Annotated in this window: 71 protein-coding genes, 1 tRNA gene and 1 pseudogene; 66 read left to right on the forward strand and 7 right to left on the reverse strand. The window is 60.6% G+C overall.

Features of this window, described 5'->3' with window-relative positions:
• The 5 genes from ACWI6D_RS02095 to ACWI6D_RS02115 all read left to right on the forward strand — a co-directional run.
• On the forward strand, positions 1-2,034 hold a 2,034-nt coding region (locus ACWI6D_RS02095), incomplete at its 5' end, for a transcription antitermination factor NusB (protein WP_449133489.1).
• A 244-nt stretch (positions 2,035-2,278) separates the two neighbouring features.
• The gene (locus ACWI6D_RS02100; protein ID WP_449133490.1) at positions 2,279-2,842 is read left to right on the forward strand and encodes an Ltp family lipoprotein; all 564 of its coding nucleotides are present in this window, start codon (positions 2,279-2,281) and stop codon (positions 2,840-2,842) included.
• A 90-nt stretch (positions 2,843-2,932) separates the two neighbouring features.
• Entirely contained in the window at positions 2,933-3,355 is a 423-nt protein-coding gene (locus ACWI6D_RS02105; protein WP_337369353.1) for an XRE family transcriptional regulator, read from the forward strand.
• Positions 3,312-4,730, forward strand: coding sequence for a serine/threonine protein kinase (locus tag ACWI6D_RS02110; protein ID WP_449133491.1), 1,419 nt, complete (start codon positions 3,312-3,314; stop codon positions 4,728-4,730). The genes ACWI6D_RS02105 and ACWI6D_RS02110 overlap by 44 nt, the downstream gene beginning before the upstream one ends.
• Before the next feature lie 104 nt (positions 4,731-4,834).
• Positions 4,835-4,931, forward strand: a tRNA-Sec gene (locus ACWI6D_RS02115).
• 156 nt (positions 4,932-5,087) lie between these two features.
• Here the strand turns inward: ACWI6D_RS02115 and selB are convergent.
• Together selB and selA are read right to left on the reverse strand one after the other, a co-directional pair.
• A complete protein-coding gene (gene selB / locus ACWI6D_RS02120; RefSeq protein WP_449133492.1) occupies positions 5,088-7,028 on the reverse strand; it encodes a selenocysteine-specific translation elongation factor in 1,941 nt (646 codons plus the stop codon).
• Between the two features lie 6 nt (positions 7,029-7,034).
• Positions 7,035-8,498, reverse strand: a complete 1,464-nt coding sequence (gene selA / locus ACWI6D_RS02125; RefSeq protein ID WP_449133493.1) for an L-seryl-tRNA(Sec) selenium transferase — start codon at positions 8,496-8,498, stop codon at positions 7,035-7,037.
• Between the two features lie 211 nt (positions 8,499-8,709).
• Here selA and ACWI6D_RS02130 point away from each other — a divergent pair, with 211 nt between their 5' ends.
• The 4 genes from ACWI6D_RS02130 (at position 8,710) to ACWI6D_RS02145 (ending at position 12,143) form a co-directional block, all read left to right on the forward strand.
• A complete protein-coding gene (locus tag ACWI6D_RS02130; RefSeq protein WP_337368243.1) occupies positions 8,710-9,552 on the forward strand; it encodes a formate/nitrite transporter family protein in 843 nt (280 codons plus the stop codon).
• A 363-nt stretch (positions 9,553-9,915) separates the two neighbouring features.
• Positions 9,916-11,094 (forward strand): double-cubane-cluster-containing anaerobic reductase, encoded by a 1,179-nt coding sequence (locus ACWI6D_RS02135; protein WP_449133494.1) that lies wholly within the window; start codon positions 9,916-9,918, stop codon positions 11,092-11,094.
• A gap of 189 nt (positions 11,095-11,283) precedes the next feature.
• Entirely contained in the window at positions 11,284-11,886 is a 603-nt protein-coding gene (yedF, locus tag ACWI6D_RS02140) for a sulfurtransferase-like selenium metabolism protein YedF (RefSeq protein WP_449133495.1), read from the forward strand.
• An 11-nt stretch (positions 11,887-11,897) separates the two neighbouring features.
• Complete coding sequence (locus ACWI6D_RS02145; protein ID WP_368406574.1) at positions 11,898-12,143, forward strand: DUF3343 domain-containing protein; 246 nt, start codon at positions 11,898-11,900, stop codon at positions 12,141-12,143.
• A 257-nt stretch (positions 12,144-12,400) separates the two neighbouring features.
• On the opposite strand, the gene selD is transcribed toward ACWI6D_RS02145, so the two are convergent.
• Positions 12,401-13,489, reverse strand: a complete 1,089-nt coding sequence (gene selD / locus ACWI6D_RS02150; RefSeq protein ID WP_449133496.1) for a selenide, water dikinase SelD — start codon at positions 13,487-13,489, stop codon at positions 12,401-12,403.
• A 603-nt stretch (positions 13,490-14,092) separates the two neighbouring features.
• Between selD and ACWI6D_RS02155 the strand changes: the two genes are divergently transcribed.
• The 6 genes from ACWI6D_RS02155 to ACWI6D_RS02180 all read left to right on the forward strand — a co-directional run bounded on the left by ACWI6D_RS02155 (position 14,093) and on the right by ACWI6D_RS02180 (position 20,969).
• Entirely contained in the window at positions 14,093-14,854 is a 762-nt protein-coding gene (locus tag ACWI6D_RS02155) for an acyl-CoA dehydratase activase (RefSeq protein WP_449133497.1), read from the forward strand.
• 135 nt (positions 14,855-14,989) lie between these two features.
• Complete coding sequence (locus tag ACWI6D_RS02160) at positions 14,990-16,141, forward strand: aminotransferase class V-fold PLP-dependent enzyme (protein WP_449133498.1); 1,152 nt, start codon at positions 14,990-14,992, stop codon at positions 16,139-16,141.
• A 210-nt stretch (positions 16,142-16,351) separates the two neighbouring features.
• Positions 16,352-17,623: a glycosyltransferase family 4 protein gene (locus tag ACWI6D_RS02165; RefSeq protein ID WP_449133499.1), complete on the forward strand. Its 1,272-nt coding sequence runs from the start codon at positions 16,352-16,354 to the stop codon at positions 17,621-17,623.
• Positions 17,624-18,157: 534 nt separating this feature from the next.
• Positions 18,158-18,745: a bifunctional pyr operon transcriptional regulator/uracil phosphoribosyltransferase PyrR gene (gene pyrR, locus ACWI6D_RS02170; protein WP_129422926.1), complete on the forward strand. Its 588-nt coding sequence runs from the start codon at positions 18,158-18,160 to the stop codon at positions 18,743-18,745.
• A gap of 3 nt (positions 18,746-18,748) precedes the next feature.
• Positions 18,749-19,693 carry an aspartate carbamoyltransferase catalytic subunit gene (locus tag ACWI6D_RS02175; RefSeq protein ID WP_303251117.1) on the forward strand — a complete coding sequence of 315 codons (945 nt, stop codon included), beginning with the start codon at positions 18,749-18,751 and terminating at the stop codon, positions 19,691-19,693.
• Complete coding sequence (locus ACWI6D_RS02180) at positions 19,677-20,969, forward strand: dihydroorotase (RefSeq protein ID WP_449133500.1); 1,293 nt, start codon at positions 19,677-19,679, stop codon at positions 20,967-20,969. Before ACWI6D_RS02175 ends, ACWI6D_RS02180 begins: the two co-directional genes overlap by 17 nt.
• 248 nt (positions 20,970-21,217) lie before the next feature.
• On the opposite strand, the gene ACWI6D_RS02185 is transcribed toward ACWI6D_RS02180, so the two are convergent.
• On the reverse strand, positions 21,218-21,745 hold the full coding sequence (locus ACWI6D_RS02185; protein ID WP_449133501.1) for a hypothetical protein: 528 nt from the start codon (positions 21,743-21,745) through the stop codon (positions 21,218-21,220).
• 92 nt (positions 21,746-21,837) lie between these two features.
• Positions 21,838-23,031 carry an MFS transporter gene (locus ACWI6D_RS02190; protein ID WP_449133502.1) on the reverse strand — a complete coding sequence of 398 codons (1,194 nt, stop codon included), beginning with the start codon at positions 23,029-23,031 and terminating at the stop codon, positions 21,838-21,840.
• 333 nt (positions 23,032-23,364) lie between these two features.
• Between ACWI6D_RS02190 and carA the strand changes: the two genes are divergently transcribed.
• The 12 genes from carA to holA all read left to right on the forward strand — a co-directional run bounded on the left by carA (position 23,365) and on the right by holA (position 37,808).
• Positions 23,365-24,726: a glutamine-hydrolyzing carbamoyl-phosphate synthase small subunit gene (carA, locus tag ACWI6D_RS02195; RefSeq protein ID WP_449133503.1), complete on the forward strand. Its 1,362-nt coding sequence runs from the start codon at positions 23,365-23,367 to the stop codon at positions 24,724-24,726.
• Positions 24,719-27,973, forward strand: a complete 3,255-nt coding sequence (gene carB, locus ACWI6D_RS02200; protein WP_449133504.1) for a carbamoyl-phosphate synthase large subunit — start codon at positions 24,719-24,721, stop codon at positions 27,971-27,973. Before carA ends, carB begins: the two co-directional genes overlap by 8 nt.
• 170 nt (positions 27,974-28,143) lie before the next feature.
• Positions 28,144-28,950, forward strand: coding sequence for a dihydroorotate dehydrogenase electron transfer subunit (locus ACWI6D_RS02205; protein ID WP_449133505.1), 807 nt, complete (start codon positions 28,144-28,146; stop codon positions 28,948-28,950).
• The gene (locus tag ACWI6D_RS02210; protein ID WP_302716788.1) at positions 28,951-29,901 is read left to right on the forward strand and encodes a dihydroorotate dehydrogenase; all 951 of its coding nucleotides are present in this window, start codon (positions 28,951-28,953) and stop codon (positions 29,899-29,901) included.
• A complete protein-coding gene (gene pyrF, locus ACWI6D_RS02215) occupies positions 29,895-30,623 on the forward strand; it encodes an orotidine-5'-phosphate decarboxylase (protein ID WP_449133506.1) in 729 nt (242 codons plus the stop codon). The genes ACWI6D_RS02210 and pyrF overlap by 7 nt, the downstream gene beginning before the upstream one ends.
• Before the next feature lie 220 nt (positions 30,624-30,843).
• Positions 30,844-31,152, forward strand: a complete 309-nt coding sequence (gene mihF, locus ACWI6D_RS02220; RefSeq protein ID WP_288284202.1) for an integration host factor, actinobacterial type — start codon at positions 30,844-30,846, stop codon at positions 31,150-31,152.
• Between the two features lie 3 nt (positions 31,153-31,155).
• Complete coding sequence (gene gmk / locus ACWI6D_RS02225; protein WP_129422915.1) at positions 31,156-31,728, forward strand: guanylate kinase; 573 nt, start codon at positions 31,156-31,158, stop codon at positions 31,726-31,728.
• A 7-nt stretch (positions 31,729-31,735) separates the two neighbouring features.
• On the forward strand, positions 31,736-31,996 hold the full coding sequence (locus tag ACWI6D_RS02230) for a DNA-directed RNA polymerase subunit omega (RefSeq protein WP_129422914.1): 261 nt from the start codon (positions 31,736-31,738) through the stop codon (positions 31,994-31,996).
• 219 nt (positions 31,997-32,215) lie between these two features.
• Complete coding sequence (gene thiI, locus ACWI6D_RS02235; protein ID WP_449133507.1) at positions 32,216-33,439, forward strand: tRNA uracil 4-sulfurtransferase ThiI; 1,224 nt, start codon at positions 32,216-32,218, stop codon at positions 33,437-33,439.
• 263 nt (positions 33,440-33,702) lie between these two features.
• A complete protein-coding gene (locus ACWI6D_RS02240) occupies positions 33,703-34,374 on the forward strand; it encodes a ComEA family DNA-binding protein (RefSeq protein WP_449133508.1) in 672 nt (223 codons plus the stop codon).
• Positions 34,362-36,776: a DNA internalization-related competence protein ComEC/Rec2 gene (locus ACWI6D_RS02245; RefSeq protein ID WP_449133509.1), complete on the forward strand. Its 2,415-nt coding sequence runs from the start codon at positions 34,362-34,364 to the stop codon at positions 36,774-36,776. Before ACWI6D_RS02240 ends, ACWI6D_RS02245 begins: the two co-directional genes overlap by 13 nt.
• A gap of 9 nt (positions 36,777-36,785) precedes the next feature.
• A complete protein-coding gene (gene holA / locus ACWI6D_RS02250; RefSeq protein WP_449133510.1) occupies positions 36,786-37,808 on the forward strand; it encodes a DNA polymerase III subunit delta in 1,023 nt (340 codons plus the stop codon).
• Between the two features lie 466 nt (positions 37,809-38,274).
• On the opposite strand, the pseudogene rpsT reads toward holA, so the two are convergent.
• Positions 38,275-38,532 (reverse strand): annotated as a pseudogene (gene rpsT / locus ACWI6D_RS02255) (30S ribosomal protein S20); the annotation flags it as partial.
• Between the two features lie 370 nt (positions 38,533-38,902).
• Between rpsT and ACWI6D_RS02260 the strand changes: the two are divergent.
• From ACWI6D_RS02260 to hflX, 35 genes are all read left to right on the forward strand, one after another.
• Entirely contained in the window at positions 38,903-39,325 is a 423-nt protein-coding gene (locus ACWI6D_RS02260; RefSeq protein ID WP_449133511.1) for a hypothetical protein, read from the forward strand.
• A gap of 107 nt (positions 39,326-39,432) precedes the next feature.
• Complete coding sequence (lepA, locus tag ACWI6D_RS02265; protein WP_129422908.1) at positions 39,433-41,235, forward strand: translation elongation factor 4; 1,803 nt, start codon at positions 39,433-39,435, stop codon at positions 41,233-41,235.
• Positions 41,236-41,247: 12 nt separating this feature from the next.
• Positions 41,248-41,445, forward strand: a complete 198-nt coding sequence (locus ACWI6D_RS02270) for a hypothetical protein (protein WP_129422907.1) — start codon at positions 41,248-41,250, stop codon at positions 41,443-41,445.
• A gap of 117 nt (positions 41,446-41,562) precedes the next feature.
• Entirely contained in the window at positions 41,563-42,534 is a 972-nt protein-coding gene (gene dusB, locus ACWI6D_RS02275; RefSeq protein ID WP_449133512.1) for a tRNA dihydrouridine synthase DusB, read from the forward strand.
• Positions 42,527-43,636, forward strand: coding sequence for a radical SAM family heme chaperone HemW (hemW, locus tag ACWI6D_RS02280; protein ID WP_449133513.1), 1,110 nt, complete (start codon positions 42,527-42,529; stop codon positions 43,634-43,636). The genes dusB and hemW overlap by 8 nt, the downstream gene beginning before the upstream one ends.
• A gap of 149 nt (positions 43,637-43,785) precedes the next feature.
• Positions 43,786-44,802 (forward strand): heat-inducible transcriptional repressor HrcA, encoded by a 1,017-nt coding sequence (gene hrcA / locus ACWI6D_RS02285; RefSeq protein WP_449133514.1) that lies wholly within the window; start codon positions 43,786-43,788, stop codon positions 44,800-44,802.
• A 57-nt stretch (positions 44,803-44,859) separates the two neighbouring features.
• Entirely contained in the window at positions 44,860-45,999 is a 1,140-nt protein-coding gene (dnaJ, locus tag ACWI6D_RS02290; protein WP_129422904.1) for a molecular chaperone DnaJ, read from the forward strand.
• Positions 46,000-46,011: 12 nt separating this feature from the next.
• On the forward strand, positions 46,012-46,812 hold the full coding sequence (locus tag ACWI6D_RS02295) for an RsmE family RNA methyltransferase (protein ID WP_449133515.1): 801 nt from the start codon (positions 46,012-46,014) through the stop codon (positions 46,810-46,812).
• On the forward strand, positions 46,809-48,035 hold the full coding sequence (mtaB, locus tag ACWI6D_RS02300) for a tRNA (N(6)-L-threonylcarbamoyladenosine(37)-C(2))-methylthiotransferase MtaB (protein ID WP_449133516.1): 1,227 nt from the start codon (positions 46,809-46,811) through the stop codon (positions 48,033-48,035). The genes ACWI6D_RS02295 and mtaB overlap by 4 nt, the downstream gene beginning before the upstream one ends.
• A gap of 69 nt (positions 48,036-48,104) precedes the next feature.
• Positions 48,105-49,094: a PhoH family protein gene (locus tag ACWI6D_RS02305; protein ID WP_449133517.1), complete on the forward strand. Its 990-nt coding sequence runs from the start codon at positions 48,105-48,107 to the stop codon at positions 49,092-49,094.
• Positions 49,078-49,542 (forward strand): rRNA maturation RNase YbeY, encoded by a 465-nt coding sequence (gene ybeY / locus ACWI6D_RS02310; RefSeq protein WP_449133518.1) that lies wholly within the window; start codon positions 49,078-49,080, stop codon positions 49,540-49,542. Before ACWI6D_RS02305 ends, ybeY begins: the two co-directional genes overlap by 17 nt.
• A 3-nt stretch (positions 49,543-49,545) precedes the next feature.
• Positions 49,546-49,968, forward strand: coding sequence for a diacylglycerol kinase family protein (locus tag ACWI6D_RS02315; RefSeq protein WP_449133519.1), 423 nt, complete (start codon positions 49,546-49,548; stop codon positions 49,966-49,968).
• Between the two features lie 24 nt (positions 49,969-49,992).
• On the forward strand, positions 49,993-50,943 hold the full coding sequence (gene era, locus ACWI6D_RS02320) for a GTPase Era (RefSeq protein WP_302716759.1): 951 nt from the start codon (positions 49,993-49,995) through the stop codon (positions 50,941-50,943).
• A gap of 98 nt (positions 50,944-51,041) precedes the next feature.
• Entirely contained in the window at positions 51,042-52,760 is a 1,719-nt protein-coding gene (locus ACWI6D_RS02325; protein WP_449133520.1) for a PASTA domain-containing protein, read from the forward strand.
• A gap of 2 nt (positions 52,761-52,762) precedes the next feature.
• Positions 52,763-53,539 (forward strand): DNA repair protein RecO, encoded by a 777-nt coding sequence (gene recO / locus ACWI6D_RS02330; protein WP_449133521.1) that lies wholly within the window; start codon positions 52,763-52,765, stop codon positions 53,537-53,539.
• A 61-nt stretch (positions 53,540-53,600) separates the two neighbouring features.
• On the forward strand, positions 53,601-53,849 hold the full coding sequence (locus ACWI6D_RS02335; protein ID WP_449133522.1) for a TIGR03905 family TSCPD domain-containing protein: 249 nt from the start codon (positions 53,601-53,603) through the stop codon (positions 53,847-53,849).
• 251 nt (positions 53,850-54,100) lie between these two features.
• On the forward strand, positions 54,101-54,388 hold the full coding sequence (rpsO, locus tag ACWI6D_RS02340; RefSeq protein ID WP_129422894.1) for a 30S ribosomal protein S15: 288 nt from the start codon (positions 54,101-54,103) through the stop codon (positions 54,386-54,388).
• Between the two features lie 158 nt (positions 54,389-54,546).
• Positions 54,547-56,778: a polyribonucleotide nucleotidyltransferase gene (locus ACWI6D_RS02345; protein ID WP_449133523.1), complete on the forward strand. Its 2,232-nt coding sequence runs from the start codon at positions 54,547-54,549 to the stop codon at positions 56,776-56,778.
• 112 nt (positions 56,779-56,890) lie between these two features.
• Positions 56,891-57,658, forward strand: a complete 768-nt coding sequence (gene dapB / locus ACWI6D_RS02350; RefSeq protein WP_449133524.1) for a 4-hydroxy-tetrahydrodipicolinate reductase — start codon at positions 56,891-56,893, stop codon at positions 57,656-57,658.
• Between the two features lie 156 nt (positions 57,659-57,814).
• Positions 57,815-58,705, forward strand: coding sequence for a 4-hydroxy-tetrahydrodipicolinate synthase (dapA, locus tag ACWI6D_RS02355; protein ID WP_302936256.1), 891 nt, complete (start codon positions 57,815-57,817; stop codon positions 58,703-58,705).
• A 226-nt stretch (positions 58,706-58,931) separates the two neighbouring features.
• A complete protein-coding gene (locus ACWI6D_RS02360) occupies positions 58,932-60,623 on the forward strand; it encodes a ribonuclease J (protein WP_288284209.1) in 1,692 nt (563 codons plus the stop codon).
• 103 nt (positions 60,624-60,726) lie between these two features.
• A complete protein-coding gene (locus ACWI6D_RS02365; protein WP_449133525.1) occupies positions 60,727-63,231 on the forward strand; it encodes a DNA translocase FtsK 4TM domain-containing protein in 2,505 nt (834 codons plus the stop codon).
• A gap of 12 nt (positions 63,232-63,243) precedes the next feature.
• Positions 63,244-64,620: a helix-turn-helix domain-containing protein gene (locus ACWI6D_RS02370; protein ID WP_449133526.1), complete on the forward strand. Its 1,377-nt coding sequence runs from the start codon at positions 63,244-63,246 to the stop codon at positions 64,618-64,620.
• Positions 64,621-64,675: 55 nt separating this feature from the next.
• Positions 64,676-65,173 (forward strand): YajQ family cyclic di-GMP-binding protein, encoded by a 498-nt coding sequence (locus ACWI6D_RS02375; RefSeq protein ID WP_449133527.1) that lies wholly within the window; start codon positions 64,676-64,678, stop codon positions 65,171-65,173.
• An 8-nt stretch (positions 65,174-65,181) separates the two neighbouring features.
• The gene (gene rimO, locus ACWI6D_RS02380; protein ID WP_449133528.1) at positions 65,182-66,531 is read left to right on the forward strand and encodes a 30S ribosomal protein S12 methylthiotransferase RimO; all 1,350 of its coding nucleotides are present in this window, start codon (positions 65,182-65,184) and stop codon (positions 66,529-66,531) included.
• A 3-nt stretch (positions 66,532-66,534) separates the two neighbouring features.
• The gene (gene pgsA, locus ACWI6D_RS02385; protein WP_449133529.1) at positions 66,535-67,794 is read left to right on the forward strand and encodes a CDP-diacylglycerol--glycerol-3-phosphate 3-phosphatidyltransferase; all 1,260 of its coding nucleotides are present in this window, start codon (positions 66,535-66,537) and stop codon (positions 67,792-67,794) included.
• Positions 67,795-68,060: 266 nt separating this feature from the next.
• Positions 68,061-69,119 (forward strand): recombinase RecA, encoded by a 1,059-nt coding sequence (gene recA, locus ACWI6D_RS02390; RefSeq protein WP_288284175.1) that lies wholly within the window; start codon positions 68,061-68,063, stop codon positions 69,117-69,119.
• Positions 69,120-69,122: 3 nt separating this feature from the next.
• Entirely contained in the window at positions 69,123-69,824 is a 702-nt protein-coding gene (locus ACWI6D_RS02395) for a regulatory protein RecX (protein WP_449133530.1), read from the forward strand.
• 294 nt (positions 69,825-70,118) lie between these two features.
• Complete coding sequence (gene rny / locus ACWI6D_RS02400; RefSeq protein ID WP_288284173.1) at positions 70,119-71,672, forward strand: ribonuclease Y; 1,554 nt, start codon at positions 70,119-70,121, stop codon at positions 71,670-71,672.
• A 17-nt stretch (positions 71,673-71,689) separates the two neighbouring features.
• A complete protein-coding gene (locus ACWI6D_RS02405; RefSeq protein WP_449133531.1) occupies positions 71,690-72,790 on the forward strand; it encodes an ATP-binding protein in 1,101 nt (366 codons plus the stop codon).
• Positions 72,791-72,901: 111 nt separating this feature from the next.
• Positions 72,902-73,228: a stage V sporulation protein S gene (locus tag ACWI6D_RS02410; protein WP_129422881.1), complete on the forward strand. Its 327-nt coding sequence runs from the start codon at positions 72,902-72,904 to the stop codon at positions 73,226-73,228.
• Between the two features lie 44 nt (positions 73,229-73,272).
• Positions 73,273-74,634, forward strand: a complete 1,362-nt coding sequence (miaB, locus tag ACWI6D_RS02415; RefSeq protein ID WP_449133532.1) for a tRNA (N6-isopentenyl adenosine(37)-C2)-methylthiotransferase MiaB — start codon at positions 73,273-73,275, stop codon at positions 74,632-74,634.
• Positions 74,627-75,598, forward strand: a complete 972-nt coding sequence (gene miaA / locus ACWI6D_RS02420; RefSeq protein ID WP_449133533.1) for a tRNA (adenosine(37)-N6)-dimethylallyltransferase MiaA — start codon at positions 74,627-74,629, stop codon at positions 75,596-75,598. The genes miaB and miaA overlap by 8 nt, the downstream gene beginning before the upstream one ends.
• A gap of 30 nt (positions 75,599-75,628) precedes the next feature.
• Positions 75,629-76,549, forward strand: coding sequence for a diaminopimelate epimerase (gene dapF / locus ACWI6D_RS02425; protein ID WP_449133534.1), 921 nt, complete (start codon positions 75,629-75,631; stop codon positions 76,547-76,549).
• A gap of 156 nt (positions 76,550-76,705) precedes the next feature.
• The gene (gene hflX / locus ACWI6D_RS02430) at positions 76,706-78,019 is read left to right on the forward strand and encodes a GTPase HflX (protein WP_449133535.1); all 1,314 of its coding nucleotides are present in this window, start codon (positions 76,706-76,708) and stop codon (positions 78,017-78,019) included.
• A gap of 311 nt (positions 78,020-78,330) precedes the next feature.
• Here hflX and lexA read toward each other — a convergent pair whose 3' ends face one another.
• The gene (gene lexA, locus ACWI6D_RS02435) at positions 78,331-78,969 is read right to left on the reverse strand and encodes a transcriptional repressor LexA (protein WP_302936243.1); all 639 of its coding nucleotides are present in this window, start codon (positions 78,967-78,969) and stop codon (positions 78,331-78,333) included.
• Positions 78,970-79,091: 122 nt separating this feature from the next.
• On the opposite strand from lexA, the gene ACWI6D_RS02440 reads away from it, so the two are divergent.
• The 4 genes from ACWI6D_RS02440 (at position 79,092) to ACWI6D_RS02455 (ending at position 81,050) form a co-directional block, all read left to right on the forward strand.
• A complete protein-coding gene (locus tag ACWI6D_RS02440; protein ID WP_449133536.1) occupies positions 79,092-79,418 on the forward strand; it encodes a hypothetical protein in 327 nt (108 codons plus the stop codon).
• Positions 79,419-79,551: 133 nt separating this feature from the next.
• Complete coding sequence (gene nrdR, locus ACWI6D_RS02445) at positions 79,552-79,998, forward strand: transcriptional regulator NrdR (RefSeq protein ID WP_129422874.1); 447 nt, start codon at positions 79,552-79,554, stop codon at positions 79,996-79,998.
• 5 nt (positions 79,999-80,003) lie between these two features.
• Positions 80,004-80,450, forward strand: a complete 447-nt coding sequence (gene dut / locus ACWI6D_RS02450) for a dUTP diphosphatase (protein ID WP_449133537.1) — start codon at positions 80,004-80,006, stop codon at positions 80,448-80,450.
• A gap of 9 nt (positions 80,451-80,459) precedes the next feature.
• The gene (locus ACWI6D_RS02455; protein ID WP_449133538.1) at positions 80,460-81,050 is read left to right on the forward strand and encodes a hypothetical protein; all 591 of its coding nucleotides are present in this window, start codon (positions 80,460-80,462) and stop codon (positions 81,048-81,050) included.
• The last annotated feature ends 113 nt before the right edge of the window (positions 81,051-81,163 follow it).

The raw sequence follows: 81,163 nt of genomic DNA on the forward strand, positions 1-81,163 counted from the left end.
GGCGAAAACCGCGGCGGTTACCGCGGCGACCGCGACCGCAATGATCGCGGCCCCAAGCGCGATTTCAACCGCGGCCCGAAGCGCGACTTCGATCGCAACGGCGCCCGTCCGCAGGGTGGCTCGCGCCGCGACGGCGATGCCGAGCGCACGCCGAAGCCTGATTTTCGCGGCCGCAACACCACGCGCGACCCGCGTCGCAAGCCCGAGCAGGCCGAACGCGGCGGCAAGGGCGCACCGCGCGGCAACAAGCCCGCTCCTCGCATGCGCAAGAACAACGCCACGCCGGCGCGCCTTGCCGCGCTTGAGGTCGTGCGCACCGTTCGCGAGCGCCAGGCATTCGCGCAGGACGTTATCGCGAAGGTGATCGACCATTCCAGCATGTCGGTTGAGGACCGTGCGTTCGCCACGCTGCTGGCGCTTGGCACCGTCAGCGCCCGCGGCACGCTCGACGAGATCATCGACCGCGCGCTCGACACGCCCGAAGACGTGTTCCGCGAGACGCGCGACGCGCTGCAGATTTCCGTGTACGAGCTCATCTTCTTGGGCAAGGAAGCGCATGCCGCTGTTGACCAGGGCGTCGAGATGGTGAAGTCGTTCAGCCCTGGCCCGGCTGCGCGCGTGGCCAACGCCGTGCTGCACAAGGTGGTGCGCCTGCGCCTGGACTTCCCGTTCGGCAACCCGGCCACCGACATCGACGCGCTTGCCCGCACGCAGGCGTTCCCCACGTGGATGGTGCGCAAGCTTATGGCCGACCTGGGCCCGCAGGCCGCTATCGACTTCATGCGCGCTTCGAACGAGCCTGCGCCGCTGTTCGTGGCCGTGAACGCCTGCAAGGTTACCGACGATCACGTGCTGAAGGCGTTCGAGCGTGCCGAAGAGGTTGCGGAGCCGGTCAGCCTTGGCGCCATCGACGTTCCGGGCTGCCTGCGCGTGCCCGAAAGCCGCGCGCTTCTGGTGCCGGCGCTTGAGCGTCAGATCGACCAGGGCAAGATGCTGGTGTCCGACGCGGCTGCCCAGATGGTTGCGGCGAACATCCTGCCCGATGAGAAGCCTGCCAGTGTACTGGAGGTTGGTGCCGGCCGTGCAACGAAGACCATTCTTCTGCAGTCGAACGCCTGCCGCAAGTACGGCTCGCAGATCGAAGAATACGTCACTATCGACAACCACGCGTACAAGACGCGCCTGCTTGAGAAGCGCGCCGAAGATTACGGGGTGAACGTCACTGAGGCATTCACCGGCAACGCGCTTGACCTGGACAACGTCATGCCCGAGCGCCTGTTCGACCTGGTGTTCGTTGACGCGCCGTGCTCCGGCATGGGCACGCTGCGCCGTCATCCCGAAATCCGTTGGCGCATGGCTGAGCGCGATGTCGAGAACTTCGCGAAGACGCAGCTGGGCATGCTGAAGGCTGCCGCAACGCACATCAAGCCCGGTGGCATGCTGGCGTACTCCACGTGCACGGTTACGCGCGAGGAGAACGCCGGCGTGGTGAAGGCGTTCCTTGACAGCGCGGTTGGCAAGCACTTTAAGCTTGACAAGCTGTGCGGTCGCAACGCCCTGGCCACGCGCTTGGCCCCCGGCTCCTCCGACGCGCACTTCGCCGTGCGCTTGGTGCGCGACGATGCGCCGGTGGAGCAGCTGGTGCAGGCCGCTGCCGCCGAGGCCGCGCAGATTGCCGCTGCCGAAGCCGCTAAGGCCGCTGAAGAGGCTGCAAAGGCTGCCGCCGAGGCCGCCGCGAAAGCTGCTGAGATGGCCGAGGCCGCCGCTGCTGAAGCCGCGCAGACCGAGGTCGAAGCCGAGGCCGCGCAGGCCGAGGACGCCGAGGACCTTGACGCCATCGAAGCGCTTGAGACCACCGGTGCCGCCCACGTGTCCATCGACGACATCGTGGCCGAACAAGCCGAAGCCCGCAACCGAGCCGAGCACGACGCCCCCGCCGAGCAGGGTGAAGAGCCTGCTCGGCAGGCGGCTGAGGAAGAAGCCGCAACTCAGGAGGATGCCGCCGAGACTTCCGGCGACGAAAAGGACGAATAGTCATTCGCTTCATATCCAATAACGCTCTTCTGCAAAAGCGCCGGTCCGCTTGGGCCGGCGCTTTTTGGATCTTCTCAAACAAAGTAGCGCCTCTGAAATATTGCTTGAGCATTCCGCGACCTCAGATGAGTTACTGGCGGATAACCTCCTAAATCGTAGCCGCGAGCTAATGAAATGATAGAGCCCTTTCCCTACCATGGAATACGTTTTCGCACGTCAAATCACTTATTGGAAAGGAATTGCTATGGCAGAGGACACCTCAGGAAAAGCAGCAAAGAAACCACTGTATAAACGTGTGTGGTTTTGGGTGCTTGCAATCATCGTTATTGCGGCTGTCGTTGGCGGTGCCGGTGGAGGTTCTAAGACAACAAGTTCGAACGCCTCATCTTCACAAACGACAAGCAGTGCTGTCTCGCAACAATCCACCGCTTCGAGTACCGAAAGCTCAACTGTTTCGCAAGGGCAATCGGAGACGACTGCAGAGCCAAAAGCCGCAGAAGCATCGGTTCCAACGGAGTATAAATCCGCGCTGAAAAAAGCTGAATCCTATTCCAACCTGATGCATATGTCGAAGCAGGGTGTGTATGATCAGCTGACTTCTGAATATGGCGAACAATTTTCGCCGGAAGCGGCTCAGTACGCTATCGATAACGTAAAGGCTGATTGGAATGCCAATGCTCTTGAGAAAGCAAAGTCTTATCAAGACACTATGAGCATGTCGCCTTCCGCTATTCGCGATCAGCTTACCAGCGAGTATGGTGAGAAATTCACCGAAGAAGAGGCTGACTATGCAATAGCCAATTTGTAAGCGTCTTATTCCGTTCTTCTGCTATCGTATTGAGAAGACTACATGGTTTACTTTAGTAAACGTGGAATTAAGCGAAAGAGGAAGCGGCGCGTGAAGGAACCCTTGACGGAAGATTTGCTTGATGAGTTGCTGAGCGCGCCCGACCCGGTGAAGTTTGCGGGCAAACATCGGTTGCATGGCCGCGATTTACCCAGTTACCTGCAGCAATTGCTTGACGAGAAAGGCCTTGTGCGTCCAGAGGTGGTGCGCCAGGCGGGCTTGAACCCCACGTTCGGCTATCAGATTTTCGTCGGCCAGCGCAAGCCGTCGCGCAATAAGCTGCTGCAGCTTGCCTTCGCTATGAGCTGCACGCTACGGGAAACGAACCGCATGCTGCGGGCCGGCGGCCACAACGAGCTGTATTGCAAAGACCGCCGCGATGCCATCATCATTTTCTGCATCAGCCATGGCGAGACGCTGCAAGCTGCCGATGAGCAGCTGTACGCGTTTCACGAGCAAACCATCACGGAATAAGCCGCTCGCGGCGCGGCCGCGCATCCGGCGTACTTCTGGTACCATTTCAGTTATGAATGACGAACTCCAGCAACAACTTGATTCCCTGGCGCGCGACGAGTGCTATCGCGTTGACGCCGTGCTGAAAAACGGCCAGCTCGAGCGCACTGAGCGCGTGTTCTTCGTCGGTCAAAACGGCTCGGAACAAGGCCCGTACATTCGCAAATATTTCGATTGCGAAGCGGGCCTTGGCGGAGCGTATCGGCGCATCTTGGATGCGCAGCGCCAAGGTACGCGCTTTTTGCACCTCCCGCGCATCTTCGATTGCTACAGCGTCGGCGAACAGGATGCGGTGGTCATGGAGTGCGTGCCGGGGAAAACGCTTGCCGACGTGGTGTACGAGTGCGACCCGTCCGTTGAACTGGCGAAGCGGTTGTTTCCCGAGGTGTGCGATGCCATTTGCGAGCTGCACGAGCGTTTCGACCCGCCGCTTATCCATCGCGACATCAAGCCGTCAAACTTCATGGCTGAAGGCAATGCGGTGTTCGTCATCGACCTGGGCATCGCGCGCACCTTTGATGCGGATGCCACTACCGACACGAAGCATTTCGGCACGCATGCCTATGCGCCGCCCGAGCAGTTCGGCTACGGCCAAACCGACGAGCGCAGCGATGTATACGCGCTGGGCATGCTGCTGTTTTACCTATTATGCGAAGAGACGCCTGAAGTAAACCATATCGCTCAAGTGCTGGCTACGCACAACGTGCCTTCGGTACTGCGCGATGTTGTTCTGCAGGCCGTTTCGTTTGACCCTGCCGACCGCTTCCAGTCGGTCAAGGCGTTGGCTCGGGCGTTTGATTCGTCTATCGCAGTTGTGCAACAGTCATCAGATGCTATCGCTTGTGGCGACCCCTATGATGTGGGCATTGATATAGGCTGCAAAAGTGATGAGGCTTGTGCGGTGCCGCATGAAGAGCCGATTTCCGCTGCCAGCCAGGGGAGTATGCCGGCGCCTGTCAAGACGAAATGTTCGGTAAAAGCGAACATGCGAAAGTTGTTTTCGCGAGTTCCTTATTGGTTGGGTTTTTCGTGGGATGTTTTGCTTATCATTTGGGTAGTTTTGCTTGCAGTGATTTGCGTGAACTCTATATTTAACACAAGTGGGGACACCGCGCTGCTGCCGATACCTGCTCGAGCTGTAACCTTCGCCTTTGCCTGGTTGTTGTTTATCAGCCCGATGCCTTTGTTGTTCGATCCGCGTCCTGTCTATCGAGTGCTGCCGAGGGTGCGGCGCCGTTCCTATCGGGCCCATATCATTGCTGCCGTTGTCTTGTTTGCCGTGGGTTTCATGGGCGTTGCGCTTGTGGGAAATCTGGTCTTGCCATACTACAAATAGCAAGCGAACCGACTTTCGCATGCGCTCTTTGCGGAATTGTCGGTGCGTTTATCGAATTGCTTCGTGTTACGCTTCTGTTACGGTACAATCTATTACGCCTTTTCGGAGATGGGTGGGGCCTGGTGGTTCCCGCGGCCTTCAAAGCCGTTGTGAGGCGCGCAGAACGTCTCGGGTGTGTTCGATTCGCACGCATCTCCGCCAAGAAATGCAAAGGAGCCCAAACGGGCTCCTTTTTGTTTGGATTGCTATTCCGTGCATCCGCACTCTCTTGTAGCATTGACGGTCGTCTTAGGTGTGGGCTCGGCGTAACCGTCGTCTTGTTCGTATTGCATTGCTTACCCTAGCGATTTAAAGCCATTACACCAGTTCGCGGGCGTCTCCGACGCGGCGTGTGAAACCGATGCCATCCAGGTGCTCAAGCACGGGAATGGCATGCTTGCGCGAAAGGCCCATGGCGTCTTTAAGCTCGGTGGCGCTGGCGGGGCCACCGGCCAGCTGTTCGGCCACGGCAGTTTTCAGCGTTGCGAATGCCTGGGAGTCGAAGAACAGGTCGTCGTTGACTTTCTCGATGCGGCCTTGCTTCTCCAGCACGCCAAGCGCTTTATAGGCTTGTTTCGGCGCCAGGTCGGCTTGGATGAACAGGTCTGCTGCAAACGGCGGTTTCACGCCGGCTTCGCGCAGGATGTCGGACAGCTTCTGCGCGTTCTGCTCTTCGAGCACGCGCGCGCCCGCACCCGCTTGCGGGTGGCTGACAAGACCGTCGCACATAACGGCCTGGCCGGACGCTTGGGCGGAAGCCAGCACGGCGGCGAATGCCTCGGCGCTGGCTTTGGGCATGACGCTTTGGCGCAGGGCGTCTTTTGCGATGCCCGTGGCCGCAGGGTTTGCGGCATGGAACTTCAGCAGGGCGTTCTCGATGGCTTTCGAAAGTTTTTGCAGCTGGCGCTTCGTGGTGAACAGCTCGGCAGACGCGTTTCCCGTGCTGATGCGCTGTGCGTTGCGGGCTTCGACCAGCGCTGCAAGCTCTTTTGCCGCGCGTGCCGCGGAAAGCCCGGTTGCTTGGGCGATTTCGCCGGCGCTGACGGGGTATTCGGCTTGAGCGAACGCCGCTTGCACAGCTGCGGCCTCATCGCCTGATCGCAGGGCTTCAAGCAGCGCCTTGTCGCCTTCGTTTATGGTGGTGGTGCGGCGCGGGTGGGCTCGCAGCACCACGCCGCCGCCGACGACATGGACGGGAGAATACGAACGAATCACGAAGCGATCACCGTATGAAACCGGCAGGTCCTCCTCGGTGCGAATTTGCGCCGCCGTCTTTTGACCTGGCGCGATGGATGGCAAGCCTTCCATGAGCAGCACGCGGCCGATGCATTCTTTCGTGCCGTGGGCAACGTGCACGCGCGAGCCGGATTCCAGCGGCTTGTCGTTTCCCGGCGTGCCCAAATACGTCAGGTCCACGTCGAAGTGATCGGTAGGCACCACGCTTCCGGGCGTGCAGAGGAAATCACCAGGGCGCACCTGCTCGGTGGACACGGCGTTCAAGTTGAGCGCCGTGCGATGGCCGGCTGCTGCAGCGTCGACGGGCTTGCCGTGCACCTGCACGGAGCGGATGCGCGTGCGCGTGCCGGCGGGCATGATCTCCACTTCGTCGCCAACGGCGGCAACGCCGCTCCACAGCGTGCCGGTGATAACGGTGCCGGCGCCTTTGATGGTGAAGCTACGATCGACGGGAAGTCGCAACGTGCTAGAGGCAGCGCGGCGCGCCGTAGCATGCGCGGCTTTCTGGATGGCCGCGCGCAGCTCGTCGAGGCCTGCTCCCGTGCGGCTGGATACCGGCACCACGTCGGCGTTTGCGTAGGGCGTTGCGGCCAGCCGCCCGCGCACCTCGTCGGCCATGAACGCCGCCCATTCGTCGTCTACCAGGTCGCACTTCGTCAGCGCCACCACGCACGTGGGGATGGCAAGCAATTCAAGCACGGCAAGGTGCTCTTCGGTTTGCGGCATGATGCCGTCGTCGGCCGCGATGCACAGCAGCGCCACGTCGATGCCGGTGGACCCGGCGATCATCTGGCGCACGAACTTCTCGTGGCCCGGAACGTCCACCACGCCCATGGCGGTGCCGTCGGACAGCACCAGCTGCGCGAACCCCAGCTCGATGGTGATGCCGCGCTGCTTCTCTTCGGCCAGGCGGTCGGGGTCGGTGCCGGTAAGCGCCTGCACCAGCGTGGATTTGCCGTGGTCGATGTGCCCGGCCGTGCCCAGCACCAAATCGGGCACGGCGGCGTTCGAGTGTTCGCTCATGCGCTTTTACGCCTCCTTCGCGCCGGGAAGCGTCGCGAAGTAGCTTCCGACGGCTTCGGCGATTTCAGGGATGTCGCTTTCGGTGATGGTGCGCGCATCGAACAGCACGCATTCGTGTTTGATGCGCCCGATGACCGGCACTTCGCGGTTGCGCTGCAGGTGCGCTTCGCAGGCCTGCGCGTTGCCGGCTTTGAACTCCAAGCGCACGCAATACGTGTCGATATCGCACATAGGAAGCGACCCGCCGCCTGCGCGCCCCGTTTCCTCCACGATGTCAAGATGCGCCTGACGTGCGGAAACGTGCTTGCGCAGCGCATGCATGAGCGCTTCGGCTCGCTCGTGCACCACGTCTGCGTCCTCGGTGAGCATGCGCAGCGTGGGAATCTGCTGCAAGGCCGCCTGCGGGTCAAGGTACAGGCGCAGCGTGGCCTCAAGCGCCGCAAGCGTCATTTTGTCCAGGCGCATGGCGCGAGCAAGCGGGTGCTTCTTCAGGCGGTCGATGTAGGCTTTCTTGCCTACGATGATGCCGGCTTGCGGGCCGCCTAGCAGTTTGTCGCCCGAAAACGACACCAGGTCGCAGCCGCCGGAAAGCGACTCGCGCACGGTCGGCTCGGCGTATTCGCCGAACACGTCGAGATGCAGAAACGCGCCGGAGCCTTGGTCCTCGTATACCAGCACATCGGGCGCGCAGCTGCCCGCGGCGCGACGGCGCGCGTTTTCGGCGTCGGCAATGCGGCGCAGGTCGGCTTTCGACACGCTTTCGGTGAAGCCGATCATGCGGTAGTTCGACGGGTGCACCTTCAGCAGCATGGCCGTGTCGGGCGTGATGGCGCGCTCGTAATCGAAGGCGTGCGTCTTGTTCGTGGCGCCCACCTCCACCATGCGGGCGTTCGACTGCGCCATGATGTCGGGCACGCGGAAGCTGCCGCCGATCTCCACCAGCTCGCCGCGGCTGACGATGGCCTCGTGCCCGGCGGCGAACTCGGCCAGCACCATCATGACGGCCGCCGCGTTGTTGTTCACGGCGATGGCCGCCTCGGCGCCGGTTAGCGTGCAGATGAGGTGCTCCACATGGTCGTGACGGCTGCCGCGCGCCATGTGCTGGGTGCTGTATTCAAGCGTGGAATACCCGCGCGCCGCATCGACGACGGCCTGCACGGCGGATTCGGCCAGCACGCTGCGGCCAAGGTTCGTGTGGATGACCACGCCGGTGGCGTTTATGACGCGGCGCAGGCTCGGGCGCAGCGTGGCAAGCGCGCTGTGGCAAGCGGCTTCCAGGATGGCCTCGCCGTCAACGGCTTCGACGGTTCCGGCAAGCACGCCTTGACGCACGCTGTCGATGGCGCCGCGCGCGCAGTCGACCAGCATGGCGCGGGGGATGATGTTCTCAAGCGCCTTGAGCGGCGGTGCCTGCATAAGCTCTTCGACCTGCGGCAAGGCTCGCAGCAGGTCGGTACGGGGTTCGGGCATGGATCCTTCTTTCGGTATGTGAAGCCGAGCAACTGACGGCAATTATTGATTTTAACTAGTATATAGAATCTCTTTCCGAAGGCGTTCGACACCTCGAAAGGTACCGTTCGTGAGCAAAAACGAAACTTAAACGGTAGCAATAACGCGAACATGTCAGAATGTTATGTGATTTTCTCTTAAGACGAGAAGGCCTCAACGAAGGAGATGGCACATGAGCATGGATCAAACTGATGTGAAAACGTTAAAACCGGACGAGCTTTCGCCTGCAGAAACCCTGGCGAAAGCAGAAGGCATCAGCGTTACGAAGTCGAAGATGGGCGTGGCAAAGTGCTTTGTGTCGGCTATGCTTGCCGGCGCGTTCATCGGTTTCGGCGCCACGTACTTCATGGTGTTTTTGGGCGACTCCACCATGCCGTTCGCGGCTCAGCGCATGGTTGGCGGCATCTGCTTCTGCCTGGGCCTGGTTTTGGTGCTGTGCTGCGGCGCCGAGCTGTTCACGGGCAACAACCTGATGGTCACCGGTCTGGCTTCGAAGAAGATTTCCATGGGCGGCATGCTGAAGAACTGGGTTGTCGTGTGGCTGGGCAACCTGGCCGGCTCGCTTTTAGCTGTGGCGCTTATTTTCTGGGCGAACGTCGGCGGCATGAACGGCGGCGCCGTGGGCGATGTGATGGTGTCCGTGGCCGTATCGAAGGTCACGCCCGACTGGTTCGTGCTTTTAGGCAAGGGCATCATGTGCAACATCATGGTGTGCCTGGCCGTGTGGATCGGCTTTTCCGCGCGCACCGTGGCCGACAAGGTGCTGGGTATTTTGCTTCCCATCAGCTTCTTCGTGGCGGCGGGCTTTGAGCACTGCGTTGCTAATATGTTTTTCCTGCCCACCGGGCTGCTCATGAAGACGATGGGTTTCGGCGCTTCGGTTGCCAACGTCGGCGCGCTTGATCTGGGCGCCATCTTCTACAACATTTCGGCAGCTACTATCGGTAACATCATCGGTGGAGCGGTTGTTGGTTTGGCATACTGGTTCATCTACAACCAGAAGAAGGTAAAATAAACCAAGCGTTCTCTGCCATTGCGAATCGGGTCGTTGCACTATACGTGCAACGACCTTTTGTATTCATGGGCTGTTTTAACACGAGGTGTTTCAAGAACGCAAATCCTAAGGATGGCTACCGTTCTCGTGCGTGACAACTCGTACCTGCGACTGCTTTGCTATCAGTGAGGAGATACGTTGTTGATACGCTCTGCGCGTGCGCCAAACGCTCCTAGCATGTTGTTCGCGGTGCTATACTTCGGTTCGTCATAGGTGCGTCGTTTCTGCCTTTGGGCGTGCTTTTTCGCGAATCGCTAGCTGGTACATTTGCGTGTATGCGGCTGCGTTTCACCATTTCAGACGAGCAATAGAATAGAGGTTTTCATGTACGACCCCTCCGCGGAGCCGGCGGTCCCTACCGACCTGCCAAGCATTTACGAATCGTTCGACGAAGCGCGTCGCGCCAGCTTCATCAACGCCATGAACTACAAGCAAGACGGCGGCAAGCTGTGCGGTTACCTGTGCTCTTACAGCCCGCTTGAGCTGGTCGATGCGGCCGGCGCCGGCGCCGTTGGCCTGTGCGGTATGAATAACGAGACCATCCCCGACGCCGAAACGGTGCTGCCGAAAAACCTCTGCCCGCTTATCAAAGGCACGTACGGTTTCGCGCTCACGAACAAGTGCCCGTTCACCTATTTTTCCGACATGATTCTTGGCGAAACCACGTGCGATGGCAAGAAAAAGATGTATGAGCTGCTTGCCGACATCAAGCCCGTGCACGTTATGCAACTTCCGCAGGCGCGCAACCGCAGCTACGCTCCCGATATCTGGTACGAAGAGTGCAAGCTGCTGAAAGAGGAGCTTGAGCAGCGCTTCGACGTTGATATCACCGACGAGAAGCTGCGCGAGGCCGTTCGTCGCCGCAACCGCGTGCGCCGCGCCATGCTCGACCTGTACGGTTTGCAGCAGCTTGAGCCGCCTGCCATGAGCGGCGTTGAATTGATGACCACGCTTCTGCGCGCCACGTTCACGTTCGATGTGGAGCAGTATGCGCAGATTCTCGAAGACTTGGCCGCGAAGCGCCGTAGCGCTTACGAGGCGGGGGAGCGCCCCGTGTCGAAAGACGCCAAGCGCATCATGATCACCGGCTGCCCCACGGGCGGCGTTATCCAGAAGGTGGGCATGACGGCTGAACGCGCAGGCGGCGTCATCGTGTGCGTTGACGATTGCTCGGGCGAGCGCACGCAAAGCATGCTTGTAAACGAAGGCGCCCCCGACATCCTTCGCGCAATTTCCGACCGTTACCTGCAGATCAACTGCTCGGTCATGTCGCCGAACACGGGCCGCATCGAGCATATGCTGGACATGGTGAAGAAGTACAAGGTGGACGGCATCGTGGAAGTGGTGTTGCAGGCGTGCCATACGTTCAACATCGAGTCTGCGCTGGTGCAGCGCGCTTGCGAAGAGGCCGGCGTTCCGTATATGAAGCTTGAGACGGACTATTCCACGAACGACGCCGGTCAAGTGGAAACGCGTCTCGGTGCGTTCATCGAGATGCTGTAGCAAGCTTTTTATCTCGTGTTTAACCGGTTGTCACCGGTGTTTGAAATACGGCGAATCGGTAGGTGAGTACCCGCTGCATCGGTTTGCATTTGCGGCTGAAGATATGTTCGAAACCAATCGATGGGCCAGAGGGTTATACTCGCTAGCAATAAGCAGTACGTGCGGCAAAGCCGCTGAAAGGAGCAGAATATGGAAACGATCGATGCGAAAGGCCAAGCTTGCCCTATGCCGGTAGTGCGCGCGAAGAAGGCGCTTGCCGAAATGGGTGAAGGCCAGCTTGAGGTGCTTGTCGACAACAAAACGGCCATGCACAATCTTGAGAACCTTGGCAAGTCTTTGAAGATTGCCACGCAGTCCGAAGAGCGCGGCGAGGCGGAGTTTGCCGTTACGTTCACCAAAGATGCTGCAGCAGCTGGCGAAGCTGAGGATTGCGGTTGCGGAGAGCTGGTCCCCGCAGGTGACAAGGTGGTTGTGCTTTCCAGCGACTGCATGGGCGCCGGCGATGACGAGCTGGGTGCTACGCTTATGAAGGCGTTCGTGTTCGCCCTTACGCAGCAGGATGAGCTTCCGGCTACCATTGTCGCGTATAACGGCGGCGTGAAGCTGACGGTTGAGGGAAGCCCAGTGCTTGACGATCTGAAGAAGCTTGCGGAAGCTGGCGTGGAGATCATGAGCTGCGGCACGTGCCTGAACCATTATGGTATTTCCGATAAGCTGGCTGTTGGCGAGGTCACGAATATGTACGTAATCGTTGAGAAGCAGCTCAACGCCCGCGTGGTCGTGCGCCCGTAAAGCGAGCGGTAATGCCATCACGTTGCAAAACCCCTCACGCGGTGGTGACGTTTGACAGCACGGCCGATGCCATGGCCGTGCAGGCCGCCGCAGCCGACGGCTCGGTCCCGGGACGCATGATTCCCGTCCCTTCCGAAATTTCCGCCGGCTGCGGATTAGCCTGGAGCACCCCCGCCAACCAACAACAAGAACTAGAGCAAGTGCTGCAAACAAAGAACCTATCCTGGTCCGCCATCAACATAGTGGACCTCTACTAGAGGTTGACAAGCAAGCAAATCCGTAGCGTCGAGCGAGAGCTCGACACCTAATAGAAAGCGCCAAAGGCGCGCCACAAATTGTAAATTGCGCTTCCGCGCAAAAAAGTGTGACGCGCCTACGGCGCTGAATTTGAACGACTGAGCTTTCGCTCAGCCCTACGAAATTGGGTTGAAACCCGCGATGACCTGCGGTGTTGTTGTAGTCGAACCTCAACTCTATAAGGACGTGTGTTCCGTAGCTTTTGGTGGCTCCGCTTCTACCAGTTCATGTAAATGTGGCCTGGTTTACCGATGGTGAATTCACCGATGCGGGTTGGAGGGCGGTTTATTCGTTTTTGGAACTCTGCCTCGAACTTCTGTGCCTGTTCGGGCGGAATGGCCACCAGCAGGCCACCCGAGGTTTGCGGGTCGCACAGCACGCCCATGCGGTTGTCGAACTCGAAGTCGTCAAGCCCGCCTTGTTCCACAAAATATTCGGCCCAGTCGATGATGCCGAACGTCTTTCCGGGGCGGCAATAATCGCACGAAAGCTCGTACACGTCTTCGAACAGGGGCAACGCCTTCCAATCCAGGCGCGCCGCGCACCCGGAAGCGTCAAGCATCTCGTGCAGGTGCCCGGCAAGGCCGAACCCCGTCACATCGGTTGCCGCGCGCACGCCGCAAGCCAGCATAGCCTCGGCACCGGCGCGGTTGAGCTCCATCATGCCGTCGATGACGGGACGCAAGTCGTCCTCGCTCTTCAGATTCGCACGCAAGGCCGCGTTCATGATGCCCGTCCCCAGCGTTTTCGTGTAATACAGCACGTCGCCCGGCAACGCGCCGCCGTTGCGGATCATGCGCTTCGGGTGCACCAATCCGAACACGGACAGCCCGTACTTCGGCTCATCGTCCTCGATGGAATGGCCGCCCACTACGAACGCCCCGGCTTCGCGCACCTTATCAGCGCCGCCGCGCAGCACGTCGCCAACCACATCGGTGCCGAAGCAGCTGGGAAACGCCAGGATGTTCAGGCACGCAACGGGGCGCCCACCCATGGCGAACACGTCGGACAGCGCATTGGCGGCGGCAACGGCGCCGAATTCGTACGGATCGTCCACCACGGGCGTGAAGAAGTCCAGCGTCAGCACGGCTGCGTTGTCTTCATCCACCTGGTATACGGCGGCGTCGTCGGCGGTATCGAACCCCAGCAAAATGTTCGGGTCCGGCAGCGCCGGCGCAATGTCTTTCAGTATTTCCGAGAGGTCGCCCGGACCCCACTTCGCCGCTCAACCGCCTTTTTCGGTCAGCGTGGTCAAGCGTATGCGTTCGCCGTCGTTTTCCTTTTTCGACTGCGCACTTCCAGTCATAGCGTGCCTTTCCTGCGAGCTTGAATCGCTTGACCTGCGCAAAAACGCTCGGTCAAGCGCGTGTTTTCGTTGATGAGTATACCAGCCGTTTAAGAGCGCACGGCATGGTCTTGCCGCTCAGGAATACTAGAGTGCGAAAACCTCATGAATTGGCTTAGTGAAACGCCCTGAACCCTTATCTGCGCGCTTGCGGAGTGGTATGGTAAACGCATCAGCCGGCTTTTCTGCATCCGGCGTTTTCTGCAACGGGCAACGCGCGTATCGCGCTTGCTCCGCATTCCCATTTTCCAATATATCAACACGCCGCGAAGCGGCATGTGGCCAGCGAGCGGCCTTACGCTCGCGCAACAAGGCGAGGGACGTACAGCGCAGGGGGCGCTGCGTCCGAAAGGAGACGCGTATGACCGATCGTCACTTGCTGCTGCGCAAGGCTTGGCGTTTCAGCGCATCGTCGAGCTTGAACGTCAGATAGACGCCTCGCGGGACCGCTTCTGCTAAACTCGTTGACGTAACGCACGTATGACGCGCGCCGGTTCACCCGGCGCGCTTTTGTCGCGTCCGCAGGCAAGGCGGGCGCCTGTATCCAGGCAACAAGGAGTTCACATGATTGGCATCGGCATCGATATCGGGTCTACGGCCACGAAAGCGGTTGTGGCGAACGACGCGGGCGACATTGCGGAGAAGCTGGTTATGCCGACCGGTTTCTCCAGCGTGGAAGCGGCCGATGAAGTGGCTAAACGGCTGCAACAGGCCGGCTATAACGCCAACGAGCTTCCCGTAGTGGCAACCGGTTACGGCCGCATCGCCGTTCCTTACGCGAACAAGGTGGTCACCGAAATCACCTGCCACGCCCGGGGCGCTTGGGCGCTGTTTGCAGAAGATGGAACCGTTGTGGACGTGGGCGGTCAGGATACGAAGGCTATTGGCCTTGCCGCCGGCAAGGTACGCAAGTTCGTGATGAACGACAAGTGCTCTGCCGGTACGGGGCGCTTCTTGGAGATCATGGCCGACCGCTTGGGTGTCAGTCAACAGGAACTGGCGCGCCTGGCTGCAGCGGGGCAACCCACCGTCATCTCGAACATGTGCACGGTGTTTGCGGAATCCGAGGTCATCTCGCTGGTGGGCAAGGGAGAGCCGCGTGAGAACATCGCGCGCGGCGTCATCGACTCGGTGGTGTCGCGCGTTGCCACGCTGGTGGGGCAGGTGCCGGCTTCGCGCTATTTCCTTACCGGTGGCCTTTGCGAGAACGACTACGTGCGTACGCGCTTGTCCGAAGAGCTTTCCGCTCCTGTTGACTCGTGCGAAAACGGCAGGTTTGCCGGTGCGCTTGGCGCGGCATTGCTTGCTGCCGAACTGGATGTTTAGCTACCGGTAACCGTCTGTAACCGGTATAAGGCAACGAACGCGGCAGGCGTTGTAATGCCCGCCTGTTAGCTAGCGGATACGCGTCAAGCGGACGTTTCGCGTTTCGAGCGGATTCAAGTATGGAAAGGGAAGGTATTGTCGTTGGTTTACTTGGACAATGCGGCAACCACGCAGCACAAGCCGCAAGCTGTCATCGACGCCGTCACGGCGGCCATGTGTTCGTTCGGCGGCCCGGGCCGCGGCTCGCACCAGGCAGCCCTCGACGCGTCCCTGGCGGTATTCGGCGCGCGCCAGGCGGTTTCCAACTTGCTGGGCGGTTGGGGCGCCGCCAGCATATCGTTCGCTATGAACGCCACGATGGCGCTCAACATCGCCATTGACGGGCTGCTTTTTGAGGGAGGTTGCGCCGTTACCACGGCGGCTTCACACAACTCCGTGTTGCGGCCGTTGTTTCGTGCGCGTGACGAGCGAGGTTGCACTGTTCGCATAGCGCGCATAGCCCCTGATGGTGCGCTTGACTGGGACGACTACCAGCGTTCGCTCGAAGGGGCATCGCTTGTGGTGGCCACGCATGCGTCCAACGTTACAGGCGACGTGTACGATGTCGCGCGCGTGGCGCACATGGCTCACGAAGCAGGGGCGTTGTTCGTGCTTGACGCTGCTCAGACGGCCGGCGCCTGGCCGCTCAACGTTGTTGAAACAGGCGCCGATGTCGTGTGCTTCACCGGCCATAAAAGCCTGTACGGCCCGCAGGGCACGGGCGGGTTGATCGTGCGCCCTGGTCTTGAGATCGAGCCGCTGCTCGAAGGCGGGTCGGGCGTCCACAGCTTCGACGAACGTCATCCGCGCTTTATGCCCGAAGCGCTTGAAGCGGGAACGGCGAACGCGCACGGCTTGGCCGGCCTTGCTGCGGGTTGCAACTGGCTGGCTGACCAGGGCGTTGCAAGCGTTTCAGAACGAATTGCTGCTATGGCGAACCGGTTTGCCAACGAGATAAGCGCTGTCGGCGGCGTGCGATTGCTCGGAGGCGGTTCGGGGCAGCGCTGCGGCATCGTGGCCCTCAACGTCGGCGATGTTGATTCCGGCGTGGTGTCCGATGCGCTGTCGCAGCACTACGGCATATGCACGCGGCCCGGCGCCCATTGCGCGCCGCTTATGCACAAGGCGCTGGGCACCGAAACCCAAGGCGTCGTGCGCTTCAGCTTCGGCGCCATGAACGATGATGCCGATGTGGACGCCGCCATCGCCGCCACCAAAGAGCTCGCAAGCGAGTTTTCTGGCGAGTAGCGAAGACACGCGGGCGATTGGGTCTTCCGACCGTTGCTATCACCCCCCCTCGAAGCCCAGGTGCCGTCAACCGGTGCCTGGGCTTCGCTTACGAGCCAGCATCGCTGCCACGTAGCTGCGCGCTTCTTGCTGGCATAAGCTGATTGCGGTTTCTCCGTTATCGCGTCGATAAAAGCGCGCGCGTCTAATACTCAAATCCCAAGGAGCGTCATGAGAATCCTCTGCATATCCGCCCAAAAGCCCGACAGCACCGGCAGCGGCGTATACCTTGCCGAAACCGTTCGCTCTATGATCGGGCAAGGTCACGAAGTGGCTGTTATTGCCGGCATCGACCGAGACGATGTGCCGCAGTTGCCTGCTGGAGCGGAATTCTTCCCGGTTCGCTTCCGCATGGACGCGCTACCGTTTCCCGTGTGCGGCATGTCCGACGTCATGCCGTACGAGGCCACGCGTTATCGCGATATGACGCCCGACATGGTGGATGCTTTTCGGTCTGCGTTCGCGCAGTGCATCCGCGAGGTGCTGCTGGCGTTTAAACCCGATGCCGTTATCTGCCATCACCTGTATCTGGTGTGCTCTGTTGCTGCTGAAGTGCTAAACGAACTAGCCGGTGAAAACTGGTCACCGGGTTGGGTTCGTTCTGATTCGCCATCAGGTAAGATGCCCTGTTCCATCTGGGGAATCAGCCACTCAACGGACCTTCGCCAGCTACGCAACCATACGCTTGAGCACCACCGCATCTTCGATGCCGTGCGGCGCCTTGACGGCATCATGGCGCTTCACGAGGCGCAAAAGGCCGAGATTGTCGAGCTGTTCAGCATTGATCCCGCAATCGTTCGCGTAGTGGGGACGGGCTATAGCGCCCACGAGTTCGCCCCACGTCCTGCGCTGCGCGCGGCAAACCCGCTGCGCGTGCTGTACGTGGGCAAACTTTGCCGTGCGAAGGGCGTCGAAAGCTTGGTGCGCGCGTTCAACCTGCTGCCGTTCGACCCGGAAACCGTGGAGCTTTGCCTGGTGGGCGGATACAGCGACCAGGAACAATACGACCGCATCGTCGAAGTGGCGAATTCGTGCCGCTTCCCGGTGCTGTTCCATGGACGCGTGTCGCAAGATGATCTGGTGCTTGCGTACAACATGTCGCACGTGTTCGTGTTGCCGTCGTTTTTCGAGGGTTTGCCGCTGGTCACCGTGGAGGCGCTGGCAAGCGGCTGCCGCGCCGTGGTCACCGAGCTTCCCGGCGTGCGCCCCTGGCTTGAGACTTCGCTTCCGGGCGCGCCTGTTGCGTTCGTGGCCCCGCCGACCATCGTCGGCACCGATACGCCCGTCGAAGAGGACTTGCCGGCGTTCGAACAGCGCTTGGCCGACGCGCTGGCCGATCAGCTGCGCGAAGCGGCAAAGCACCCGCTGCATGGCACTGGCTTCGACACTACGGCCGTCTCTTGGGATTCGCTAGCCGCCCGCATGGTGAATCTGCTGCACTAACAACCCCAATCGCGCATCCGCAGCGCCCAAAAACTCGATGCAGGTACAAAAAACGCTCATGTATGTGATTTGCTGGAAATCATCAGGCGCTAGCGAAATGCAACGTTTTGTTTTCGCAGGTCAGAACGCTGCTGGATTTCATGTCGTCAGAGGGTAAGGGATTAAATCACATACATGAGCGATTATGCATCGGCATCGGCATCGGCTGCGCCAGCTGCGTGCGACCATAGCTGGTTGTTCTGCATAAAAATCCGTCTCTTGGCCGGATTTTTCGATATTTGGGGTTGCGCAGCGCCGCAATAGCGCATATAGTGCTCTCAGTTCCTTTAAATGCGGTACAGAGAGACCGACAAGGTAACACCCGAAACGCTCACCTGAACAAGAGCGGATCAGAGTCGAAGCCTTTGTCAGTCGCAAAGGCGTTTTTTATGCCCGCGCGACATGACGTCAGGGTTCGAGCGGGCCGAAAAACTCGGCGGCTCCGCTTGACGCGACGTGTCTGTCTGTACGCACTCGACATGAGAAAGGGTGTGTATGACTGACGCAGGAACGGTCAAGAACGTTTGCATGAACGCAGACGAGATCGAGCGCTCTTTGACGCGCATCGCGCATCAAATCCTCGAGACCAACAAGGGCGCGCACAACCTCGCGCTCGTCGGCATCGTCACGCGCGGCGACTTGCTCGCGAAGCGCCTGGCCGACAAAATCGAGGCAATCGAAGGCACGAAGGTGCCGCTGGGCAAGTTGGACATCAGCTTCTATCGTGACGACTTCGCCACGCATTTCGCCCCCGAGGTTCACTCCACTGAAATCAACTTCGACATGGACGGCAAGGACGTCGTGCTGGTTGACGACGTGCTGTTCACCGGCCGCACCATCCGCGCGGCGCTTGACGCGCTTATGGACATCGGCCGCCCGGCCCGCGTCGAGCTGGCCGTGCTCGTCGACCGCGGCCACCGCGAGCTGCCCATTCGCGCCGATTACGTCGGCAAGAACGTGCCGTCTGCGGCCCAGGAAAACGTCCGCCTGTTCCTTGAGGAAGTGGACGGCAAATCCGAGGTCGAGATTCTGGAAATGTCCGCCGGCGCCCACATCGGCGCAGCCCCGCTCGGAGGTGAATAGCGCATGGCTTTCAACCACAAGCACCTTATCGATATCACGGAGTATTCCGCTGATGACATCATGGCCATCCTGGAAACGGCCGTGAAGTTCAAGGAAGTCAACGAGCGCCGCATCAAGCAGGTGCCCACGCTTAAAGGCTTCACCGTCGTGAACATGTTCAACGAGCCGTCCACCCGCACGCGCTCCAGCTTTGAGATGGCCGAAAAGCGTCTTTCCGCTTCCAGCCTGAACTTCGGCGGTTCGTCCACGTCCACCGTCAAAGGCGAGTCGCTGGTGGACACTGTGGAAACGCTGTGCTCCTACAAGGTGGACATGATCGTCGTGCGCGACAAGCACGCCGGCGTGCCGCGCAAGATCGCCGACGTGTCGGGCGTGCACGTCATCGACGCCGGCGACGGCAAGCACCAGCATCCCACGCAGGCCCTGCTTGACCTGTACACCATCTGGCAGACGAAGGGTCGCCTCGACGGTCTGAAGGTCGGCGTCGTCGGCGACATCGGGCACTCCCGCGTGTGCGGCAGCCTCATCCCCGCGCTGAAGATCATGGGCTGCGAAGTTACTGTTATCGCACCGCCGACGCTGCTGCCCGCGCGCCCCGAGGTGCTTGGCGCCGACCACGTGTCGCACAACATCGACGAGGTGCTGCCCGAGCTCGACGTCGTGTACATGCTGCGCATCCAGCGCGAGCGCCTCGAAGGCGCCCCGTATCCCAGCCTGCGCGAGTACAACATGCTGTACGGCCTCACCGAAAAGCGCAACAAGCTTATGCGCCCCGACTGCATCGTGTGCCACCCGGGTCCCATCAACCGCGGCGTGGAGCTTGACTCCTTCATGGCCGACCACCCGGAGCGCTCGGTTATTCTCGACCAGGTCTATGCCGGTATCCTGACCCGCATGGCCGCCCTGTACCTGCTGCTTGGAGGGAGCGAAGATGGCATTACTGCTTAAGAACGCGCACGTGATCGACCCGCAGGTCGGTCTGAACGAAACCGCCGACATCCTCGTCCGCGACGGTAAGATCGTGGAGGTTGGCCAGAACCTGACCATGGAGAAGGGCGTCGAGCGCGACCTGGCCGGCAAGATCGTGGTCCCGGGCCTGGTGGACATGCACGTACACCTGCGCGAGCCGGGCTTCGAGCAGAAGGAAGACATCACTTCCGGCACGCGCGCGGCGGCACACGGCGGCTTCACGGCCGTGTGCGCCATGCCGAACACGAACCCGGTTGTGGACAACGCGGTGGCCGTGGAGTATGTGAAGTCCATCGCCGCACAGGTGGGCAAGTGCCGCGTGCACGTGTCCGGCTCCTGCTCGCAGGGCCTGAAGGGTGAAACGCTGTCCGAGATGGGCGACATGATCGCTCACGGCGCCGTGGCGTTCACCGACGACGGCCATGGCGTGCAGGGCGCGGGCATGATGCGCCGCGTCATGGACTACGCCAGCCAGTTTGGCCGCGTGGTCATGAGCCACTGCCAGGACGAGGATCTGGTGGGCGAAGGCCAGGTCAACGAAGGTGTTGCCTCCACGCGCCTCGGCCTGCTCGGCTGGCCGGCGGAAGGCGAAGAGCTGCAGATCGCCCGCGACATCGCGCTGTGCCGCCTGACGGGCTGCAAGCTTCACATCCAGCACATCACCACGGCGCGCGGCCTTGACATGGTACGCGCCGCGAAGGCCGAGGGCCTGCCCGTCACGTGCGAGGTCACGCCGCATCACCTGTTCCTTACCGAGGACGCCATCGGCGATGACTACAACACGTCGCTCAAGGTGAACCCGCCGCTGCGTACCGCCGCCGACGCCGAGGCCCTTGTCCAGGGCGTCATCGACGGCACGGTTGACGCCATCGTCACCGACCACGCGCCGCACACGGCATGGGAGAAGGACCGCGAGTTCGAGCTTGCCCCGTTCGGCATGATCGGCCTGGAAACCAGCTTGGGCCTGGTCATCACGAACCTGGTTGCCACGGGCAAGATCACGTGGGAGCGCCTCGTCGAGCTGATGAGCGCCAACCAGCGCACCATCCTGGGCTTTGACCGCGTTGCCATCGAGGCTGGCAGCGTGGCCGACCTCACCGTCATCGACCCCGAGGTTGCCTGGACCGTCGACGCTGCGGACTTCTGCAGCAAGGCCAAGAATTCCGGCTTCATCGGCACTGAGCTGACCGGCCGCGCAACCGACGTCTACGTCGGCGGCTACGCCACCATGGAAGATGGCAGGATCGTCGAGTAACAACGCTCGAAAACCGCAATGCAAAGGCGTGGCTCCAAAGTTCTGAGCCACGCCTTTTTCTATAACGAACGACCTGTCCCCTTGTCAGAAACCTGGCAAGGGGACAGGTCGTTCGTCAGGTTTTGGCTGTCGCCGGTGGGGATGGAATCACAAGAGGTGGCTGTGCGGTTTTCAGCCGTCATTTCCTGCGCGATGCTTGATATCGGACTGTTGCCATTGCCTTGTTTCACTCTTGATGAGGGACGTTGCTACTTCCGCAGCATCTTCAGGCCGCACAGCGTGCCGGGAATCATGAACAAACCGCCGAGGACGGTGATAAACGCCAGAACGCCTGCAAGCGACAGGGCGGAGGCTAGGCCGCTCATGGCAACGCTTAGCAGCGTGGTGCCCACGTAGCCGGCGAAGTTGATGAGCGAAACCACGCTGGCGCTTTCCGATGGGTCGCTGTAGCTGATAAGCATGTGTATGCTGGCCGACAGGATGATGCCGCATGCCACGGCGAACACGGCGCACCCCAGCGCGCCGAACGCCAGCGATGCCGCCACCATGGGTTTGCGACCTAATGCATCTGACAGCGAACCGCCCATGAACAGCACCACCAGCACGCCGGCAAGGTAGTACACGGTGGTCAGGGACACGTCGGAGTCCGTAAGCCCAAGCGTTGCCTGGTAATCGGCGCACAGCGGAATGGGCAACGCCGCAGCGGCAAACGTCGCCATCATGGCAACGGCTGCTATGATGGCGCTGCGAAGGCTAACCTTGGCGCTTCGAGACATTGCTGGCGCTGCTTCTTCACTTGGCATGCCGAACTGCCTTTCCCGACCATTTCACGCAGGCGTGCCATTGCACGAAAACGCTGCGCAACCCCTTATTTCTCTTTCGCTAGCTTTATGCAGCCAGGTACCACGGAAACGGCAGCCATGACAACGATCAGCGCGAACACCCAGGCCAAATCCACGCTATCTGCAACAGCGGTAACCACGGTGCTGACCACGGTAGAGCCTGCGTAACCACAGAAGTTCGTCAACGAAACAACGCTGGCGTTCTCCTGAGGAGTCGATGCGCTGATGAGCATATGCATGCTGGCGGAAAGTACGATGCCGCACGCTGCGGCGAACAGCACCTCAAGCACGAAGAACAGCGCAAGCTGCCCGGCAACCATACAGGCAAGCAACGCCAAGCTGGTTGCGAACGTAGCTGCCAGGCCGAACACCATGGATGCTCGCGTTCCGATGCGCGCCGATATGGGCCCGCCCAATGCGCTTGGCGCCATGGCCAGCGCTAACACCAACGACGGGATAAGCGGGTCGTTGGCGCCAAAGTAGTCCACAGAAGCCGGGGTGGCCAGCGATTGAAAGAAAAATCCCACCGACCACGTGGAAATATACCCGCCGGCCGCAATGGGCAGCAGGCCTTTCAGGTGGACCGGCACCTGCAGCATAGGCTTGACGGCGCGCCGCCACGTGATGCGATTCACCACTGTTTCCTTCGTGAACGGCAGAAACGCCAGCGTTGCCGCCATGATGAAAACCAAGACGATGAACACTACCCAATAATCGGTTGAAGCCGTGGCGAACAGGCCAATGCCAAGCGATCCGACGGTAAGCCCGATGAGGTACCCCGTGCTGGCGATGGTCATGCCGAACGTGCGATGGTTGTCCGAGGTGCAATCGATGACGAATGCCGACGTGGCGCTCATGCCCAGCGCGCAGGAAACGCCTTGTACGAATCGAGCAGCTTGCAACATGAAGCCGTTTTCCAGCCCCGCGAACAAGCAGCAGCCCGCGATGCCGCACAACAGCGAAGCCGCTACGGAAGGCCGCCGGCCGGACGCATCGGACAGCGAACCCGCGAAGAACAGCACGGCAAGCACGCCGATAAGATACGAGACGATGGTCATGGAAACATCGGAAGCCGCAAGCCCCAGCTCTGCCTGCCAATGCGCATATAAAGGAATGGGGGCACTGGCCGCGGCGAACACCGAAATCAAGGCCACCGTGGCAACGATGGCCCCTCGAAAAGCACCCGGAGGGCGTGAATCTGTCGATGACGTTTGCTCCATGGGCGCATCGTACTACTGAACAATAGATGCAGTCCAGTCGGATTATCGCTGAATTGTAGGGCCTGGCCAGGCGTTTTCGTGCGGGCGCACAATTCGGCGGCTACCGCTCACTGCATATTTTGTTAACAATCCGTAATAATAGTGCATAAATGCATGGTAATCCTCGATATTGCCGTATACTTGACCCATGTCCTTTAAGGGCGGTACGGAGAGACCGACAAGGCTAGCGCTGCAGCCGTTGGCTGCTACCAGGAAAACAACGTACGCCCTCGTGATCGAGGGTTTTTCTGTATGGAGCTCATTGGCGGTTGCATGCATGGAAAGGAGCACTTCTTGAGCAAGATATCACAGCAGTTGCTAAGCGGCACGTCGAAGGCCGCCGGCGCCCCGGCGGCGCTGGCGCTTGAAGACGGTGCGGTGTTCTACGGCACCGCGTGCGCCGCAGCAGGGGAGGCCTTTGGCGAAATCTGCTTCAACACGTCGTTGGAAGGCTACTTGGAAGTAGCCACCGACCCCAGCTACGCCGGGCAGATCATCACCATGACGTACCCGCAAATCGGCAATTACGGCGTGAACCCCGAAGACGCCCAGTCCGCCGCGCCGGCACTGCGCGGCCTGGTGGTGCGCGACATGTGCACCACGCCCAGCAATTGGCGCAGCAAGCTTTCCTTGCCTGAGTTCTTGCGACAACACAACGTAGTGGCCATCGAAGGCGTCGACACGCGCGCTTTGGTGCGCCACGTACGCGACCATGGCGCACAGCGCGCCATCATCTCCACGCTTGACCTCAGCAAGGAAAGCCTGCTGGCAAAGGTGCGCGCAAGCGAAAGCTTGGTGGGCCAGAACCTTGCAGCAACCGTTTCTTGCTCTAAACCGTATACGCACGGCATTGTCGACCTGCCTGAAAGCCACGCGTTCGCGCAAGCCCCCGCACCGGCCCCTCGCTTCAAAGTGGTCGCCTACGACTGCGGCGTGAAGCGCTCCATCCTTGATGGCCTGGTGCGCGCAGGCTGCGACGTGACGTGCGTGCCGTGGGACACGCCGGCCGAGCGCGTGCTGCAGCAGGCGCCCGACGGGTTGTTCCTCAGCAACGGCCCGGGCGACCCCGAAGCGGTTGAAGGCACATATTCCCAGGTGGAGAAGTTGCTGGGCAAGGTGCCCGTTTTCGGCATCTGCCTGGGGCACCAGATGATGTGCAAGGCGGCCGGTGCCGATATCGAGAAGCTGAAGTTCGGCCATCGCGGCGGCAACCACCCTGTCATGAACCTGCGTACGCACCGCGTGGAGATCACGGCGCAAAACCACGGATTCGGCCTGCTGTTCCCCAGCTTGGGCCCGCTGGTGCCTGAACTGTCCGGCGGTTTCAAGGGCCACGAAGGCGACCTGCGCTTCTGGGTGCGCGCCGGCATTGCCCCCGTGGTGCAAAACGAACGCTTCGGCCGCATCCAGCTGACGCACGTCAACCTCAACGACGGCACGGCCGAGGGTATCGCGTTTCTGGACATCCCGGCGTTTTCCGTGCAGTACCACCCCGAGGCCAACCCTGGCCCCACCGACGCGCACTACCTGTTCACGGCGTTTGCGCGCCTGATGGAGGGTCGCGAAGACTATCTGGACATCGACATCGCCGCCGACCGCTTGGCCGGATGGAAATTCGGCGCCGAGGGCGCTTGTAAGGAGGCTTGCAATGCCTAAGCGCACCGACATCAAAACCATTCTCGTCATCGGTTCGGGCCCCATCGTCATCGGTCAGGCCTGCGAATTCGACTACTCCGGCACGCAGGCGTGCAAGGTGCTCAAAGAAGAGGGTTACCGCGTGGTGCTGGTGAATTCGAACCCCGCCACCATCATGACCGACCCGTCCATGGCCGACCGCACCTACATCGAGCCCATCACGGCCGAGTTCGTGGAACAGGTCATCGCGAAAGAGCAGCCCGACGCGCTGCTGCCCACACTCGGCGGCCAAACGGGTCTGAACACCGCCGTTGAGCTGGCCGAATCCGGCGTGCTGGACAAGTACGGCGTGGAAATGATCGGCTGCGACCTTGACGCCATCAAGCGCGGCGAAGACCGCAAGCTGTTCAACGACTGCATGGCCGAGCTGGGCATCGAAACGGCGCGCAGCGGCTACGCGTACTCCGTTGAAGACGCGCTGGCCATCACCGAGGCGCTTGGGTACCCCGTGGTGCTGCGCCCCAGCTTCACCATGGGCGGCGCCGGCGGCGGCATCGCGCACACCGAAGACGAGCTGCGCCTGATCGTGTCGCAAGGCCTTGAGCTTTCGCCGGCGGGCGAGGTGCTGGTGGAGGAATCCATCGAAGGCTGGAAAGAGTTCGAGATGGAGGTCATGCGCGACCGCGCCGGCAACGGCATCATCGTATGCTCCATCGAGAACTTCGACGCCATGGGCGTGCACACGGGCGACTCCATCACCGTGGCGCCGGCGCAAACGCTCTCCGACGTGGAGTACCAGCGCATGCGCGCCGCCAGCCTTGCCATCTTGGAGAAGGTGGGCGTGGAGACGGGCGGCTCGAACGTGCAGTTCGCTGTGAACCCGCAAAATGGCCGCATGGTGGTCATCGAGATGAACCCGCGCGTGTCGCGCTCTTCCGCGCTTGCGTCGAAAGCCACCGGTTTCCCCATCGCGAAAGCCGCTGCGCGTCTGGCCGTCGGCTACACGCTCGACGAGATCGTCAACGACATCACGAAGGCAACGCCGGCGTGCTTCGAGCCGTCCATCGATTACTGCGTGGTGAAGGTGCCGCGCTTCGCGTTCGAGAAGTTCCAGGGCACCGACGATACGCTTTCCACCCGCATGAAGGCCGTGGGCGAGATCATGGCCATCGGCCGCACGTTCGAAGAGGCGCTTGGCAAGGCCATGCGTTCGCTTGAGAACGGACGCGCGGGCCTGAACGCCGACGGCAAGTGCAAGGAGATCCTCGACGAGGACGACTTCGACGACTTGGTAGGCCGCCCCACGCAGGATCGCATCTTCTACGTGGCCGAGGCGTTGCGCCGCGGCTGGACGGTCGACGCGGTGCACGAAGCCACGGGCATCGACCCGTGGTTCATCAGCCGCATGCGCGATATCGTGGTGGTAGAGGAAAACCTGCGCGGCATGCGCCTGGACGAGTTGGATGCCGACGCGTTTCGCCTGCTCAAGCGTATGGGGCTTTCCGATGCGCAAATCGCGCACCTCACGGGTTCCGACGAGATGACGGTGCGCACGTGCCGCAAGCTGCTCGGCGTGGTGCCGGCTTTTAAAACCGTTGACACGTGCGCTGCCGAGTTCCCCAGCAAAACGGCCTACCATTACAAAACCTACGACGCCGACGAAACCGAGGCGCCTGGTGCGCGCAGCCGCAAGCGCGCCATGATTCTGGGCGCCGGTCCCAACCGCATCGGCCAGGGCATCGAGTTCGACTACTGCTGCGTGCATGCCAGCTACGCGCTGCACGATGCGGGGTATGAAACCATCATGGTGAATTGCAACCCCGAAACGGTGTCCACCGACTACGACACGTCCGACAAGCTGTACTTCGAGCCGCTCACGTTCGAGGACGTCATGGACATCGTGGACGTCGAACAACCCGACGGCGTGGTGGTGACGCTGGGCGGCCAAACGCCGCTGAAGCTTGCCGCGGCGCTGCAGGACGCCGGCGTGCACATCATGGGCACGAAACCCGAGGCCATCGACCTGGCCGAAGACCGTGACCGCTTCCGCGCCATCTGCGACGAGTTGAACATCACGTACCCGGCTGCCGGTCAGGCGTCCACGTTCGAGGAAGCGTGCGTGGTAGCCGATCAAATCGGCTTCCCGCTGCTCGTGCGTCCCAGCTACGTGCTGGGCGGGCGCGGCATGGGCATCGTCTACGACGGCTCGCAGCTTGAAAAGTACATGGCCGAGGCCGCCAAAATCACGCCCGACCATCCCGTGTATCTTGACCGTTTCCTGGAAGGCGCCGTAGAGCTTGACCTCGACGCGTTGTGCGACGGCAACCAGGTATGGGTGGGCGCCATTATGGAGCACATCGAGATGGCCGGCATCCACTCGGGCGACTCGGCCTGCTGCACGCCGCCGTTTGCGCTGTCCGACGCCATCCAGGCCCAGCTGCGCGCCATTGCGCGCCGCCTGGCGCTGCGTTTGGGCGTTGTGGGGCTCATCAACATCCAATTCGCCATTAAAGACCAGGTCATCTACATGATCGAGGCGAACCCGCGCGCCAGCCGCACCGTGCCGTTCGCGTCGAAGGCTACGGGCGTTCCTCTGGCGAAGGCCGCGGCGCGCATCATGGCGGGGGAGAGTATCGCCAGCCTGAATTTGCCTTCCGATGAGCGCCGCCTTGACCACTTCAGCGTGAAGGAGGCCGTCATGCCGTTCGGCCGTTTCCCGGGCGCCGACACGGTGCTGGGTCCCGAGATGAAGTCGACGGGCGAGGTCATGGGCATCGCGTACAACTTCCCATGCGCCTACGCGAAAACGCAGCTAGCCATTAGCTACAAGCTGCCTGAAGGCGGCACGGTGTTCATCAGCGTGTGCGACCACGACAAGCGTCCCATCGTGTCCATCGCGCGCGACATCGTGCGCCTGGGCTTCCATATCGTGGCCACCGATGGCACAGCCCGCGCGCTGCGCGCCGCCGGCGTCGGTTGCACCACGGTCAAGAAGATCCACGAGGGTACGCCAAATGTGCGCGACATGCTGGTGGGTGGCCAGATCGCGCTTATGATTAACACGCCGTTCGGCCACGCCACGCGCAACGATGGCTACGAGCTGCGCACCGAGGCCGTCAAGCACGGCATCACGCAGGTCACGAACCTCGCCGGCGCGCAGGCCATGGTGGCCGGCATGGAGGCCTCGCGCGAAAACGGCCTGACCGTCATCGCGCTGCAAGACCTGCCGCAGCACACGTTGTCGCTCGGCCCTGCGCTTACCGCGTAATTTTTCCGCCCCGCGCAATGCTTTACAGGGACGCTTGCATGCAAGCGTCCCTTTTTCGTGTTCGTTTGCCGTTTCAAGGGCCACTTTGCGCCATCTAGCTGCAGCAATGATACAATCGCTGGCAATGTATCCGGCCGCAGGCGCGGCCATCCAACGAGGGAAGGAGCCCCGTGGCGCTTGTGAACGAGCGGGCGCGCATTCTAAGCAACGGATGCGTGGGCCCGAATCTGTATCTCATGACGCTTTCGGCGCCGGCTATCGCGGCCGCCATCGAACCCGGTCAGTTCGTGCATATGAAGATTCCTGGCATGGAGGGCCATATCCTGCGCCGCCCGTTTTCGGTGTACGCGGCCGATGCTGCTGCCGGCACGCTTGACGTGCTGTACCAAACCGTCGGATTCGGCACGAACCATCTGGCGGGTCTGGCGCCCGAAGCTGCCGACGCCGAACCGCAAAGCGAGCTCATCGGGCCCGTTGGCCGTCGCTGGAATGCGCCGGAAGGCTGCAAGCGCGCGCTGCTGGTGGCTGGCGGCGTGGGCGCAGCCCCTCTGTTCATGCTGTGCCAGGAACTGGTGGCCGCCGGCGTGCGCGTGGACGTGGTGCTGGGCGCGCAGACGCAGGCGGCCCTGGTGACGCTTGAGCGCTACCAGCAAACCGTCAACGGCAGCGTTGCCGTGGCTACCGACGACGGGTCGTTCGGCCGCGCCGGCTTCTGCACCTCGCTTTCGCAAGAAGCGCTTGACGCGGGCGTTAACGGCGAACGCTACGACTATGTGGCGTGCTGCGGCCCCGAGCCGCTTATGAAGATCGTGGTCGGTCAGGCCGCGCAGGCGGGCGTGCCGTGCCAAATCTCAATGGAGAAGCGCATGGCTTGCGGTGTGGGCGCGTGCCTGTCGTGCGTCGTCGACACCGTCGACGGCAAGCGCCGCTCATGCATCGACGGGCCCGTGTTCGATGCCGAAAAGGTGGTGTGGTAGATGACTGAAAACGAGCTGCTTCCCGAAACCAGCGCTCCTACCAGCGTGAACATGGCCGTGAACCTGGGCGGGCTTGCCATGAAGAACCCCGTCACCACCGCGTCGGGCACGTTTGCCGCAGGTCGCGAATACGCCGACTTCGTGGACGTCAGCGCGCTGGGCGCCGTCACCACGAAGGGCGTGTCGCTCAACGGTTGGGAGGGCAACGCATGCCCCCGCATCGCCGAGGTTGCCAGCGGCATGTTGAACTCCATCGGCCTGCAAAACCCGGGCGTGGCGCACCTGAAGGCCCACGAGCTGCCGTGGCTGGCCGAGGTGGGCGCCACCACCATCGTGAACGTTTCCGGCCACAGCTTCGACGAATACGTGCAGGTCATCGAGGCGCTTGAAGACGCGCCCGTCGACGCATACGAGGTGAACATCTCCTGCCCGAACGTCGATGCCGGCGGCATGACCATCGGCACGCACGCCGAATCCGTCGAGCGCGTGGTGGGGATGTGCCGCGCCGCCACGAAGCGCCCGCTTATCGTGAAGCTCACGCCGAACGTCACCGATATCGCCGAGATCGCGCGCGCCGCCGAGGCTGCCGGAGCCGACGCCATCTCGCTGATCAACACGCTCATGGGCATGGCCATCGACGCCGAGCGCCGCCGCACCGTCACGGCGCGCCCGCTTTGCGGTTTTTCCGGCCCCGCCATCAAGCCCGTGGCGCTGCGCTGTGTGTGGCAGTGCCACAACGCCGTGAAGGTTCCGCTTTTGGGTATGGGCGGCATCGCGTGCGGTACCGATGCGGTGGAGTTCATGCTTGCCGGCGCCACGGCCGTGGCCGTCGGCACCGCGAACTTCGTGAACCCCCAGGCAACCATTGACGTCATCGACGGCATCGCCGAGTACTGCGAGCGTCATGGCGTCAAAGACGTCAACGAACTGATTGGAGCTTTGCAATGCTAACCTCGTTTTCCGACATCCCCGCGCGCGACCGCGTCATCGTAGCCGTTGACTGCGACATCGAGGAAACGTTCGACCTGGCCGACAAGCTGCAGGGCAAGGCGAAATGGATGAAGGTTGGCATGACGCTGTTCTATGCCAACGGCCCGGCGGTGGTGTATGCGCTGAAGGAGCGCGGGTTCAAGGTGTTTTTGGACCTGAAGTTCCACGACATTCCGCACCAGGTCGAGGGCGCGGCGTATTCGGCTGCAGCCTCTGGCGCCGACATGATGACCATGCACACCGTTGGCGGCGTGGCCATGATGAGCGCGGCGCAGAAAGGCGCCGAGCGCGCTGCTGCCGAATACGGCTTCGAGGTGCCCGTCACGCTCGGCATCACCGTGCTGACGTCCATGAGTCAGGCCGCGCTTGCCGACACCGGCGTCACCCGCCCCATGGCCGAACAGGTCAACGTGCTTGCTGAGCAGGCAAAACGCGCCGGCATTTCTGGCGTTGTGGCGTCTCCCCAGGAAGCTTCCATGCTGCGCGACGTGCTGGGCCCCGAAGGCTACATCGTCACGCCCGGCGTGCGTCCGGCCGGCGCCGCCCTTGGAGACCAAAGCCGCGTGGCCACGCCCGCGCAGGCGTTCGCCAACGGTGCATCGCACATCGTCATCGGCCGCCCCATCACGCAGGCCGCAGACCCCGCCGCCGCCTTCGACGCCATTGTTGCCGAGCTTGATTAGGGAGATTCGGTAACGCGTTCATGACGCGAAGCCTACGCGTTTGCGCAAGCGTCGTCGTTGCCCTACAATGGCGCCTCGCGCACTCGGTTTCAAAGAAATCCGAGGTGCAGGCCGTGTTTTGGCGAAAACTTTTTTGTGGTTTGCTCGAATGACAGGTTGTCGTTGTCGCGTGACGTGCTAGTATCACGGCAACGCTTGAAGAACACGAAGGAGATTACTGATGGCTATTCCTCAACTCAGCGCTGAAGATCGTCAGGCGGCCCTTGAAAAGGCCAAGGCTGCTCGCATCAAGCGCGCGCAGGTTCGTGACGACCTTAAGGCTGGCAAGCTGACGCTTGCTCAGGTCATCGATATGAAGGAAGACCCGGTCGTCGGTCGTATGAAGGTTTCCACGCTCATCGAGACGCTGCCTGGCTACGGCAAGGCCAAGGCCGAGAAGGTTATGAAGGAGCTCCAGATCGCTGAAAGCCGTCGTCTGCGCGGTTTGGGCGAGCGCCAGCAGTCTGCGCTGCTGGAGCGTCTGGGCTAGCTCGTGCGTCGCGGCAACCTGTTCGTCATCTCCGGGCCATCGGGTGCTGGTAAAGGCACCTTGGTGGCCCGACTTGTGCAGGCGGTTCCCGATGCGTGGGTGTCCGTTTCGGCAACCACGCGCGCGCCGCGCAAAGGCGAGATCGACGGCGTTCACTACCAGTTCAAAACGCCCGAGCAATTCCAGCAGCTCATCGATACCGACGGCTTGCTTGAGTGGGCCGAGTACAGCTCGAACCGCTATGGTACGCCGCGCGCAAGCGTAGCCGAGCACATGGCGGCTGGCCAGCAGGTCATCCTGGAAATCGATGTGCAGGGCGCATTCCAAATCCGCGAGAAGGTGCCCGAGGCGCACCTCATTTTCATCGAGCCGCCTTCCATGGAAGTGCTTGAAGCGCGCCTGCGCGGCCGCGGAACCGAAACCGAGGAGGTCATCGAGCAGCGTCTTTCCGCTGCAAAGGTGGAGCTTTCTCGGAAAATGGAGTATGATATACAGCTTGTGAACGATGATTTGGACGAGGCGTGCGCCGCCCTCGTTTCCTACGTCAACGAACAAGCCGAGAAAACGCGAGGTTAGAAACCGTATGAGCATCATTGAACCCAGGATCACCGACCTTCTCAACGAGACGGACAACGACCGCTTCCTGCTGTGCGCTTTGGCGTCGAAGCGCGCCCACGACATCAACGACATGATGCGTGGCCAGCGCGATCGCGCCATCCAGCTGCAAACGGCCGTGGAAATCGCCAAGGCTGCCGACAAGAAGCCGCTGTCCATGGCGTTTGCCGAAATCGCTCGTGGCGACGTGTCCTACGACCCCGAAACCATCGACGCGCAGAACCACTAGTCCGCGTCTGGTAATCATTGCGGCGGGTTTCCCGCCGTCAAGCCCTCTGGCACCTTGTTCTGCCTGGAAGCACGTGCGTGAAATCGCACGGTGAACCTCCAGTTCAGAGGCAACGTGTCAGGGGGCTTTTGCTGTGAACGCTTATCCCTTGGCAGCACGCGCCGCCGCGCTTTTCGCGAAACCGCGGCCCTGCATGCCGCTTCACCTGAAGGACCTGTCATGACTGAATTCCAGCGTATCTGCCTGGTGCATTATCACGAGATCGGACTGAAGGGCCACAACCGCTCCACGTTTGAGATGCGCCTGCTGAAAAACCTCGAGGCGCTGCTCACCGATTTCGACATCGTCACCATCCACCGCATCTCGGGTCGCCTGTGCGTGTTCTTGCGCGAAGGCACCGATTGGGAAACGGAAAAGCGCTGCGCCGAGTTCATCCGCAAGGTTCCGGGCGTGGCGCGCGTCTCGTCGGGCTACAAGTGCGAGCGCGATCTGAAGCAGATGGAAGAAGCGGCGCTGGCCGCCATGGCCGATGTGGACGACTTCACCAGCTTCAAGGTGCAGGCGCGCCGCAACCATACGGATTTCGAAGTCGGTTCCATGGACATGAACCGCATCATCGGCGCGGCGCTGTGCGAGGCGCATCCCGAGAAAAAGGTGCAGATGAAAAACCCCGACGTCGTTGTTGGCGTCGAGGTTGTGCAGAACGCTGCATACGTATATGCGCGCAGCGTACGCGGCGTGGGCGGCTTGCCGGTGGGAAGCTCGGGCAAGGTGGCCTGCCTGCTTTCAAGCGGCATCGACTCCCCGGTGGCCACGTGGCGCATGGCGCGCCGCGGCGCCGTGTGCATCGGCGTCCATTTTTCGGGCCGTCCGCAAACGTCCGACACCAGCGAGTACCTGGTCGACGATATCGCGCACGTGCTGGAGAAGACCGGTTGCATTGCGCGCGTGTACGTAGTGCCGTTCGGCGACTATCAGCGTGAAATATCGCTGAAGGTGCCGCCGCAGCTGCGCGTCATCATGTATCGCCGCCTTATGTTCAAGGTAGCGCAGGAAATCGCCAGGCGCGAAGGCGCGAAGGCGCTGGTCACCGGCGAAAGTCTGGGCCAGGTTGCCTCGCAAACGCTTGACAACATCCGCTGCACCGACGCAGCCGTCGAGCTGCCCGTGTTCCGCCCGCTTATCGGCACCGACAAGCTTGAGATCATCGACATGGCCCAGCAGGCCGGCACGTTCGAAATCTCATCGCAGGACGCGCCCGACTGCTGCACACTGTTCATGCCGCGCAGCCCCGAAACGCACGCGCAGCTTGAAGACGTGCTTGCCGCCGAAGCGCTGCTGCCCATCGACGAATGGGTGCCCGAGATTGCGGACGCCGCCGAGCCGCACGACTACCGCTGCCCGGGCTACAAGCCGAAGAAAGCTCGCAAAGCGCAAGTGTAGGGTTACGCCCCGTATCAGATGATCAAGCCGCCGGTTATAAGCCGGCGGCTTTTGTTTTGGCGCGATTACCTGCGAAAACGAGTACAAGACGTGCTGCCTGCGTATAGCGAGGTGTGCGCCATGGGTGATTGCGGAGGGGCTTACGATGCGCGGCAAGCGTAAAAAGCTGCAAGGTTGCGCGTGCTATAGGCGCTGATATCGGCATAAGGTCTGCAAGGTTCGTACGCTAGGCTTGGCTCCGCAACCAGAAAGGAGCCTTCGGCATGGACTTTGTTCGCTACGCAGATTCGCTGCGCGCCAAGTTGCATATAGGTGGTGTGAAGCTGCCCGTCATGATCGGCATAACGGCCGCGGTGCTGGTGGTGCTGGCGCTTGCGGGATTCGGCATCGCTTCGGCCTTAGGCTCGAATGCGGGCGATTTCACCATTTCGCATAAGGAAGACGCATCGGCGCAAAAGGCTTCCGAGGACAGCGAAGCAGCGGCTAAGGAAAGCGTGTTCGTGCATGTCGGGGGAGCAGTTGCCGCGCCAGGCCTGTACGAGCTTCAGGCAGGAAGCCGCGTACAGCAGGCCATTGATGCCGCAGGCGGGTTTGCCGATGCGGCGGCAGCCGATGCCCTGAACTTGGCGCGCGTCGTGACCGATGGTGAACAGATTATCGTGCCGGAGGCAGCATCTGATCAGCCTGGTCAAGGCATCGACCCATCGGCCGCTTCCGCAAACACCTCTTTCGCTGCGCCAGGCAAAGTCAACATCAACAGCGCTACGGCAGACGAATTGCAGCAGCTCAACGGCGTGGGACCGGCGTTAGCTCAACGCATCGTCGACGATCGGATAGCGAATGGCGCGTTCGTAACCATCGAAGACCTCAAGCGCGTATCAGGCATAGGGGACAAGAAGTTCGCTTCACTGGCCGATTCGATATGCGTAGGGTAGCAATTGCCCAAAGCGAGTTGCTCAACGATGGTTTCGCACTCGAACAGCAAGACTTTACCTCGCGCGCGTTTCCCGCGTGTCCCACCATCCCCGTTACGCTGGCGCTTGCCGTAGGATTGTGGGCTGGAAGCGCCGCGACGCTGACGTTGACTATGCAGGCAGAAGCCATCGCATGCATTGCCGCTGCCCTAGCCAATGGGATTGCAGCGTCGGCGCTGCTGTTACTGTGGTGGCGAAGACGAAAGCTCGCGCTTACTTGGATGCTGGCCATCGGATTGCTAGCTGGTGGCGCACTCGGATGCGCAAAAGCTGCCACGCTGCACGTTCAACAAGCCGCGGCGGAAAACATGCAAGGGCGCCTTTCCATTGTTGCGCTTGCAGACGGCTCAAGCGGCTCTTTTGGAACATCGTGCCTGGCGCGCGTTACCGCCGAGAGCTCTTCAGCGTCGGTTGTGGCGACGGTATCGTTTCCTAAAGATACGCCAACGGTAGCGTATGGAAACGTTTTCGAAGGCTATGGCACCGTAAGCGCCCCATCGCAAACACGTGAAGCGTATTGCTGGCAGAAGGGCGCCGTGGCAAACGTCAAGCTGCGCACGTGCGAACAGGTTGGACGAGCAGACGTCCTTGGCATGCTAACCGCCATACGGCAACAGGCAATAACCCTGCTGACGCAGCCGCAACGCATCGACAACGGACTTGCCGCCGCGCTGGTATGCGGATGGCGCGGCGCACTTGACGAGGAAACATACCGAGACTTCCAGGTCAGCGGGTTAGCGCACGTCGTGGCCGTATCGGGTGCTCATCTATCTATCATGGTCGCATTCGTTGCATCGGCCGTCCGGCTGCTCAGGCTACCACGCAACCTATCGATGGCGCTGCAAATATCGCTGGTGCTCGCCTACCTTGTGTTGACCGCCGTCCCGGTTTCCGCTGTTCGTGCGGCAGTGATGACCATTGCGGGGCTGTTGTCTTGGACGGCGCGGCGGCGGGCCTCTTCGTTGTCTTCGCTATCCATTTGCATGGCGGGCCTCATCGCGCTCGACCCGCTTGCGGCGCTATCGGCTTCGTTTGCGCTGTCGGCTTTCGCCACGTTGGGCATCGTCCTGTTCGGCTCGCTCATCAATCGCTGGATCGAGCGCCTGGCACCACGGGTTCCCGCTTTTGCGCGCGAAGCCCTTGCGCTGACGTTGGCGTCCTCGGTTTTAGCAACACCCCTGTCCGCTGCGTTGTTTTCCCAGCTTCCCCTGGTGGCACCGCTTGCGAATATGGCAACAGGCCCGCTCTTCGGGCCGGTATGCACGGCCGGCATCCTTTGCAGCATGGCGGCGCTTGCGGTTCCTGCCACCGCAGGGTGCATGGCTGCGGTGGCCTGCGGGCTAGCCTGGTTGCTGCGCTCAGTCACGCACGCAGTAGCGTGTATCCCGTATGCCAGCATACCCGTCACCTTGTCTTTAGGTGCCGCGCTGGCGCTAGGCTTCGCTTGCGCTGCGGCGCTGTGGCTGTGGTGGCCAACGCCAAGCACGAAGAAGCGCCGGCACCGCAACCTTCGATGGGCTTGTGCTAGCGTTGCCGGCTGTTTGCTCGTTGGCGCGTTGCTTGTTGCTTTCGGCCAAAACGGAGCAACGGAAATCATTGCGCTTGATGTAGGGCAGGGCGATGCCATCCTCGTGCGCAGCAAAGGGAAGGCCATCCTCATCGATACCGGTAACCAGGACAACATGCTGCGAGAAGCGCTGGCGCGACAACGCATTGCCCACCTTGACGCCATCGTCATCACGCATCCCGACGACGACCACATGGGTTCGCTCACCTCGCTGCGCGGCGTCGTGCAAACCAATCGCGTGCTGGTAGCAAACGATGCGCTCACCTGCGCATGCGCATCGTGCTGCACCCTGCGAAACAACGCTTGCCAGCTGGTAGGCGAGCACAACATAGCAGGGTTGTCTCAAGGCGACGCCATAACTGCAGGGTTCTTAACCCTCACCTGCGTCTGGCCAGCAGCATTCACTGACGAAGGCGGCAACGCCGACAGCGTGTGCCTTCTGGCAGATGCGGACGTCAACGGAGACGGGCAAGGGGAGTGGCGAAGCCTGCTTGTGGGCGACGCCGAGCACGACCAGCTTGCGGCCATGATTGAAAACGGGAGCGTTGGAGATGTTGACCTCTACAAAGTAGGGCACCACGGATCGAAAAACGCCCTGACCGAAGAGCAGGCTCGTACCTTGCAACCCGAAATATCGCTCGTCTCGGTGGGTGCTCACAACCGCTATGGCCATCCCGCCGCAAACACCCTTGACGCCCTGCAAGCTGCTGGAAGCACCATACTGCGCACCGACGAGCATGGGGACGTGGTCTGCAGATTCACGGAACGTGCCATCGAGGTAAGCTGCCTGCGGTAGAATGGCCGCATGACTGATACGAAACATACCGGGGCGGCGCTGCTGCCCGTCTACCTCATCAACGGCGAAGACGCGCTCAAACGCGACGCCGTTATGAAACGCCTGCGAGAACGCTTGTCGAAGATGGGCGACTTGTCGTTCAACTCCGACGTGTTCGAAGGCGCGGGATTCACCGGCGACGACGTGGTGAACGCCTGCAACACCATCCCGTTCGCATCCGATGTGCGCCTGGTGGAGGTGCGCGGCGTCGACAACCTCAAGAAAGCCGATTCCGAGCCTATCGTTGCCTATCTTGATGCACCGTGCGAGTCCACGGTGCTGGCGTTAGTAGCCGAAAAGCTGGCGAAGAACACGCGGCTGTACAAAGCAGTGGCCAAGCACGGCAAAACCGCCGTCATCGACTGCGCACCCCCGAAGGCGCGCGACTTGCCGAAACTGGTGCGTTCCATGGCCGTCGGCCACGGCGTCACGTTCTCGGAAGGCGCTGCTGCCACGCTCGTAAGCTTGGTCGGCGAAGGCACCGTGCATCTGGATGCCGAAATCAAGAAGATTGCGCTGGCGCACACCGGCACGGCCGCCGTCGGCGAGCAAGAGGTGCTGCAGCTGGTCAGCCGCACGGCCGAGGCAAAGCCATGGGATTTCGTGAACGCGTTCGCCGCGCGCGACACAGCCCGCTGCCTGCTGCTTTTGCAACGCATGCGCTCGGTGTCGCCCTATGCGCTCATGCCCATGTGCACGGCGCGCCTGCGCGAACTCATCTGCGCGAAAAGCATGGCGGCGCGCGGCAACACCACGCCGCGCGCGCTCGCCGCCGCCCTCACCGACTACGCGAAAATCGCGAACGAGAAGGCGCGGCCGAAGCAGGATTGGCAAGTGAAAGACCACGTGTCCTGCGCGCGCCGCTTTACTGCAGACGAGCTGCGCGCAGCGCTCATCAGCGCGCGGAACACCGAGCAGGCCATGAAAAGCGGCGCAGATCCCGATGCCGCATTTCGCGAATGGGTGGTCGGTGTCACCGCCAAACGGCGCTAAGGTAGCAATACCGCAGCTGCTTTCCCGTTCGCAGAAATCAGGAATGGCGTAAGACGCCAGCTGAGCAGGGAAGTTGCAACCAAACCAAGCAAGCAAGAAGCCCCCACATCATGTCCCCACGTTCCCTGCCGGCACCCCCAGTTCCCATCTCAACCGTCCCAAACACAAAAACGCCCCGGAAATCCGGGGCGTTTCGCACTCAAACTAAAGCAGCGGGCTATTCAGCAGCCTCTTCGCCTTCGCCGGCCTCAGCCTCGGCGGCGGCAGCCTCAGCAGCAGCCTTGGCCTTGCGCTCGGCGGCAGCAGCTTCCTGCTTCAGCTGCTCGGCACGACGCAGCGCCTTGGCCTCGGAAGCGGCCTTCATGGCAGCAACGCGCTCAGCCTTGCGAGCAGCCTTCTTGTTGCCGTTGGACTCCTGCTTCTTAGCCTCGGGCTTCACGTAAGCGGCGCGCACCTCGTCGGTGACGATGGTGTTCACCAGGTTCATGATGCCGGACTTGCGGTTCGCGGCCTGGTTCTTGTGGATGATGCCCTTGGAAGCGGCCTTGTCCAACAGACGGCAGGCGTACAGCGCCTTGGCGTAAGCGGCGGTAGCGTCGCCAGCGGCAACGGCCTCGCGAGCAGCGCGCACGGCGGTCTTCAGCTCGGACTTGCAGGCGCGATTGCGCTGACGGGACTTCTCGTTGGTGACGATGCGCTTTTTCTGGCTCTTGATGTTTGCCATTTCGAAACTCCTTCGATACGTGGTGTGCCCTTCAGGACCTTCCTGCGAAACCGGCAGGCAAAAGGAGTGAAATGCGCGGATGACAGATTGGCATATGCCGCCATCAGGCGTAAACCTTTCAAGAAGGTGCATATGCGGAACGGTCAGGTTTTCCCGTTCAGGTAAGCCAATCGGCCACCCGGCACTACGACTATCCTTCGTGCAGCCTTGTCTGCGGATTCGCTTTCACGTTTTGTGAGCGAACGTCGCGCCGGATACGCAATGCGATAGAATACCGCATGTTGCGCGCAAGCGCACAGACATTTTGAAACTTGTGCAGAGGAATGCACATTTTCGTTCGATGCAAACGGAAGAAAAGGGGTTTTCCATAATGCGGACGAAGGTTCTTGCCGCGGCGTGCGCGGCGGCGCTTGCCGTCGGTGCGTGCGGCCTTGCCGGCTGCGGCGCGAAACAGCACGAGATCATCGACCAGGGAAAGGCATGCGCGTCGTGCCATTCCGACGAGAAGCAAACCTATGACGTGGCGCAACCGGAATCGGCCGCCCAATCCACTGGCGAGGTGCACGTGAAAACGGACGCTTCGCAGGTGATCATCTGCAAGCCGACGTTCATCTCCGAAGACGGGTCGAAGTTCGTGCCCGAGCAAACGTCCACGCAGTCCGTGTCGGGGGGTGAGGCCACCATCACGCTGCCCGAAGGCACGTGGGCCGTGTGCACCAACGATGGCCAGGTGAAGGCGAAGCTGGTCACGGTAAGCGCGCAGGCGGCCGGCGCCGCTGACGTGGAATTGTAGTGCTTGGCCGGCAAGCTCGCCTGCAACCCTGATAGAATCGAGCGAAACGCAAAATCGCGCAGCCGCGTGCAAAGTCGCTGCGCGCCCGTTATATGAAAGCCGAGGCCATGACCGACCCTTCGCATATTCGCAACTTCAGCATCATCGCCCATATCGACCACGGCAAGTCCACGCTGTCCGACCGCATCCTCGAGATGACGGGCACGGTGGCGCACCGCGACATGCAGGCGCAGCTGCTTGACAGCATGGACATCGAGCGCGAGCGCGGCATCACCATCAAAAGCCAGGCCGTGCGCGTCAGCTACACGGCCGATGACGGCGAAACGTACCAGTTCAACCTCATCGACACGCCCGGCCACGTCGACTTTACGTACGAGGTCAGCCGCAGCCTGGCCGCATGCGAAGGCGCGGTGCTGGTGGTGGACGCCACGCAGGGCGTCGAGGCGCAAACGGTGGCCAACGCCATGATGGCCATGAACGCCAACCTGGAGATCATCCCGCTTATCAACAAGATCGACCTCCCCTCCGCCGAGCCCGAGCGCGTGAAGGCCGAAATCGAGGACGGCCTTGCCATCCCGGCAGACGACGCCGTGCTGGCAAGCGGCAAAACGGGCGTGGGCGTGCACGACCTGCTGGAAGCGGTGGTGTACAACATCCCCGCGCCGCAGGGCAACGCCGACGCACCGCTGCGCGCGCTCATCTTCGACAGCTATTTCGACCCGTACCGCGGCGTCGTGGCGCTGGTGCGCGTGGTGGACGGCTCCATGCACAAAGGCCAGAAGCTGCGCCTTATGGCATCGGGCAAGGTCATCCAGGCCGAAGAGGTCGGTGCGCGCCACCCCGTGGAAGAGCCGCTGCCCGAGCTTTCCGTGGGCGAGGTAGGATACCTGGTCACGGGCCTGAAAGACCTGTCGCATGTCAAGGTGGGCGACACTATCACGCTGGCCGAAGGCGGCGTGGACGAGCCGCTGCCTGGCTACCGCGAGGCCAAGCCCATGGTGTACACGGGCTTGTTCCCCATCGACTCCGACCAGTACGAGCCGCTCAAAGAGGCGCTCGAGAAGCTGTCGCTCAACGACCCGGCGCTTATCTGGGAGCCGGAAAAGTCCCACGCGCTGGGATTCGGCTTCCGCGTAGGCTTTTTGGGCCTGCTACACATGGAAGTGGTGAAGGAGCGTCTGGAGCGCGAGTTCAACCTGGACCTTCTGGCCACGGCGCCGTCGGTGGAGTACCACGTGTACCGCCAAGGCGGCCAGATGATCAGCCTGCACTCGCCGCAAGAGATGCCCGACCCAGGCGAGATCGAGCGCATCGAGGAACCCTACCTCAAGGCGAAGATCCTCATCCCGCCCGATTACGTGGGCGCCGTCATGGACCTTACCGTGGCGCGCCGCGGCACGTTCGTTACCATGAACTACCTGTCGCAGCACACGGTGGAGATGCTGTGGGAGATTCCGCTGTCCGAGCTGATCATGGACTACTTCGACAAGCTGAAGTCGAACACGAAAGGCTACGCAAGCCTGGACTACGACTTCGATGGGTACAAGCCGTCGAACCTGGTGAAGCTTGACATCCTGCTTTCCGGCAAGCCCATCGACGCGCTCAGCTTCATCGTGCACCGCGACAAAGCCTATGAGCGCGGGCGCGTGCTTACGGAGAAGCTGAAGGACATCATCCCACGTCAGATGTTCGAAGTGCCCATCCAGGCCGCCATCGGCGGCCGCGTGCTGGCGCGCGAGACGGTGAAAGCCAAGCGCAAAGACGTGCTGGCGAAATGCTACGGCGGCGACATCAGCCGCAAGCGAAAGCTGCTGGAAAAGCAGAAGCAAGGCAAGAAGCGCATGAAGGCCATCGGCAACGTGGAAGTGCCGCAAGAGGCGTTCATGGCCATTTTGAAGGTTGACGATTAGGACTTGGGTCATATGAGCAAAAGTTCGCGCGAAGAGGGAAGCTGGCTTGACGACGCATTCGACGAGAACAAGGCGAAAGCCGAGCTCGAACGCGCGCAAGGCGGCAGCACGAAGGCGGCCGGCTGCGGTTGCGTGGTCGTGGTCGTCGCGCTTGTCTGCTTGCTGGTGTTCACGCTGGTGTCGGGCGTAGGCATTCTCTCATCGTTGTAACGCATGAAGCCGGAGCCGGGGTTGTGAAAGCCCATGGGTTCCGGCTTTCGCAACCATTTGGCATTCGCGCACGAAGTGGTCGGCCGCGCCTTGTGCGGTCGGTACAGGATAGGACGTATGTACGATTTTTTCGCATCCCATCAGCTGCTGCTGGCGCCTATGGCCGGCGTGTCCGACATGGCGTTTCGCACGCTGTGCCGCGAGCAGGGCGCTGATCTGACCTACACCGAAATGGTGTCCGCGAAGGGCCTTTCCTATGCAAACGAGAAAACGCGCCACTTGCTTGACCTGGCGCAAGGTGAAGACGTGGTGGCCGTGCAGCTGTTCGGCCACGAGCCTGACGTCATGGCGTCGCAGGCGGCGTGGATCGAGCAAGCCATGGGGGATTCGCTGGCATATCTTGACATCAACATGGGCTGCCCGGCGCGCAAAATCGTCACGAAAGGCGACGGCAGCGCGCTTATGCGCGACCCCGACCTTGCCGCACGCATCGTCAGTGCGGTTCGCGCTGCCGTTGAGCACCCCGTAACGGTGAAGTTTCGCCGCGGGTGGGCGCATGGCCAAGAAACGGCGCCGGAATTCGCCCGGCGCATGGAAGCGGCGGGCGCCTGCGCGGTGGCCGTGCACGGCAGGTTTGCCGAGCAGCTGTACCGAGGCAGCTCCGATTGGGGCGCCGTTGCGCGCGTGAAGCAGGCCGTCAGCATCCCCGTCATCGGCAACGGCGACGTGAAGTGCGGCGCCGATGCGGCGGCTATCAAGCAGCAAACGGGCTGCGACGCCGTCATGATTGCTCGCGCGGCCGAGGGAAACCCCTGGATATTCGCGCAGGCCAAAGCCGCGCTGGCCGGTGAGCACCCGCCCGAAGCGCTCACGGTTGAGCAGCGCATTGCCATGGCGCGGCGCCATGCGCGCCTGCTTGCCCAGCGCGAAGGCCGCAACATCGTGCGCATGCGCAAGCACGCCATGTGGTACATGGCCGGTCTTCCCGGAGCCGCGGCGGCGCGCGGGAAAATCAACGCATGCGTAGGCGTCGAAGACTTCGACGTCGTGTTCGACGAGCTGCTAGAGATTGCGGGCGCCCATGCATGATCCCTACCGCGCCCTGTACGTGCATCTGCCGTTTTGCGTGAAGCGCTGCGCCTACTGCGATTTCGCCACAGCGGCCGTTAAGCAGGACAGCCCGCTTATCGACGAATACATCGAAGAGCTCTGCCTGCAAATCCGCCGCAAAGCCCGCGAAGGGGAACTTGGCAGCATCGAAACCGTGTACCTGGGCGGCGGCACGCCCTCGCACGTGGGCTTAAGCCGCCTGTCCATGCTGTTGTACACGCTCAGCTTGTCCATGCGCCTTGAACCCGACGTCGAGTGCACCATGGAAGCGAACCCCGAAAGCCTCACGCCCGCCATGGTGCGCGACATCTGGGCACTCGGCGTGAACCGCCTGTCCATCGGCGTGCAAAGCTTCGACGACAACGTGCTGGCTACGCTTGGGCGCGCGCATAACGCCGAGGGGGCCAAGCGCGCCGTCGCCGCCGCGCACGAGCGTTTCGACAACGTCAGCGTTGATTTGATGTGCGGCATTCCGGGGCAAACCACCGCTTCCCTTGAGCACAGCGTGCAGACGGCTATCGAACAGGGGGTAACGCACATGAGCATCTACCCGCTTACCATCGAGCCGCATACGCCATTCGACGCCATGGTGCTCTCAGGCCAGATGGAAGAACCCGACGACGACGTCGAAGCCGAGCACATGGAAGTCGCCGCGCGGCTTCTGCAGGCGGCTGGGTATCAGCGCTACGAGGTTGCAAGCTACGCCAAGCCCGGCTATGCCTGCAAGCACAACATCGCCTACTGGACCGGCGTGCCGTACCTGGGTATCGGGAAAAGCGCAGCGTCCATGACGCAAAACGACCAGCGCCGCATGCGCGTGCAAGACGGACAGGTCACCGACGACCTGAACCGCGCCGAGATGTTCGCGGAAGACCTCATGCTGGGCATGCGCATGTCGCGCGGCGTTTCCGATGAGCTGGTCACGCAGGCGGAAAGCCAGCTGCCCGACGTGCAACGCGTGCTTGAAGAGCTTGCTCAGCAGGGGCTTGCGGCGCACGAGGGCAACCGTTGGCGCCCGACCGAGCGCGGATGGCTGTGCGGCAACGACCTGTATGGCGCGCTGTTTGACCTGGCTCCGTAACCACGTATCGGGGCACGCGGGCGCCTTCGTCTTCGCAATTCTTACAATTCGGTGCAGTATTAGCACTCCGCCGGCCGGGCTGCTAATATAATCTGTTACGAAACCGAATACCAAAGAGTGGTACACATGCGAAAGGATGGTGGAGAAGCGTGCTTTCAGATCGACGTCAAAAAGTGTTGGCGGCATTGATCGAGGAATACGTGGCGCGCGCTCTGCCGGTGGGCTCGCGTACGTTGACCGAGCGCTACCAGCTCGGCGTCAGCGCGGCAACCGTGCGCAACGAGCTTTCGGTGCTTGAAGACGGCGGCTACATCGCGCAGCCTCATACCTCGGCCGGCCGTATCCCAACCGATCAAGGGTATCGCGCGTTCGTCGACAACCTGCTTGCTCAGGAAGGCCGCGAAGAAGAGGACGAGCGCTGCAGGAAGGCGGCAGACAAGCTGCGCGAAAGCGCATCGGAGCTTGACGATTTGGTGGAACAAACGTCGTCGGCGCTCACGCAGCTGACCGATTGCCTGTCCATCGTGCTTGCCCCTTCGGTGCTTGACCTGCACATCAAGCAAGTCTCGCTCATTTCGCTCACGCCGTACCGGGCGCTTGTGGTGGTGGTCACCGAAGACGGCCAGGTGTTCAATCGGCAAATGGAATTCGCCGAAGAGGTGCCCAGCGACGAACTTGCGCGCGTGCAGCACCTGCTCGGCGACGTGTTCTCGGGCAACAGCCTGCACGAGATCGAAAACGGCCTGGGGCAGGGCATGGCCGAGGCGTTCCGCGACCCGCTCGTGCGCATGACGCTTGACGAGGTGCTTTCGTGCATGCGCGAGGGCGACACGTCCCGCGCGCACAGCCTGGGCGTAACGTCGCTGCTTGCGCAACCCGAGTTCAGCCAATCGCAGGCGCTGCTTCCCGTCATGCAGGTGCTTGAAGACGACACGGTGCTGCTGCACATCCTCGACAATGCGGCGCAAACATGCACGGGCGCGCCTAGCGTGCGCATCGGCTCGGAAAACGATGCCGAAGCGCTTTCGGGCGTGTCGGTGGTGGCCAGCCGCTACGGGCGTGGTGACGCGGCAGGCGTCGTGGCCGTCATCGGCCCCACGCGCATGGACTATTCGAAGGTAATTCGCGCGGTGCGCATCGCTGGCGCCGCGTTAGGCGATAACTAGGTGGTACAAGGGGCCGGCAGCGTACCGCGCCCCGAAGAAAGGTAGAACGGAAACACCATGGCGAAGGACTTGTACGAAGTTCTCGGCGTCTCCCGCGACGCAACCGAGGCGGATATCAAGAAGGCGTTTCGTCGCAAAGCGCGCGAGCTGCACCCTGACGTAAACAAAGCTCCCGACGCAGAAGACCAGTTCAAAGAGCTCAACGAAGCATACGATGTGCTCAGCGACGCCAACAAGCGCGCCCAGTACGACCGCTTCGGCACCGTCCCGGGCGCCGCGGGCGGCGGCTATGGCGGCAACGGCTACGTCGACTTCGACGACCTGTTCGGCGGTGGCTTCGGCGTCGGCGATATTTTCAGCAGTTTCTTCGGCGGTGCCGCGGGCGGCGGTGGTGCGCGCCAGCAGCGCACGGAAGGCCGCGACATGGGCGTTGGCCTGCGCCTGACGCTTGAGGAAGTTGCCACGGGCGCCAAAAAAGAAATCGTCTACGACCGCCTGGCGCCTTGCCCGGATTGCGACGGCACGGGCCTGGGCGAAAACGGCAAGGAAGTGTCCTGCCCCGAGTGCGGCGGCAAGGGCCGCGTGGTCACCGTGCAGCACACGTTCCTGGGCGACATGCAAACGGCCACCACGTGCAGCAAGTGCAACGGCACGGGCAAAACTATCGACAACCCGTGTCCTGAGTGCGAAGGCCAGGGCCGCGTGCCCGACCGTCAGCGCGTCACCGTCGAGGTGCCCGTGGGCATTCGCGATGCCCAGCAGCTGCGCCTGACCGGCTTCGGCGAGGCAGGCCTTCGCGGGGCGCGCTCGGGCGACCTTATCGTCACGTGCCGCATCCAGCCCCACGAGTTCTTCGAACGCGACGGGGACGACTTGCATTGCCGCGCAAACGTGTCCATCGTCCAGGCAACGCTTGGCGCCGAAATCGAGGTCGACGGCATCTTCGAGGGCGAAAAGGTGAAGGTGCGCATCCCCGAGGGTCTGCAGAACGATCAGATCGTGCGCGTGAAAGGCTTCGGCATGCCGCGCTTCCGCAGCGATGCTCGCGGCGATATGTACGTGCACGTTACCGTGGTGGTGCCGAAGAAGGTTACGAAAAAGCAGCGCGAGCTGCTTGAGCAGTTGGCCCACGAACTGGGCGAAGACGTTTCCGAGGCGCGCACGCCGCTGCAGAAGCTGCGCGACAAGTTCAACTAGCGAAGGAGCTTTGTGTCTCTTCCACACTTCTTTCTAAACGATCAGGTGCTCGCAAACGAAGCGCAAGCGGAATTTCCGCTTGCGCTTTCGCGCGATGATGCCAAACACGCCAAAGTGCTGCGCCTTGCCCCGGGCGAACACGTTGCTGTCGTCGATGCCGCCCAAGATTATTTCGAATGCGAAGTAGTCTCGTTTGCCGAGGCGCTGCCCGTCGTGCGCATTGCCGGCCATCTCGACCAGGCAAGCGATATGCCGCACGTCTGCTTGGTGCAGGGCCTGGCGAAGGGCGACAAGATGGAAACCGTCATCCGCCATGCCACCGAACTGGGCGTCGCCGAATTCATGCCGTTTGCCGCCTCACGCTCCATCATGAAAGTAGACGCGAAGAAAGCAGCTGCGAAAACCGAGCGCTGGCAAGCCATCGCCAAAAGCGCCGCCATGCAATCGGGGCAAACGCGCTTGGCGCACGTGAATCAGCCCATGAAGCTGCCCGCGGTGTGCGCCGCGCTGGCGGGCTTTGACGCGGTGCTCGTGTGCTGGGAAGAGGCTCCGGGCACGGCCGTGCTACACGAAGCGCTTGCAAGCGCACTAGCTCATGTAGGAAAACCCCATATCGAAGCACGAATCGCAGTGGTTGTTGGCCCCGAGGGCGGACTTGCTCCGGAAGAGGTGGAGGCACTTCTGGCGAGCAACGCGCACGCAAGCTTGGTATCGCTGGGCCGCTCCATCCTGCGCACGGAAACCGCCGGCATCGTGGCGCCGGCGCTGGTGCTCTATGAACTGGGCGGGCTGGGCGCAAAGGAGCGCGCATGAACTTCGCCATCGTGAATCTTGGCTGCAAGGTCAACCGCGTGGAATCCGATGCGTTCGCATCGGGCCTGTTTGCACGCGGTTGCCAGGAAACCGACGAAGCCGCCGCGAACATCGTCGTGGTGAACACGTGCACCGTCACGGGCGAAGCCGAGAAGAAAACGCGCAAGGCGGTGCGCCATGCCCTGCGTGCGAACGAGTCTTCGCACGTGGTGGTAACCGGCTGCGCAGCGGCCATCGATGCCGATGCGTTCACGGCCATGGCACCGGGCCGCGTGCATGTTGCGGGAAAACTGCAGGTCGATGAAGTGCTTGACCAGCTGGTTGGGCCTTTGGAGTCGGGATATCACGCACTGGCCGTTGGCAACGGCTTTCGCACGCGCGTGGGTGTGAAGGTGCAGGACGGCTGCAACAACGCTTGCACGTACTGCATCGTGCACGTTGCGCGCGGGCGGGCCACCAGCCGCAACGCTGGCGATGTGCGCGAAGAATGCAAGGCGCTCGCCGAAGCGGGCGTGCGCGAAATCGTGCTGACCGGCATCAACCTGGGGTCGTATCGCTTCGATGGCGGCCAGGGCGAAGCCCTTATGCTCGACGGCCTCATGCAGGCGTTGCTCGACGACACCGCCGACGTGCACGAACCAGGCCAGCCGCCGTGTCGCTTCCGTATCTCAAGCATCGAACCGGCCGACGTGTCCGACAAGCTCATCGACGTCATGGCTCGCTCGAACGGCCGCATCTGCCGCCATCTGCATCTGCCGCTGCAATCGGGCTCCACGAAGGTGCTTGCCGAGATGAACCGCCCGTACACGGCGCAGCAGTTCGAGGCGCTGGTAAACAAGCTGTATGCAAAGCTTCCCGAGCTTTCGCTGTCTACCGACATCATCTGCGGTTTTCCCGGCGAAACGGACGCGGATTTCCAAGAAACGCTTGACGTGGCGCAACGCTGCCGCTTCTCGAAAATCCACGTGTTCCCGTACTCGCAGCGCGAGGGCACGCCCGCAGCTGCGCGCACCGATCAAGTTCCGCACGAAATGCGTGCCGAACGCGCCCGTACGCTACGCGCGCTTGCCAAGCAACTACGCCAACAAGATCGAGAAAACAGAGCTGGCACCAGCGAGCTGGCGCTCATCGAGGAAAACGGCGTGGCCATGACGGAAAGCTACCACGAGCTGTCGGCTCCCGAAGGTGCCAAGGCAGGCGCGCTCATGCCCGTAACGCTTTAGCTTGTGCAGGCCGTGAACGTGCAGGCCGCGCCGCAAAAACGCGAAATTCCTCGTGCTATACTAGCGCCCATGACAGAGAACACGCACATCACCTTGACCGCGCCGCAATCGGTGAATATGGCGCTGGTCGTCGGACCGGGCGATTGCCTGCTGCACCAAATCGAAGAGGCGTTCGACTCGCGCATCACCGTGCGCGGCGACTCCATCGTGCTTGAAGGCGACCCCATCGAGGTCCAATCGCTCACCGCCTTGTTCACGGAGCTCATTAAGCACGTGGAGGCCGGCGACGTCCCCGACTCGGGCTACGTCGCCCGTGCCATCGAGCTTCTGCGCAATGCGGAGTTTTCGCCCACGGCGCTGCGCGAGGACATACTGCTCACGTACCGCGGACGGGCTATCAGGCCGAAAACCGCAGGTCAGAAGCACTATGTCGATGCTATTCGCAACAGCACCGTCACGTTCGGCATCGGCCCTGCGGGCACGGGCAAAACGTACCTTGCCATGGCCATGGCCGTGGCGGCGCTCAAGCGCAAGGAAGTGGGGCGCATCATCCTCACGCGTCCGGTGGTGGAAGCGGGGGAGAACCTTGGCTTTCTGCCCGGCACGCTCTCCGAAAAGGTGGATCCTTACATCCGCCCGCTGTACGATGCGCTGTTCGACATGACCGACATGCAGCGCGCCCAGCAGCTCATCGAAAGCAACGTCATCGAGATCGCGCCGCTGGCGTTTATGCGCGGGCGCACGCTCAACGACAGCTTCGTCATCCTGGACGAAGCGCAAAACACCACGCCCGAGCAAATGAAGATGTTCCTCACGCGTTTGGGCTTCGGGTCAAAAATGGTCATTACCGGCGATATCACGCAGCTCGATTTGCCGCACGGCGTTTCGGGCCTCAAGGGCATCGATGACATCCTCGGCGATATCGACGGCATCTCATTCTGCAAGTTTTCCGGCAAAGACGTGGTGCGCCATACGCTCGTGGCCGCCATCGTCTCGGCGTACGATCGCGCGCAAACGCACAGCGCGCAGAAGAAGGCAAATCATGGACGTGCAAATTAATTACGACTATCGCGAAGACGACCTGAAGGACATGCCGCTGGTGGAGCTGGCACAATTCGTGCTGAATCACCAGCGCAAACCAGAAAACACCGAGGTGTCCCTAAGCTTCGTCACCGACGATGAGATTGCGAACCTTAACGAAACGTATCGCGGGATAGTCGGCCCCACCGACGTGCTGTCGTTCGAATGCGACGGCGTGGAAGACGAGCTTTCCGACATCGTGCCCGAAGGCTTCGACGACGTGTACGAGCTGGGCGACGTGGTCATCGCGCCCGACGTGGCCGAACTACAAACGCACGAGTTCGGCACTACGTTCGAGCAGGAAATCAGCTTGCTGTTCGTGCATGGCCTGTTGCACCTCTGCGGCTACGACCACATCGTGGAAGAGGAAGCCCAGGTCATGGAAGCGCTTGAGGACGAAATCCTCAAAGCCTGGAACAGCCGTTAAGCCATGCCCGCCAACGAAACGAAGCCTTTCGTGCGCACGGCCGACACGAAAGGGCAGGGCCAGCGCTACAAACTTGGCTCTGCGTTCGCAAACGCAGGACGCGGCCTTGCCGAAGCCGTGCGCGGCGAGCGCAACCTGCGCATCGACGCCGGCTTCGCCGTTGTTGCCATCATACTCGGCTTCGCGCTGCGCATCGACACGGCGTCGTGGCTTGCCGTCATCGTGTGCATCGGCATGATGTTCGCGCTTGAAACGCTTAACACCGCCATTGAAGCCGTGGTGGACCTGGCAAGCCCCGGCTACCACGAGCTGGCACGCAAGGCGAAAGATTGCGCGGCCGGCGCGGCGCTTGCTGGCGCCATCGCGTCGCTGGTGGTGGGCATCATCGTGTTCGCCCCGCGCTTGCTGGCGCTTTTCATTTCCTAGCAACCCAACCCTCAAAGGAGACTTATGGACCTCGACGCCTACTTCGGACACGCCGCGCCGCCTTCGGGCGACGGCTTCAAATCCGGTTTCGTCACGCTTATCGGCCGCCCGAACGCCGGCAAATCCACGTTGCTCAACACCATCATGGGCAAGAAAATCGCCATCACGTCGAACACGGCGCAAACCACGCGCCACCGTTTCCGCGCCGTATACACGCGCGACGACATGCAGATGATCATCGTGGACACGCCAGGCCTGCACAAGCCGCACGACGCGCTGGGCGAAGAGCTGAACACCTCGGCGCTCAAGGCGCTTGAAGACGTCGACGTCATCGCCATGCTCATCGACGCCTCCAAGCCCGTCGGCCGCGGCGACGAGTGGGTGGCGGCCCAGCTTGACGGCCCGCACTGCAAGCACGCGAAGAAGATCTGCGTGCTGTCGAAATCCGACCTGGTCACGAAAGACCAACTTCACGCGCAGGCCGAAGCCGCCGACAAGCTGGCCAACTGGGACGCCATGGTGGGACTGAGCTCTGAATCGGGCCACAACGTGGACGCGTTCATCGAGGAAGTGGAGTATTTCCTGCCCGAGGGCCCGGCATGGTTCCCCGCCGACATGGAAACAGACCAGCCCATCGAGGTCATCGTGGCTGAATTCATCCGCGAGAAAATCCTGCGCACGTTCCGCGACGAGGTACCGCACTCCATCGGCGTCACCATCGAGCACATGGAGTACGAAAAGGCGAAGAACCTCAACCGTATTCTGGCGCGCATCTACGTGGAGCGCGACTCGCAGAAAGGCATCATCATCGGCAAGGGCGGCCAGGCCATCAAGCGCATCGGCCAAGAAGCGCGGGCCGACCTCGAACAGCTGCTCGGCACCCGCGTATACCTCGACCTCATGGTGAAGGTGAAGAAGAACTGGCGCCGCGACGCCACGCAAATCAGGCGCTTCGGCTACGGCGAAGGGTTGTAATCCTTTCGCGCATGTTGACAAAGCGAACGCGGTCGGCCCGGCCGCGTTCGCTACAATAGGGCTATTGTGATTGCAAGGTTTGTGCTAGGAGTTTCGGCATGATTTGTCCTCATTGTCATACGGAAAATCGTTCAGGAGCGAAGTTCTGCGACGAATGCGGAACGCGGCTTGCGGCCGATAACGCCCCCGAAGAAACTCAAGCCGACAGCAAAGCCCTCGAAGGTCTGCCGTACATCAGCGCCTCCGGCTACGGCATGACCACGCCCGAGCGCGCGTTCTCCTACGAGCCCGTTGACGAATTCAACGACGACGAGCCCGTTGCCCAACAAGAAATCGCGGACGAAATCGATGATGCGCTTCCGCTGCCCGAAACCGAAGATAACGAGCCTCACGATGAAGTCGAATCGGAAACCGAGCACGAAGATTTCGACGTCGAAGAGGCAAAACCCGAAGAAGATGCCAACGAGTCAGAAGGCAGCGCAGATGACAACGCTGCTGAAAACGGCAACAACGAATCCGACGATGCCTCTAAAGCAGCATCTCTCGAGGCAAGCGAAACGTGCGATCTAGGAAACGCCCTAAGCGACCTTGACATCAAGGATAACGACCGCACGCACGTGCTTGACGTCCGCGAACTGCGCTCCGTGGCGCTTGAGGCCGAGAAAACCCAGGTCATTGGACCGAAACTGACTGCGCCCGACCCACGCCCAACAACGGGGGCAGACCTGTCCGGCTTCGACGAGTTCCTGGTGAACCCCGGATACGTGCCGCCGAAATCAGCCTGGAGCGCCGGCGACACCATGCAGATGCCGCGCATCGAAGGCGTCGAACCGCCGAAGCAGAAAGACTTCAAAGCCCCCGATGCGCACAAAAGCGCCGGCCGCGGCAAGAAAGCCGCCATCATCATCGCGCTTGCGCTCCTTCTTGCCGCGGTAGCCGCTGCGGGTGTCACGTACTATCTCGAGATGTGGGGCGGCAAGGTCATTCCCGACGTCACGGGTATGACGCAGTCCGACGCAACGTACCTGCTGCAGAACAAGGGCTTCACCGTGCGTGCCACCACGGTGCCCTCTGAGTCCACGGAAGGCTTGGTGCTGCTCATGGATCCAGGTGCCGGCGCGCGCCAGGAAGAGGGCTCCGAAGTGGTCATCCATGTCTCCACGTCGCGCACTGTTCCCGCGGTGGTGGGCAAAACCCAAGACGATGCCGCAAAAGCGCTGGCCGACAGCGGGTTTGAAAACGTCACCGTTACAACGGAGCGCTCCGACGAGGCCGAAGGCACGGTGCTGTCGGTAAACCCCGGTGAAGGCGAAAAAGCGAAGGCTTCCACGGCCATCACGCTGACGGTTGCCGAAGCCTACACCGTTCCCGACATCACGGGCATGACGTACCGCGAGGCCGTGTCCGCCATCGAAGGCGCTGGCCTTCAAGCCGCTTCCACCTATACGTATAATGAGACGGTTCCCGAAGGCACGCTTCTCGGCAGCGATCCGCAAGCTGGCTCGAAGGCTTCATCCGATACTGTCGTCACCATCAACATCGCAAAATCGCGCGGAAGCGAGTTGACGCAGGCAGCCCGGTCATATCTGGCCTCGAACACGCTGAAGGCGTCCGATAACTCGGCGTTCACCGTTTCGTCGGTCGATAGCGTCACGTATCAAGGCGACAACACCGTGTCGTTCACCGCAACGGGCCGCGCTTCAACCTCGGTGACCGTGCTGGGGCAAACGCTGAGCGTTTCCGGCGACTCCAAGCAAGTCTCGGGCACCATTACGTTTGATTCGTCCGACAACGTCACCAGCGTGTCGTTCCAATAGCGGTGGCGCAGCAAACCTACACGGCGCGCGTCATCGTCCTGCGCAAAACGAAGCTAGGGGAGACCGACCTGATCTTTTCGCTGTTGGCGCAGAACGGCAGTCAGCTGCGGGCCGTGGCAAAAGGGGCGCGCCGGCCATCCAGCCAGTTCGCTTCCCGGTTGGAACTCGGCGCAGAAGCCGACGTGCTCTTCGCGCGCGGCAGGTCGCTTGATATCGTGAAGGAAGTGCGCCTCTGCGCGGGTAACGGTGCGCTACGGCAAAGCATCGAGCGCACTGCGGCGGCAACCCCCATGCTTGAGCTGCTCGACCGCATCACGCAAGCCGATCTGGAGAATCCGAAGCTGTTCGCATGCACCAGCGCCGCGCTTTGTGCCCTCGATGGCGCCGATGCACTGCACGCGCCCGCCATCTCAGCTGCACACCTGCTGAAAACGTTCGCGTTCGCGGGCGTGCGCCCCACGCTGGATTCCTGCTGCCTGTGCGGCCAGTCCATCGACGCGCAACAGGCTGACGCACAAGTGCGGGGCATCGCGTTTTCCTATGCCGAAGGCGGCGTGGAATGCCAAGCCTGCGTCACGCCCGACGCCGTGCGCATAAACGCCGCCACCATATCGTGGGCCCGCGCGCTTTTGGGCATGCGTTTCTCCGACATCGCGCACGCGGATATCGACCAATCGTCCGTCTTTGGCGTGCTGCGCCTATGCCAGGCCTGGGCCCACATGCACGCATCCACGAACCTCAAATCGCTGGCGTTCCTGTTCGCCTGCGGATTGTTTTAGGAGACGCGCAAAGAACCTTATCGCGTCTGTCATACTTGCATCATCGACGAGAGGAGAACACATGTATACCTACCAACCCCGCGGCGTGTGCTCGCGCGAAATCCACATCGACCTTGATGGCGACACCATCAAGCACGTCGACTTCGTCGGCGGCTGCGACGGCAACCTGAAGGCCATCAGCAAGCTCATCGAAGGCAAGAACATCGACGAGGTGGCAAGCGTGCTTGAAGGCAACACGTGCGGACGCCGCTCCACGTCGTGCGCCGATCAGCTGGTGCAAGGCCTGCGCGCAGCCCGCGCGACTGAGTAGCGCACCAGGGACAACGGCGGCTGCGGCGTTCGTTTCGCCGGCCGGTGCAAAGATGTGCGCATGCTGTGACGCGCTCAGGTACATCTTGCGAACGCGCCAGGTCATCGCATACAATTGACAAGTTGCCATTCGGCAAACACTTTTCACTTGGTTCCCATGTTGCATGGATCTCAGCGAAAAGCAGGTAGAGCGCAGCTTTCATAAGCTGCACGGAAGGCGGGGCAGACCCGCAGGAAAGGTGGAGTTAAGCTATGCCTAGCAAACTCAGCATCTCGAAAGAGCGTACGGCAGAACTGGTAGCCGAATTCGGCGCGAACGAGCACGACACGGGCAATCCGGACGTGCAGGTTGCAATCCTGTCCGAGCGCATCCGCAACCTCACCGAGCACCTGAAGACCCACAAGAAGGACAACCATTCTCGTCGTGGCCTCATGATGCTCATCGGTAAGCGTCGCGGCCTGCTCAAGTACATCAAGGAACGCGACATCGAGCGCTACCGTGCCCTCATCAAGAAGCTCGGCATCCGCGACAACATCTAGTCAACGAAAGCCCGCGCAGCCCGCGCGGGCTTTTGCATAGCGGTCGGACGTGCAAGGGCGCGCCTGCTCGCGGCCACAGGGAACCATAAGTACCGAAAGGCCGAAGAAGCTTAGCTGCACTAGGGCAGTTAAGGCAGAAGAGAAAGAAAGAACACCACATGGAAAAGATCGTCGAGTCCTTCGAGCTTTTCGGCAAAACGTACCGCTTCGAAACGGGCGAACTGGCTAAGCAGGCCACCGGCGCCGTGCTCGTCACGCAGGGCGACACCACCGTGCTCGTGACCGCCGTCATCTCCAAGGAAGAAAAGAACTACGACTTCTTCCCGCTCACCGTCGACTTCATGGAGAAGATGTACTCCGTCGGCCGCATCCCCGGCGGCTACCTCAAGCGCGAGGCGCGTCCGTCTGAAAAGGGCACGCTGACCGCACGCATGATCGACCGTCCCATCCGCCCCGGCTTCGTGGACGGCTTCAAGCGCGAGGTGCACATCGTTGCCACCACGCTCGTGTGCGACGGCCAGAACCCGCCCGATTGCATCTGCGTCGGAGGCGCCAGCGCAGCGCTGATGCTTGGCAGCGCCCCGTTCGACGGCCCGGCCGCCTGCGTGCGCATCGCCCATAACCCGGAAACCGACGAGTTCATCGTCAACCCCACCTACGCCGAGCAGGAGACCTCCGACCTCGAGCTCACCATCGCCGGCACGGCCGACTACATCTCCATGGTGGAAGCCGGCGCGAACGAGGTCACCGAAGACCTCATGCTGCGCGCCATGAACTTCGGCCAGGAGGCCATCGCCGAATTCTGCCGCGCCCAGCAGCGCTTCCTCGACCGCTGCGACATCACGCCGGTCGAGTGGCCCATCCATGTGGCCGATCCGTCCATCGACGAGCGCGTGAACCCGTTCTTCGACGAGATGTCCGCCGCCCTGAAAGACGCCGACAAGCAGGCCCGCATGGGCAAGGTCGAGGAGCTGAAGGCCCGCATCAAGGCCGATCAGTTCAGCGAGGAAGAGCTTGCCGCCTGGGGCTCTGACATCGCCGCCGCCCTCAAGGCGCTTGAGAAGCACGCCATGCGCGCCATGGTCATCGAAACGGGCGAGCGCGCCGACGGCCGTCGCCCCGACGAGATTCGCCCGCTGCACATCGTGCCGGGCTACCTGCCCCGCGTGCACGGCTCCGGCCTGTTCCAGCGCGGCCAAACCCAGGCGCTCTCCATCGCCACGCTTGGCATGCTCAACGAGTGGCAGCGCCTTGACACCATCGATCCGGCAGAGGGCAAGCGCTACATGCACCAGTACAACTTCCCGCCGTACTGCACGGGTGAAACCGGCCGCATGGGCGCCCCGAAGCGCCGCGAAGTCGGCCACGGCGCACTGGCCGAGCGCGCGCTTCTGCCGGTGATCCCCTCCGAGGACGAGTTCCCGTACTCCATCCGCGTGGTGTCCGAGATTCTGGAGTCTAACGGCTCTTCTTCCATGGCTTCCACCTGCGGTTCCACGTTGGCGCTCATGGATGCCGGCGTGCCGATCAAAGCTCCCGTTTCCGGCATCGCCATGGGCCTCATCAAGGAAGGCGACGACGTCGTCATCCTGTCCGACATCCAAGGCCTTGAGGACTTCCTCGGCGACATGGACTTCAAGGTGTGCGGCACGGCGAAGGGCATCACGGCCCTGCAGATGGACAACAAGGCCAAGGGCCTGTCCACTGAAATCCTTGGTCGCGCGCTGAAGCAGGCCCACGAAGGCCGTGCGTTCATCCTCAACGCCATGCTTGCCGAGCTGCCCGAGCCGCGCGCAAGCCTGCGCGACACCGCTCCGCGCATCGAGACCATCCACATCCCGGTCGACAAGATTCGCGACGTCATCGGTTCCGGCGGCAAGGTTGTCCGCGGCATCCAGGACGAGACGGGTGCGCAGATCGACATCCAGGAAGACGGCACCATCCACATCGCTGCCGTCGAGGGCCCTGCGGGCGAGGCCGCCAAGGCCATGATCTTGGGCATCGTCAAGGAGCCGGAGGTCGGCGAAATCTACGAAGGCGAAGTCGTGGGCATCAAGGACTTCGGCGCCTTCATCAAGCTGACGCCGGGCAAGGACGGCCTGCTGCACATCTCCCGCGTGGCCAACGGCCGCGTCGGCAAGGTGGAGGACGTGCTGTCCATGGGCGACGTGGTGAAGGTCCAGGTACTCGAGGTTGACCCGAAGACGGGCAAGATTTCCCTCGATCGCCTCGACAAGCCCGATGCCCCCGAAGGCAGCGCCCCGGCTCCGCGCGAGAAGCGCGGCGGCCGCGACCACGACAAGGGCGGCAAGCACGAAGGCCACGCCGAGCGCGACGTGCGCCCCGGCCGCGCCAACCGCACCCCGCGTCGTCGTCACGACGTCCAGTAGGGCATAGATGCAGTGTTTCGGCGGCCTGTTAGCGCAGGCCGCCGTTTTCGTGTCGCCAAGCGCCGGCAGCAATCGCCTTACCGCCGCCGGCCCCAAGCACTAAGGAGCACTTATGATCAACGTTGCAGTTTCCGGCTTCGCCGGACGCATGGGTTCCGCTGTCGTCAACGCCGTCACCGCCGCCGACGACATGCAGGTGACCTGCGGTATCGATCCCCACGGGGCATCTGATGCCTTCGCCGTGTACGAAACGGTGGAGCAGGCCGTAGCCGCAGGCGGATTCGACGTGCTCGTCGACTTCACGCAGCCCTCGGTGGTGGAAGGCAATCTGCGCACGGCGCTTCCCGCCGGTATCGACTGCGTCGTGGGCACCACGGGCCTGTCCAACGACAAGCTCACGGAGCTGGCGGCCTTGGCCCCCGCAGGCACGTGCTTGTTCTATGCCCCGAACTTCACCACGGGCGCCGTGCTCATGATGCAGTTCGCGAAAGCGGCAGCGCCGTTTTTCCCGGAAGCCGAGGTGCTGGAGTTCCATCATTGCAACAAGAAGGACGCGCCGTCCGGCACGGCGGTTCGCACGGCCGAGATCATCTCGCAGGCGCGCGACGGCCGCGTCAGCACCGCTCCGGGCAAGGAAACCGAGATCGCCGGTGCAGAGGGTGCGCGCGGCGCGCTTATCAACGGCGTGCCGGTTCATTCCGTGCGCTCCATGGGCTACGTGGCCAGCCAGGAAGTGGTGTTCGGCTCCATGGGCCAGACGCTCACCATCCGTCACGATTCCTGGGACCGCGAGTCCTACATGCCCGGCGTGCTTTTAGGCATCCGCAGCGTCGGCGACAAAGAAGGCCTTATCGTGGGCCTGGAAAACTTCATGGGCTAACGTCGCGCCACAAGCGTAATCGGCGCGCTCACGTGACAATTTAGTAGACTTCACGGCACCCGCAAGGGTGCCGTGGCATAATACAAGACTGTTGAATTCAAGCAGGAAACCGCGCACGGCATCACGTCGCGCGCTTGCACAGAAAGGTGCCATAAGATGGAGCAGCCTCGCTTTGGTCGCATGATCCCCGCCATGGTCACGCCCATGAAGGAAAACCTCGAGCTCGACCTTGATCGCGCTCAGGAGCTTGCTGACCGCCTTGTGAAGGGCGGCGCCGACTCGCTTATCATCAACGGCACCACCGGCGAAAGCCCCACGGTGTTCTACCCCGGCAAAATCGAGCTGTTCAAAGCTGTGGTTGCCGCTGTTGACGGCCGCATTCCCGTTATCGCCAACGTGGGCGACAACTGCACGGCCGACACGGTGAGCTTCGCCTCCGATGTGGCAAAGCTGGGCGTCGACGGCTTCATGTGCGTCGTGCCGTACTACAACAAGCCTCCGCAAGAGGGCATCTACCAGCACTTCCGCACTATTGCCGGCTCCGTGGAGCTGCCCATCATCCTGTACAACATCCCCGGCCGCTGCGTGGTGAACATGAAGGCCGAAACCACGCTGCGCCTTGCAAACGAATTCGACAACGTCGTCGCCGTGAAAGAAGCTTCCGGCGACCTTGATCAGGTGAAGGCAATCGTCGAAGGCGCGCCCGAAGGCTTCTGCGTCTACTCCGGCGACGATTCCGCCACCTACGACATCATGAAATTGGGTGGCGTGGGCGTCATCTCCACGATCGGCAACGTTGCTCCTTCTCGCATGAAGGAGATCGTCGATCTGTGCGCGGCAGGCAAGTGGGAAGAAGCCGCTGCCGCGAACGAGCGTCTCATGCCCCTCATGGAAGGGCTGTTCAAGACAGCGAACCCCATCCTGGTCAAAGAGGCATTGAAGCTTTCCGGCTTCCCCGTCGGCGGCGTTCGCTTGCCGCTGGTGGATGCCACGGCTGAGCAGTCTGCCGAGCTTGAGCGCACCATGCGCGAGGTCGGCGTCCTCTAGCCAGGAGGCGACGGGGGGCTGCCCGGGTGCAGCCCCGCTTCGTGCGTAGGCAGTAAGGAAATAGTTTATGATCCAAAACGACAAGCGCCCCCAGCGCAATGACGACGTGCGCGCTGAAGGTGGCAGCAAGCAGACGCAATCCGTCAAGCACGTAAAGCTTGACCTGGAGCGTCCGAAACTTTCAAAGGAAGGTAACGCAGGCGAGCGCCGCAAGCGTTCGCGCTCCATGAAAAAACGCACGTTCGATTCATCCAAGAAAGACAAAAACGCCACGCTGAAGATCATCCCGCTTGGCGGCCTCGACGCCATCGGCAAGAACATGACCGTGTTCGAGTGCAAAGGCGACATGGTGCTTGACGATGCAGGCCTGATGTTCCCCGACGACAACCATCCGGGCGTCGATCTGATTCTTCCCGACTACACCTATGTGCTGCAGCATGCCGACAAGCTGCGCGGCATCGTCATCACGCACGGCCACGAAGACCACACAGGCTCGCTTCCTTACCTCATCAAAGACCTTGATCGTCAGGTGCCTATTTACGGCACGAAGATGACGCTGGGCCTTATCGAGGGCAAGTTCAAGGAGCATCGAATCAAGAACGCGAAGCTCGTGGAAATCAAGCCTGGCGACAAGGTGCAGCTCGGTTGCATCACGGCCGAGTTCTTCGCTGTGAACCACTCCATCCCCGGCGCTGTGGGCGTATTCTTCCGCAGCCCGGCCGGTAACGTGCTGCACACAGGCGACTTCAAGCTCGACCAAACGCCCATCGACGGCGTGCACACCGACTTCGGGGCGCTGGCGCGCTTCGCAGAAGAAGGAGTCGACCTTATGATGTCGGACTCCACGAACGCCACGAACCCCACGTTCACGCCCAGCGAGGCCGAAGTGGGCAAGGTGCTTTCGCGCGTCATTTCCCAGGCGCAGGGACGCGTCATCGTCGCATCGTTCGCCAGCCATATCCATCGCTTGCAGCAAATCTGCGACGCCGCCGTGGCCAACGGCCGCAAAGTGGTGGTAACGGGCCGCTCCATGGTGCAAAACACCGATATCGCACGCAAGCTTGGGTATTTGAAGATCTCCGACCAGGACATCATCGACGCGTACGACCTGAAGGGCATCCCGCCCGAGCAGGTGGTCATCATGTGCACCGGCAGCCAGGGCGAGCCGTTGTCCGCACTTGCACGTATTGCGGCCGGCGAGCACAAGACCATCGATATGGAGCCAGGCGACACCGTTATCATCTCGGCAACGCCTGTGCCCGGCAATGAGAAGGCCGTCACGAAAGTGGTGAACAGCCTGGCGAAAATCGGCGCCGACGTGTGGGACAAGTCTCGCGCCCGCGTGCACGTGTCCGGCCATGCATCCGCCGAGGAACTGAAGATCATGCTCACCATCGTGCAGCCGAAGGCGTTCATGCCCGTGCACGGCGAGGCCACGCACCTGCGCGCTCATGCACGCTTGGCCGAAGCGGTGGGCGTGCCAGCTGAAAACGTGTTCATCTGCGAAAACGGTGAAAGCCTTGAACTATCCACGAAGGGCGTCAAGCACGGTGAGACGGTGCAGTCCGGCATCGTGTTCGTGGACGGTCTGTCAGTGGGCGACACGTCCGAGCAGGTGCTTGAAGAGCGCACGGCGCTTGGATCGCAGGGCTTTGCCGCCGTGGCCGTGGCCGTCTCTTCGCGCAAGAAGGCTGTTGTGGGCAATGTGTCCGTGGAAATGCACGGCATCACGGGCGGCGACGACGCCTACCTTGCCTCCGAGTGCGAGAAAAGCGTGAAAAGCGCCATGACGAAAGCGCTTGCCAAGGGCGCTTCGGGCAAAGAGCTGAAGAAGGCCGCGCGCGATGCGCTGCTGTCCATCTTGTGGGAGCGCACGAAGACGCGCCCGATGACCGTCATCAACCTGCTCGACGTGTAGCCGCGCCCTGCATACGTTGCACCACTTACGAGCACCCAAGGCACAGGCCCGGGTGCTCGTTTCGCTGTACACCGCACACGATTCGCGAACGAAAGGGGAGGGCGTGGCCCGAACTGCCTCGAACAAACAATCGAATAAGAAGGCGCCCGCGAAGAAAACCGCGCAAAGCAAGTCGAAAGCAGCCAGCCCTGCGCAGAAGCGCGCTCAGAAAAGCGCGCCGGCGCCGCAGCCAGAACCCCGCATCTTCGACGAGCGCACGAAGCGCGACATCACCGGCGTGGTGGTGGCGCTGCTTGGCATCGTGCTGTTCGTTGCCGCCGTCATTCCCACCGATGCGGTGGTAACGTCGTTTGTGTCGCAGGCACTGCACCTGTGCCTGGGCCTGGGCGCGTACCTGCTGCCGTTTTTCCTGGTGGCCATCGGGGCCGCCTGCCTTGTGCGCGTCGAAAAGAAAAGCATCCCCGTGCGCGTCAGCTTGGGGCTTGCCCTGGTGTTCGTGGCGGCGCTTTCGCTGTTTTCGCTGTTCACGCCGGAAACCACCCCTGATGCCACCGACAATCTGTTCCTGCCCGCAGAGCTTACCGCGCGCGGCGGATATATCGGCGCGGCCATTGCCTGGTGCGGACTGAAGCTGTTTGGCCAGGTCATCAGCGCCATCGTGCTTATCGGCATCATTATCGCCGGCCTGGTCATCATCGGGTTTTCGCTGTCCAGCATCATCCAGAAGTTCCGCACCTACGCCGAAGAGCGTAAAGAGGCCGCCGAGGCTGAAAACGGCGTTGTTGCCGCACCGCCTTTCGCCCGCGTCAGCCGACCGGCCGACCGCATTCGCAAAGTAGGTGCTGCAAACCCCGAACTCGAATCTGCTCCCACGCAGGTGCTCGACCAGGACGACAAGCCGAAGGGCAGGCGCTCAGCGCGCACCGTCGCCGCATCCCGCCCCTTAACCGAAGAGCAATCGAAGCGCGCCGCCGAAGCGGAGCCGCAAGCCTTGACGCGCAAACTCGGCCGCCGCAAGCCGGTTGAACGCGGCGTGGCACCAGCACCGCGCCCCTCGTCGAAGCCTGCCACACCCGTGGCAACGCCGCGCCCTGAACAGGGCTTCGAGCTGCCGCCCATGAATCTGCTTGCCACATCCACCAACCCTGAAAAAGACCTGGCCACCGATGCCGAGCTGCAAGAAACGGGTGCATGCCTGCAGGAAACGCTCGAAGACTTCAACATCATGGCGAAGGTAGTCGGCTGGGTTGCCGGCCCGACGGTCACGCTGTTCAAGGTCGATCTGCCCGCCGGCGTGCGCGTCAGTCGCGTCACCGCGCTTGAAGACGACATCGCGCTGGCGCTGGCCGCGCCGGGCGTGCGCATCTTCGCGCCTATTCCCGGCACGAACTACGTGGGCATCGAGGTGCCGAACCGCACGCGCCAAACCGTGCTGCTTGGCGACGTCATCAAAGACGCCGGTCCCGGCCCGCTGCAAATCGCCATCGGAAAAGACGTCGAGGGCCACTGCATCGTGTCCGACCTGGCGAAGATGCCGCACCTGCTTATCGGCGGCACCACCGGCTCGGGCAAATCCGTGTCCATCAACGCCATGATCATGTCCATCCTCATGCGCGCCACGCCCGCCGAAGTACGCTTCATCATGATCGACCCGAAGCGCGTGGAATTCACGCCGTACAACGGCATCCCTCACCTTTACGTACCCGTTGTCACGGAGCCCAAAGAAGCAGCTAGCGCGCTCAGCTGGGGCGTTGCCGAGATGGAGCGCCGCCTGAAGGTGTTCTCAAAAGTGGGCGCGCGCAACATCGGGCAATACAACGCCAAAGTGCAGGCGTGGCAGGCTGCCGCGAAGGCCGCCGAAGAGGCAGGGGAGCAGCCGCCCGAGAACGATTTGGGCGACGAGCTGCCCTACATCGTCATCATCATCGACGAGCTTGCCGACCTCATGATGAACGTTGGCAAAGAAGTGGAATTCTCCATCAGCCGCATCGCGCAGCTTGCGCGCGCGGCCGGCATCCACCTTATCGTGGCCACGCAGCGCCCGTCCACCAACGTCGTCACAGGCCTTATCAAGGCGAACATCACGAACCGCATCGCGTTCAATGTGGCTAGCGGCATCGACAGCCGTGTCATCCTGGACACGCCCGGCGCCGAAAACCTCATCGGATTGGGCGACTTGCTGCTCAGCAAGCCCGAATACGCCAAGCCCATGCGCATCCAAGGCTGCTACGTGTCCGAGGACGAGATCAACGCCGTGGTCGAACAGCTGCGCGGGCAGGGAGAGCCGGAATACCATTCGGAGATTCTGTCGACGAACCTCATCACGCTTGGTTCGTGCCCCTCCGACGCAAGCGGCGGTACGTGCGCCGACGATGACCCGCTTATCTGGGAAGCAGCCGACCTGGTAGTGTCAAGCGGCCTGGGTTCAACATCGAATATCCAGCGACGCCTCAAAGTGGGCTACTCACGCGCTGGGCGTATAATGGACATGCTTGAAGACAAAGGCGTTGTCGGTCCGCCAAACGGCAGCAAGCCTCGAGAAGTGCTCGTCGACGCCATGGAGCTTGAAACGCTGAAAGCGTTCGAGCAGCACGACGGCGACAACTAATAAGGAGAAGACATGGCGCAGGTTTCATTCGGCACCGTCTTGCGCGAAGCTCGCGAAAGAAAAGGCTACGACGTTCAGTCGGCAGCCCGTCGCTTGCGCATTCGCCCCGACATCCTCCGAGCCATCGAAAACAACGACTTTTCGCGTTTGCCGGCACGCGGCTACACGCGCAACATGGTGAACGCCTACGCACGTCTGGTGGGGCTTAACCCCAGCGACATCACGCGCATGTACCTTGACGAAGCGTACGCGTACCAGGTCGGTCGCACGCGCGGCGAATCGGAGTCGCCTGCGCACGTTTCAGGCCGGCGTTCGGTATCCCACCACGAGGCACGCCAGGCAAGCGCGCGGCAGCGCGAAGGCCAGCGCGCGGGCAGGGAAGGCCGCGACGGCACGCCTTCGCGCCGCTCGGACCGCACGCAAGGCGGCACCACGCGCCGCAGCCGCTCGAACGCCAGCACGCACGAATATCACGAGCCGCTCGCATCCCGCGCAGCGCGCGCCGAGAGCGAAAGCCGCCGCGGAGCTCGCGTCGGTGGCGCCGTTACCACGCAGTTCACGAATTTCTATTCCGGGTCGCAGAACATGGGCCGCAGCGGAAACCAAACACGCCTGCCGTACGTTATCGTTGCGGCAGTCATCTTGGTGCTGCTCGTGGTCATCATCGCGCTGCTGTTCGGCAACAAGGGTGCTTCGAACTCGCAAGACGTGGCGAAGGTCCCCATCACCGGCGTCACGGACACGTCGGCGGACGGCAGCGGCACCAGCGAGTCTGCCTCGAACGACACGTCGCAGCAAACGCAGTCCGCTGAAACCGCGCCCACTAGCGTGACGGTGCAATACAAATTGGCAAGCGGCCAGACAGCCTATGTGGTCATCACGCAGGACGGCCAGGCCACCGAGGAGATGCTTACCGGCCCGGTTGACAAAACGGTCGACGTGTCCGGCACGTGGAGCCTTGCCTCGTGGGTGTCAAGCGGCTTCACCGTCACTATGGACGGCAAAGCGGTCGATTTCGTTAACGACGCCACCACAGGCATGCCCACCGCCACGGTCAACTTCCAGGATTACCTGGCACAATGGGCGCAAGACCACCCGAACGTAAAAGTGGATGGCCTTACGAACAATTCAAGTTCGAACGGCACGTCGACGACGGGCTCCACGTCCGCAACCACGAACGGAACGTCTACGGGCGGCACCACGCCAACATCCACAAGCACGTCAGGCACCAGCAGCACCTATTCCGGAACCGGCACCTCTACCCAGTTGCAATCTGCAACGGGTACGGGAACCGCCGTGAATGCAACGGGCACGGCAAACTCCACGGGCTCAACAGGCGCCAACACCTCAAGCAACACGGGAACCGGCACCTCTACCACCTATCAATAAGCTCGGCGTGCATCGCTTCAGCACGCTTACAAGCACGAAACCGAAAGGATCCAACATGGCTAAAGAATCCAGCTTCGACGTGGTGTCCAGCGTCGATATGCAAGAAGTCGACAACGCCTTCCAGCAGGCTAAAAAGGAGCTCTCGCAGCGCTACGACCTTAAGGGCTCCGGCGCCGAAATCACGCTCGACAAGCAGAAGAAGACCATCACCGTGGCGGCGCCCGCCGATTTCGTTGCACGCCAGGTCATCGACATCATCGGCAGCAAGCTCATCAAGCGCGGCATCGACCTTGCGGCCGTGAAGTGGGGCGACCCCCAGGCGGCAACGGGCCAAACCGTGCGCCAGGTTGCCACCATCGTCGAGGGCATTGACAAAGAAACCGCCGGCAAAATCAACAAGGACATCAAAGGCACGAAGCTCAAGGTCAAGGTGGCTATCGAGGGTGACAAGCTGCGCGTTTCGTCCGCCTCGCGCGACACGTTGCAGGAAGTCATCGCGTTCCTTAAAGGCCAGGACTACGGCCAACCGCTTCAGTACGTCAACTATCGCTAAGGATTTTCGTGGAACCGAACACCAACTTCTCTAGCACGAACCCGCCCGCCGTCGCGTTCGTCACCATGGGGTGCGCCAAAAACGAAGTGGACACGCAACGCATGCAATCGCAGCTGCGCCGCGCCGGCTTCGCCATAGCAAACGACCCGCAAACGGCCAACGCGGTCGTCGTGAACACCTGCTCGTTCATCCAAAGCGCCACCGAGGAAAGTCTCGAGGCCATTTTCGAGGTTGCGGGCATGCCCAACGTAGCCGCAGGTGCGGCGCTTATCGTCGCAGGTTGCATGCCGGCGCGTTACGGTGAAGAGCTGGCAGACGAGCTGCAGGAAGCAAGCGCGTTTGTCCCGTGCAGCAAAGAAGACGACATCTCGTCCATCGTTGCTGGCGCGCTCGGCCTTACCGACAGCGTGCTGGAAGATCTGCGCAGCGCAACGCTGGGTGCGGTGCCCGAAGGCGCCATCGCCCTTGACGGCACGCGCGCGGTATCTGCCTATGTGAAGATTTCCGACGGCTGCGACCGCTTCTGCTCGTACTGCACCATTCCCTATATCCGCGGGCGCTACCACAGCTTCCCCTACGAACAGGTGCGCCAGGATGTGGCCGATCGGGTGGCCGAAGGCGTGCGCGAGGTCGTGCTCATTGCGCAGGATACGGGCCGTTGGGGCCAAGACTTTGACGAACCGTCAAGCCTTGGCACGCTTGCAGGCAAACTAGCCGACGAGTTTGCCGATACCTGGTTCCGCATCATGTATATCCAGCCTGAGGGCATCACTGACGAGCTGCTGGCAACCGTTGCCGGCCACGACAACATCTGCAACTACTTCGATATCCCGCTGCAGCACGTGCAGCCGCGCATCTTGAAGGCCATGCACCGTAAGGGTTCGCGCGAGGAATACGAGCAGCTCATGGAGCACGTTCGCGACACGGTGCCGGGCGTCACGCTGCGTACCACGCTCATCGCAGGATTCCCCGGCGAAACCGAAGACGACTTCGACGAGCTGTGCGATTTCGTGGAAGAGGGCCAGTTCGACTACATCGGCGTGTTCGCCTACTCCCGCGAAGAGGGCACGCGCGCATACGACTTGCCCGACCAGGTTGAAGACGACGAAAAGGCTTTCCGCGCGCAACGCCTGCGCGACCTGGCAGACGACGTGTGCACGCCGCTGATCGCCAGCCGCGTGGGAAGCACGGTCGACGTGCTGGTCGAAGGCACCGAAGAGGACGGCCAACTGTTCGGCCGCGCCATGTGCCAAGCACCGGAAGTCGACGGCGTCACCTATGTTGATCACGGGAAACCCGGTGAAATCGTCCAAGTCAAAATCGCAGACACGCTGCTCTACGAAATGGAAGGCGAATAGCCCATGGCTCAGCTGCAAGTCGAGGCCGCGCCGGAAACCACCACGCGTCTGTGGACCCCCGCGAACATCGTGACGCTTGTGCGCATCTGCCTGGTACCCGTGTTCGTGGTGGCGCTGCTTAGCCCGTGGCCGCAATGGTTCAACCTGCCCGACATCGCTGAATACTCGAAAAGCCTCATCGCCGCAGCCATCTTCGTGCTTATCTCGTGCACCGATTGGCTTGACGGCTACCTTGCGCGTTCGCGCGGCGAGGTGACGGACTTCGGCAAATTCATGGACCCGCTGGCCGACAAAATCCTGGTGGTTGCGGCCCTGTTGGCGCTTGTCGAGCTAGGCGTGCTGCCAAGCTGGGTGGCGCTCATCATCGTGGCCCGCGAGTTCATCGTATCGGGCGTGCGCATGGTGGCGGCGAGCAAAGGCGTTGTCATTTCGGCCAGCTGGTACGGCAAGTTCAAAACGGTGTTCCAGATGATCGCCATCGTCATGTTCACCGTGAAGGACAGCTACATGATGGGCACGCTTATCGATGCGTTCTCCGACATGATGTGGGTGCTCAGCTGGGCCGTCATGTTCGTGGCGCTTGCGCTTACCATCGTGTCCATGCTTGACTACATCTCGAAAGCTCGCGATCTTATCGGCCTTGGGCCCCGCAAGGGCAAGAAAGCAAAGGCCTCGCGTGGCGAAGCCGAAAGCAAGCAGGTTACACAAAAGGGCAACAGCGGGGCCGCGAAGTCCTCCGACGAAGCCAAGGAAGCCGAAGACATCGAGGTTACTGACAGCCAGCTTGAAAGCTTGGCCGCATCCGTGCTTTCCCAGGCGCGCCAGCAAGGCCTTACGGTCGGAACCGCCGAAAGCCTTACAGGCGGCATGATCAGCGCCGCCCTTACCGCAGTCCCCGGAAGTTCCGACGTGATGCGCGGAGGCGTTGTCAGCTACGCGGTTTCCGTCAAGGAATCCGAGCTTGCCGTGTCTGAAGAAACCGTTGACAAGCATGGCGTGGTTAGCTGCCAGGTTGCCGAGCAAATGGCAGTTGGCGCATGCAGCGCGCTGGGGTGTGACGCGGCCGTAGCGGTTACCGGAATCGCCGGGCCCGGCGGCGCCGAGCCGAACAAGCCGGTGGGAACCGTATGTTTCGGCATTGCGTGCAATGGCAACGTCTCCTCGCAAACCGTGCACTTCGAAGGAGACAGGAATCAGGTGCGTCGACAGACCACACGCCACGCATTGCGCCTGATTGAAAACGCCGTTTCTGCTTCTAAATAATCAACCAGAACAAGATGAAAGCTTGCAGCGATGTTGCGACCGCGCATCGCTGCAAGCTTTTTCACAAAGGGAATAGTGCGGCGACTGTGCACATCGGTAAGGTTTCGCGTGCTTTCGCTCGCTCTATCGGCAAAAGGTCTGCAAGATTTACACGCTACTATGAAATACCGTACCGATGTTTGCTAAATCGCTTGACTCGCAAACAGACGTTCGTATAATAAGACGTGCTGCATTTCGCACAGCGCATGAAGAAAGGTCACTCGCGCATGAACGACGAAAAACTCAAGATGCTCAAGGTCACCACCGACCAAATCGAAACGAAGTTCGGCAAAGGCGCCATCATGAAGTACGGCGATGGGGGGCAAGACCTCAACGTCGGCGCCATCCCCACCGGCGCACTCCCGCTCGATGCTGCCCTTGGCATTGGTGGCGTGCCCCGCGGCCGCATCATCGAGGTCTATGGCCCTGAGTCCAGCGGTAAAACCACGCTCGCATTGCAGATTCTCGCTGAAGCTCAGGCGCTCGGCGGCGTGGTTGCGTTCATCGATGCCGAACATGCGCTTGACCCGGTATATGCCGCGCGCCTCGGCGTCGACATCGACGAAGTGCTCATCTCTCAACCCGACACCGGCGAACAGGCGCTTGAAATCTGCGATATGCTCGTGCGCTCAGGCGCCATCGACTGCGTCGTCATCGACTCGGTTGCGGCGCTGGTGCCCCGCGCTGAGATCGAAGGCGAAATCGGCGACACCACGGTAGGTCTTCAGGCGCGCCTTATGTCCCAAGCGCTGCGCAAGCTTGCAGGTTCGCTGTCGAAGTCGAACACCACCTGCATCTTCATCAACCAGTTGCGCGAGAAAATCGGCGTGATGTTCGGCAACCCCGAAACCACCACGGGTGGCCGCGCACTCAAGTTCTTCTCCAGCGTCCGCATCGACGTGCGCCGTATCGACTCCATCAAACGCGACGGCGAAATCGTCGGCAACCGCGTACGCGCGAAAGTCGTCAAGAACAAGGTGGCCCCGCCGTTCCGCCAGGCAGAGTTCGACCTTATGTACGGCGAAGGCATCTCCCGTGAGGGTTGCATCGTCGATATGGCGGTAGAAGCAGGTGTGGCAAAGAAATCTGGTGCTTGGTACACCTATGGCGAAGAGCGCCTCGGCCAGGGCCGCGAAGCCGCGAAGAAAACGCTGAAGGAAAACCCCGACTTGCGCGACGAGCTTGAAACGAAGGTCAGGGAGGCGTTCGACATCCCCATCATCACGCGCGAGCAGGAAGACTTCGACGCGGTGAACCCGGTCGCAAAGCCAAAAGGAAAGCGATAAGGCATGCCATACCAAGCAGCGCCTTCGATTGAAGAGCTGAAGCGCAGGATCCGTCAGATAGAAAACTCCCCAAGCGCTGACGCACAGCAAAGTAAGGGTAAAACCGGGTCTAGAAGCCGCGCGAAACAGCCAAACCAGGTGAGCCGTAAGCGAATGGCGTCCATGCAATCGAACGAATACGATTCCCTTGGGCAGAATTCCAGCAAGGATGTGCCAGAAGCCCTTACCGAAGAGCAAGCCTTTCGCAAGATCGAGCGCCTTGTTTGCATGCGAGAACAGGCAAGCAAGGCTTTGCAAACACGGCTCGAAAAAGACGGCTTCGATCCCCAAGTTGCCCAAGCCGCCATCAAGCGCGCATTGCGCTGCGGCCTTATCAGCGATGAACGCTTCGCGGACGTGCTTGTTCGCAGCCGCTTATCCCAAGGCCGTGGGTTGCAGGGGATAGCTGCAGAGCTCGTAACGCTTGATATCGAACCTTACAGCGTAACTGCTTATCTTGAGGCAACCGAGGGGCAAACAGGGCCAGACGAACTTGCCAGAGCGTTGGCTTTCCTTGACGCGAAACCACCCCGAGGGAAACGACTTCGCGACTCCGCCTACCGCAAGCTCATGCAAAAGGGCTACGGCGCATCCGTGTCAGCTTCGGCGGCTCGTATTTGGTCAGAAGAGCACGAAACCGACAATTCGTTACAAGCCGAATTCTAATAGCAATACCAACCATACGCATAACGATGGCGCTTCCTCTAGCGCCATGCCAGCCGGTTTCTCCTGGAGAAACCGGCTTTTTGGTGTGCAGGCCTTTTCGAAATGTTTACGAACCTTTATCATGGAAACAAGCTAGAGCACATGTGCCCGCAGCGGCACTGTTTGTATATAACGAAAAACATATACGTCCAGTTCTTTTGCGCACGTACGCTCTTGCCCGGTCATGCCGGGATTTTTTATGCAATGGAAACCTGAAACCTACTGTTATCCAACCCAATACGAAAGGGGGAACGCATGGAATCCATTATCTGGCTTGTTGTTGGCGCCATCGTGGGCATCGCCGTTGGCTTCATCGTAACGAAGTACCTTGCGAACTCCTCGACGAAGCGCGCCGCTGAAGAAGCGCACAACGTCGTGGAAGACGCAAAACGCCAGGCAGATACGCTGCGCCGTGAAGCAGTCGTTGAGGCAAAGGACGAAGCACTGCGACTTCGCCAAGAGGCGCAGGCGGAAAACAAAGAGCGTCTGAAGGAGGTTCGCGCCGCCGAGCAGCGCGTCAACCAGCGTGAAGAATCGCTCGATCGCCGCGTTGAATCGCTTGATTCTCGCGAACAGTCGCTCGATTCCCGCGAACACCAAATCTCTTCCATGCAGGGCCAGCTTGAGCGTCGCCAGCGCGATCTTGATGCATCTGAGCAGGAAATCGGCATGCGTTTGCAGCAAGTAGCCGGCATGACGGCTGACGAAGCGAAAACCGAGCTCCTCGACACGCTGAAAGACGAAGTGGCGCACGAATCTGCCGCAATCATCCGCGATTCTGAAGCGCGCACGAAAGCCGAAGCCGACAAGAAGGCTCGCTCCATCCTCAGTCTGGCCATTCAGCGCGTTGCCGCCGACCACACGGCTGAAACCACCGTTTCGGCCATCCATATCCCGTCCGATGACCTCAAGGGTCGCATCATCGGACGCGAGGGTCGCAACATCCGCTCGTTCGAGCAGCTCACGGGCACGAACCTCATCATCGACGACACGCCGGAGTGCGTCACCATCTCGTGCTTCGACCCGGTTCGCCGCGAAATCGGCCGCGTCACCATGGAAAACCTTATTGCCGACGGCCGCATCCATCCCGCGCGCATCGAAGAGATGTTCGGCAAGGCAGAAAAGCTCGTGAACCAGCGCGTGCAGGAGGCTGGCGAGCAGGCTGCATTCGACACGGGCATTCACGACCTGCACCCTGAGCTGGTGCGCACGCTCGGCCGTCTGCGTTATCGCACGTCTTACGGTCAGAACGTGCTGAACCACTCGCTGGAGGTCGCCTATCTTTCTGGCGTCATGGCTTCCGAGCTTGGACTTGACCCTGTTCCCGCAAAGCGCGCAGGCCTACTGCACGACCTTGGCAAAGCAGTTGACCATGAGGTCGAGGGCAGTCATGCCGTCATCGGCGCTGATCTTGCACGTCGTTTCGGCGAAAAGCCTTCCATCGTGCACGCTATCGAAGCGCACCATAACGACGTAGAGCCAAACAGCGTACTCGATGTGCTCGTGCAGGCCGCTGACGCCGTTTCCGCTGCGCGCCCCGGTGCCCGCAAGGAAACGCTGGACGCCTACATCAAGCGTCTTGAGAAACTTGAGGAAATTGCCAACTCCTACAAGGGCGTCGAGCGTACGTACGCCATCCAAGCCGGCCGCGAAGTCCGCGTCATGGTTGAGCCGGACGTTGTCGACGAAGCTCAAACCACCGTGCTTGCGCACGACATCGCGAAGCGCATCGAAGACGAGATGCAGTACCCCGGTCAGGTAAAGGTTGTTGTCATCCGCGAAAGTCGCGCAATCGGCATCGCAAAGTAGCAAGAAAGGCGAATGATATGAGCGACGGCACGCTTGCCTCGTTTATAGAAGACGTCTGCGGCGAAAGCCACCTCCGAGTCGAAGCAGACCTCGGAGGTGGCTTCGTTCGTTTGAGGTCTTCGGAAGCGGAAAGGCGCCAAGCAGCGCAAGACATCCGTTGCACCGAGGATATCGTCATCGAGATGCTGCGCAACGCTCGCGACGCACACGCCTCTGCAATCTTCGTCGCTTGTACCAGAGACGGCAAGAACCGCCGCATCGTCATGATCGACAACGGCGATGGTGTGCCGGCTCATATGAGGAAACTTGTGTTCGAACCGCGCGTCACGTCGAAACTCGATTCGATGCACATGGACAAATGGGGCATACATGGGCGAGGCATGGCGCTGTATTCCATTGCCGTTAATGCCGAATCCGCCGAAATCGTCGCCTCCCGAGAACAGGGCGGTTCCGCCTTCGTTATCCAAACGAACTTGGATAAGCTTTCAGAGAAAACCGACCAGTCAACGTTTCCCACATTCAACCTCGGCGAATCAGGAACGGTATCTGTTCGGGGACCTAAGAACATCATGCGCACTGCCTGCGAGTTTTCAATCGAATCGCGCGCAACGTGCCAAGTGTACCTGGGATCGGCAACCGATATCGCGGCCTCGCTGTACGCCTTAGGGCTTTCGTCGATAACCGCAGAAACACGAAACCAAGCAGGTGGCGTCGACATCCTTCCCATATGCCAAAGACTTGCAGCTACCACCAATCCGGCGCAGTTCGCTGAAGTTGCCGCAAAGCTAGGACTTGAAATGTCGGAGCGATCGGCCCGCAGAATCATAGATGGGCAAATCGCCCCGTTGGCGCCCTTGCTCGCGCGCATTTCGTCGGCATTATCGGCGCAGCAAAACTCGGATGAGCAGCCGTCAATGAAGGTTTCAAACAAGCACGAAGCAAAAGACGCACGCGGGTTGAGGATTGCGCAAAACGACGCCGCCGTATTCACGAACGGCATCCAAGCCGCGTTTAGAAACCTTGCGCGCGACTACTATCTGCAAGACGACGTAGAGCCAACCATCCGGGTGGCGAAAGACGCGTTGCACATCAGCATCCCCTTGATAAAGCTGCGCTAGCACAGCGCCTCCACATCATGTTGCGGACGGGTGACCGAATGGGTACAATTTACCCTGCATTTCACTCGATTGCATAAACGCACACTGAACGAAACACGAAAAGGAAAATGCATGGACACGGCACATGACGCACCTGAATCCGGGTGCTTGAAAGTTTCTTCGAAGTCCTCGCCCGCATCGGTAGCCGGGGCTATTGCCGGCATGATAAAAGACGGCGTTCCGGTGGAAATCCAAGCTGTCGGCGCAGGTGCTGTGAACCAGGCTGTCAAAGCCATCGCCATTTCTCGCGGCTTTTTATCGCCTGTCGGCATCGAGATTGCCTGCATTCCCTCATTCGCGGACATCGTTATCGATGGCGAATATCGTACCGCCATCCGTTTCGCAGTTGAATCGCGTCAGCTGCACGGAACTACTGTATCAACGCCAGCTAAAGACTAGCAATTGCCTCAATATTTTACAACTACAACAAGGAACATCTCTGTATGCAAACCCCATTCATGAACATGAATTTCTGCGTTCGCACGTTCGGATGCCAGATGAACAAGCACGACTCCGAACGCATCAGCGGCATGCTCGAAGGTCTCGGCGGCTTGATGGTTGAAACTGTTGAAGAAGCCGATGTCCTCGTGTACATGACGTGCTGCGTGCGCGAAGCTGCAGACACGCGACTGTATGGCCAGGTTGCCTCGCTCAAAAACGTGCCGCTGCGCGATAATTCCCCTCTAAAGAAGCGCATCATCGCCGTTGGTGGCTGCATTGGCCAGCGTGATGGGGAAGAGCTTACGAAAAAGCTGCCGCATCTAGATGTCGTGTTCGGCACGCATAACCTCGCATCGCTTCCGCGCTTGCTTCAGGGCGTTATCGAAGAAGGCGGCCACCAGGTTGAGGTGCTTGACGCTTCCACGTCGTTCCCAACCGAATTGCCCACGGCACGCGAGCATTCCTGGGCAGCATGGCTGCCCATCACCATCGGCTGCAACAACTTCTGCACTTACTGCATCGTTCCCTATGTACGCGGCCGTGAAAAATCGCGTCCCATCGAGGATATCGTTGCTGAAGCAGAACGTTATGTCGCGGCAGGCGTGAAGGAAATCACGCTGCTGGGGCAAAACGTGAACTCCTACGGCCGCGACTTGTACGGCAGCCCGCGTTTTGCGCAAATCCTCGATGCACTTGACCAAACGGGCATCGAACGTCTGCGTTTTGCAACCAGCCATCCAAAGGATCTGTCCGACGAGGTAATCGCTAAGTTCGGCAAGTTGCGCTCGCTTATGCCGGCCCTGCATCTTCCCGCACAATCGGGCTCTGATGCCGTGCTGAAAGCCATGAACAGGCGCTATACGTCCGCTCATTACCTGCAGCTCATCGACAAGCTACGCGACGCCTGCCCTGATATCGCCCTGTCAACCGACATCATCGTCGGCTTCCCAGGTGAAACCGAGCAAGATTTCGAGGATACGGCGCGCCTTGTCGACACCGTTGGCTATCATCAGGTATTCACGTTCATCTATTCAAAGCGCGAAGGCACGCCCGCCGCAAAGATGGTCGACAACACGCCGCATGAGGTCATCCAGCAGCGCTTCGATCGTCTTGTCGACATCGTGCAGAAACATGCTTACGAGAAGAACCAGCTTGACCTGGGCCGCACCGTTCCCGTTTTGGTGGAAGGCACATCGAAGCGCGACAATCTGCTGATCGCCGGCAAAAGCCCGAAAAATCAAACGGTGCACGCACCGCTGCCCGAAGGCATATCCGCAAATGCATTGGCAGGCTCCATCGTAAACGTGAAGGTTGACGAAGCCAAAACCTGGTACCTGTCTGGAACCATCGTTGATAATGGCTAGTACCCAGCAAACACCCGGAACGTTCACGCTCAAACGCCCCGTCATATGCGTGGTCGGGCCAACAGCATCGGGCAAAACCGATGTGGCACAGCAACTGGCAGCGCGTCTTAACGGGGAAGTGGTAAGCGCGGATTCCATGCAAGTATATAAAGGCATGGATATTGGAACGGGCAAGCTTCCCGCATCTGAGCGCATTGTCCCGCACCACGGATTTGACCTGATAGATCCCGGTCAACCGTATTCGGCTGCGCTGTTTCAGGCATATGCGCGCACCTGTTTTCGCGATATCGAAAAACGCGGAAAGCGAAGCGTGTTAGCTGGCGGGACCGGATTCTACGTTCGAGCGGCAATCGATGCTTATGAATTTCCCGAAGGGGAGCAAGTCGGCAACGCTATTCGCGACAAGTGGAACACCTTCGCGAACGTGCATGGTGTCGAAGCGTTGTGGCGCGAACTGCAGAAAGTCGACCCGCAAAGTGCAAGCGTTATCCCACCAGCCGACGTAAAGCGCGTCGTACGAGCTTTCGAGCTGCTTGCAGACGGCACCTCCTACGCCCAGCAAAAGGAGCGCCTTGCGCATATCGAGCAATACGTTCCGGCGGTATTCATCGGACTTGCCGTTGAGCCGAACATTTTGCGCACGCGCATTCGAGCTCGCGTTGACCACATGATTGAGCAGGGTTTAGTCGAAGAAGTGAAAGGCCTGCTGAAAGATGGTTTCCGCGAAGGCGTTACCGCACCGTCAGCCATTGGCTACAAGGAAATCGTCAGCGCGCTCGATGGCACATGCAGCCATGAAGAAGCGATAGAAGCCATCAAAACGGCAACGTGCCGATATGCAAAACGCCAGAGAACATGGTTTCGCAAAGATAAGCGCATTCACTGGCTTTGCGCAGATTCGGGGGATACCGACGCGCTCGCAGCAGAAGCACTCACCGTGCTTGATAAACTTAACTCTGATTAGTACACGAACAAGGAGCGTGCAGAAAACTATATGGAACTTGATTTTGTAAAGCTTCACGGGCTTGGCAACGACTTTGCCTTTATGGATGATTTTTCACGTGACATCAACCTGACGAAAGAACAGGTTGCACTGCTGTGCGATCGTCATTTCGGCATTGGCGCCGATGGCGTCATCCTGGTTCGCCCGTCAGAGCGCAGCGAATGCGCAGCTTACATGCATTACATCAATTCCGATGGCACGTTGGCCCAGATGTGCGGCAATGGCGTGCGTTGCTTCGCAAAATACCTCGTTGATCGCGGATACGTTCAAGCAAGCGATGGCCAGTTTATTGCCGACACGCTTGCCGGCCCGAAACCCATCAGCTTCGAAGTTGACGATCACGACAAGATGACGCGCGCCACGGTCGATATGGGCCATCCCATTCTTGAGCCCAGCGATGTTCCCGTTAACGTTCCGGCGAATGCTACCAGCGCCGATGGTGCGGCGTTTGCGAAAGACGTTGCCATTACCTCTCCATGGGGTACGTTCGCTTTCACCTGCGTTTCCATGGGCAATCCGCATGCTATCTGCTTCATCGATGATTTCGCGCAACTGAGCGATGAACTGTTCATGAACACAAACGACAAGTCGCTTGCAACGCTTGATCTGAATAAGATCGGCGCATACTACGAGTCGCACGAGGCTTTCCCTGAGAAGACGAACGTGGAGTTTGCGCATGTTCGTTCTGGCGCCATCGATATGCGCGTTTTCGAGCGCGGCTGCGGCGAAACGCTTGCATGCGGAACCGGCGCTTGCGCCACGAATGTAGCTGCAGCGCTGACCGGCCGCTCGGGCAGGGAAAACGACATCGTGCTTCGAGGCGGCACGCTGCATATCCTGTGGGACGAGAACGACCACGTTATGATGACGGGCCCTGCAGTCGAATCTTTCCAGGGCACGGTGGAAGTGTAAACCCCAGCCAAGCAATACGAATATGGTAGTATCGATGAACGCAAGCAGCGCTTACGTTCATTCGTTTTTTTCAAGCCCGAATGCTACATGCGAGCACGTTACAACAGCCATCTCCATGTAGCGCTCAGGCTTAACTATATGCAGGAAGGTATTCGAATGTCGGAATATGAATCCGTGCTTGTCAAAGGAGCGCGATGCGTAGCCGAACAGAAGCGAGAGAAAGCCGTGCTGGTAGGCGTTGAGCGCCCAGGACAACAATGGCCGCTGAGTTCTTCGTTAGCCGAACTCGCACGCCTGGCCGACACCGCAGGCGCAGACACCGTAGCAGTTACCACGCAAAAGCTTGATGCCCCAAATCCGCGCACGTTCGTAGGAAGCGGAAAGGTGGAGGAAATAGCAAGCCTATGCCGCGCCAACGGCGCCGACCTTATCATCTTCGACGACGAGCTTACTCCATCGCAGCAATCGAATCTCGAGAAATCCGTTGATCGCGACCTTAAAGTGATCGACAGAACCGCTCTAATCCTTGACATCTTCGCATTGCATGCAACAAGCAAGGAAGGCAGGCTGCAAGTTCGGCTCGCGCAGAATCAGTATCTGCTTCCGCGATTGCGTGGCATGTGGGCTCACTTGGCCTCAAACCGCATGGGTGGCGGCGTAGGCTCGCGATTTGGCGAAGGCGAAAGCCAGCTTGAGGTTGACCGCCGCTTGGTCAGAAAACGCATCACTTCAATCAAGCGCGAGCTCGAGCACCTAGCAGCAGTCCGAGCGGTTCAGCGAGAATCTCGCTACGAAAGCGGCATGTTCAAGGTATCGCTAGCCGGCTATACGAACGCCGGCAAATCCAGCTTGCTGAATCGTCTAACAAACGCAGACGTCCTAGCGTACGACAAGCTGTTCGCCACGCTAGACTCTACAACAAGGAAATACGAACTGCCCGAAGGTCGAGAAATAACGCTCACCGACACCGTTGGATTCATCCAGAAGTTGCCCACCACGCTGGTGGAAGCGTTTAAATCAACGCTTGATGAGATTACCGGTTCGGACCTTATCCTGCATGTTGTGGATGCTTCATCCGAGGAATTCGAGGGACAGATATCAGCGGTAGAAGAAGTGCTCGACCAAATCGGCGCTCAATCCCTGTCCAGGCTGCTGGTTTTCAACAAATGCGACCTGCTTTCAGAAGAACAGCGCGAAGCGTTAAAGCACCGATACGACGCGATGCTGGTTTCGGCCGCAGACGGCTTCGGAATTGATGAGCTTATTGAAAGAATCGCCCACATCGCATCAGCCCAAGATTCCCATCTAGAAGTGCTGATTCCTTACAACAAGGGAAACCTAGTATCGATAGCCCACCAACGATGCAGAGTGCTTACTGAAGACCATACCGAAACAGGAACTCATCTGACTATTCTTGCACCACCGGCCTTCGCGAACGACTTTGCCCCCTACGTCGTAGAGCGAAACTAGCAAACCATCAAGAGAACAACGGCAGCTTTGCAATTCAACCTGCGATAACAACAAGGGAGTTGCGAAGCTGCCGAATTGCAGAACAGCTACATTGTTCAATCAAAAACGAACGCGCCCACCGAAGTTATCGAACAACATTCGCAGGACGATTACGTCAAAAACCTGTAAGTCTTCCCGGTAGCTGAAGCGTTGTCAGCTGTTTCACCCGCAGTTTGCCAGTCGTCAGCCCGACATCATCGGTTAGCAGTCAAACACGCAATCAGCAGCTGGTTACAACCTGCATCCGGTTCTACCCCGCAGCTGGTTATAACCTACAGCCTGCGAAATACCGCAACCACCTTACCGGCAATAGAGCAATCAGTGGTAATGATGGGCTCCATAGAAGAATTTTCCGGCTGAAGACGAATATGATCCTGCTCTTTAAAGAAACGCTTAACCGTAGCCCCGTCATCGATGATAGCAACGACGATATCGCCGTTGCTCGCAACGGGCTGCTCTTTTACGACAACGTAGTCGCCATCGTTAATGCCGGCTTCAATCATACTTTCGCCGCGAACCGACAGCATGAACGAAGGCGCATCACCAACAATCTCAGTGGGGAGCGTAATGTTATCGGTGATGTTCTGTTCAGCGAGTATCGGCGTACCAGCAGCCACGTTGCCAACAAGGGGAATGGTAACAAGGTTGTCATATTCAGCCTGCGGAATACTTGTTGCTTCTTCAGTGTGATCAAGCGGGTAAGTAAGCGCAATGGAACGTGATTTCAAAGGATCACGCTTAATGAGCCCCTTTTCCTCAAGCGCCTTCAAATGCACATGCACGGTAGAAGGGGAGGACAAGCCAAGCGCTTGACACACCTCGCGCACAGTGGGGCCGTAGCCCTTTTCGCGAATGCACTGTTCAATCACATCAAGAACAGCTTGCTGGCGCTTCGTAATTTTATCGGACATGCGCCTTCCTTTCTCCTATAGTCAACACGAACAAATGTTTCAAGAAATCATTGACATGAACCTTTGTTCGCCTTATTATATATGCGAACAAAGGTTCTACGCAAGGGCAAAGGAGAAAGAAAATGCAACATCGCGAAAGTCTTTTCCCAGTTGCTGGGTCGGCAGCTCTTAAGCCTCAGGCCGAAATTCGTCACGCGCGCATCATTGCGTTTCCCAGGCAAACACCCTCTGATGCATCACGGCAGCCCCGACATGCAGCCAATTCACTTCGTCGATTCGCCAATGCATCAGTGCGGATCATTCATTTGATTGCAAACTATCTCGATGAGTCTTTTTCAATTTCATCGGGAACTGCAAAAGGCATTGCTCCTCAATGTGCAACCCGACGCGAAACGGCAGCTATTGCCGCAATCGGAACTGCAATCGCACTTGCCGTAATCCTGTTCTAGCGTTTGCAAATATCAATCGCAGGAAGCGCCATATATTTAGTATTACGATTTGGTGCACTCTTGTTATCAAGGGTGTCAAAGCCCATATCTAGTATGTTAGGCTACGTGCTGTCGAGCCTAAGGAGTGCACAGCATGAAATGCCCAGCATGCGGAAATCTTGAATCAAGAGTAGTTGACTCACGTCCGTCGGACGACGGGAGCACCATCCGCCGCAGGCGCGAATGCCTCGCATGCGGTAGACGATTTACCACCTACGAACGTCTCGGTGATAGCCCGCTTATCATCATCAAGTCCGACGGATCTTCGGAAGCATACGATCGCCAAAAACTCATGCGAGGATTGCTTATTGCATGTGCAAAACGCCCGATAGCACCTGAGCAGCTGGGCGCACTTATCGACAGCATAGAAGCAGAACTTCGTAATGCCTCTAAAAACGAAATCGGCTCAAAAGAGCTCGGCGATATGGCGCTTGTCAGGCTTGCAAAGCTCGACGACGTCGCATATGTACGTTTCGCCAGCGTCTATAAAGACTTCCAAAATGTCGAAGAATTTGCGGCAGCACTCGAAGGATTGAAATAACGCTTATGACCGAAGTCCAAATTGAAATCAAAACCCTTAACGAAGCCGCTAAGATTCCATCCTATGCATACAGCGGAGATGCCGGCATGGATTTACGCGCTTCCGAATCTCTAACATTACAACCATTTGAGCGAGCATTAGTGCCCACGGGGCTTGCAATCGCTCTCCCGGAAGGATATGCAGGCTTCGTATTGCCTAGAAGCGGTTTGGCTATCAAGCACGGCATAACGGTAGTAAATGCTCCTGGTCTCATTGACAGTAATTACCGTGGTGAGCTCAAAGTCATTTTGCAAAACACCGATCCACATGAACCGTTTACGATTCATGTTGGAGACCGAATTGCACAGCTTGTTGTCATGCCGGTACCGCATATGTCATTCACGCCCGTAGATGCGCTCTCAAGCACCGAACGGGGCGAGGGTGGTTTTGGCAGCAGCGGAATTAGCGAATAGAAGTAATCTATGGCAGATAACGAAACGGACAAAAACAGCGTAAACGGCAGCGAACAAGATGGTCCCCTCAGTAACCCTGTTCATGCATTGCAAAACAATACGCAAAGCAATGAGGAATTGAAGAGCCAACCTCAGCAGAGTACAGCCAAGGACATTGGCAGCAACGGGCCTTCTCAGCTAATCGATTCAACTCAGCACAATTCGCAAGAGGCAAATCGAACGTTTCAGCCGAATGTACAAGACACGAGGGCCTTGCGATCGGCGCAAAGCAAAATCACGTTCGCATACATTGCAGGACCTTTATCTTTGCTCATTGGCGGGATGCTTCTAGGAACCATCGGCCTTATATGCGCAGGTTTGGCGTATCGTAAGCTTAATGGACTTGCGAATAAGGAACCTTCAATCGCTCAAGCAGCACTAAAACTGAAGAAGTCTGCAAAAACAGCGCTCATCATATGCGCTGTTGCCTTCGTCCTAAATGGCATCTCAATGTATCTTATGTACCCGATAGTACTCGAAATGCTCCAAAGCGGGCAGTATGGAGAAGCAGCCGGAAGCTTAGGAGCAGCAACATCAGCTGGCACATCAGCTTGGGGATAAGCGCAGCTACGTATGCACCTTGCTGTGTGCAACAGGACAACCGAGTGCGAACCTGCGAACCTGCGAACCTGCGAACCTGCGAACCTGCGAACCTGCGAACCTGCGAACCTGCG

This window comes from Senegalimassilia sp. (genome assembly GCF_977052095.1).

Excerpts from the sequence above, each read along its gene's own strand:
- ACWI6D_RS02100 (WP_449133490.1), top strand. The coding sequence starts at position 2,279 with ATGGCAGAGGACACCTCAGGAAAAGCAGCAAAGAAACCACTGTATAAA.
- ACWI6D_RS02110 (WP_449133491.1), top strand. The coding sequence starts at position 3,312 with ATGAGCAGCTGTACGCGTTTCACGAGCAAACCATCACGGAATAAGCCG.
- selB (WP_449133492.1), bottom strand. The coding sequence starts at position 7,028 with ATGAGCGAACACTCGAACGCCGCCGTGCCCGATTTGGTGCTGGGCACG.
- selA (WP_449133493.1), bottom strand. The coding sequence starts at position 8,498 with ATGCCCGAACCCCGTACCGACCTGCTGCGAGCCTTGCCGCAGGTCGAA.
- ACWI6D_RS02130 (WP_337368243.1), top strand. The coding sequence starts at position 8,710 with ATGAGCATGGATCAAACTGATGTGAAAACGTTAAAACCGGACGAGCTT.
- ACWI6D_RS02135 (WP_449133494.1), top strand. The coding sequence starts at position 9,916 with ATGTACGACCCCTCCGCGGAGCCGGCGGTCCCTACCGACCTGCCAAGC.
- yedF (WP_449133495.1), top strand. The coding sequence starts at position 11,284 with ATGGAAACGATCGATGCGAAAGGCCAAGCTTGCCCTATGCCGGTAGTG.
- ACWI6D_RS02145 (WP_368406574.1), top strand. The coding sequence starts at position 11,898 with ATGCCATCACGTTGCAAAACCCCTCACGCGGTGGTGACGTTTGACAGC.
- ACWI6D_RS02155 (WP_449133497.1), top strand. The coding sequence starts at position 14,093 with ATGATTGGCATCGGCATCGATATCGGGTCTACGGCCACGAAAGCGGTT.
- ACWI6D_RS02165 (WP_449133499.1), top strand. The coding sequence starts at position 16,352 with ATGAGAATCCTCTGCATATCCGCCCAAAAGCCCGACAGCACCGGCAGC.
- pyrR (WP_129422926.1), top strand. The coding sequence starts at position 18,158 with ATGACTGACGCAGGAACGGTCAAGAACGTTTGCATGAACGCAGACGAG.
- ACWI6D_RS02175 (WP_303251117.1), top strand. The coding sequence starts at position 18,749 with ATGGCTTTCAACCACAAGCACCTTATCGATATCACGGAGTATTCCGCT.
- ACWI6D_RS02180 (WP_449133500.1), top strand. The coding sequence starts at position 19,677 with ATGGCATTACTGCTTAAGAACGCGCACGTGATCGACCCGCAGGTCGGT.
- ACWI6D_RS02185 (WP_449133501.1), bottom strand. The coding sequence starts at position 21,745 with ATGTCTCGAAGCGCCAAGGTTAGCCTTCGCAGCGCCATCATAGCAGCC.
- ACWI6D_RS02190 (WP_449133502.1), bottom strand. The coding sequence starts at position 23,031 with ATGGAGCAAACGTCATCGACAGATTCACGCCCTCCGGGTGCTTTTCGA.
- carB (WP_449133504.1), top strand. The coding sequence starts at position 24,719 with ATGCCTAAGCGCACCGACATCAAAACCATTCTCGTCATCGGTTCGGGC.
- ACWI6D_RS02210 (WP_302716788.1), top strand. The coding sequence starts at position 28,951 with ATGACTGAAAACGAGCTGCTTCCCGAAACCAGCGCTCCTACCAGCGTG.
- pyrF (WP_449133506.1), top strand. The coding sequence starts at position 29,895 with ATGCTAACCTCGTTTTCCGACATCCCCGCGCGCGACCGCGTCATCGTA.
- mihF (WP_288284202.1), top strand. The coding sequence starts at position 30,844 with ATGGCTATTCCTCAACTCAGCGCTGAAGATCGTCAGGCGGCCCTTGAA.
- ACWI6D_RS02230 (WP_129422914.1), top strand. The coding sequence starts at position 31,736 with ATGAGCATCATTGAACCCAGGATCACCGACCTTCTCAACGAGACGGAC.
- thiI (WP_449133507.1), top strand. The coding sequence starts at position 32,216 with ATGACTGAATTCCAGCGTATCTGCCTGGTGCATTATCACGAGATCGGA.
- ACWI6D_RS02240 (WP_449133508.1), top strand. The coding sequence starts at position 33,703 with ATGGACTTTGTTCGCTACGCAGATTCGCTGCGCGCCAAGTTGCATATA.
- ACWI6D_RS02245 (WP_449133509.1), top strand. The coding sequence starts at position 34,362 with ATGCGTAGGGTAGCAATTGCCCAAAGCGAGTTGCTCAACGATGGTTTC.
- holA (WP_449133510.1), top strand. The coding sequence starts at position 36,786 with ATGACTGATACGAAACATACCGGGGCGGCGCTGCTGCCCGTCTACCTC.
- ACWI6D_RS02260 (WP_449133511.1), top strand. The coding sequence starts at position 38,903 with ATGCGGACGAAGGTTCTTGCCGCGGCGTGCGCGGCGGCGCTTGCCGTC.
- lepA (WP_129422908.1), top strand. The coding sequence starts at position 39,433 with ATGACCGACCCTTCGCATATTCGCAACTTCAGCATCATCGCCCATATC.
- ACWI6D_RS02270 (WP_129422907.1), top strand. The coding sequence starts at position 41,248 with ATGAGCAAAAGTTCGCGCGAAGAGGGAAGCTGGCTTGACGACGCATTC.
- dusB (WP_449133512.1), top strand. The coding sequence starts at position 41,563 with ATGTACGATTTTTTCGCATCCCATCAGCTGCTGCTGGCGCCTATGGCC.
- hemW (WP_449133513.1), top strand. The coding sequence starts at position 42,527 with ATGCATGATCCCTACCGCGCCCTGTACGTGCATCTGCCGTTTTGCGTG.
- dnaJ (WP_129422904.1), top strand. The coding sequence starts at position 44,860 with ATGGCGAAGGACTTGTACGAAGTTCTCGGCGTCTCCCGCGACGCAACC.
- mtaB (WP_449133516.1), top strand. The coding sequence starts at position 46,809 with ATGAACTTCGCCATCGTGAATCTTGGCTGCAAGGTCAACCGCGTGGAA.
- ACWI6D_RS02305 (WP_449133517.1), top strand. The coding sequence starts at position 48,105 with ATGACAGAGAACACGCACATCACCTTGACCGCGCCGCAATCGGTGAAT.
- ybeY (WP_449133518.1), top strand. The coding sequence starts at position 49,078 with ATGGACGTGCAAATTAATTACGACTATCGCGAAGACGACCTGAAGGAC.
- ACWI6D_RS02315 (WP_449133519.1), top strand. The coding sequence starts at position 49,546 with ATGCCCGCCAACGAAACGAAGCCTTTCGTGCGCACGGCCGACACGAAA.
- era (WP_302716759.1), top strand. The coding sequence starts at position 49,993 with ATGGACCTCGACGCCTACTTCGGACACGCCGCGCCGCCTTCGGGCGAC.
- ACWI6D_RS02325 (WP_449133520.1), top strand. The coding sequence starts at position 51,042 with ATGATTTGTCCTCATTGTCATACGGAAAATCGTTCAGGAGCGAAGTTC.
- ACWI6D_RS02335 (WP_449133522.1), top strand. The coding sequence starts at position 53,601 with ATGTATACCTACCAACCCCGCGGCGTGTGCTCGCGCGAAATCCACATC.
- rpsO (WP_129422894.1), top strand. The coding sequence starts at position 54,101 with ATGCCTAGCAAACTCAGCATCTCGAAAGAGCGTACGGCAGAACTGGTA.
- ACWI6D_RS02345 (WP_449133523.1), top strand. The coding sequence starts at position 54,547 with ATGGAAAAGATCGTCGAGTCCTTCGAGCTTTTCGGCAAAACGTACCGC.
- dapB (WP_449133524.1), top strand. The coding sequence starts at position 56,891 with ATGATCAACGTTGCAGTTTCCGGCTTCGCCGGACGCATGGGTTCCGCT.
- dapA (WP_302936256.1), top strand. The coding sequence starts at position 57,815 with ATGGAGCAGCCTCGCTTTGGTCGCATGATCCCCGCCATGGTCACGCCC.
- ACWI6D_RS02360 (WP_288284209.1), top strand. The coding sequence starts at position 58,932 with ATGAAAAAACGCACGTTCGATTCATCCAAGAAAGACAAAAACGCCACG.
- ACWI6D_RS02370 (WP_449133526.1), top strand. The coding sequence starts at position 63,244 with ATGGCGCAGGTTTCATTCGGCACCGTCTTGCGCGAAGCTCGCGAAAGA.
- ACWI6D_RS02375 (WP_449133527.1), top strand. The coding sequence starts at position 64,676 with ATGGCTAAAGAATCCAGCTTCGACGTGGTGTCCAGCGTCGATATGCAA.
- pgsA (WP_449133529.1), top strand. The coding sequence starts at position 66,535 with ATGGCTCAGCTGCAAGTCGAGGCCGCGCCGGAAACCACCACGCGTCTG.
- recA (WP_288284175.1), top strand. The coding sequence starts at position 68,061 with ATGAACGACGAAAAACTCAAGATGCTCAAGGTCACCACCGACCAAATC.
- ACWI6D_RS02395 (WP_449133530.1), top strand. The coding sequence starts at position 69,123 with ATGCCATACCAAGCAGCGCCTTCGATTGAAGAGCTGAAGCGCAGGATC.
- rny (WP_288284173.1), top strand. The coding sequence starts at position 70,119 with ATGGAATCCATTATCTGGCTTGTTGTTGGCGCCATCGTGGGCATCGCC.
- ACWI6D_RS02405 (WP_449133531.1), top strand. The coding sequence starts at position 71,690 with ATGAGCGACGGCACGCTTGCCTCGTTTATAGAAGACGTCTGCGGCGAA.
- ACWI6D_RS02410 (WP_129422881.1), top strand. The coding sequence starts at position 72,902 with ATGGACACGGCACATGACGCACCTGAATCCGGGTGCTTGAAAGTTTCT.
- miaB (WP_449133532.1), top strand. The coding sequence starts at position 73,273 with ATGCAAACCCCATTCATGAACATGAATTTCTGCGTTCGCACGTTCGGA.
- miaA (WP_449133533.1), top strand. The coding sequence starts at position 74,627 with ATGGCTAGTACCCAGCAAACACCCGGAACGTTCACGCTCAAACGCCCC.
- dapF (WP_449133534.1), top strand. The coding sequence starts at position 75,629 with ATGGAACTTGATTTTGTAAAGCTTCACGGGCTTGGCAACGACTTTGCC.
- hflX (WP_449133535.1), top strand. The coding sequence starts at position 76,706 with ATGTCGGAATATGAATCCGTGCTTGTCAAAGGAGCGCGATGCGTAGCC.
- lexA (WP_302936243.1), bottom strand. The coding sequence starts at position 78,969 with ATGTCCGATAAAATTACGAAGCGCCAGCAAGCTGTTCTTGATGTGATT.
- ACWI6D_RS02440 (WP_449133536.1), top strand. The coding sequence starts at position 79,092 with ATGCAACATCGCGAAAGTCTTTTCCCAGTTGCTGGGTCGGCAGCTCTT.
- nrdR (WP_129422874.1), top strand. The coding sequence starts at position 79,552 with ATGAAATGCCCAGCATGCGGAAATCTTGAATCAAGAGTAGTTGACTCA.
- dut (WP_449133537.1), top strand. The coding sequence starts at position 80,004 with ATGACCGAAGTCCAAATTGAAATCAAAACCCTTAACGAAGCCGCTAAG.
- ACWI6D_RS02455 (WP_449133538.1), top strand. The coding sequence starts at position 80,460 with ATGGCAGATAACGAAACGGACAAAAACAGCGTAAACGGCAGCGAACAA.